This is a genomic window from Nitratireductor indicus C115 (genome assembly GCF_000300515.1).
Lineage (GTDB): Bacteria > Pseudomonadota > Alphaproteobacteria > Rhizobiales > Rhizobiaceae > Nitratireductor > Nitratireductor indicus.
On record NZ_AMSI01000001.1, the window covers coordinates 281,248 to 396,590 of the forward strand.

The following is a 115,343-nucleotide window of genomic DNA, read 5'->3' on the forward strand; positions in this document are numbered from 1 at the left end:
AAGGCTCAGCCTGAGCGATTTTCGCAACTATCGCGCCTTGTCGCTGGATTTGCAGCCGGGTGCGGTGGTGCTTACCGGCGAAAACGGTGCCGGCAAGACCAACCTTCTGGAGGCAGTGTCCTTCCTTTCACCGGGACGCGGCCTTCGCCGTGCCACGCTGGAGGATGTCGCCCGCCAGGGGGCTGACAATGGTTTTGCCGTTCATGCCCGGCTCGAAGGAGCGTTCGGCGATTGCGAGATCGGCACGGGCACGGCAGGCGCAACCGTCGCCGAAGGGGCGGGCAGGCGCGTGCGCATCAATGGTGAGACCGCGCGCTCCGCCGACGCTATGCTGGAATGGCTGCGCGTTCTCTGGGTTACCCCGTCCATGGATGCGCTCTTCACCGGGCCTGCCGGTGATCGACGCCGGTTCCTCGACCGGCTGGTGCTTGCCATCGACCCCGCCCATGGACGTCGTGCGCTCGATTATGAAAAAGCCATGCGGGCCCGCAACAGGCTTTTGTCGGAGGATTCCCGCGATGCTGCCTGGTTCGATGCCATCGAGACGCAGATGGCCGAAACCGGCGTGGCGATTGCCGCAGCCCGCGCAGAGATGGTGCGTCTGATTGCGGCGATGAACGAACGCCTGCCGGAAACAGGCCCGTTTCCCAAGGCTGAAATCGCCCTTGAAGGCACCATCGACGAGGCGGTCGGAAATGGGCCGGCAGTGGATGTGGAGGAGATGTTCCGCGCGCTCCTGCGCGATCTGCGTTATCGCGACCGGGCGGCCGGGCGCACTCTTGAAGGGCCGCATCGCAGCGATCTCCTGGTGCGCCATGCGCCGAAGGATATGCCGGCGGCACGATGCTCGACGGGTGAGCAGAAGGCGCTGCTCGTGGGACTGATCCTTGCCCATGCGCGTTTGACCGGTGAGCTGTCGGGATCGGCGCCGGTCCTCCTGCTCGATGAGATTTCCGCCCATTTCGACCCGGACCGCCGCGCTGCGCTCTTCTCCATCCTCGAGGAGCTGAACTGCCAGGCCTTCATGACCGGCACGGAGATATCGCTTTTCAGCGCGCTGGAAGGGCGGGCACAATTCCTCTCCGTATCGGCTGGAGCCATTCTGCCTCGCTGACACGGCATCCTGCGCGCGATAGGATGCCTCGAAGAGACTTTGCGGACATTGGAAGAATTCGTCAGGGGTTCGCACAACCGCACAAAAGCAAGACGATGGAGCGGGTTCGGCGTTTCCATGAAACGATGAACCGTTCCAGAAACCAGAGGACGGATTGCAGCCTTCCTGCAAAGGAAAACGATCCGGTATCGTTATGACACAGAACGAAACCGCCCTGAACGACCAGGAACTGGAGCGTTATGCACGCCACATCGTGCTGCCGGAAATTGGCGGCGCCGGCCAGCAGAAGCTCAAGCGTGCACGGGTGCTCGTAATCGGCGCCGGCGGGCTCGGTGCGCCAGTGCTTCATTATCTCGCCGCAGCCGGCATCGGCACGCTTGGCATCGTCGATGACGATACCGTCTCGCTCTCCAATCTTCAGCGCCAGGTCATTCACGATACCGAGAGTGTAGGCCTGCCGAAGGTCGAGAGCGCAGCTCACGCCATTGGGCGCATCAACCCGCATGTTCAGGTTGAGCAACACGTTATGCGCCTCGGCGAGGCCGAAGCCGCAAGCCTTATCGCCGGCTACGATATGGTGGTGGATGGGTCGGACAATTTTTCCACGCGCTACCTGCTTGCCGATACCTGCGCGGCAGTCGGCCGTCCTCTGGTGACGGCGGCCATCGGTCGTTTCGATGGATCGTTGACGGTCCTCAAGCCTTATGAGTGCGACGCGGAGGGAACGCCGTTTCCCGGCTATCGCGATCTTTTCCCTGAGCCGCCGCCACCGGGCCTCGTGCCAAGCTGTGCGGAAGCCGGCATCGTCGGCGCCCTTGCCGGCGTCATGGGCACGCTGCAGGCCATGGAAGTCATCAAGCTCGTGACCGGCACGGGCGAGCCGCTGATCGGTCGGCTGCTTCTCTACGATGGGCTGGCCGCCCGGTTCCAGACCATCAATTACCGGACGCGCCGGCAAGCGGGAGCGCTCGAAAAAACCGGCTAATTAACCTGCCGTCAAACCGTGCGGGGCAGCACGCGGTCCGGCGGCCGATGGCCGTCGAAGAAGGTGCGGATGTTGATGATCACCTTCTCGCCCATGTCGATGCGGCCTTCGATCGTCGCCGAGCCCATATGCGGCAGGATCACGATCTTGTTTGCCTTGGCGAGCTTTTGAAGCTTTGGGTTCATGGAAGGCTCGTGCTCGAACACGTCGAGCCCGGCGCCCGCGAGTTTTCCTTCATCGATGAGCCGGATAAGTGCTTCCTCGTCGACCACGTCCCCGCGCGCCGTGTTGACGAGGTAGGAGCGCGGCTGCATCAGCTCCAGACGACGGGCCGACAGAAGATGGAAAGTTGCCGGCGTCGAAGGGCAGTTGACGGAAATGATATCCATGCGCGCGAGCATCTGGTCGAGACTGTCCCAATAGGTGGCTTCCAACTCGTCCTCGATAGCCGGCGCAACGCGTTTTCGATTGTGATAGTGGATCGACAGCCCGAAAGCCTTGGCGCGCCGGGCAACAGCCGTGCCGATACGCCCCATGCCCACAATGCCAAGCCGTTTGCCCCAGATGCGGCGCCCGAGCATCCATGTGGGCGACCAGCCGGCCCATTTGCCGCCGCTTTTCAGAAGCTCCGCGCCCTCCGTCAGCCGGCGTGGCACGGCAAGGATGAGGGCCATGGTCATGTCAGCCGTGTCCTCGTTGAGCACATTCGGCGTATTTGTGACGGCGATGCCTTTCTTGGCGGCCGCTGCCACATCGATATTGTCGACGCCATTGCCGAAATTGGCGATCAGCTTCAGCTTTTCGCCGGCTTGTGCGATCAGCGCGGCATCGATGCGGTCGGTAATGGTGGGCACCAGAACGTCGGCTTCCTTCATCGCAGCCACGAGTTCAGGCTGCGTCATCGGCTTGTCGTCGACGTTCAGCTTTGCGTCGAACAATTCGCGCATGCGGGTTTCGACCTGGTCCGGCAGCTTGCGGGTTATGACGACGAGAGGTTTCTTCCTGACGGTCATGGGTTCTCCGAAATAACGCCCTGTTGATACCTCTTTAACCAAGACGCGCGACACTGCAATGCCGAGCCGGGCCGTCCTTTCTCTATCAAGTGGGACCGGCCAAGACAAAGAAAAAGGGCTGGGCAAAAGGATTGGGGACGAGGTCCCCACCACAGACACAGGGTTTCCGGGAGTTCGACGATGCCGGCCTTTGCGCCTATGCGTTCATTGTTAGCCGCTTTCGCCATTGCAGTAGCCGTTGCCGCACCCGCCGCCACGCACGCCGAGGCAAACACCGAACCGAGCGTGAAGACTGGCCCGAGCGGATTGCCGCTGCCGCGTTTCGTCAGTCTCAAGTCCAGCCGCGTCAATATGCGCATCGGCCCCGGACTGAGCTATGCCATCAACTGGCGCTACATGAAGTCCGGCCTGCCGATGGAAATCATCCAGGAATATGACAACTGGCGCCGCGTGCGGGATGCGGATGGTGCAGAAGGCTGGATCAATCAGGCACTGCTCTCAGGACGTCGCACGGGCATTGCCGCTCCCTGGTTCAAGGGCAAGCAGGCGGCCATCGATCTCTATGCCCGCCCCGACAAGGAAGCCCGCACGGTGGTTCAGGTCGAACCCGGCACAGTCGGCTCCATCAAGGCCTGCAACGGGTCGTGGTGCGAGATGGACTTCGCAGGCCACTCGGGCTGGATCGACCAGTCCCTGGTATGGGGCGCCTATCCGGGTGAGAACCTGAAGGACTGAAGCAGTCGGGTTGCGCAGCAACCCTGCGCGCAGCAGATCAGGCGACTTCGCCTGTCTGGGGCATTTTGCAGTCAGGTGGAATCACTTGACGTCTGCATAAATGCGGAAAAACAAAGAGATAGGAAACGGTGAACCGATCTAGCGTATCAATCTGAAAACGAATGGAGCTGCCTTATCGTGGCTGGCGATCAGCGCTTTTTACGCCGCAGCCGCACCACAATATCGACATTGACGATTTCCGTGCCTTCTGGCGGGGAGGGCAGGTTCTTCACCTCCACACGCCCGGACGGAATATCGAAGACGCGGTTTTCATCCTCGATGAAGAAATGATGGTGGTCGGACACATTGGTGTCGAAATAGGTGCGCGCGCCTTCCACCTGGACGATGCGCAGCATACCGGCTTCGGTGAACTGGTGCAGCGTGTTGTAGACGGTGGCAAGGGAGACGGAATATCCGGCTTCCTGCGCTTCTTCGTGGAGGGATTCCGCAGAGATATGACGGTCGCCGGAGGCAAAAAGAAGCTCGCCCAGCGCGATGCGCTGGCGTGTCGGGCGTAAGCCCGCGCCCCGCAGCCGCTCTTCCAGCGGCGTTTCCGTCTCGTCCTGTACAGTTCTCAAGGAAACCGTCCCGTCGTCCGATCCAAAGCCAAACCGCCATGCCGGCGGCCAAATTTTCCTGCTGCCATGACGCTGCCATAGCCTCCAGACATATATTCGGTCGTACGGAAGCGATCAATAGCAGCGGATTTCAGCAAGCCAAAAGTTCAAGACCGGCCAATTTCGCACAACTGCGGTTTCCAGCGGGAAAGAAGCTGTGATAGGGAGGTCCGACAATCAAAATCGGACCCGGATCGAACCGGGCCGTCGACGGGATGGCAATTGATGGCGCAAACGAAGAACAGCTACGACTACGAAGACCTTCTGGCCTGCGGCCGCGGCGAGCTTTTTGGCCCCGGCAATGCGCAGCTTCCGGCCCCGCCGATGCTGATGTTCGACCGCATCACCGATATTCAGGAAGAGGGCGGTGAGTTCGGCAAGGGCTATGTTCGTGCCGAGCTCGACATCAAGCCCGATCTCTGGTTCTTCCCCTGTCACTTCATCGGCAATCCGGTCATGCCGGGCTGTCTTGGCCTTGATGCCATGTGGCAGCTGACGGGCTTTTTCCTTGGCTGGCTTGGCCTGCCGGGCAAGGGCATGGCGCTGTCGACCGGCGAGGTGAAGTTCAAGGGCATGGTCACGCCGACGGTCAAGAAGGTCGAGTACGGCGTCGATTTCAAGCGCGTCATGAAAGGGCGTCTGGTGCTCGGCATCGCCGATGGCTGGCTCAAGGCCGATGGCGAACCCATCTACAAGGCGACGGACCTCCGGGTCGGTCTGGCTCAGCAGGAAGCCTAATTTCAATTCTTGACGGGCGGCCGGAGCCCCGGCCCAAGGAGAGCATATGAGACGCGTCGTCGTTACTGGCCTGGGGATCGTTTCCTCGATCGGCAACAATGCGGACGAGGTGACGGCCTCGCTACGTGAAGCCAAGTCTGGAATCTCCTTCTCGGACGATTTCGCCGAACACGGCTTCCGCTGCCAGGTGTGGGGTGCTCCGACGCTCGATCCGACGGAACTGGTGGATCGCCGCGCCATGCGCTTTCTCTCCAAGGGTGGAGCCTGGAACCACGTGGCGATGGAACAGGCAATTGCCGATTCCGGCCTCGAGGAAGGCGATATCACCAACGAGCGCACCGGTATCATCATGGGCTCTGGCGGCCCCTCCACCCGCACCATCGTGGAAGCCGCACAGACGACGCTTAAAAACAGCTCGCCCAAGCGCATCGGACCGTTCGCCGTGCCGAAGGCCATGTCCTCGACCGCTTCGGCGACGCTGGCCACCTGGTTCAAGATTCACGGTGTGAACTACTCGATCTCGTCGGCCTGCTCGACGTCGGCGCACTGCATCGGCAATGCCGCCGAGATGATCCAGTGGGGCAAGCAGGACGTCATGTTTGCCGGCGGTCACGAAGATCTCGACTGGACCATGTCGAACCTGTTCGACGCGATGGGCGCCATGTCTTCCAAGCACAACGACACTCCGGCCACCGCCTCGCGCGCCTATGACGTCACGCGCGACGGGTTCGTCATCGCCGGCGGCGCGGGCGTTCTGGTTCTGGAAGAGCTGGAGCACGCCAAGGCGCGCGGCGCGAAAATCTATGCCGAACTGACGGGCTATGGCGCGACCTCGGACGGTTACGACATGGTGGCCCCCTCGGGCGAAGGCGCCGTGCGCTGCATGCGCCAGGCCCTCTCCACCGTGAAGGGCGACGTTGATTACATCAACACGCATGGCACGGCGACACCGGTGGGCGATTCGCGCGAAATCGAGGCGATCCGCACCGTTTTCGGCGACAAGGCCCCGCACATCGCCTCCACCAAGTCGCTTACGGGCCATTCGCTTGGTGGCGCCGGCGCACAGGAATCGATCTATTCGATCCTGATGATGCAGGCGGGTTTCATTGGCGAAAGCGCTCATATCACCGAGCTCGATCCCGAATTCGACGGCGTGCCGATTGTGCGCAAACGGATAGACAACGCCAAGATCGATACGGTTCTTTCCAATTCCTTCGGTTTCGGCGGCACCAACGCCACGCTTGTGTTTCAGCGTTACGCAGGTTGAGTAAATGGACGCTTTGATGAAAGGGAAGCGCGGCCTCATCATGGGGGTCGCAAACGATCATTCGATCGCCTGGGGCATCGCCAGGAAGCTGGCCGATGCTGGTGCCGAGTTGGCCTTTACCTATCAGGGAGAGGCTTTCGGCCGCCGCGTCAAGCCACTCGCCGAAAGTGTCGGCTCCTCGCTTCTTTTGCCCTGCGATGTGGAAGATTCCGCATCCATCGACAGTGTCTTCGAGACACTGAAAAAGGAATGGGGATCGCTGGATTTCATCGTTCACGCGATTGGCTTCTCCGACCGCAACGAGCTCAAGGGGCTCTATGCGGACACATCGCGCGAAAACTTCATCCGCACCATGGTGATCTCCTGCTATTCCTTCACCGAGGTGGCCCGCAAGGCTGCCGAGCTGATGACGGATGGTGGTCAGATGCTGACGCTCACCTATGCGGGTTCCGTGCGGGTGATGCCGAATTACAATGTCATGGGTGTCGCCAAGGCGGCGCTTGAGGCCAGCGTTCGTTACCTGGCGAGTGACTATGGCCCGCGCAATATCCGCGTGAACGCCATTTCGGCCGGTCCGGTGCGCACGCTGGCGGGCGCTGGAATTTCCGATGCGCGCTACATGTTCTCCTACCAGCAGCGCAACGCGCCGCTGCGCCGCACGGTCAATATCGACGAGATCGGCGGATCGGCGCTTTATCTTCTGTCGGACCTGTCTTCCGGTGTCACTGGCGAGATCCATTATGTGGATTCGGGCTACAACACCGTTTCCATGCCTGTGATGGAAGAACTGAAGCGCATGAGCGAGGCGGCAGGGGACTAATACGCCTGTTGCCTGTGCGATAGGCTTGTCGAGACACGAGGGTGCCGGTCGCTATTTCCGCGCCCACAGCACTTTGAACGTGCCATCGCGCAGCAATTCGCCATGCGCGGAAAAGTGTTTGGAAAGCATCTCCTCATAGGGCAGCGGCCGATTAGCGACTAGAAAAAGCTTCCCGCGAGGCTTTAGCGCCCTGGCCGCCGACACGATCATCTGCTGTCCCATGTCAGGTTCCGCTGCACGGCTGCGGTGAAAGGGCGGGTTCATCAAAATGGCGTCATAGCGTTCGGATACCTCTTCTCCGAGCAGGTCGTGCCAGAAGAACCGAGCAGGCATCTGTGGCGCGTGCGCCGCCATGTTGCGCCGTGCTGCTTCCAGGGAGGCGTGGTGCGCCTCGTAGAGATCGACGGACTGGATTCCCGGGCAGCGCCCGGCAGATGCTACGGAGAGGAAACCCCAGCCGGCGGCGAAATCGGCGATTTTTCCAGAAAGGTCTTCGGGCAGGCAGGAGGCGAGAAGCGCCGACCCGGCGTCAATGCCGTCGTCCGAGAAACCTCCCGCAACGGTGGCGAAGCCATCCGCCTCGCCGTTGAAATCTCCAAGCGAAGCAAGAACCGCCGCATCGGGCGCGACCGGGCGGCGAAGCCAGAAAACCACGCCATGATGCTTGGAGGCGTGGTCCTCGATGCCGAGCAATTCCTCCACGCGTTTACGCAGGCTACCGCCGCCATCCTTCTTGGCCGTGGCGGCAACGATCAAACCACCGGCCTTCGTGCGCTTGAGCGCTTCGGCCAGCCGGGCTTCGTTCTCGCGCCGGTGTCGACCGCAAAGCACGAGCGTCATGTCGTAGTTCTCGCCCGTTGCTTCAGGCGTCACTGCGAACCCGGCGCGCTCAAGCGCCAGATAATCCGGGCGAAAACCCTGCACCATGGACAATCGGCCGGCAAAGTCTTCCGGCAGGCGCAGGCTTCCCGGCGCTCCGATGAACAGCACGCGGTCTTGTCCTGAAGGCGGTTCGACAAGGCCGCGCTCGAAGGGAAACAGCAAGGTGGGAAGTGGCGTATCGTTCATCGGAATATCTATGGAACTTTGCACATGGGATGCTCGGGGGCACGAAATGGCCCCGATACAAAAACGGGCAAATGGAGGAAGGGTCAGCCTTCGGCGTCCTCGTCAGCCTCTTCCTTCTTCTTCTTTTCCTGCACGATCTCCGTGCCGGTCTCCTGATCGACGACCTTCATGGAGAGGCGCACCTTGCCGCGCTCGTCGAAGCCCATGAGCTTCACGAACACCTTGTCGCCTTCCTTCACCACATCGGTGGTCTTGGCAACGCGCTCGGATGCGAGCTGGGAGATGTGGACCAGGCCGTCACGCGGGCCGAAGAAGTTCACGAAAGCGCCGAAATCGGCGGTCTTCACGACTGTGCCCTCGTAGATCTCGCCCACTTCCGGCTCTGCCGTAATGGAATGGATCCACTTGCGCGCAGCCTCGATCTCCTTGGCATTGGAAGAGGCGATCTTCACCGTGCCGTCGTCCTCGATATTGATCTTGGCGCCGGTCTTCTCGACGATCTCGCGGATGACCTTGCCGCCGGAGCCGATCACGTCGCGGATCTTGTCGGTCGGGATGTTCATGACCTCGATGCGCGGCGCGAATTCGCCGAGCTCGCCACGGCTTTCCGCAAGAGCCTTGCTCATCTCGCCGAGAATATGCAGACGACCGCCCTTGGCCTGTTCGAGAGCGATCTTCATGATCTCCTCGGTGATGCCGTCGATCTTGATGTCCATCTGCAACGAGGTGATGCCCTCGTCGGTGCCGGCCACCTTGAAGTCCATGTCGCCGAGGTGATCCTCATCGCCCAGAATGTCTGAGAGAACTGCGAAGCGCTCCTCTTCCTTGATCAGGCCCATGGCGATACCGGCAACCGGCTTGGCCAGCGGCACGCCCGCATCCATCAGCGCCAGCGAGGTGCCGCAGACGGTGGCCATCGAGGACGAGCCGTTGGACTCGGTGATCTCGGAGACGACGCGCAGCGTGTAGGGGAACTGATCGGAGGCCGGCAGCATCGGGTGGATGGCGCGCCAGGCAAGCTTGCCGTGGCCGATCTCGCGGCGACCGGGCGAGCCCATGCGGCCCGTCTCGCCGACGGAGTAGGGCGGGAAGTTGTAGTGAAGGAGGAAGGATTCCTTGTAGGTGCCGGTCAGCGAGTCGATGAACTGCTCATCCTCGCCAGTACCGAGCGTGGCAACCACCAGCGCCTGCGTTTCGCCACGCGTGAACAGCGCCGAACCGTGCGTGCGGGGCAGGACGCCCACTTCCGAAACGATGGGGCGGACGGTGGAAAGGTCGCGGCCATCGATGCGGTTACCGGTATCGAGGATGTTCCAGCGGACGATCTTCGCCTGCAGGCTCTTGAAGACCGTGTTGACCTGCTCGGTCGACCACTTGGTCTCTTCCTCGCCTTCCGGCAGGAAGGTTGCCTTCACCTTCGCCTTGGCGGCGTCAACGGCATCGTAACGCTGCTGCTTGTCGGTGATCTTGTAGGCATCGCGCAGGTCGTTCTCGACAACCTTCAGCATCTCGCCTTCGAGCTCGGAGAGGTCGGCGGCGGAGAAATCGCGCGGCTCCTTGGCCGCCACTTCGGCAAGCTTGATGATTGCGTCGATGACCGGCTGGAAGTTCTTGTGGCCGAACATGACGGCGCCGAGCATGACGTCCTCGGGCAGCTGCTGGGCTTCCGATTCCACCATGAGGACGGCTTCACCCGTACCGGCGACGACGAGGTCGAGCTTGGTCTCTTCCATCTCGTCGACATGCGGGTTGAGGATGTATTCGCCGCCGATATAGCCGACGCGGGCCGCGCCGATCGGGCCCATGAAGGGCACGCCCGAAAGCGTGAGCGCGGCGGAGGCGGCGACCATCGACACGATGTCCGGATCATTTTCCAGATCGTGCTGCAGAACGGTGATAATGACCTGGGTGTCGTTCTTGTAGCCGTCGACGAAGAGCGGGCGGATCGGGCGGTCGATCAGGCGGGAGACCAGTGTCTCCTTCTCGCTCGGGCGGCCTTCACGCTTGAAATAGCCGCCGGGAATCTTGCCGGCCGCGAAGGTCTTTTCCTGGTAGTTGACGGTCAGAGGGAAAAAATCGAAGCCGGGCTTGGGCTCCTTGGCGGAGACCACGGTGGCGAGAACGACCGTCTCACCATAGGTGGCGAGAACGGCGCCGTCGGCCTGACGGGCGATCTTGCCGGTTTCCAGAACGAGCGGACGACCGCCCCATTCGATTTCGACTTTATGGTGCTTGAACATATCTTGTCCTTTTACGCCGGAACCGCGCGCTGCGCTTGGCTGCACACGCTTCCGGACTTGGCTTCATTTTTCTGGACGAGCCACGGGCAAGACAACGGGAGGCTCGGGTTCCGGCCTTCGCCGGCCGCAAGCATCCTGCAATCCTGCCCCATGACCTGTCCGTCGGGGCCCCGGCTTTCCTGCCTTGTTTGCATGAGGTCGGCCCGACAGGGCACATCCGGGATCATGCTTCAGGCCGGAGCCGAAGGGCATGCGCTCAGCCGCCTGCCCAAATGCAACCGGCGGACACCGCAGGTGTCCGCCGGTCAAACGCTTAGCGCCGCAGACCGAGCTTCTCGATCAGCGTCTGATAGCGGCCTTCGTCTTTCTTCTTGAGATAGTCCAGAAGGCGGCGACGCTGCGACACGAGCTTCAGGAGACCACGACGGGAATGGTTATCCTTCTTGTGGTCCTTGAAATGCTCGGTGAGGTTCTTGATCCGCTCGCTCAGGATCGCGACCTGGACTTCCGGCGAACCGGTGTCACCCTGGGTCGTGGCGAATTCCTTGAGCAAATCCTGTTTGCGCTCTGCAGTAATCGACATCGTGTTTCCTTTCTTGGAATTGTGGGAAAAGGGGACGCCCTCAGCCGGGATGTCGTCCAGCCGGGGCCGCTTCACAATGCGGTCAAACCGCAATGTTGGCCGGCATATAAGCGAAAACGGACATAATTACCAGCCCAAACCGCGCCGCTCCCTTGCGTGGAGCCACGGCGACGGCGCCGACCATACGCCGTCAATCCGCATTGGCATCGTCGGGATGCTTCGGTTTGGCGCTTTCGGGAACCAGCCGTTCCACCGGAATCGCGAAGATACATTCCAGCCCGTCGCGATGGAACACGCGCGAGATGTCGGCATCCAGCGTTCCACCCACCATGCGCTCGATGATTTCTGTGCCGAAACCGCGTCGTCCGGTGCGCCTGCGAAGACGCGGCACCCGCTCGCGCCAGACCAGTTTCAGTGTGTCGTCCTCGACTTTCCAGGAAAGGTCGAGACTTCCGGTATCTGAAGCGAAGGCTCCGTATTTGGACGCGTTGGTCGCCAGCTCGTGGATCGCCAGACCGATGGTCTGCGCGGGCTGGTTCCCGAGCCTGAAGCGAGGTCCTTCCATCGTCATTCGTTCGGGATCCTCCGGCCGGAACGGATTGATCTGGGCGGAAAGCAATTCTCTCAGCTCGACGCCCGCCGCTCCGCCCGCGATGAGGAGATCCGTGGAGCGGGCCAACCCGTAGAGGCGCTTCTGGAAAGTATCGTGGAAGGCGGCAAAGCTGCGCGCATTGCGCGCGGTCTGCTTGGCCATGGAGGCGACGACAGTAAGCTGGTTCTTCGAGCGGTGAGCCACCTCCCGCATGAGAAGCCGGATTTCGTTTTCGGCCTGTTGCCGGTCGATAGCGGCTTCCGAGAGCGCGGTGGAGACGGTTGCCACCTCGGCGATGGGGTATTCGATGGCCTGCACCGTCTCGCCGGCGCCAAGACGCCTTGCATCCCGCGCAAGACGGCGGACAGGGCCGGCGATCTGCCGTCCGAGCAGCCATGCCGCGAGCGTGCCGATGGTGATGACGAGTATGCCACCGATGATCAGCATGCGCAGCGAGCGGCGCATCGGCTCCTCGACGGTGTCCGTCGATGCCCACACCACGGCCTTCCATCCGCTGTAGATGGATTCATCGACAATGGCGATATAGGTGTCGCCCTTTGCGTCCTCGGCAGGCCGTGCGCCGCGGTAGCGACCGGCGCCGCCGATATCGAGGAAGAACTTTTCGCCAATCTTCGAATCTTGGGAAGAAGAGGCGATCACCAGACCGTTCTGATCGACAAGGGAGGCATTCCAGCCACCGCGCAATATCTGCTGCGAAAGCGTGTCGGCCAGCGAGGAAGCGTTGCGCGTCATCACCATGAGGCGCGAAGGGCCACTGTCGGGCACATAGGGCAGCAGAACATTAAAGACCCAGTTCTGCGAGGTCTTGCCGAAGAACACGCCTGAAACCGTTTTGCCGGGGTTCTGCCGTGCGGCGCGTGCGGATTCGGGATCGGAGGTCGGCCCGAGCGGTGTACCGAAGGGCACACGCGTGTTGAGAAGCTGGTTCAGGTTTTCATCGAGAAGCAGGAAATAGGTCCCGGTGCCTGCAAGCGCGAGGCGGGAGCGCTCGTAGAAATCTTCCAGGTCGCTGTCGGAGAGCGATGGTGTGGTGGAAAGGACCCGCAGGGTGGTCGCCATGCCGCTCAATTCGCGGTCGATCGCTTCCACGATCGAGCCCGCCATGGCCTCGGCGAGTGTGGTCACCACCTCGTTCTGCGCTTCATTGTTGCGCTGGAGCAGAACGACCGATACGCCAATGGCGGGAATAACCGTGACGGCGATCAGAAGCAGAAGATAAAGGCTGATAGGCTTTGGCCCGGAGAGCGCGGATCGCAATCGTTCGGCAAAGCCGGGCTCGTTTTCGATCCTGTCCTTGTTCGTCACCCGGTTCCTTGAATGCATGCAGCCCCGTCCCTCGCTTCGCCGGGCAGAACCGAAGCCTGCATACCCTTCCGACGCCATGATCGCATGAGTCGTTGCGGTCGGAATTGCCGACCGTCGCGCATCATGCTCCAAGGCTCATAATGCACCAAACGTCAAAGGGTTGCGTGGTGCGGATAAAAAACCGCCCATGCCGCTGCCGGTCTGGCTTGCCGCGATCAGGCGCCGAAAACGCGTTTCGGCTTGAACATGCCTGCTTCCACCATGCCGAGCGCGACAAGGCGTCCGCGTGCGCTCGCCCATGCTTCCGGCGCTTCTGCCGGAGCATCGCGCCCGCGCACGATTACAGGGTTTCCAAGCCGGATGCGTGCTGCCGCATCGTCGTTCACCGCGATTTCGGGCAGCCCTTCGAGAGCGGTCGCGATATCGAGGAGAAAGGCATCGAGGCCGGAAAAGTCGGCGGCTTCCGAATGCGCGGTCTCTGCTGCTTTTTCGAGCGCTGGGAGTTCGACGAATTGTTGGGGCGTGAAGGGATAGACCTCGGTGCGGCGCAAGTCGGCGATATGGCCATAGCAGCCGAGATCGCGCCCCATGTCGCGCGCAAGGCTGCGCACATAGGTGCCCTTGCCGCATTCGATCTCGAAAACCGCTTTCTCGCCGTCGAAGGAGACCAGGTCGAGCCGTCCGACCTCGATCTCGCGCGCCGCGAGTTCCACCGTCTCCCCTTCTCGGGCAAGGTCGTATGCGCGCTCGCCGCCGATCTTGATGGCGGAAAACTGCGGCGGCGTCTGCATGATGATACCGGTATAGCGCGGCAGGAGCTGGCGGATGTCCTCCTCGCTCGGGCGCTTGTCTGAAGTCTTGGTCACGGGGCCTTCCAGATCGTCCGTGCTGCGCTCCTCACCCCAGGCCACGGTGAAGCGATAGACTTTCGCGCCTTCCATGACGAAGGGGACCGTCTTTGTGGCGTCTCCCAGCGCGATGGGCAGCATGCCGGAGGCGAGGGGATCGAGCGTGCCTGCATGGCCGGCCTTTTCGGCCTTGAACAGCCACTTGATCTTGGACACGGCTTCGGTCGAGCCCATGCCCGCCGGCTTGTCGAGGATCAGCCAGCCATTGACTGGACGGCCCTTTTTCTTTCCGCGTCGCGCCATTACTGGTCGTCCCCTTGCTCATCCTCGTGCTTCAGGTCGCGCGCCACTTCGGGCGACCTCAGAAGGCGGTCGATCTTGTTGAAGTTCTCGAAACTGTCGTCGAAGCGGAACCGCAGTTGCGGCATGTATTTCATCTGCCGCAGCGCGGGCGTGATGCGCCCGCGAATGAAACGGGCATGCTTGTTGAGCGCCGCGATAACGGCATCCTTGTCGCCTGAGCCGAGCGGCGACACGTAGGCTGTTGCGATCTTGAGGTCTGGCGACATGCGCACCTCCGATACGGAGATCACCGTGCTCTCGATGACATCGTCGGAAATCTCACCGCGTTGCAGCATCTGTGCGATTGCGTGACGCACCTGCTCGCCGACCCGGAGCTGGCGTTGGGATGGAGCTGAAGACGACATGGAAAAACCCCCTTGGCGGGCAAGCTCTGTTCGATCCGTTTGGATGATACCGGAAAATCATGGCGCCGGGCAGGCGCGGGTCCAGGCGAGGAAGGCAGGGCAGCTACGGCGTCCTGCGCCCATTCGGGCACAAGGGATGCTGCAGGTTCTTAAATCTGCACATCGGCCCGAAAACCGTTTCCGATTTTCGGGCCGATGCGTAAATGCCCTGCCCCTGAAACGCGTCTGGAACGAGGATCAGAGCGTGCGGGTGACGTGCTCGACGCGGAACGCCTCGATGACATCGCCGGCGCGGATATCCTCGTAATTCTCGAAGGCCATGCCGCATTCCTGACCGGCAGGCACTTCCGAGACTTCGTCCTTGAAGCGCTTCAGCGTCTTCAGCTTGCCTTCGTGGATCACGACGTTGTCGCGGATCAGGCGAACGCCCGCACCACGCTCCACCTTGCCCTCGGTGACCCGGCAGCCGGCAACCTTGCCGACCTTCGAGACGTTGAACACCTCGAGAATTTCGGCATTGCCGAGGAAGGTCTCGCGGCGCTCGGGCGACAGGAGGCCGGACATGGCGGCTTTGATGTCGTCTACGAGGTCATAGATGATGTTGTAGTAGCGGATCTCGATGCCGGCCGCTTCGGAGGCGTCGCGCGCCTGCTTGTTGGCACGGACGTTGAAGCCGATAATGGCCGCACCCGAGGTTTCCGCCAGCGACACGTCGCTCTCGGTGATGGCGCCGGCACCCGAATGGACGATGCGCGCCTGCACTTCGTCATTGCCAAGCTTCTCAAGCGCCCCTGCAATGGCTTCGATGGAACCCTGCACATCACCCTTGATGATGAGGGGGAATTCCTTGAGGCCGCTGCTCTGGAGCTGTGTCATCATCTGTTCGAGCGAACCGCGCTGGCCGGCCTGACGAGCCACGGACTTCTCACGTGCCAGCCGCTGACGGTATTCGGAGATTTCGCGGGCACGTGCTTCGTTCTCGACCACCGCAAAGCGATCGCCAGCCTGAGGCGGCCCCTGAAGGCCGAGAATTTCGACCGGCATGGAGGGCGGAGCCTCCTTCACCTGCTCGCCGCGGTCATTGACCAGGGCGCGCACGCGGCCCCACTCATTACCGGCGACGATGATGTCGCCCGTCTTGAGCGTACCGGTCTGCACGAGAACCGTCGCGACCGAACCGCGGCCACGGTCGAGCTTCGCCTCAATGACCACGCCTTCAGCGGTGCGGTCAGGATTGGCCTTGAGCTCAAGCACCTCGGACTGGAGCAGAATGGCTTCCAGCAATTTGTCGAGATTGAGCTTCTTGGTGGCGGACACCTCGACATCGAGCACGTCGCCGCCCATGGATTCCACGAACACCTCGTGCTGCAGCAGCTCGGTGCGCACCTTCTGGGCATTGGCTTCCGGCTTGTCGATCTTGTTGATCGCCACGATGATCGGAACACCCGCCGCCTTGGCGTGGTTGATGGATTCGATGGTCTGCGGCATCACGCTGTCGTCGGCCGCCACCACCAGAATGGCGATATCGGTCGCTTCGGCACCGCGTGCACGCATTGCCGTAAAGGCGGCGTGGCCGGGCGTATCGATGAAGGTGATGGTCTGGCCATCCTGCTCCACCTGATAGGCACCGATATGCTGTGTGATGCCACCGGCCTCGCCCGAAACAACGTTTGCCTGACGGATGGCGTCGAGCAGCGAGGTCTTGCCGTGGTCGACGTGGCCCATGATGGTGACCACCGGCGGACGCCCCTTCAGATCCTCGGCCTTGTCCTGAATATCGAACAGACCTTCCTCGACATCCGATTCAGCGACGCGCTTCACCGTATGGCCGAATTCGTTTGCCACCAGTTCGGCGGTGTCGGCGTCGATCACGTCGCCGGGCTTCAGCATCTGCCCCTGCTTCATGAAGAACTTGATGACGTCCACGGCCCGCTCGGTCATGCGCTGGGCGAGTTCCTGGATCGTGATCGTCTCCGGCAGGATGACTTCGCGTGCAATCTTCTCGCGCTGTTCCTGATGCTGCGCGCGGCGGAATTTCTCCTGCCGGCGGCGCATGGAGGAAAGCGAGCGACCGCGTGCTTCGCCATCGTCGGAAAGCGCGGTGTTGAGCGTCAGCTTGCCGCGGCGGCGCTGGTCGTCGCCGCGCGTCTTTGCTGGACGGGCAGGGTCGACCTTGGTGGGAGCCACGCGCTTGACCGGCAGGCCCTTGCTCTTCGGCTTGCCCTCGTCGTCATCGTCCTCGCCGGCCTGTGTTGCGGCCCGCTTCGGCGGCTGGGCCGTGGGTTCCTCGGCCTTCTCAGGCGCGGAAGGTGCACGGCGCTGCGCTTCTTCCTCGGCGCGGGCACGGGCTTCGGCTTCAGCCTTGAGGCGCTCTTCTTCCTCGGCCTGGCGGCGTGCGGATTCCTCGCGCTCGCGCTGGCGGCGCTCTTCTTCCTCGGCGCGGCGCTTGGCTTCCTCGACGGCGCGCTGGCGTTCTTCCGCTTCGCGAACCTTCGAGTCCTGAAGGGCGCGGCGGCGGGCCTCCATTTCACCCTTCGACAGATCGTTCAGAACGACGCCGGAACGGTCGGGTTGCGGCTGCCGCGGGCGCTCGCGCACATTCGACTGTGGCTGCGGCGTCACCTGCGGGCGCGGCTTGGGAGCCGGCGCAGGCGCCACCGGCGCTGCGGCCACCGGTTCGTCGGGGCGCGAGAATTTACGCTTCTTCGTTTCGACAACGACAGACTTCGAGCGTCCATGCGAGAAATTCTGGCGCACGGTGCCCTGTTCGACCGAGGGCCGCTTCAGCGTCAGCGTCTTCTTGGGGTTGACGCTCAGCGTCTTGTCGTCACCGCTTTTCGTATCCGTCATTCCACATCCTCTGCGGTGCCTGTCGCAACCGCTTCCGGGTTTTGAGCGAAATCGCCTCGAAAATATTCGAGCGCCATCACGCGTTTCAGCGCCGCCTTGCCCGCGTCCCGCCCGAACACGGCAGCATGTATCACATTTGTGGCCCCCAATGCCAAACTCAATTCCGGCTCGGAGAAGAGTTTGTATGCCGGCATATCGGGTCCGCCCATATGGACGACTGCGCGCCGGGCTGCAGTAATCTTGCGCACGCCATCTTCGGAGGCTTCACGGGCATGCAGAACGGCAAAAGCCTTGCCGCTGCGCACCGCCGCCTCGACCTTCGCCGCACCCAATGCCACGGCACCGGCCTTGCGCGCAAGCCCAAGCGCGCCAAGAGCCGCTTTTGAGAGCAGTTCATCGACCAGACCGCCGAGATTTTCCGGCGGCTTTGCCGGCGCCTTCAGGGCGCGGGCGAAAAGATTTTTGTCTGCCGCCTTGTCGACGAGAGCGCGGTCTGCCGTAACCCAGCAGCCTCTTCCGGGAAGATTACGCTTCAGATCCGGAACGACCATACCGTCCGGTCCGGCGACGAACCTGATGAGGTTCTCCGCCGGTTGCGCCTTGCGCGTGACGATGCATGTGCGGTCGTTCATGTCTTCCACGATGTCTCCCGGTGACGCCCATATCAGGCGTCCGCGCCTTCCGCAGCCTCGGTGCCGGCTTCTTCGCCCGCAGCGGCTTCAGCGTCGGCTTCCGCATCCTCATCGGAGGCCAGATCGGCTTCCGTAATCCAGCCCATCTTCAGGCGGGCGGCCACGACCATCTGCTCGGCTTCGGCGCGCGACACGTCGAAATTGGAGAAGACGCCCGGCATGAACTTGGTCTCGCCGTCCTTGCGTTCTTTCCAGCCGACGAGGTCGTCGACGGCATAGCCGGCGAAATCCTCGATCGTCTTCACGTCGTCTTCGCCGACCGCAACCATCATGGCGGTGGTGATGCCCGGCAGCTCGCGCAGTTCGTCGCTCACGCCCAGTTCGATGCGCTTGGCGTCGTGCTCTGCTTCGATACGCTCCAGATATTCGCGGGCGCGCATCTGGATTTCGCCGGCGGTCTCCTCGTCGAAGCCGTCGATGGAGGCGATTTCATCCGCATCCACATAGGCCACTTCCTCGACGCTGGTGAAGCCTTCCGAAGCGAGCACCTGGCCGACCATCTCGTCGACGTTCAGGGCTTCCATGAAGAGTCTGGAGCGCTCGGAGAACTCCTTCTGGCGGCGGCTCGACTCTTCTTCCTCGGTCAGGATGTCGATATCCCAGCCGGTGAGCTGCGAGGCGAGGCGCACGTTCTGGCCGCGGCGGCCGATGGCCAGCGAAAGCTGGTCGTCCGGCACCACCACCTCGATGCGCTCTGCATCTTCGTCAAGCACCACCTTGGCAACTTCGGCCGGCTGCAGCGCGTTGACGATGAAGGATGCCGCATTCTCGTTCCACGGAATGATGTCGATCTTCTCGCCCTGCAGTTCGCCGACCACCGCCTGGACGCGGCTGCCGCGCATGCCCACGCACGCGCCGACCGGATCGATCGATGAATCATGGCTGATCACGGCGATCTTGGCGCGCGAGCCCGGATCGCGGGCCACCGAGCGGATTTCGATGATGCCGTCGTAGATTTCCGGCACTTCCATCGCAAACAGCTTGGCCATGAACTGCGGATGCGTGCGCGACAGGAAAATCTGCGGGCCGCGCTGTTCGCGGCGCACGTCGTAGACGTAGGCGCGAACGCGGTCGCCATACTTGAAGATTTCGCGGGGGATCAGTTCGTCGCGGCGGATAATGGCTTCGCCGCGGCCCAGATCGACAATCACATTGCCATATTCCACGCGCTTGACGGTACCGTTGACGATCTCGCCGATGCGATCCTTGTATTCATCAAACTGACGGTCGCGCTCGGCTTCGCGCACCTTCTGCACGATCACCTGCTTGGCTGACTGGGCGGCGATGCGACCGAAATCCATCGGCGGAAGCTGCTCGGCGATGAAATCGCCGACCTGCGCGTCGGGGTTGCGCGTACGTGCGGCCCTAAGGTCGATCTCGCGGGCAGGCTCTTCGACCGTCTCGACGACTTCCATCAGGCGCTGCAGTTTCATCTCGCCGGTCTGCGGGTTGATGTCGGCGCGGATATTGGTCTCCTGGCCGTAGCGCGAGCGTGCCGCCTTCTGGATGGCGTCCGCCATGGCGGCCAGCACGATCTGCTTGTCGATCGACTTTTCGCGGGCAACCGCGTCGGCGATCTGCAGAAGCTCCAGCCTGTTTGCACTGACCGTCATGTCACTCTCCTTCGGCGTCGTTTCCGGGCTCATCGTCCCGGGCCGTTTCCAAATCAATGTTCTTGCCGGATCGTGCGGCAGCCCGCTCCGTGGCGGAAGGGCGGCGTTCGCGCTTGCGCTGCCGACGTTCTTCCTTGTCTTGCTTCAAGGCATCGCGAACCAGTTCGTCCGTCAGGATGAGCCGCGCCTCGGCAATCGCCTCGAAAGGAATCCCGTAAACCACATCCTCGTCGCCCTCAGCCTCGACCGTCTCCGGTTCAATGGTCACGGTCTCCTCGTCGCATTCCACGATATAGCCGCGAAACCGTTTGCGTCCCTCCAGGAGGACGGAGGTTTCGATCTTCACGATATGGCCCACTGCCGCGTTGAAATCCGAAGCGCGCACCAGCGGGCGGTCGATGCCCGGCGAGGAAATTTCGAGTTGGTAGGCCGAGGCAACCGGGTCTTCGACATCGAGCACCGGCGACAAGGCAAGGCTCACTGCCTCGCAATCTTCCACCGTCATTGTGCCGTCCGGCCGTTCCGCCATGATCTGCAGCGTCGCGCCATCCTGAGCGGTCATGCGCACGCGTACCAGCCGATAGCCGAGGGCGCCAAGAACAGGAGATACCACCGAAGCGACACGCGCTTCCAGTCCGCTTTCGCGGATGAGCCGGTCATCGCTGGCTGCAGCAGCTGCCGCGCCGCCCGGTTGTGCTGTTCCTGAAACTGTCGTCACTGAGCCTCCAAGGGCCTCTTTTAACAAAAAAGAGCGGGACCGGCTGGACCCACTCTCCGTCATATCGACCAAGAATTTGAACCCGATATAGCCGAACCTGCCTCATTTTACAAGATGCCAAGCGCCTTCTTGTCAGCCTCTTGCCCGGTCTCCCTGTCGGGAACCGTTGATGCTGCATTGCACAAATGCATGGCTGTCCTGCCAATTCGGCACTTCTTATCGGAGCGTTACAGGCTTATCTCATGTTGCAACGCACAATGAAAGGAACAAGGCAATGGCCGCACGCGCTCGCAGCTTCATGAGGGGCATCGGTGATTTCTTCGGTACGTTCGAAAGCGCCATGGCGGTTTCCGCTGCGGTTCGTGATCGTCGCCGCGTCAAGGAAACCGACCTGATGCGCCTTGGCATCGATCCTTCCCAGTTCTACCAGATTCGTAACTGATCCGGATCGAACTCGTTCCGCCTTTCCCGCTTGCGCCGGCCTCCCCGGCGCACGGGAAGGCCGAAGTCTCGCGGAAGGGCGATTGGCCCACAGACTTCAAAGCCCGATGGCTTTCCGCCGCCGTGTCCCTGCGGCCACCAATTCTCCCTTGCTTGCCAGTCTGATCGAACCATGCCGGGTCATATCCCGCGCGGTCTGCTATTATGTGTGATCGGGCGTTGGATTGAGCTTGCATATTGACATAAAGATATCTTTATGTGACCTACGGCTCTTTCAAGAGAGGCAGTACAAGTGTCGCAATCGTCCATTGATACCCTCTTCGGCCCGGTCGCGCCGAAGTCCGACGGCTCGGATGTGTTCGAGGCTCTGCGCATGGCTGCGCGCGAGCGTATCCTGATCCTCGATGGCGCGATGGGCACGCAGATCCAGAGCTTGAAGCTGGACGAGGACCATTTCCGTGGAGACCGCTTCATCGGTTGCGAGTGCCATCAGGCCGGCAACAACGATCTCCTGATCCTGACCCAGCCGAAGGAAATCGAGGAAATCCATTACCGCTACGCCAAGGCGGGCGCCGATATCCTCGAGACCAACACTTTCTCCTCCACCACCATCGCCCAGGCCGACTACGCGATGGAAGATGTGGTCTACGAGTTGAACCGGGACGGCGCGCGCCTTGCCAAGCGGGCGGCGATCCGCGCCGAACAGGAAGATGGCCGCCGCCGTTTCGTCGCCGGGGCGCTCGGCCCCACAAACCGGACGGCTTCCATCTCGCCCGACGTCAACAATCCGGGTTTCCGCGCCATCAGTTTCGATGAGTTGCGCATTGCCTATGGCGAGCAGCTTCGCGGCCTCGTCGACGGCGGATCCGACATCATCCTGATCGAAACCATCTTCGACACGCTGAACGCCAAGGCTGCGATCTTCGCCACCGAGGAAATCTTTATCGAGAAAGGCGTGCGCCTGCCGGTGATGATTTCCGGCACCATCACGGACCTGTCCGGCCGCACGCTTTCGGGCCAGACGCCCACCGCCTTCTGGTATTCGGTGCGGCACGCGCGGCCTTTCACGGTCGGCCTCAATTGCGCGCTGGGTGCTGCCGCTATGCGCCCGCATCTGGCGGAGCTTTCGGGCGTCGCCGAAACCCTGATCTGCGCCTATCCCAATGCCGGTCTGCCCAATGCTTTCGGCGAATATGACGAGAGCCCGGAGATCATGTCCGCGCAGGTCTCCGAATTTGCCCGTGAGGGGCTGGTGAATGTGGTGGGCGGCTGCTGCGGTTCCACGCCGGAGCATATCGCAGCCATCGCCGAGGCCGTTGCGAGCCACAAGCCGCGTTCGGTGCCGAACCGGCCAGTGCAGATGCGCCTGTCGGGACTGGAGCCCTTCACGCTCACCGACGATATTCCTTTCGTCAATGTGGGCGAGCGCACCAATGTCACGGGCTCGGCTCGCTTCCGCAAGCTGATCACCGCCGGCGACTACGCCACGGCGCTCGATGTCGCGCGCGACCAGGTGGATAACGGTGCCCAGATCATCGACATCAACATGGACGAGGGGCTGATCGACTCCCAGAAGGTGATGGTCGAGTATCTGAACCTTGTCGCAGCCGAGCCGGACATTGCCCGCGTGCCCGTCATGATCGATTCCTCCAAATGGGAGGTGATCGAGGCCGGCCTGAAATGCGTCCAGGGCAAGCCCGTGGTCAATTCAATCTCGCTCAAGGAAGGCGAGGACAACTTCCTGCATCAGGCGCGTTTATGCCGGGCCTACGGTGCGGCGGTCGTCGTCATGGCATTCGACGAGACGGGACAGGCCGACACCGAGGCGCGCAAAGTCGAAATCTGCACCCGCGCTTACAAGATTTTGACAGAGCAGGTGGGCTTCCCCCCGGAAGACATCATCTTCGACCCGAACATCTTCGCCGTCGCCACCGGCATCGAGGAGCATGACAATTACGGCGTCGACTACATCGAGGCGACCCGCAAGATCACGGCAACGCTGCCCCATGTGCATGTCTCGGGCGGCGTTTCCAACCTGTCCTTCTCCTTCCGTGGCAACGAACCCGTGCGCGAGGCGATGCACGCCGTGTTCCTCTACCACGCCATCCAGGTGGGCATGGACATGGGCATCGTCAATGCCGGCCAGCTCGCGGTTTACGAGACCATCGATGCGGAGCTGCGCGAGGCGTGCGAGGACGTCGTCCTGAACCGCCAGCCCAGGGCAGGCGGCACCGCCACCGAGCGCCTGCTGGAGATTGCCGAGCGCTTCAAGGGAACCGGCGGCAAGGAAGCCAAGGAAAAGGACCTGGCCTGGCGTGAATGGCCGGTCGAGAAGCGCCTTGAGCACGCGCTGGTGAATGGCATCACCGAGTTCATTGAGGCTGATACGGAAGAAGCCCGGCTGGCGGCCGAACGCCCGTTACACGTCATCGAAGGTCCTCTCATGGCCGGCATGAACGTGGTGGGCGATCTGTTCGGCGCCGGCAAGATGTTCCTGCCGCAGGTGGTGAAGTCGGCCCGTGTGATGAAGCAGGCCGTGGCCGTTCTTCTGCCCTACATGGAAGAGGAAAAGCTGGCCAGTGGTTCGGTGCGCGAGAGCGCCGGCAGGGTGCTGATGGCGACGGTGAAGGGCGATGTCCATGACATCGGCAAGAACATCGTGGGCGTCGTGCTTGCCTGCAACAATTACGAGATCATCGATTTGGGCGTGATGGTGCCCGCAGCGAAGATTCTCGAGACGGCGCGATCGGAGAATGTCGATATCATCGGCCTGTCTGGCCTCATCACGCCTTCGCTCGACGAGATGGCCCATGTGGCCGCAGAGATGGAGCGCGAGGGCTTCGACATACCGCTCCTGATCGGTGGCGCGACGACCAGCCGCGTCCATACTGCGGTGAAGATTCATCCGCGTTACGAGCGCGGTCAGGCGGTCTATGTCACCGATGCGAGCCGCGCGGTGGGCGTGGTCTCCAACCTTCTGTCCAACGAAGCCAAGCCCGGCTACATCGAAAGCCTGCGCGCCGAATACCGCAAGGTGGCCGACGCACATGCACGTTCGGAAGCCGAGAAGCAACGCCTGCCGTTGCCCGCCGCCCGCGCCAATCCGCATCGCACCGACTGGACGTCCTATACACCGCCCAGGCCTTCCTTCCTTGGCACCCGTGTGTTCGAGAGCTGGGACCTGGCGGAACTTGCGAACTATATCGACTGGACGCCCTTCTTCCAGACCTGGGAGATGAAGGGCCGGTTCCCGAAGATACTCGAAGACGAGAAGCAGGGTGCTGCCGCCCGCCAGCTTTACGATGATGCGCGGGCCATGCTCGCCAAGATCATTGAGGAAAAGTGGTTCACCCCGCGTGCCGTGGTCGGCTTCTGGCCGGCCAATGCGGTGGGCGACGATATCGATCTCTACACGGACGAAACCCGCAGCGAGCGGCTCGACACGTTCTTCACGCTGCGCCAGCAGCTGACCAAGCGGGACGGCAAGCCGAACCTTGCCCTGTCGGATTTCGTTGCCCCAAGGGAGAGCGGCAAGCCCGATTATCTTGGCGGGTTCGTTGTCACCGCGGGCATCGAGGAGGTAGCCATCGCCGAGCGTTTCGAGCGCGCTAATGACGATTATTCCTCGATCATGGTGAAGGCGCTGGCCGACCGTTTCGCGGAAGCCTTTGCAGAGCGCATGCATGAAAAGGTGCGCCGCGAATTCTGGGGCTATGCCTCCGATGAGACCTTCACTCCGGAAGAGCTGATTAGCGAACCCTACAAGGGCATTCGCCCGGCACCGGGCTATCCCGCGCAGCCCGACCATACGGAAAAGGTCACGCTTTTCCGTCTGCTGGACGCGGAGGCGAAGGCCGGCGTGAAGCTGACGGAAAGCTATGCCATGTGGCCGGGCTCCTCCGTTTCGGGTCTCTATTTCTCCAATCCGGAAGCCTATTATTTTGGCGTGGCGAAGGTGGAGCGCGATCAGGTCGAGGATTATGCGCGCCGCAAGGGCATGGATGTCGTCGAGGTCGAGCGCTGGCTGGGCCCGGTCCTGAACTATATTCCCGGACCGAGCGTGGCGGCGGCCGAATAAAACGGCGGCACTTCAGTCCGCCAGATAATCTGGATAGAGTGCAAGGGCCAGCGCGCGGATGGCATCTGCCGTGCGTGGCCCGAAGCCCAGCATGTAGGGGCCGTCGAGCACGATCAGAGCACGGTCGCGTGCCGCCGGTGACGTGCTGAGCGCGGCTACGGCGAACACATCTTCCGCTGCCGGGCCGCCGCGCCCGTCAGCCATCATCAGAATGGCTTGCGGCTCCATTGCAAGAAGCGCTTCCTCCGAGGCGGCCTTGTAGCCGTCGAAATGGCCGAAGGGGTTGATGCCGCCGGACTGGCGGATGATGGCATCCGCGGCCGTTCCTCCTCCTGCCGCCGTCAACCGTGCAATCCCGTGAAAGAAGATCACTTTCTTGCGGGCCGCCGCCGGCACGCGCTCGACGAGGGCGGAAACAGCTTCGAAATCCCTGGCGATTTCATCGGCAAGTTTCCGGCCTTCCTCCTCTCGGTTCAGCGTTTCAGCGATGAGCGCGATTTTGCGGGCGACGCCGTTCATGGAATTGTCTTCGGGAATGAAAACGACCGGCACCGAAAACGCCTTCAATACGTCCACGACCTCTGGCGGTCCGATATCCTCCGCCGCAAGGATGAGTTCCGGCTTCAACGAAAGCAGGCCTTCCGCCGAAAGCGCCCGCCGATAACCGACATTGGGCAGGCCGTTGGCTTCCTCGGGATAACGGCTGCTGCGGTCGACACCGACCAGCCGGCCTCCCGCGCCAAGCGCATAGACGATCTCCGTCACGTCCGGTCCGAGCGAAAGGACACGCATTGTCTCAGGCACTGCGACCTGACGGCCAAGGGCGTCGGTTACCGTGGTTTGCGCCATCGCCGGCATACGTGCCGTCATGGTCACGAACAGCGTTGCGGCAAGAACGAGGAAGCCGATGGAGCGAAGGCCTGAAAGCCGTGTGTTGGGAGGTTGGAGGCGGGTCATGATCGTGTCTCCGGGGTGTCATGGAGCGCCACGGATATCGTGCTCGAGGGCTCGTGTAAATTTATTATGACAATTATGGTCAGAATATATTGACCGCCATAACGCTCTGCCGTAATCAGCCTTTAGTTCAAGCTCGCCAAGTTGCAGGAAGCAGCCCCAGCCAGCCCCCGGTAGCCCGCCAGAGAAGCGGATCGCCGGTGTCTCAACCTGCGGGCTTGAAGATGGCCCGCCTCATTTAAAGGGGCTTCAGATGGGCGTGACTTCACGGACGATTAGCCGATTAATGACTGCCACGATACTGGCCGGGTTTACCGGGTTGGTCCTTGTGCCCGCACAGGCCTTCGGTCAGGAATCCGCAACCAACACGGCCGAAAAGACCGGCCGCGTGACGTTGCTTGACCGGCTGACAATTTCCGCCACCTGGGTGGATGAGGCGGCAATCGACGCTCTGGCTGCCGAATCCCATGTGGACCGCGAAGAACTCGAGCGTATCCAACCCAACACGGCAGCCGATGTGTTCCGCAGCGTGCCGGGTGTGGCCGCTTCGATGAATGGTGACGATCCGGCTACCGCCATCAATATTCGCGGCATGCAGCAATATGGTCGCGTCGTGGTGACGCTCGATGGCGCCAGGCAGGATTATTGGCGTGTCGGCCATGGCTCGGGATCGTTTTATGTGGAGCCGGAGCTTCTGAAGGAAGTCACGGTCATCCGCGGCCCTGTTTCCAACACGTTCGGCACGGGTGGCATCGGCGGTGTTGTCGCATTTGAGACCATGGATGCGCGCGACTTTCTGAAGTCGAACGAGCGCTGGGCACTGAGTGAAAAGCTTTCCTACGAAACCAATGGCAAGGGCTTTTTGACGAGCACCACCGGCGCCTATCGCTTTACCGACAATTTCGACGTGATCGGCAATCTGGTCTATCGCGACCTTGATGCCTACAAGGACGGAAACGGCGACACCGTGCCATGGACGGAAAACTCCGTTCTCAGCGGCTATCTGAAAGGCAGTTTCCGCTTTGCCGAGGATCAGGAGCTGAAGCTCGGCATGGTCCAGCAGAAATACAACGACTTCATTACGGGCTCCAGCGGATCGCCTTCGGCATCGCTCAGCCGGTATGACGCCGACACCGTAAATCGTACCTACACCGCCTCATACACCTACAACCCGGCAGGCAATGACCTGATCGATTTTGGCATAGACGTTTATCACAACGAGACCCGTGCCGATCAGTATCAGGTGTGGCCATCCTCGCGCATCGGCAACACGCGCTACTATGACGTCTCCACCACCGGCTTCAACGCGCGTAATTCCTCGCGCTTCGACGCCTATGGCCTGGCGCATACGCTGACCTATGGCGGCGATTTCCATCATCTGGAGGGCGATTCCGATGCCGATCATTTCGGCGCGGGATCGCAGGACTCCGGTGGGGCCTTCCTGCAATGGAAGGGCGAATATTCCGACTGGCTCGAGGTGATCGCCGCGCTGCGCTACGATGCCTATCAGCTCGATGGCCAGACCAAGACCCTCGAAGACGCTTCGCTCAGCGGCAATCGATGGTCGCCGCGCCTGAGCGTTGCGGTCACGCCCTTCGAAGGTTTCCAGGTCTACGGATCCTATTCCGAAGGTTATCGCGCTCCGACCCTTCAGGATGTGTTCCGCGGTGGCGGCGCTCATGGTTCCGGCAACAGCTATGTGCCCAACCTGCTTCTGCAGCCGGAAGTCGCCAAGAGCTGGGAAGCGGGTGTCAACATCAAGCTCGACGATGTGCTCGTCGCCAACGATTCGCTGCGCGGCAAGATCAACCTCTTCCACACCAAGGTGGAGGACTACATCGATGTTGATCTCACAAATCCCATTCGTTCGGCCCGTAATCTGGGCGATGCGCGCCTGCGCGGCATCGAAGTCGAAGGTCTCTACGATTTCAACTGGGGTTTCGTGAACCTCTCCGGAGCGTTGGTCGATGCCGAGTTCACGAGCGGCGTCTATGCCGGTCAGCCGCTTACCAACACACCGCTTGACCGCTTTTCGGCCACGCTCGGCTTCCGGGCCTTCGATGAGCGCCTGACCTATGGTGCCCAGTTCCTGAGCGTTGGGGAAATCACCCGCACGAGCCGCTCCGATCCCACCGCGGCGCTGGAAACAAGCGACGGCTTCCAGCTCGTCAATCTCTTTGCGGACTGGAAGGTCAACGAGCACACCCGGCTCGGCTTCGGTGTCGAGAATCTGTTCAACGAGAAATACACCGACCCGCAATCCTCCTGGTCGTCCAGCGCGGCGACCGAACAGGGTAAGGGCCGCACGTTCAAGGTCAGCCTCACGGGCCGCATCGGAGGCTGAAACGGCGATGAAAACTTCAGGAGAAATGGCATGAGTGCGTTGCAATGCCGGGCCGAAATCGGTCTGCGACAATTGCCGGATTATATGCCGGCGATCATCGATCGTCTTGCCAGCTTCGAGGGCGAGGTGGAGCAGGGCGGCAGTGGGGTCTCTCTCCGCTATGCCTTTGGCCGCGCACATCTGGGAACGGGAGAAAACCGCCTTTTGATGGCGTTGGAAGCCGGCGATGTGGACGGGCTGCAACGCCTGCGTGAGCTGGTGACGGTGGCCGTACAGATATACGCGAAGGCAGAGAGCCCTCAGATCGTCTGGCAAGGCGACCTTGCGGGCGACCGGGCGCTTGCCACATTTCGCAAGATTCGCGTGGAAGAGGTGTCGCAGCTCACTCCGCATATGATGCGCTTTCGCTTTTCGGGTGAGAATCTCGCCCGCTATAGTCAGTTCGGCGGCATGCATGTGCGGATGCTTTTCCCGACGCCCGAAAATCCGAATCCCGTCTGGCCGGTTTCGGGCGCGAATGGGCTGCCGGCCTGGCCATCGCAGGAGCGCCGGCCTGCAGCGCGCGTCTATACCATCCGGCATCTCGATAGCATTTCAGGAACCATGGACATCGACTTCGTGATCCATGGCGATGAGGGGGTGGGGTCGGCCTGGGCATTGCGGGCAAGACCGGGTGATGAAGTCGGCATCATCGGACCGCTTGGACGCCCCGTCCGGAACGCCGATTGGTATGTGATCGGTTGCGATGAAACAGGGCTTCCCGCAGCCGCCCGTCTGATCGAGAATCTCGGGCCGCAGGTTCGTGGCAAGGCCTTCATCGAGGTCTTGAGCGCGGGCGAGCGGCAGGAGATCGCCCATCCGGAAGGCTTCTCGATCAGCTGGATCTATCGTGAAGAAGAGGCAGCACCCGGCGAGCGGCTGGCCGATGCGGTTGCCGCCATTCGCTGGCCCGAGGGAGAAAATTGCTTTGGCTGGTTCGCAGCGGAAGCCGAACCCGCCCGGCGCCTGCGCGAATACTGGCGCGAAACTCTCTCCTACGGCCGCGATCGCACGCTCGTTGCCGGCTACTGGAAGCGCGGCGTCGCCGGCCTGATGGCCGGCTGAGGGCCCGGTAGGGCACAGTGTTGCGCCCCTGTGCCTTCACCCCCGTCCACGATAGGTCGCTACACCCTGGTCGGGCAGCCACACGTCGCGCGGCGGCTCTCCAGTCTGGTAGAACACATCGATGGGCATGCCGCCGCGCGGATACCAGTAGCCGCCGATGCGCAGCCATTCGGGCTCCAGCAGATCGGCAAGCCGCCGCCCGATGGACACGGTGCAGTCCTCATGGAAAGCGCCATGGTTGCGGAAGGAGCCGAGATAGAGCTTCAGCGATTTGCTCTCCACCAGCCAGCCCGCCGGCACATAGTCGATCACGAGGTGCGCGAAATCGGGTTGTCCGGTAAGTGGGCACAGCGAAGTGAACTCCGGCGCTGTGAAGCGCACGGCATAGCGCGCGTCCTTCTGCGGGTTCGGCACCCGCTCCAGAACGGCTTGCTCGGGAGAGGTCGGCAGTTCCGTTCGTCTGCCGAGCTGGGTGAGATTGGCATAGATGTTTTCATCGCTCATCGGTGAGTTCCTTATTCAGATCGGTTCACCGTTTCACGGAAACCCTGAACCGATCTATCTCTTTGTTTTTCCGCATTTATGCAGACGTCAGGTGATTCCACCTGACTGCAAAATGCTCTAGACGCCGCGCCGGTTGCCCCAAAGGAGCACATGCAGCTGCGGCAGGATATGCGGGGCGAACCAGCGGTCTTCAGCCGTCCTGTCGACGAGCCAGCGCATGCGCTGCAGGATGCCTTCCATGTCGATCGCGGCGTCCAGCGCCTCAGGGGGCGGCGGCGTGTGGTTTCCCGGCTGGAGATAGAGCGGCAGGGTGGGGAAACGCGCTGCGGCGGCCTTCGCCCAAAGATAATCCTCTTCGTCGAAGACGACGATCTTGAGAACGCACCGCGCCGGTCCTGCGGCTTCCAGGCATTCTTCGAAGCGTGCCCAGTCCACGGTCTCGCCAGAAGAGGGGGGCTTGGGGCTGAGAACCAGCATATCCAGAAGATCGAACCAGTCTCGCGCCACGGAGCCCTGGGTCTCCATGGCGAAGCGATACCCTTCCGGTTTGCCGGTCTCAATCAGTGCGCGGAAGGGCTGGATGGCTGGATTGCCGCCCGAGAGCGACACGGTTAGCGGAACCTCGCCGGAAAGCTCGCGCACTTTTGCCCAGACATGCCGGGTTTCCATGGGCGTCCAGCCGTGACGATGGGCATTGTCGACCGCATGCAGGCTGTCGCACCAGCGGCAGCGATAGTCGCAACCGCCTGCACGCACGAAGACGGTCGGCAGGCCGATCAGCGCGCCTTCGCCCTGGATCGTCGGGCCGAATATCTCGGCAATGCGCAGCGTGCTCACGGGCGGTACTCGGCCCAGGTCTTGGGCGTTTCGCTGACCCGCACCGCGCTCACCTCGCTCCATCGTGCCTTGCACCAATCATAGAGCGCCTTGGCGAGAAATTCCGCCGTCACGCCGTCATGGCCGAACACCTCGTTGAGATGGCGATGGTCGAGCGTGTTGTCGATATGGCGCTTCAGCGGGTCGAGCTCCCGGTAGTCGCGAACGAAGCCGTGATTGTCGAGCCGCTCGCCTGCCAGTTCGACCACGACGATGTAATTGTGTCCATGCAGCCGCGCGCAGGAGTGGTCGTCCGGCAGGTTGGCGAGCCGATGCGAGGCGGAGAAATGAAACTCCTTGCTGACCCTATACATGGCGCGCCTCCCGACCCGTGGCGCGGAGCCAGAAATCCGGATCATCATAGATCGTGGGGTCGTCGATGCCCGCTTCGAAAAAGGCCTCGCGGCGCTCCACGCAGGTGCCGCAACGCCCGCAATGGTGCTCTGCGCCCTTGTAGCAGGACCATGTTTCGGCGAAGGGCGTTTCGGCTCGCGCGCCTTCGCGCACGATGTCGCCCTTCGTCCCATTGAGGAACGGTGTATAGAGCCGTATCGCCCCCATGCCCTCGAGTGCGGCGTCCTGCATGGCCTGAAAGGCGTTGATGAAGGCTGGGCGGCAGTCGGGGTAGATGAAATGGTCGCCGCTGTGAACGGCTGCCGCAACCGCATCGTCGCGCCGGGCCGAAGCCATGCCGAAGGCAATGGCGAGCATGATGGCGTTGCGGTTAGGCACCACGGTGATGCGCATCGTCTCTTCCGCGTAGTGCCCGTCCGGCACTTCGATGGCGTCGGTCAGTGCCGATCCGCCGAGGTGGCTTCCGACGGCTGAAATATCGATGACATCGTGCAGGACACCGAGCCTCTCCGCCGCACGTGCGGCGAAATCCAGTTCCTTGCTGTGCCTTTGGCCGTAATCGAAGGAGACGAGGCCGGTGAGTGTGTGTTCCCGCGCCACCTTATGGGCAAGGGAAACGGAATCGAGTCCGCCGGAGCAGACGACGAGTGTCTTCATGCTTGGGTTCCTTGTTTTGATTGCCGGGTAGGCTGCGACCGGCGCCGGACTTCAAATCCGGCAGAACGCACCTAGCAGAGCCGGGAGGCAAAGAAAAGCGCGATGGCATTGTTCATGGACTGCCGTGCGATTCTGTCCCTTTGCCTCGGCGGAAAATGGGGTATAGGTGCCACGCGCGGGCAGGGGCCCGCCTGATCTGTTGCAAACCGGTGGGTGAACATGTCCAGAAGCGTCGCTTGGCACGAACTGTCCAGACTGAGCGCGGATGAGCGCAAGGAGCTGCTCACGCGCACGGAGGACGATCTCACCCATTTCCTCGAAAACGTTGCCCCGATCATCGAAGCGGTGCGCGTCGAGGGCGACGAGGCGCTGGCCCGCTTCGCCCGTCAGTTCGACAAGGCGCCGGTGGAAGCAGGAGAGATCGCCGCGACCGAAGCCGATTTCGACGCCGCCTTCAAGGCACTCGATCCCGAGATGGTCGAGACGCTGGAGTTCTGCGCCGACAATATCCGCCGTTTCCATGAGGCTCAGCGCCCGGAAGAAATGTGGATGAAGGAAATCCGCCCCGGCGTTCTGGTCGGCGAGCGTGCAACCCCCATCGACAGCGTTGCGCTTTATTCCCCTCGCGGCAAGGGAACCTTCCCGTCCATGACGTTGATGACGGCGATCCCCGCCGTGGTTGCAGGCGTGCCGATGCCCATTGTGCTGACCCCTCCGGGCCCCGATGGCAAGGTCGATGCGGCAACGCTGGTCGCCGCGCGCATCGCCGGCGTGAAACATGTCTTCAAGGCGGGCGGGGGACAGGCCGTCGCCGCTGCCGCCTTCGGCACCGCCACGGTGCCGCGCTGTGCCAAGTTCGAGGGACCGGGCAGCCCGTGGATTGCCGCCGCAAAGCGGCTCCTTCAGGGCCAGATCGCTTCGCGCCTGCCTGCCGGCCCGACCGAGAGCATCGTGCTTGCCGATGAGAGCGCGGATCCCGAGATTGCCGCGCTCGATCTTCTGGTGGAAGCCGAGCACGGCAGCGACAGTTCAAACTTCCTTGTCACCTGGTCGCGCGAGGTCGCCGAAAAGGTGCGCGATGCACTGCCGAAATTCTGGGCGCATATGGGCGAGGAGCGCGTACGCTATTCGTCCGACGTGCTCGGGGGAACGAGCGGCGGCATCGTTCTGGCGGATACGCCGGATCAGGCGTTCGAATTCATCAACGACTATGCACCCGAGCACCTGCAGATCCTGTCGAAGACGCCGTTCGAATATCTGTCGAAAGTGCGCAACGCCTCGGAAATCCTGTTGGGCGAACATGCGCCGGGCTCCATGGCCAATTATGCGCTCGGGCCCAATGCGGTGTTGCCCACCTCGGGCATGGCCCGCGCCCACTCGCCGCTTGGCGTCCATGATTTCATGAAGACATCCTCGGTCGCCCATGTAACGGCGCAGGGCTATGCCGAGTTTGCCCCTCATACCTTGCGCTTTGCCCGCTATGAGGGTTTCGACGCCCACGGAAATGCGGTGACGCCGCTCCGCAACAATCACGTGGAGAAGGCCAAGTAAGGCTGTTTTCACAGCGCCTTGGTCAGCAGAACCCAGTTTTCCGTTTCGGTATCCCAGTCTTCCCTGACACAGGGCAGGCTGGCGATTTCCCTATAGCCGGTCCGCTCGTAAAGGCGCCTGGCGCCCACATTGTCGTCTGCAACGATCACGCTCATGCCGGCAAGCGCCCCGTCCTGCGCGATGTCTTCGGCAAGCTGAAGAAGGCGGGAACCAAGTCCCCTGCCGCGATGCTCAGGATAGCAGGCAAGAACATTGACGTACCAGCTGTTGAGCGCGAGGTTCTCCAGCTCCTGCAAAGGTCTGAAAAGGGGCGGGAAATCGTCGCCTATGGGTTCTGCTTGTGCGCCGATTGGATAGCCGGTGAGCGCGGCGACGGCGCCGTCGCCAAAGTCGGCTACATATATCTGGCCGCCGCTCACTTTCTCTGCCTGGCGTGAGCGGCCGACTTCCCAGGGATCCTGATCTGGTTTCGCCATCCCGCGCCAGATGTGGAGCGGCAGGCCTTCGCCAGCGAAGTTCACGAGTTCGGCCAGTTGCCAGATGTCGGATTGGCGGGCCGGGCGAAACGGAGCTTGCAGTTCGATCACGATTCCCTCCCTGGCAATCGTCAACGACTTGGAACATGCACTGTCGCATGCACGTTCAGAATAATACGAACGCCGCGAAATAACAGTCTTATCTGCCTCTGCGGTCGACGCGAATCCGGGTGGTGTAAGCTGTGCGAAAAAACGCGCAGCTCCCTAGGCGAGCTGTCGCGAATGAAGAATGCTGACCGGCGGCCATTGCAGCGCATCGGCAATGTCGAATGTCATTGAGAAGTCGGCTATCGGCTTTTCAGCAAAGTCGAGGGCGTTCTGCCGGTTCCTTCCGGGAACGGAGCTTGCAAGGGTGGCATGCGGTTGCCATTGAAGCGGTCTGTAATGCGGGTCGCAGCCATCTTCCCCGATGGCGGTGTGCAGGTGCCGGTGCAGATCCCGCAACCCACGGTCCTCCCGGGGGCGCAGCCAAAGAACAAGGGGTGCGTTATCGAAGAAGCAAACCCGGTCGAAAGCGATGGTCAATGGCCCGGCCGCAGCGAGGATTTCCAGTCCCGCGGCCAGTCGCGCGGGTTCTATCGCGCCATAGCGTGCCAAGGTCAGGTGAGCTGGATAATTCAGCGCCCTGAATGAAGGAGCGTCCTCAAGCGCCGCCGCTTCGTCGACAAGGTTCCAGAAGGCGGCAGCCTCGTTGGAAACGCGAATTGTGATTCCAAACATCCCGAATGATCCAGATTCAGGCCTTGCCCGCACAATCTCCGCAATCGCCACGAATTTCGATGGTGGTCTTGGCTGCCCTGAAGCGATGGGACCTGGCCCAGCCATCGAGGCGTTCCTTCACCGTGTCGTCGGAAAACTCCTCGACCTTGCCGCAGGTCTCGCAGATGGCGAAGGCGATCAGATCGTGTTCGTGGCAATGCGGATGCGCGCAGGCCACGAAGGCATTGAGGCTTTCGAGCCGGTGTACGAGGCCCATGTCCAGAAGCTTGTCCAATGCACGGTAGACCTGCAGTGGTGCGCGAAGGCCGTCATCGCGCAGGCGGTCGAGGATCGTATAGGCGCTCAGCGGCGCTTCCGCCTTGGAAAGCGTCTTCATCACGAGCGACTGGTTGCGGGTCAGGTCTGCGGTCATGGCCGGTTCTCCGTCGCCCGGTCGGGCGTTTTGGCAAGCGGCGAGGGGATGAGGCTGAGAAGGAAAAGCACCAGTGCCGCCACCACGATGGACGGGCCGGAAGGCGTGTCGAATTCGAGTGAGCCGAACAGCCCGCCAAGAACGGCCAGAGCGCCAATGGCCGAGGCGAGAACGGCCATCATTTCCGGCCCCGAAGAGAAACGCCGTGCGGTCGCCGCCGGAATGATGAGCAGGGACGTGATGAGCAATATGCCCACGATCTTCATGGCGATGGCGATCACGGCTGCCATCAGAAGCATGAAGATGACGCGCGAACGTTCCGGGTTGAGCCCTTCCGCGCGGGCAATGTCGGTATTCACCGTTGCCGCGAGCAGAGGGCGCCACAGGAGCACGAGCAGCGCGAGAACGATTGCTCCACCGCCATAGATGAAGGCTATATCGAGCTTCGACACGGCAAGGATGTCGCCGAACAGAAAACCCATGAGATCCACGCGCACCCAGGTCATGAACGCCACCATGACGAGGCCGAGCGCCAATGTCGAGTGTGACAGGATGCCGAGCAGCGCGTCGGTGGAGAGCGAGCCGCGCCGCTCCAGGAAAAGCAGCGCCAGCGAGGCGAGCGTGGCCACCAGGAACACGCCGGCCATCAGGTTGATTTCCATCACCAGCGACAGCGCCACGCCAAGAAGCGCCGAATGGGCCATGGTGTCGCCGAAATAGGCCATGCGCCGCCATACGACGAAACAGCCGAGCGGCCCGGCCACCAGCGCCAGGCCAACGCCGGCGAGAAGCGCACGCGTGAAGAAATCATCGAGCATCGGGCTTCTCCTCGCCTCCGGTGTGATGATCATGATCGCCGTGATGATGGCCGTCCTCGGGGTGGCAATGTTCGGTGATCGTGCCGTCGGCATGGCGCACCCGCCCATCGGCCAGATGCGTGTGGTCATGGTGATGGCTATAGACTGCCAGGGACTGCGCTGCCCTTGCACCGAAAAGCCGGTTGTATTCCGGACTTTCCATCACGCTTTGCGGCGCGCCACGGCAGCAGACATGTCCGTTGAGGCAGATCACCGTGTCCGTATCGGCCATCACGATATGCAGGTCGTGTGAAATCATCAGGATGCCGCAACCCGTGCGGTCGCGGATGTCGCGGATGAGTTCGTAAAGGGCCACTTCGCCGGTGAAATCGACGCCTTGCACAGGCTCGTCCAGCACCAGAAGATCGGGCTTGCGCAAAAGCGCGCGTGCCAGCAGGCTGCGTTGGAATTCGCCGCCGGAAAGCGCCGCCACCTGCCTGCCCGCAAGATGGCCGACGCCGGCAGCCTCCAGAGCCGTGCGGATTTCCGCCTGCGAGGCGGGCGCCGTCAGCGTCATCAGGCGCTCGACGTTGAGCGGAAGCGTCCAGTCCAGCGAAACTTTTTGCGGAACATAGCCGATCCGTAGCTTCTTCAGCCGGTGCACATGCCCCTCGGTGGGCTGCATGACGCCGATGGCGGTCTTGGCGGTGGTGCTTTTGCCCGAGCCGTTGGGGCCGATCAACGTGACGATCTCGCCGCGTTTAACGGTGAGGTCGACCCCGCGCACCAGCCAGCGCCCGGCGCGGAAGACGCCGGCATTGTGCATCTCCACCAGCGTTTCGGACGAGCCATGTTCGGGCGGCGTGTGTTTCTTCAGCATGCGATTTTTCCGGCTTGTCAGCGCATATGGCACACGTTATAGCGTTACGCAACAGAATGTAATGTCATAACATTCCGCATCAAGCCCCGCTTTATGAAGCCGCTTTGCCGGCAGGCATAGTGTTTTGTCCGTAAGTCACAGGAGCCCCGCATGAAATCTCTGAGCAAAATATTGGTCGCTGCCTCCTTTCTTCTCTCCCCTGTTGGCGGGGCATGGGCAGCCGATATCGAGGTTGTGACGTCCATCAAGCCCGTTCATTCGCTGGTTGCCGCGGTCATGGACGGGGTCGGCGAGCCGGGGCTCATCCTGCAAGGTGCCGGCTCGCCCCACACCTATTCGCTCCGCCCCTCCCAGGCGCGCATGCTGGCCGGCGCGGACGTCATCTTCTGGGTTGGCCCCAATCTGGAGGCCTTTATGGCAAAGCCGCTGGAATCGCTGGCCGATGGCGCGGATCTGGTCACGCTGTCCAAGGCCGATGGCGTCACGCTGCTGGAACCCCGCGAAGGGGGAACCTTCGAGGCTCATTCCCATGGTGATGATGACGACGATCATGACCATGGTGCAGAAGGCCATGAAGAAGCCGGCCATGATCACGACAAGGAGACTCATTCCGAAGCCGCTCATGCCGAGCACGATCACGACCATGGACCCGACGCCCATCTGTGGCTCGATCCCGAAAATGCCAAGGCGATGGTCAGGACGATTGCGGCGGAGCTTTCCAGGGCAGACCCGGGCAACGCGCAAACCTATTCCGACAACGCGAAAACGGTTGAAGAAAAACTGACTGCACTCGAGAACGAGATTGCGGCTGAGCTCGCTCCGGTAAAGGACCGGCCTTTCATCGTCTTCCACGATGCCTATCAATATTTCGAAAAGCGCTTCGGCCTTGCCGCCGCAGGCTCCATCACCGTCAGCCCGGAGGTCATTCCAGGTGCACAACGGGTCGATGAAATCCATGCCAAGGTAAAATCGCTGAAGGCGGCTTGCGTCTTTTCCGAACCGCAATTCGAGCCGCGGCTGATCGAGGTGGTTACCGAAGGAACCGATGCAAAATCCGGTGTCCTCGATCCTCTGGGCGCAGAGCTCACCGATGGTCCCGACCTTTATTTCGAACTCATCCGCAACATGGGGACTTCGCTGAAGGAGTGCCTGACACCTCAGAGCTGAGAGCCGGCAGAATGTGAAAAGAAGCACCCGGGCATGGGCTCGGGTGCTTCTTCATGAGCTATTTCAAACCATCAGTGATGGGAAAGCCAGTCGTCGATTTCGCGCTCGGCTTCTTCCTGCGCCTTCCCGTAGCGCTCCTGAAGTTTGCCTGCGAGCTCGCGGCGGCTACCGCGCACAATGTCCATGTCGTCGTCAGTGAGTTTGCCCCACTGCTTCTGGACCTTGCCCTTGAACTGTTCCCAATTGCCTTCGATCTGATTCCAATTCATGACGGTTCCTTCCGCATCCTAATCTGGGCGGAGCGCTCAGCCTGTTTCGACTGTCCCTGGGTGCTGGATAAATGCTTCAACGATGAAAGAGTTCCCACCTTCATTGGCCGCTTCATCGGAAAGCCCGAATTGGGGCGTGAATTGAAGCTGCGTTCCAGGCGACCTAGATTGAGCGGGAAAGGACATGCCGATGGAAACCATGCCCGCGCCCTTTGTGCCGCCGGCGCCAAGCCCACGCACGAAACCGCCTTCCACGCTCGAGATGATGCGGATCGTCTATCGCAATCCACTCGAACTTTGGGGCGAGCCTTCCTATAACGAGCCTTGGATTTCCATCGAAGGTGGTATTGGCGGGCCCCTGGTCATCGCCAACGATCCGGGTCTGATCCGTCACGTGCTCGTCGACAACGCCCGGAACTACAAGATGGCGCGCGTGCGCCAGAAAATCCTGCGCCCCATCCTGCGGGACGGCTTGCTGACTGCGGAAGGAGCGGTGTGGCGCCGCTCCCGCAAGGCCATGGCGCCGGTCTTCACGCCGCGCCACATAGCCGGCTTCGCAGCGCCGATGCTTGCCAGCACCCAGGCTTTCGTCGGGCGCTATGAAGAGGCGGAGGGGCCTGTCGATGTCGCACGCGACATGACCATGCTGACCTTCGACATTTTGGCCGAGACGCTGTTTTCCGGCGAGATCGCTGGCGATCCAGATAATTTCGCCCATCAGGTCGACCGTCTGTTTGAGACGATGGGGCGTGTCGACCCGCTCGATCTTCTGGGCGCCCCCGACTGGCTTCCGCGCATCACCCGCATTCTCGGGCGCAATTCGCTCGCCTTTTTCCGCAATATCGTTGCCGAGACGATGGCCTTGCGGAAGGAGAAGATGGCGCGCGACGCCGATGTTCCTGAAGACTTCCTCACCCTGCTCCTGCGCGCCGAGGGGCCCGACGGCCTTACCAGGCAGGAGATCGAAGACAACATCATCACCTTCATCGGTGCGGGGCACGAGACCACCGCACGCGCGCTGGGCTGGACCATTTATTGCCTCGCCGAAGCGCCCTGGGAGCGCGAGCGCATCGAATCCGAGATCGACGAGGTGCTAGCCCGCGAGCCGGACCCGGTGAAATGGCTGGATGCCATGCCGTTCACCCGCGCGGCTTTCGAGGAGGCGATGCGGCTCTATCCGCCGGCTCCTTCCATCAACCGTGAGGCTTTGACGGAGGACCATTATCGGGATTTCACCATCATCAAGGGCGCTCAGGTGCTCGTCATGCCCTGGACGGTGCATCGTCACCGAAAGCTATGGGAAAATCCCGAAGCGTTCATGCCATCGCGGTTCCATCCCGGCAATCGCGAAGCGCTCGACCGTTATCAATATCTGCCGTTCGGGGCAGGACCGCGTGTCTGCATCGGCGCGAGCTTTGCCATGCAGGAAGCGGTGATCGCACTTGCGGTCATGCTGTCGCGGTTTCGTTTCGACACCATGCCGGGCACGCGTCCCTGGCCTGTTCAGAAACTGACCACACAGCCGCAGGGCGGCCTGCCGATGAAGGTGACGCGGCGGTCATAGAGCAAGAATATTCTGGGTGAGGGGCAGGTCAGCTCAAAAAGTGGGTTTAGCCGCGGCCGGAAAACACATTCTCCACATGCACCGGCCAGCGGCGCGGGAGAACGGCGACGAGATCGAAGCGCAGCGAGAGCCGGGCATAGTCCGGCTGGCGTGCGAGCCACAGGTCAGCGCAGCGCTCGATCCGACCCTGTGCGGTGTGCCCGACAGCATCCATGGCTTCAGCGAGCGTTGGGCGGGCCTTCACTTCCACGATGGCGATCACGCTGCCGCGTCTTGCGATCAGGTCGATTTCGCCGAGCTTCGTCCGGTATCGCCGCGCGACGATGCGGTAACCCTTGGCCATGAGGGCGATTGCGGCAAACCATTCGCCGCGATGGCCGCGCCGATAAGCTTTCCGCCGCGCCTCAGTCGCCATCGCCTTGCGCCTTGAGCGCCAAAAGGCGCTGGTAGAGTTCGGATTTGTGGCCGCCTGTCATGCGCGCTGCCTCACCGGCGGCTTTCGACGCGGGCATTTCGGACGCAAGCGAAAGAAGCAGCCGGTCGGTGTCGGCCCCGCTGGCGGTGATTTCCTCTTCCTGCGGGGGAGCGATGCACACCACGATCTCCCCCTTCGGTGCGCCGGCCTCGGCATAATGGGCGGCAAGTGTCGCGAGTGTGCCGCGGCGCATTTCCTCGAAGGTCTTCGTGATCTCACGGGCCACACAGGCTGGCCGGTTGTCGCCCAGCACCTCCGCCATGGCCGCAAGACTGTCGGCAAGCCGGCGAGGGGATTCGAAGAAGATCAGGCTGGCGGGGGTCTGGCGGAATGTGTCGAGCCGTTTGCGCCGCTGCCCGTCCTTCACCGGCAGGAAGCCCGCAAACAGAAAGGCATCGGTTGGCAGGCCCGAGGCCGAAAGAGCTGCGAGCACGGCAGAGGGGCCGGGGATGGGGACCACGCGGATGCCTTTTTCCACGGCTTGTTCCACCAGCCGGTAACCTGGGTCGGAAACGAGCGGCGTTCCCGCATCGGAAATCAGCGCAACGCTCTTGCCTTCCGCCAGCGCGGCCATCAGGCGCGGCCCGGCCTCACGCGCATTGTGTTCGTGATAGGCGGTAAGGCCCCGGTTGATGCCGTATCGGTTGAGAAGCACGCGCGAGACACGCGTATCCTCGCAGGCCAGGAGGTCAGCCGCCGCCAGCACCTCCAGCGCGCGCAGCGTGATATCGGCGAGGTTGCCGATGGGCGTCGCCACCAGATAGAGCGCCGTTTCCAGCGGTCCTGCACCGATGCGCGCGGCCCCCACTGTGAAACTTTTCTCCACGCGCTGGTTTTCCGCACGCCGGTTTTCCATGAGATTGCCTTTCTATTCGCACATCTCTTTGACATGCCGGCGTGCCGGTTGCAAAGTCGCCCGCGAAAACGGGGCGGTCGCGGCTCGAAGCCCGGCAAGAGAAAAATCGAGAAGGCGGATGCGCTGTTTTTCGGCGCCTGTGCCGCAGGGAAGACGCAGGAATGAAATTCTGGAATTCGGCCGAGTGCCGCAGGGGCGCGGCTTCGGCCATGCTGGCGGGGCTCGTCATGATCGGCGGATGCGTAGGCGCAGACGTGCCCTATGGCATGTCCAACATCGAAAATCGACCGGTCGCGACCGCGCCTGAGCCAACAGGCCCGCGCCTGCCGGCTTCTGGCGAGGTGATCGGCACGGGCGAGACGCGGGTTGCGCTGCTTCTGCCGCTGACGGGCGAAGGCAACGCCTCGCGCATTGCCGCCGAATTGAAGAATGCGGCGATACTGGCGATGGACGATGCGGGTCTTCAGTCGATGGAGCTCGTGGTCAAGGATACGGCAGGCACGGCCGAAGGCGCGTCGGCGGCCGCAAGCCAGGCGGTGGCGGAAGGGGCCGCAGCGGTGCTCGGTCCGTTGTTTTCGGCCAATGTTCGTGCTGCCGCGCCCGCGCTTGCGGTGAACGGCACCCCCATGATCGCCTTTTCATCGGACAGGGCCGTCGCCGGCCCGGGCATCTATCTCAATTCGTTCCTGCCGCAGGGCGTTGTGCGCCGGACATTGCTTTATGCCGCGGGGCAAGGCGCGCGTTCGGTCGTGGCGATCGTGCCGGAGGGGGCTGCGGGCGATATTGCCGAGGCAGAGGCGCGCCGCACGATGTTGGAAACAGGTGGGCAGGTCACGGCCGTCGCGCGCTATCGCTACGACAATGAATCCGTTTACGAGGCCGTGCGCGGCGTGACGGAGGATATCCGCACCGCCGATGCGGTTTTCATCCCCGATGGCGGCAACAGCCCTGCCACCATCGTTTCGAGCATCACCGAATCCGGTATCGAGATGAGCGGTAAGAAGGTGTTGGGCACAGGGCAGTGGACCAGCGCCAACCTTGCCGATCCGGTGCTCGCCGGCGCGGTCTTCGCCGACACGGATCACGGACGCGTCGCCAGCTACAAGCAGCGTTATCAATCGCGTTTCGGAGCCGAGCCCTCGCTGACCTCTGCGCTGGCCTACGACACGGTGATCCTCGCTGCCAACATCATCAAGGGCGTGAACGCCATTCCTCGTCATGCCATCGAAAGCCCGGTCGGCTTCTCGGGATATACGGGGCTCTTCCGTTTCAACGCCGACGGCACCACCGAGCGCGGCTATGCGATCTATGAAGTGCGCGACGGCCAGCCCCAGATCATAGACCCGGCGCCGTCCCGCTTTGATGGCGGCGCGAGTTAGAGCATTTTGCAGTCAGGTGGAATCGCCTGACGTCTGCATAAATGCGTAAAAACAAAGAGATAGATCGGTTTAGAGTTTCCATGAAACCGTAAACCGATCTAGGGCATCTTGCAGTCGGGTGGTTCCGGTTCAGCGCGTTGCGCCCATCCCTTCATCCCGCCCTCGTGGTTCGACAGGCTCACCATGAGGGCCGTGCCATGGCCTTCGTTGGATGGGATCACGCCGTTCCTATTCCCGTGCGAGATCGGCCACCACCGCGTCGAGCACGATCATGCCGCGCGGCGTCGCGCGCAGACGGGTGTTGCCGACAGGTTCCACCAACCCTTCATCCTGCAACTCCGTTATGCGGCGGAGGGGAAGCGGATGCCCGGCGAGCGCTTCGTAGCGTGTCAGGTCGATGCCCTCGGTAAGCCGCAGCCCCATGATGAGGAACTCGTCGGCTTCCTCCTCGCGGGTCAGCACTTCACCGCCGATAACGCCATGCCCATGCGTTTCGACCCGGTCGAGCCAGGTTTCCGGCATCTTCTCGGTGAAGGTCACATTGCGCCGGCCGTTCTCGATGAAGCGTCCATGCGCTCCCGGGCCAACGCCGACATACTCGCCATAGCGCCAGTAGACGAGGTTGTGCCGGCTTTCCGCGCCGGGCCGGGCGTGGTTGGATATTTCGTAGGCGGGCAGACCACGCGCCGCCGTCACGTCCTGCGTGATCTCGTAGAGGAGTGCCGCATGATCGCTATCGGGCATGGAAAGCTTGCCGGCGTCATAGAGAAGCTGGAAGCGGGTACCCTCTTCGATGGTGAGCTGGTAGAGCGAGAGATGATCCGCGGCAAGACCGATTGCCCGGTCGAGTTCCGCCGACCATGCATCCACGCTCTGCCCGGGGCGGGCATAGATCAGATCGAAGGAGAGGCGGGGAAAGGTTTCCCGCGCCAGTTCGATGGCCTTCAGGGCCTCGGCGACATTATGCAGCCGCCCCAGGAATCTGAGGTCCTGATCATTGAGAGCCTGCACGCCGAGCGATACGCGGTTGACCCCGGCAGCGCGGTAGCCGCGAAAACGGTCCGCCTCGACTGAGCTGGGATTGGCTTCCAGCGTCACCTCGATGCCGTTCGGCACGGTCCAGTGTTCGGCCACCGCGTCGAGCAACGCGCCGACGGTCGCCGGCTCCATCAGCGAAGGGGTTCCGCCGCCAAGGAAGATGCTGGTCACCTCGCGTGGACCGCTGCGCTCCCGCATCGTTGCAATTTCCCGGCGGAAGGCGGCGGCAAACCGGGTCTGGTCCACCGGTTGGTGGCGAACATGGCTGTTGAAGTCGCAATAGGGGCATTTGGCCGCGCAGAACGGCCAATGCAGATAGACGCCGAAGCCCGGCGTTTTATCGCGCAGCGTCGTCACGCAGATCCGAGCCGGGCTTGAGCGAATTTCTGGAAGGCGCGGGCGCGGTGGGAAAGCGCATCGGCATCGCCCGGCTTCCAGCCGTGTTTTTCTTCCGCCGTCATTTCGCCGAAAGTGATGTCGAAGCCTTCGGGCTGAAAAACGGGATCATAGCCGAAACCGTCGGTCCCACGCGGGGGCCACACCAGGTGACCCTCGGCCTCGCCGCGGTAATATTCGGCTTCACCGTCCGGAAAACACAGGCAAAGCGTGGCGACGAAGCGTCCAGTACGTTTTGCCGGCGTATCGGCACCCTTTTCGCGCAATTTGCCCTCGGTCTTCTCCATGGCCATCATGAAGTCGCGGCTCCCGTCCTCCCTGGTCGCCCAGTCGGCGGTATAGACGCCCGGCGCTCCGTCAAGCGCATCGACACACAGGCCGGAATCGTCGGACAGTGCGGGCAGGCCCGTCGCTTCGGCGGCGGCAAGCGCCTTGATATAGGCGTTTTCCTCGAAGGTTGTGCCGGTTTCTTCCGGCTCGGCGAGACCGAGTTCGGCGGCCGAGCGCACCGTGTAGCCGAAGGGCGCCAGAAGATCGGCAAACTCCTTGAGCTTGCCCTTGTTGTGGCTTGCCAGAACGAAGGTCTTGTTCTCTATCGGTCTCACGTCAGTCCCCATATACGCGGTTCGGCGAATTCGAGCGAATTGCCGAACGGGTCGCGAAAATAGATGGATCGGCCACCATTCGGCCATTCGAAATCCGCCTCGATCTCGATGCCGGCCGCAGCAAGATATGCCTTCCAGCGCCCGATCTCTTCAGCCGTTGCGGCAAAGCACAGATGACCCTCACCCCGCGTGCCATGCGGCGGCACGGGAAGGCGTGCATCGGGTGCAGGCGGTTTCCCGGTTGCTGCCGGATCGAACAGCAGGAGAACCGTCTGACCGCATTGGAAGAACACATGCCGCCCCTCGACCCTGGCAATCCGCTTCAGCCCGAGCGTTTCGCCGTAGAAGCGCTCGGCTTCGGCGAGATCGCTCACATAGAGCGCTGCTTCCAGTATGGCCGAGGGTTGCATGGTTTTCGGTGTCAGCTCAGGAGATCGCCAGTTTCTGCAGTTCGACGAGTCTTGAGATACCCTTGCGGGCGAGTCCCATCAAGGAGGCGAATTCACCCTCTGAGAAAGGTTCACCTTCTGCCGTGCCCTGGATTTCCACGATGCCGCCCTTGCCGGTCATCACGAAGTTCGCATCGGTCTGTGCCGTCGAATCTTCCGCATAATCGAGATCGAGCACGGGATTGCCGTTGTAGATTCCGCAGGAAATGGCCGCGACGTGATCCTTGAGAACCTTGTCGCGAACGATCATCTGGCGCGCTTCCATCCAGCTCAGGCAATCCGAAAGAGCGATGAAGCCACCGGTGATCGCTGCCGTGCGGGTTCCCCCGTCGGCCTGCAGCACGTCGCAATCCACCGTGACCTGCTTTTCGCCAAGCGCCTGCAGGTCTACGACCGAGCGGAGCGAACGGCCGATGAGCCGCTGGATTTCCAGTGTGCGCCCGCCCTGCTTGCCGGAGGAAGCCTCACGGCGCATCCGGTCGCCTGTGGAACGCGGCAGCATGCCGTATTCGGCGGTCACCCAGCCCTGGCCGGAATTGCGCAGCCAGCCAGGAACGCGCTCCTCAAGGCTTGCCGTGCAAAGCACATGGGTGTCGCCAAAGCGAACGAGGCAGGAGCCCTCCGCATGTTTGGAGACGCCGCGCTCGAAGCTGACGGCGCGCATTTCATCGGCTTCCCGTTTCGATGGTCGCATGGGCTGTTTCTCTCCGCTAGTGTTCTGCTTGTTGGCGGCTTGTAGCTTTCGCATCGTTTGAAGGCAAAGGAAAACGCTGTGTGCGCCGGCCCCTCAGACGGTTGTGTTCGCCCACGCGCCGCTTATATTCAAGACATCGAGGTCGAACATGACGAAACCGGTCTTGAATAGAGAGCTTCAGGAAAACACCCTGCAATCCTTGGATGCGCGTTCGCGCGAAATTTTTCGTTTCATCGTCGAGTCCTATCTGCGGGACGGCGAACCCTTGGGCTCGCGCAATCTTTCCCGTTTGCTTCCCACGCAGCTCTCGCCTGCCACCATCCGCAACGTGATGAGCGATCTGGAGCATCTGGGGCTTGTCTATGCGCCCCATGTTTCGGCGGGCCGGCTGCCGACCCAGCAGGGCCTGCGCTTCTTCGTGGATGCTTTCATGGAAATCGGCGATCTTTCCGACGATGAAAGGCGCATCATCGAGACGCAGGTGAAAGCTTCGCGCAGCGGCCATTCGCTCGACCACATGCTGACCGAGGCGAGCCAGCTCCTGTCCGGCCTGTCGCGCGGCGCAGGCGTGGTGCTGACGGCGAAGTCGGAAATGGCGCTGAAGCACATCGAATTCGTTCAGCTCGAACCGCGCAAGGGGCTTGCAATCCTGGTTTCGCAGGGCGGCGACGTGGAAAACCGCGTCGTGGATCTGCCGGCGGGCGTCACCGCTTCGCAATTGCACGAGGCGTCGAACTTCCTGAACGCTCATATCCGCGGCCGGACCCTTGCCGAAGCGCGTTCCGAAATCTCGCGGCTGCGCGAAGAGGTGCGCACCGCTCTCGACACCTTGTCTGAGGCGCTGGTCGAAAAAGGCCTTGCCATGTGGGCCGGCAGCGAAGCCGGCCAACCATCGCGTCTCATCGTGAGGGGGCGCGCCAACCTTCTGGAAAACCTCACGGCCGAGGCCGATCTGGAATTGCTGCGCCGCCTTTTCGAGGATCTGGAGACGAAGGAAGGCCTGATCCAGCTTCTCGACCTTGCTGAGGAAGGCGCCGGCGTGCGCATTTTCATCGGCTCGGAAAACAAGCTGTTCTCCCTTTCGGGTTCATCGCTCGTGGTCGCCCCCTACCGTGATCAGGAGTCGCGGGTGATCGGCGCCCTGGGCGTCATCGGTCCGACGAGGCTCAACTACGCACGCATCGTGCCCATGGTCGACTATACGGCGCAGATGGTGGGGAGCATGCTCCGCTGATCTGTCGGCGGATTGGTTCCTGAGAGGCCCGCCTCTTGATTTTGCCGTCGCGAACATCGATATCGGGCGCAATCACCGAACAATCATGAAGAAACAGACGGACTGCCATGACCAATGAGGCTAAGGACAACCACATGACCGGCTCCGCGAACCCGGAAGAGCAGGATGTGAACGCAACTCCCGGTGCCGAGGGCGTCACGGAAGAAGACGTTCTGGTGCGCCTTGCCAAGGAAAACGAAGAGCTGAAGGATCGTGCCCTGCGCGTCGCCGCGGAGATGGAAAATCTGCGCAAGCGCACCGCGCGCGACGTGACGGAGGCGCGGGCCTATTCCATCGCGGCCTTTGCCCGCGACATGCTTCAGGTTTCCGATAATCTCAATCGCGCGCTCGAGGCCGTTCCGGCTGAAGCCCTGGCTGCAGATGCTTCCGGCCTGAAGGCATTGATGGAAGGCGTCGAGATGACGGAGCGTTCCATGCTTTCGGCGCTGGAACGCCATGGCGTGAAGCCCATCGACCCGCAGGGTGAGCGTTTCGATCCGCATTTTCATCAGGCCATGTATGAAGTTCCGGACCCGACCAAGCCGGACGGAACCGTGGTTCAGGTCGCCCAGCGCGGCTATGTGATCGGCGAGCGCGTGCTGCGCCCGGCCATGGTCGGCATTGCCAAGGGTGGACCCAAAGTCGCTGCCGTCAAGAACGGCGAGAATGCCGCTGCCGAGCCGGGCCCGCCCAATCCGCAGGCTGAGCGGGACGCCTGATCCCCGTTCACGATTGAGCGAGGTTTAAAGCCGGAGAGCTTGCGGGATATTGAACATGCGGCGGTCAGGTGAATGCATCTGACGTCCGCCTGTAGCAAAAAACCCGCAGGCTCGAGTACGGCCTGCTTTTCCCTCGTCCCGCTTCCCAATGGGCGGCCCCTCGGCTATCCAGTTGAGACGCTGTGCATCCCGTGGTCGGGATGACGCTGTTTTTCCTTCCGGGAAATGGCGAGGCGTTCCGGCGGAGGAACCCGATGAATCCATTGCTGCTTCTCGATTATTCGGGCATCGCCGTCTTCGCTGCCACAGGGGCCTTGGCGGCCTCGCGCAAGGAACTGGACCTGATCGGGTTTATCTTCCTCGCCGGCATCACGGGCATGGGGGGAGGCACCCTGCGCGATCTGATCATCGATGCGCCCGTCTTCTGGATTCTCAATCCCACTTATATCGTGATCTGTGCGCTGGTGGCCGTGCTTGTGTTCTTCACCGCGCCCATGGTGGAATATCGCTACCGGCTGCTTCTGTGGTTCGATGCGGTGGGACTGGCCGCCTACTCCGTTCTCGGGGCAGCCAAGGGCCTTGTGGCTTCGGGGTCCGCCACGGTGGCGCTGGTGACCGGCATTCTGACGGCCACCTTTGGCGGTGTCCTGCGTGACGTGGTGGCGGGAGAGCCTTCCGTGCTCATGCGCCCCGAAGTCTATGTCAGCGCTGCTTTGGTGGGGGCGGCCGTGTTTACCGGAATGGATATTGCCGGCGTGGACGGAACGATAGCCGCCCTTGTGGCCTTTGCCGCCGCATTTCTGGTGCGCGGCGGTGCTATTCGCTACGGATGGACCATTCCACGCTACAGGCCCCGCCCGGGGCGCCCCCCGGAAGAGCTACAATAGGCCTGCCTGCTGGGCTTCGTAGCGCAAATCCTTGTTGGCGCGCGGGCCGATCTGCTGGATGATGAGGCCAGCCGCGAAGGAGCCCAGCTTGCCGCTGTCGAGCAGGCTTAGCCCGTTGGTGTAGCCATAAAGGAAGCCCGCTGCATAGAGGTCTCCCGCTCCGGTCGTATCCACCAAATCGTCGACCTTCACAGCATCCACCGGAACGGTTTCTTCCCCCTTGAGGATGATCGAGCCCTTTTCCGAACGGGTCACGGCAGCCAGCTTGCAATCCTTGCGGATGGCTTCGAGAGCGCTGTCGAAGGACGAGGTCTGGTAGAGCGAAAGCAATTCATGTTCGTTCGCGAACACGATGTCGACGCGGCCCGAGCGCATCAGCTCCAGAAACTCACCGCGGTAACGGTCGACGCAGAAGGGATCGGAAAGCGACATGGAGACTTCGCGGCCGGCCGCATGGGCAAAATCCGCGGTCTTGCGGATCGCCTCTTTCGCAAGCGGCGGATCCCACAGATAGCCTTCGAAATAGGTGACCTTGGCGCCACGGGCCTTGTTTTCTTCCACGTCGTCAGGCCCAAGTTCGACGCAGGCCCCGAGATAGGTGTTCATTGAGCGTTCGCCGTCCGGCGTCACGAAGATCATCGAACGCGCCGTGGGCGGATGTCCCTCGAGCGGCGTCGTGTCGAAGGCGACACCCTGCGCGCGGATATCGTGCGTGAAGATTTCTCCGAGCGTGTCGTTGGAGACCTTGCCGAAATAGGCCGCTGTCCCGCCAAGTCCCGCCACACCCGCGGCAGTGTTCCCGGCGCTGCCGCCGGACGTTTCCACCGCCTGTCCCATCCGGTCGTAGAGCAATGTCGCGCGATCCACATCGATCAGGTTCATGGCGCCACGGATGATCTTGTTGTCTTCAAGAAAGGCTTCGTCGCAGCGGGCAATGATATCGACGATGGCGTTGCCGATGCACAGCACGTCATATTCGCTCAAGATCGGTTCTCCAGATTGATTGGGAAGATGTATTGGCTTCTGGCGGGAGCGGTTTAGCGCCTTGACGGGGATTTGCAAGCCAAAGACAGGGGCCTTTCGGCTTGCGGGCAGCCCCAAGCCTTCCTATCTCGGATGCAGGAAAACAGCCAAGGGGCACCAGACCGAATGATCCTTGAAGCAGCCCGCGCCGCCATGAGCCGCCTGTTCTCGGCGGAATTCCGCAGCGTCTTCTTCAAGACGCTCGGTCTGACGCTACTGGTCCTTGCCGGTCTCTGGCTCGGTGCGAAGGAATTGTTCGAATATATGGCGCTGCCATGGTTCGATGCGCTGTTCCCTGATCTGCCTGTTTGGGTCGGATGGGTCGGCCTTGTGGCGGCAATTGCCGCCGGCCTTGGCCTCGCTCTGGGGCTGGCGCTTCTCATCTCTCCCGTTACGGCCATCATTGCCGGTCTCTTCCTCGATGATGTCGCCGCCGTGGTCGAGCGCGAGGACTACCCGCAGGATCCGCCCGGCAAGGCGCTGCCGATCGTTCCGGCAATTGTCATGTCGATCAAGTTCTTCGGCGTGGTCGTGCTCGGCAACATCGTCGCCCTGCTTCTGCTCCTTGTGCCGGGCGTCAACATGCTCGCCTTCTTTATGGTCAATGGCTATCTGCTGGGTCGTGAGTTCTTCGAGTTCGCGGCTATGCGCTTCCGCACCGAAGCGGAGGCGAAGGCACTGCGTCGGCGCAATGCCGGCACGATCTTCCTCGCGGGCCTGGTGATCGCGGCCTTTCTTGCCGTGCCCCTGCTTAATCTTCTGACGCCGCTTTTCGCAGCCGCGATGATGGTGCACCTCCACAAGATGATCTCGGCTACCGAAGGCGCGCGCGTCCGGGATGCTCTGGAAACCTCCTGACCTTTGACCGCTCCTCATACTTTGGAACGAAAAACAAACGCGCTCCGAGAGGCTAGAACATCTTGCCCGCGTTGAGGTGATTCTGCCCCGGCCCAACGGGTTCCGCCCTGTTCCGGCGGGCTCTTTGCCGCATCGCCGGATGGACATTTCTTTGTCAGAAAGCCGGCGGGTTTCTTTTCAGTCTGGTCGTCTGATCTCCCACGGGCGGCTGCGGAGGACACAGTGAAGACCATGAATCGTATCGCCAATGATCGCCTGCGCTCGAAAATCATGAGCCCCGAGGATGCCGCTTCCCTGATCGCCAATGGAACGACGGTCGGCATGAGCGGCTTTACCGGTTCCGGTTATCCGAAATCGGTACCTATGGCGCTGGCCGCCCGCATCGAGGCGGAACATGCCGCAGGCAATCCCTTCCGCGTCCGCGTCTGGACCGGGGCGTCCACGGGTCCGGAACTCGACGGTGCGCTCGCCAAGGCCGACGGTATCGAATTCCGCCTGCCCTATAATTCCGATCCCATTGCGCGCGAGAAGATCAATTCCGGCGAGATGAACTATTTCGACCTGCATCTGAGCCAGGTCGCACCGATGGCCTGGCAGGGCTTTCTTGGTCCTCTCGATACGGCGGTGGTCGAAATTTCAGGAATAACGGCCGATGGCACGCTGATCCCGTCCTCCTCCATCGGCAACAACAAGACCTGGCTCGATCAGGCCAAGCAGGTGATCCTTGAGGTCAACCGCTGGCAGAGCGAGGCATTGAACGGCATGCACGACATCTATTACGGCACGGCTTTGCCGCCGCATCGCAAGCCGATCCCGTTGGTCAATCCCGACGACCGCATCGGTGAGCCGCATTTTCGCTGCGATCCCGAAAAGATCGTCGCCATTGTCGAGACGGACACACCCGATCGCAATCTGCCCTTCGCCGAGCCGGATGCCGTGGCCGAGGCGATCGCCGGTCACCTTCTGGAGTTCTTCCGTCATGAGGTTGCGCGGGGCCGCTTGCCGAAGGAGCTGCTGCCGCTGCAATCGGGCGTCGGCAATGTCACCAATGCGGTTCTGACCGGCCTGATGGATGCTCCGTTCGAAAATCTCACCGCCTTCACGGAAGTGGTGCAGGACGGCATGCTCGACCTTTTGGAAGCCGGGAAATTGCGCATGGCTTCCGCCACCGCATTCTCGCTGAGCCCGGAGGCTGCCAAACGCTTCAACGACAATGCCGGCGCCTTCCGCGACAAGCTGATCCTGCGTCCGCAGGAAATCAGCAATCATCCCGAACTGGTGCGGCGTTTGGGGTGTCTTGCAATGAACGGTCTTATCGAGGCCGACATCTATGGCAATGTGAATTCCACCCACATCATGGGATCGCGCATCCAGAACGGCATTGGCGGATCGGGAGATTTCGCGCGCAACGCCTATGTGTCGATTTTCATGACGCCTTCCACCGCCAAGGGCGGAAAGATTTCCGCCATCGTCCCGCAGGCCAGCCATGTCGACCATATCTCGCAGGACGTTCAGGTGATCGTCACCGAGCAGGGGCTGGCGGATCTGCGCGGGCTCGCGCCCAGGCAGCGCGCGGAGCTGATCATCGCCAATTGCGCCCACCCCGACTATCGGCCTGCGCTTCAGGATTATTTCGCGCGAGCCAGGAAAGGGTCCTATGGCCAGCACGCTCCGACCCTGCCCGGCGAAGCGCTCTCCTGGCATCAAAGGTTCATGGATACCGGGTCGATGATGCCCTGACAGGTTTTTGGCGGTCAGCCGTTCCAGCGCATCTTCATGTAGACGCCACCGCTTGTGAGTTCGTCGAGCATCTGCCGGAGGCGCTTTGCCTGCGTCTCGGGCCGTTTGGCTCGGACGATCCAGCCCAGATAATCGTTCTTCTGATAATCGGGCCTGGCCTCATAGGCGCTGCGCAAGCCCTCATCATCGAGCGCCTTGCGCACGAAGTCGGGCATTGGGTTGAGAGTGCGTTGCAAAGCCATGCGTGAAACTATCACACCCTAAGTCCGCGGTGCCAGCGGAGAGCCGCTCGGCGAAGATGGCTTCACGCGGTGGCTTGAATCTCCACGAGAGGGGCGGGAATGGCGGTGGTCTTTTCTGCCGATTTGCAGATATCCGCGATAACGCAGGCCGGGCAGTCAGGCTTGCGTGCCTTGCAAACATAGCGCCCGTGCAGGATCAGCCAGTGATGAGCGTGGCGCATATACTCTGCCGGAATGATGCGCACCAATATGGCTTCCACCTGCTCCGGTGTCTTGCCGGGGGCAAGGCCGATGCGGTTGCCGATGCGCAGGATATGCGTATCCACCGCCATGGTGGGTTGGCCGAAGGCCATGTTGAGCACCACATTGGCCGTCTTGCGGCCAACGCCGGGCAGGGTGGTCAACGCATCGCGACTGTCGGGCACCTGCGAGCCGTGATCGCGGATGAGCGCTTCGCTCAGCGCGATGACGTTCTTGGCCTTGTTGCGCCATAGCCCGATGGTGCGGATATGGTCTCCGACCTTTGCCTCGCCGAGCGCCAGCATTTTCTCCGGCGTATCGGCCACCTTGAAGAGAGCACGTGTTGCCTTGTTCACGCCCGCATCGGTGGCTTGGGCCGAAAGCACCACAGCAACAAGCAGCGTGAAGGCGTTCACATGCTCCAGCTCGCCCTTGGGCTCGGGCCGTTGCACCGAGAAGCGGCGGAAGATCTCGTGAATCTCCTCGGGCGAATAGGCGGTTTTCGGCTTGCGGGGCCGGGGCCTCTTTTGCGGCGCGGCAATTTTCTTCTTGGGCTTTTCCATGCGCCTTCTATAATCGGGTTCATGTCCGAAACAAACACCGCAGACACGCCGGTCTTCCAGGCGCTGCTGACGCCGTATCGCTCCCTGAGCGGGCGCGGCTTTGCGATCCTGATGGGCACGCTGCTGCTCATATGGATCAGCGTAGGGGCGCTTTTCCTGAAAATCGGCGCCTGGCCGATTTTCGGCTTCTTCGGGCTCGATGTTCTGGCGATTTATGTCGCGTTTCGCCTGAATTATCGTGCTGCGCGCGTGCGGGAGGAAGTGCGTCTGTCGCGGACCAGCCTCGACATCCGCAAGGTGCCGCCTTCGGGCAGGGCGGTGGAGCATCATTTCAATCCGTTCTGGGCGCGCTTCCGCATCAACCGTCATGATGAGATCGGCATCACCGACATGGCGGTCGAAATGCGCGGCGAAAGCGTGTCGATTGGCAGCTTCCTCAATCCCGACGACAGGGAGAGCTTTGCCATGGCTTTCGGACAGGCCCTCGCCACGGCCAAGGGGCGCTGACAAGTCAAGAATCGGGTGGCGAAAGCACTGCCGGCGAAGGATATTGGCGTTCAACATCTCAATATGCGCATTGCCGTTTCGATCCTTGCGAAACGAAAGTGCGTGAAGTGGCCCCAGACGGCCGGGAGTAAACGCCATGAATATGCCGACAGCCCTGTTGCAGAAGGATGTGACGCCGGACGGTGGAGACTACGAGATCGTTCGCCGCGTGGTGGAAAAAATCAGCCTCGATTATCGCGATCAGCCCTCTCTGGAGGCGCTCGCAGCCGAGGTGGGCGACACGCCCACGGGCCTGCAGAAGCTTTTCACCCGCTGGGCGGGGCTTTCGCCGAAGGCCTTCTTACAGGCCGTGACACTCGATCATGCTCGCCGGCTTCTGGATTCGGGCTTGCCGTTGCTCGATACGGCTTTCGAATTGGGCATGTCGGGACCTGGTCGTCTGCACGATCTTTTTGTCACGCACGAGGCGATTTCCCCGGGCGAGTACAAGTCGCGCGGTGCAGGCCTGACGATGCGCTATGGTTTTCATGTCTCGCCTTTCGGCCTGGCGCTGGTCATGGTCACGGATCGCGGTCTTGCCGGCCTTGCCTTTTGCGATGTCGGTGGCGAGCGCGAGGCGCTGGAAGACATGACCTCGCGCTGGCCGAATGCCGGTTTCGTGGAAGATCTTTCCGCGACCGCGCCCTACGCCGCGCGCATTTTCGAACCCGCTCGCTGGCGGGCCGACCAACCGCTCAAGGTGGTTCTGATAGGCACCGATTTTCAGGTGCAGGTCTGGGACGCGTTGTTGAAGATACCCATGGGGCGTGCGCGGGCTTATTCCGACATCGCCACCGGCATAGGCAAGCCCTCGGCCGCGCGGGCCGTGGGTGCTGCGATCGGGGCCAATCCCATTTCCTTCGTCGTTCCCTGCCACCGCGCGGTCGGCAAGTCCGGCGCGCTGACAGGTTACCATTGGGGGCTGACGCGCAAGCGCGCCATGCTTGGCTGGGAAGCCGGCCAGCTCGTCAAGGCCGATTGAGATCGGTGCAAAGCCGGCGGACGGATTCCATCTGGCCTGAAAATGTTCTAGCGTCCTGCAAAACCGTGCGGGAGGCTTCAGTTGATCGTCGTCATTGGCTCCATAAATCTCGATCTGATCGTCGCGGTCGAGCGACTTCCCAAGCCGGGTGAAACGGTTCCGGGAAGAGATTTCGTGACAGCCCCAGGCGGAAAGGGTGCGAACCAGGCGCTGGCCGCCGCCCGGGCAGGCGCTGCCACGCGCATGGTGGGGGCGGTCGGAGACGATGCCTTCGCCGAAGAGGCCCTCGCCCTGCTCAAGGGCGCGGGAGTGGGGCTGTCTGGCCTGCACCGCGCGGAGACGGCGACAGGCACGGCGCATATTTTGGTGGAGCGCAGCGGTGAGAACACCATTGCCGTAGTTCCCGGCGCCAATGCCGAGGTTTCGCCGCTTCATGTCCGGCAGGCGGCGCTATCGCCAGGCAATCATGTTTTGCTGCAGCTTGAGGTTCCGATTGCCACCGTGGATGCTGCGCTGCGCGCCGTGCGGAGCGCGGGGGCGGTCTCGCTTCTCAACACAGCGCCCTATCGCGAGGAGGCCGCTTCGCTTCTTGGAGATGCCGACTATGTCATCGCCAATGAGACGGAGTTCGATCTCTATGCGGATGCCCTCGCATTGAAGGGAAACGACCGGCAGGCACGGATGTGCGATTTCAGCGTGAGAACAGGGCGAACCGTCATCGTGACGCTCGGAGCCGACGGCGTCTGGGCTGCTACGCCAGAAACCTTCCTGAGTGTGCCAACGATCCGGATAGATCCGGTCGATACGGTAGGGGCAGGAGATACCTTCTGCGGCTATCTGGCCACTCAACTCGCCAGCGGGCATGGGTTGGAGCAGTCTTTGCGCCAGGCAGCTGTTGCGGGTGCGCTTGCCTGCCTGAAGCCCGGTGCCCAGCCGGCCATCCCGCATCGGGCCGAGGTCGACGCCGCGCTCGCCTGAGCGGGCTGGACGCGGTTGTGCGCCGGTGTATCCTGCGCGTGGGAGGACAAAGCGGATGTCCCTGGAAACCTACACGGCCTATGTGATCGTTTGTTTCGTGGCGACCGTCATACCCGGTCCCACCAATATGCTGATTGTCGCAAACGGAATGCGCCACGGCGTTCGCGCGGGGGTGCTCAACGTCGCCGGGACACTGGTTTCCCTGTCGATCATGATCGCGATTGCCGGCATTGGCCTCACCTCCCTGATCGAGATGGCAGGCCACTGGTTCGAGTGGATCAAGCTTCTGGGTGCGGCCTATCTGTGCTGGCTTGGCTGGAAGATGATTCGGGCAGGCCGTGAGACGGAGGATGGAAGCCTGACGGTTCGCACACCGCGCCGCGGGTTTTTCCTTCAGGGGTTTTTCGTCTCGATGGGTAATCCCAAGCAATTGCTTTTCTTTGGGGCACTGCTGCCCCAATTCATCGATCCCACGGCCAATCACGCCCTGCAGATCGCCATAATGGGCGCCACGGCGCTTTCCTTTTCAGCACTTTCCGATGGCGGCTATGCTATCGCTTCCGGCCGGATCGGCCAGCGTCTCACGCCACGCCGGGTTCGCCAGTTTACCCGCCTTGGCGGAGGTTTCCTGATGGGCGGCGGTCTGTGGATCGCTCTTTCGCGCTCGCGCTGAGCGGTTTCACAAGCGGCTGAGCCGCTCGGTAAGAAGCGCGAAGAAACCATCCGCATCGATATCCCGCATCACCAGGGCGTTGTGCGGACGTTCGGTAACGCGCCACCAGTCGACCACCGTCATGCCCATGGTGAGTTCCGAGCCGGTCTCGACGCTCACATTGCAGCTCTTTCCACCGAAAAGCTCGGGCTTGATGAGATAGGCGATCACGCAAGGATCGTGCAGCGGCCCACCATCGGTGCCGTATTTTTCCTCGTCGAACCGTTCGAAGAAGTCGAGAAGCTGTGCGGCGGCCAGTGCCACAGGGGTGCCGAGCGCGCGGATGGCCGTCAGCCGTTTGCGCGTGGTCAGCGCCTTGTGCGTCACGTCGAGCGGCATCATGACCAGTGGTATGCCGGCCTGTAGCACGATATCCGCGGCATGCGGGTCCACATAGATGTTGAATTCCGCTGCCGGCGTCACATTGCCGCCTTCGAAGAAGCCGCCACCCATCAGCACGATCTCGCGGATGCGCGGTGCAATCTCCGGGGCACGCGACAGGGCGAGGGCGATATTGGTGAGAGGCCCGAGCGGGCACAGCGTGACGGATTTCTCCGCCTGGTTCAGCAGCGTTTCGATGATGAAATCGACGGCATGGGTGTCCTGCAGCGGCATCCGGGGTTCCGGGAGGTCCGGCCCGTCAAGGCCGGTTCGCCCATGCACTTCTTCCGCCGTCACGAGTTTTCGCAGGAGAGGGCGCGCAGCGCCTGCAAAAACGCGCGTTTCGGGTCGGCCAGCGAGTTCGCAGATCTTGCGCGCGTTCTTCTGGGTTAACGCGAGCGGCACGTTTCCTGCTACGGCCGTGATGCCGAGCACTTCGAGTTCGGGGCTGGCCAGGGCCAACAGGATCGCCAGGGCGTCGTCCTGACCCGGATCGGTGTCGATGATGATCTTGCGGGCTGCCGTCATGCGGTGGCTCCAAAGTGCTTGAAACGCGGATTTTCAAAGACCATATCAATGGTCAGGAAGGCGATGCCGAACGGGTCTCCTTCTAACCACGTCGCTCTTTGAGGACAAAGCAAAATGACGCGTATGACGCCTTTTTCGAATCCCCTGCTTCTCGGGTTCGATAGTATGGAAAAGACGCTCGAGCGGATCGCCAAGTCAGGCGATGGTTACCCGCCTTATAATATCGAGCGCATCCGTGCCGAGGACGGTCGAGGCGAGAAATTGCGCATAACGCTTGCCGTGGCAGGCTTTGGCGCTGAAGACCTCGACGTTACGACCGAGGAGAATCAGCTTATCATCCGTGGACGTCAGTCCGAGGAGGGCGAGCGGGAATTCCTGCATCGCGGCATCGCCGCGCGCCAGTTCCAGCGCATGTTCGTGCTGGCCGAAGGCATGCGGGTGCTCGGTGCGGATTTGAAGAACGGGCTTCTCTCCGTCGACCTTGACCGTCCGGAGCCGGAACGGATGGTACAAAAAATAAACATTTCGGTGAAAGACTGAGACACTGGTCTCGATGGGAGGAAACCGGACGGGCTGACCCGGCCGGAACCTTGGGCTCTTCAGCGGGTTGGTTTCCTGAGGAAACGCCTGCGTCAAGGAGGCTTACATGACCGAACTTGAACACAAGATCGAAATCTCCGAACAGCAGCTTGCCCATATGGGCGAGGGCGCTGTGGCCTATATGCGCGAAATGAGCGCCGAGGATTTGCAGGGCAAGTTCCCCGGCATGCCGAACCTGGTTCCAGGAACGCGCTTATGGGCGTTGTTTGCGGCCAATGGCCAGCCCATCCTTCTGGCCGACGCTCGCGACACGGCACTGGCAGGTGCCTTCCAGAACGACCTGGAAACGGTCAGCCTGCATTGACCGACCGGCGCCGCCGCAAGGCGGCGCGATGCCGGGCGGCGTGACCCGTCGCCGCCCCAGAGGGCCACAGCACGATATCGTGTGGGGCCGATCAAGCTTCTTTGCCAATTCCGGCAATCGCAGGGCATCGACGAGCAGGCGCAGTCCTCCGGCCCTGTACGGGCGCTCAGCACCGACTTCCAGGCACAGGGGGCGTAAGTTCAGGCTCGCGCCTGCAGGTATCAGGCGGCGTTGGACGCCGGCGTCTCCGCGAGGAAGCTGTGTATTGCTGCCGCGTCCTTGGTGCCGCGAATCTTGGCCACCGTGTCGGCGTCGCGCAGCACGCGGGCAATTCGCGACAAGGCCTTGAGATGGTCGGCACCGGCCCCCTCGGGGGCAAGCAGCAGGAACACGAGGTCAACCGGCTGATCGTCGATGGCCTCGAAGTCGACCGGTGTCTCCAAACGGGCGAACACGCCCGTAATGCGCTGAATTCCGGGAAGTTTGCCGTGAGGAATGGCAATGCCGTTGCCCACACCGGTAGAGCCGAGACGCTCACGCTGGAGAATCGTATCGAACACCTCCCGCTCGGGCAGGCCGGTCACGGCGGCGGCTTTTTCCGCGAGCAGCTGCAGCAGCTGCTTCTTGGAATTGGCCTTCAACGCCGGGACAACAGCCTTCGGCTCGATCAGATCGCTAAGATCCATGTCTATGCATCCTTTGCTTTTGTCTGCTCGCCGGCATCCAGGCCGGCGCTGACGCGGGCACGGAACTTATGCGTGCGCAACCGTCGACGGGTCGATCCAGCCAATATTGCCGTCGGCGCGCCGGTAGACGATGTTCACTTCATTGCTTGCAGCATTGCGGAACACGAAAACCGGATTGTCCTTGGTGTCGAGCTCGATCACGGCGGATGCCACCGACATGGTCTGCAGCGGCATCTTCGATTCGGCGACGACGGTCGGAGCATAATCCTCCGGAACCTCGTCTTCCTCGTCGGCAACCGGCGCCATGACACGGTAGGCGATATCCATCGGATCGATGGTCTGGCTGATGTTATGGGATTTCAGACGGCGTTTGTAGCGGCGCAGCCGCTTCTCGACCCGCTCTGCCGCGGCCTCGAAGGCCTGCTGCGGATCCTGTGCCTGTCCGGTGCCCTGGAGCACCATTCCCGTATCCAGATGGACCATACAATCGGCGGAGAAGCGCGAACCCGACTTCTCGACCGTAACGCGACCGCCAAAACCACCGTCGAAATATTTATCGACAGCTTCCCCGATCCGCTCTTCGATGCGGGAACGGAATGCGTCGCCGATGTCCATGTGCTTGCCAGAAATGCGTAAGCTCATCTGAAGACAGCCCTTTCCTGATCAGACATCGAACGATGAGAGTTTATACGTGTGCTCTGCATGTACAAGGTGCCGCGGCGGATTGTGAACTTCGTTTCGACCGCGATCTCCTTCTCAGATTGGCGCTTATCGCAGAAAAGTCAAAGCCGTTTCCGGCTCGAAGGCCTATGCGGGCGGGCTTCTAGTGGCTTCACGGGGGAATGTCAATCAAGGCTTGGGCGAAGCTCAGGCCGTGCGGGCCATTGCGGTGGAGCCTCCGGCGGCCGCGGCGAGCATTCTTTTTTCCCGTCTGCGCTGCACCGAGGAGGGAATATTGAGCGCTTCCCGATACTTGGCGACGGTGCGCCGGGCGATGTCGATGCCCTCCCGGTTGAGGATATCCACAAGCGCATCATCCGAAAGAACGGCGCCCGGTTCCTCATTGTCGATGAGGTGGCGAATGCGCTCGCGCACCGCTTCCGAAGAATGAGCATCGCCTCCATCCGCTGAAGCGAGCGCGGAGGAAAAGAAATAGCGGAGTTCGAACGTGCCGCGCGGGGTCATCATATATTTGTTGACGGTAACACGGCTCACGGTCGATTCGTGCATGCCGATGGCCTCCGCGACCGTCCGCAGGTTCAGCGGCCGAAGATGGCTGACCCCATGGATGAGAAAGGCGTCCTGCTGCCGAACGATCTCGGATGCGACCTTCAAGATGGTGCGGGCGCGCTGATCCAGGCTGCGGGTGAGCCAGTTGGCGCTTTGCAGGCACTCGGAGAGAAATTGCCGGTCGGTTTCGCGCGCATGCGCTGAAACCTCTGCGAAATAGGGCTCGTTGACGAGAACCCGCGGCAGGGTTTCAGGATTGAGTTCCACCGCCCAGCTGCCGTCATTGGCAGCTTTCACCACCACATCCGGAACGATGGGATCTGCCGTGCCGGAGGAAAATGCCATGCCGGGCTTGGGGTCGAGGGTGCGAATCTCGGCCAGCATGTCCGCGAGATCTTCCGAATCCACCCCGCAAAGCCTGCCAAGCGTCTGGAAATCGCGCTTGGCGAGCAGCTCCAGATTTTCCACCATGGCGCGCATCGCCGGGTCGTAGCGGTCCCGCGCGATCAATTGAAGGGCAAGGCATTCCGAAAGGCTGCGCGCAAACAGCCCCGGCGGATCGAAGGTCTGGCAAACGGTCAGAACCTCGTCGAGGGCCGCGCGGTGGGCGCCGATGCGTGCGGCCATCTCGTCCGGATCGGCAAGCATGTAGCCGGCTTCATCGAGGCCCTCCGCCAGCTCATGAGCCATGATCTGACGTGCGGGAGAAGAAAACGCGAGCGCGATCTGCTCGTTCACATGATCGCGCAGCGTGACGCTTGCCGCGGTCGTTGCCTCCAGATCGTAGGAGCCGCCGCTGCCTGCCGCTTGAAGACCATTGCCCCCAGCCGATTTCCATTGCGCGGAAAGGTCGGGCCCGATGCGGTCATGGGTACCGGGATCGTCGGGAAAGAGATTTTCCAGAGACGCGTCGAGGCGGTCAGAAATCCCCTCCGCGCTATTCGTGGAGGCGGTGTCGCTGTCCTTGCTCCACTCCGGACTTTCATCGCGCGCTTCCTGCGTCGCGCTATCGTCTCGCCATTCAAGCAGCGGATTGCGCTCGATCTCTGCGTCGAGAAAACGCTCCAGCTCCTGATGCGTCATCTGCAGGAGCTTGATCGACTGCAGGAGCTGTGGCGTCATCACGAGCGATTGCGTCTGACGCAGATGAAGTTTCGGTGCAAGCACCATGGAAAAGGCCCCTTTTGCCTCCGGCGACAGGCGCCGGACCGGGGGCAGATTCAATTGGCCCGAGATTTGCTTGTCAAGAGAAATGAGCCGGTCCGACCACCGAATGGGTCAAATCGCGGCGCAGAAACGGCGAAAAACAGTGTTATTCGCCGGTTCCGGCTGTGTCAGAGCGTGAAACCCTCACCCAGATAAAGGCGGCGGACATCCGCATTGCCGACGATATCGTTGGGACGGCCATGGGTGAGCACCTGGCCTGCATGGATGATATAGGCCCGGTCGATCAGGCCCAGCGTCTCCCGCACATTGTGGTCAGTGATGAGGACGCCGATGCCGCGCGCCGTCAGGTGGCGCACGAGCTGCTGGATATCGCTTACGGCGATGGGGTCGATGCCGGCAAAAGGCTCGTCGAGCAGCATGAAGTTCGGCTGGCTGGCCAGCGCGCGCGCGATTTCGAGCCGCCGCCGCTCGCCGCCCGACAGCGCCACCGAAGGTGACTTGCGCAGATGGCTGATGTGAAACTCTTCAAGCAGCGCATCGAGGCTCTTGTCGCGTTCCTTGCGGCTTGGCTCCACCACCTCGAGAATGGCGCGGATATTCTGCTCGACCGTCAACCCGCGAAAAATCGAGGCTTCCTGCGGCAGGTAGCCGATGCCAAGCCGGGCGCGCCGGTACATGGGCATGGAAGTGACGTCATGCCCATCGATGTGGATGGTTCCCTGATCGACCGGCACGAGGCCCGTCACCATGTAGAAACAGGTGGTCTTGCCAGCGCCATTCGGTCCGAGGAGGCCGACGGCTTCGCCCGCCCGCACGCCGATGGAGACGCCGCTGACGACCTGCCGCCCCTTGTAGGCCTTGGTCAGACCACGGGCGATCAGCGTGCCCTTGTAGTCCTTGAGCTTGCCGCTCGCAGGATTTTCGGGTGCGGCCTGCTTGCTGCCGCCCCTTATTTTACGCAACTTCGAAATCAACGGCGGAACTACCTGTTCTGGGATCCGGGCGTGAGGAGCATCTTGACGCGGCCGGCCGATTTGCTGCCCTTGCAGCTGTCGAGCTTGGCCTGACCGTTTTTCATCTGGACGGTGAGTTTGCAGCCGACAATCACATTGTCGCCTTCCGAAAGCACGACTTCCTTGCCTGAAAGGACCAGCACTTCCGACTTCATGTCGAAGGTCGCCTTGTCGCCGGTGGCAACCTGGGTATCCGACTTCACGTAGACGTTTCCGTCCACCTCCAGCCGGTCGATATTCGCGCTTCCGGTTGCGGCCGAACCGCCATCCTTCAGATAGTAGACCGTCATCTTGCTGGATTTCAGCACGGTCTTGTCCTGCGCAACGGAGACATTGCCGGAAAACACGGCGACGTTCTCGCCCTCGCGGACCTCCAGCCTGTCGCTTTCGATCTGGATGGGCTTGTCGCCTGAAAGCTGAAGGCCGGTAAGCCGGCTTTGTGCGTCCTGGGCCATGGCCGGTCCGGTAAGGCCGGCGAACGCCAGCAGTGCGGGAAGGGCAAACCTGTGGAGCCTCATCGCGTTTTTCTCACTGTTCTTGTCCCTTGGCGGCGTTTTTAAGCTGCGTGGGATCGATTGTAACGCGAACGCGCTTGTCGAACACGAAAACCTTGCCCCCGTCGCTTGCAGCGAATGAATCGGCTGCGATCTTCGTCCCGTCAAGTTCGATCTCGACGGCATGAGGGCTTTCGAGTGTGCTTTTCTCGATGTCGATCCTGGCCGATTCGAGCCTGGCCGTGATGCCCGAGGTGGTTTTCAGGAGAAGCGGGCTCTTGATGTCGAGCTTGTTGTCGCCGCGGCTGTAGACCCCGTCTTCGGCCTGGATGGTAGCGAAATTATCCTTGTCGACGGGCACATGGGCGCGGATGCCCTCGAGCTCGATCACATCCTGACTGCCGATCTTCTGGCGCGCGCGCTCGGCTGTCATCTTGTAGGGCAGGTTGTCGCTGGTGAAGCCGTTGAGCTCAGGGCTCGCCATCACCAGCGAGCCGCTCTCGATGGATGCCGAAGCAAGATCGACCGTACCGTTCATGGCTGATGAGAGGAAGGAATAGCCGGCAAAGGCAACGGAGACGAGGATAGCGGCAGCCGGCAGCATGATTTTCAATGCGCGCACGAGCCGTGAATGGCGCGTGGCGCGCGCAAAGGCTTCCTCGCCGCGCTCGCTGCTTTCCGGTAGACCTTGACGGCTGCCGCCGCCGGCCATCGCTGCTTTGTGTGCCTGGTTGCTCATACTCGTCCCGCATATCCGGGATTTCGGTCGCGCGCCCGGTTGAAAAAAAAGTGCTTTTTACCGGCAGCGCACCGGCTGATAATCGAACTTCTCCAGTGACGTTAAGGTGTCGCTGGAAGGGGTGAAATGCACGGTTTGCGGGACAATTATCGCAAGAAGAGGTCCCATCCGGCCAAGTCTCACTCCAATATGGCTATTTTTGGATTAACGACAACATCGTTGCGCCCGATAATTATCGTCGGAAGAAGCATTTTCTTGCTCATTTTTCGTTTCTCGAGCCTGCAAGGGGCGATTGATCATGCGCTTCACGCGGCAATTTTACCGTGTCGGCGTCCAGGATCTCGATACATCTGCCGAAGGCGCAATATTTCCAGCCGATTCTTGTGGCTGAACAGTAGCCCCGCGCCACCCTTTGGACTAAAAGCGCTGGTTCATGAAGCATCTCCAGCGTGAACGAGGCGAACATGTCCATTCGAGCTGACGACCTGATCGACCGCCGCCGCCTGCGCCGCAAGCTGACCTTCTGGCGCATCGTTGCGCTGGCGGTTGTGGTGCTCGCGGTGGCGATTGCCGCCCAGCGCTATTATGGCGCGGCTGCCGGCACTTCCGCCAATCATATCGCGCAGATCAAGATCACCGGCACGATCATGGAAGACGACGAGTTGCTCGAGCGTCTCGATCGCATTCGCAAGGCGCCGGGTGTGAAGGGTGTCATCGTGACGGTCGATTCTCCCGGCGGCACCACGGCCGGTGGCGAGGCGATCTACGAGGAAGTCCGGCGGCTCGCTGCCGAAAAACCGGTTGTTGCTCAGGTGGGCACGCTCGCCGCGTCGGCAGGATACATGATCGCCAGCGCCACGGATCACATCGTCGCGCGTCAGTCCTCCATCGTCGGCTCCATCGGCGTGCTGTTTCAATATCCCGACGTCAGCGGCCTGATGGAAAAGCTCGGCGTGAAGCTGGAAGAGATAAAATCGTCTCCGCTCAAGGCCGAGCCGTCTCCCTTCAAGCCGACCAGCGAAGAGGCGCGTGCGATGATCCGCAACATGATCCTCGACAGCTATGCCTGGTTCGTGGATCTGGTGACGGAACGCCGGCCACTTACCCGTGACGAGGTTTTGCGTCTGGCCGACGGGTCGGTTTTTACTGGCCGTCAGGCGGTTGAAAACAAGCTGGTTGACGAGCTGGGTGGCGAACGTGAAGCCAAGGCATGGCTCGTGAGCCAGGGTGTCAGCGACGATCTCGAAGTCGTCGAGTGGAAGAAGCGCGAACTTGCAAGCAGCTATTTCCTGCCCGAAATGATAACGCGCCTTCTCGGAACTCCCTCCGGCAGCGCAGAAATATTGCGCGAACTGGGTGCGGATCGCATCTTCCTTGACGGTATGCTGTCGGTCTGGCAACCTGAAAAGCGATAAATGCCTGACAAAAAAACAAGCAAAATCATCCGAATGCCGGGCATCCAGGGCGACGGGAACAGATCAACACAGCGGCGGAAAGAACCATGATCAAGTCAGAGCTCGTGCAAACGATCGCCAACCGCAATCCGCATCTTTATTTGCGCGACGTCGAAAACATCGTGAATGCCATCTTCGAGGAAATTTCCGATGCCTTAGCCGATGGGCACAGGGTGGAGTTGAGGGGCTTTGGCGCTTTCTCGGTGAAGAACCGTCCCGCACGTGTCGGGCGCAATCCGAGGACGGGCGAATCCGTTGAGGTCGAGGAGAAGTGGGTGCCCTTCTTCAAGACCGGCAAGGAGCTGCGCGAGCGGCTCAACATCGAAAAGTAAGCCCTCCCGAAACGATACGTTCCAAGCAGCAAGTTTCATGGCCAACCGCCTTCTTCTCGTTCTCGTCCTGGTGCCGTTGGCGGTCATCATCGTCGCCTTGGCTGTTGCCAATCGCGGCCTGGTGCCGTTCACGCTTGATCCTTTCAATCCGGGCAATCCGGTTCTGACGGTCAACTGGCCGCTCTTTGTCTATCTCTTTGCCGCGCTTGCGCTTGGTATGGTGATCGGCAGCCTTGCCACGTGGCTGCGGCAGGGGCGTTATCGCCGGGTTGCGCGCGACCGCAAGAAAGAGGTCGACCAGCTGCGTGAAACCGCAATGCGCGCAAGCGGCGCCCCACAGCTGCCACACTCTTCCTGACGCCTTTTCCTGAAACGGATATACCCTTGATGCTGAATATCTCCGCCGACGATGTCGATTCCTGTCTGGACCATGCCGGTCTGATTGAAACGCTGCGTCGGGCGTTCCGCCAGGGCGCGGTGCAGCCGGTTCGCCATCACCACACGGTGGAACGCCCCGGAGCCAGCGATGCGACCTTGCTTCTGATGCCGGCATGGAACGATTTTTCGAACGCGGAGGTCGGCAACGGTTATATCGGCGTTAAGATCGCCACCGTTTCACCGGACAACAATGCGATCGGAAAGCCGGCAGTGATGGCCGTTTATCTTCTGATGGATGGCCGCACGGGCGAACCGCTGGCGCTGATCGATGGCCAGCGTGTCACCGCCTGGCGTACGGCCTGCGCGTCCGGTCTGGCAACCTCCTACCTCGCGCGACAGGATGCTTCCCGGCTGCTGATCGTCGGGGCCGGTGCCCTTGCACCGCATCTGGCGCGTGCTCATTCGGCTGTGCGCCCGATCACCGAGATTCGCATCTGGAACCGATCCAGCGGCAATGCACAGAAGGTTGTCGACAGCCTCAATGCTGCGGGTATGAACGCGGCCGTGGCGGGCGATCTGGACGAGGCGGTGGCCGAGGCCGACATCGTGTCCTGCGCCACGCTTTCCAACGAGCCTCTGGTGCGCGGCGCGGTGCTCAAGCCTGGGACGCATGTCGATCTGATCGGCGCCTTCACCCCGACCATGCGCGAGAGCGATGATGAAGCGGTACGCCGCGCGTCGGTGTTCGTGGATACGAGAGCTGGCGCGGTGAAGGAGGCCGGCGATATCGTTCAGGCGCTCAAATCGGGCGCTCTGAAGGAAGAGGAAATCTGCGCCGACCTTTACGAGCTCACCCGCGGCGACAAGCCCGGGCGCCGCAGCGACGATGAAATCACGTTGTTCAAGTCTGTTGGGGCAGCCATCGAGGATCTGGCGGCGGGTATTGCCGTTTACGAGAAGCACCGGGCCTGAAGCGCGGCAACATTGCCTTGCCGCAAGCCCTGTGGCAGAAGCCCGGCACCATTTGCGGATTGGCGGACACGGAATTGAAGCCTCAGCGCCCAAAGCGCCGGAACGACCGGCGCCCCCAGCAGAAGCCCCAGCCCCCGCGTGACAACGAACCGCGGCAGGAGGAGCCTGCGCGCCGCGCGCCGCCACCGCGCCGTCAGGGACGGCTGCCCGACGAGCGCCTGCCCGTCATTCTGGAAGTGCGGCCCAACGAGGATTATGCGCTGCTCGATTCGGGCGATGGCCTCAAGCTGGAGCAATATGGCCCATACCGGATCGTGCGGCCCGAAGGGCAGGCGATCTGGCGCCCTGCGCTCGGTCCTGCCGAATGGAACCGTGCGGACGCGATCTTCACCGGAGACACCGATGAAGAGGGCATGGGCCGCTGGCGGTTCCCGCGAGAGCCTTTGGGCGAGACCTGGCCGATGCGCCATGACGGTATCGACTACCTTGGCCGCTTCACCTCGTTTCGCCATGTGGGCGTGTTTCCCGAACAGGCGACCCACTGGTCGCATATGGAAGAACTGGTGCTCGGCGCCGGTCGCCCGGTGAAGGTTCTGAACCTGTTCGGCTATACGGGGCTTGCCTCGCTGGTCGCTGCCCGTGCCGGCGCCGAGGTCACCCATGTGGACGCCTCCAAGAAGGCGATTGGCTGGGCCCGCGAGAATCAGGAAATTGCCGGACTTGCCGACAAGCCGATCCGCTGGATCTGCGAGGACGCGGTGAAGTTTGCCGAGCGCGAGGCAAGGCGCGGCAACAGCTACGACATCGTTCTGTTCGATCCACCGGCCTATGGGCGAGGTCCCAAGGGCGAAGTGTGGCAGTTGTTCGAGGACCTGCCCTATCTGGCCGAGCTGTGCCGTTCCATTCTGTCGCCGCAGCCATTGGCGGTCGTGCTCACGGCCTATTCCATTCGCGCCTCCTTCTTCGCCATTCATGCGTTGATGCGCGACATCTTCGCGGGCATGGGTGGGCGCATCGAATCCGGCGAATTGATCATCCGCGAGCAATCGGCGGGCCGGGCGCTTTCCACATCGCTCTTTTCTCGCTGGGTGGCCTCATGAGCACGCATGACCGGGACAGGAAACGCACGGGACAGGTGAAGGAAGTCACGAGCCTCACCAATCCGATCATCAAGGACATCCGAGCGCTGTCCATGAAGAAGTTCCGCGATCGCGAGCATGTCTTCATGGCCGAGGGGCTGAAGCTCGTCATCGATGCTTTCGAAGCTGGATGGACCGTCCGGACCCTGCTCTATGCGAAGGCCGGGCGGGGCAATGAAGCGGTCGAGAAACTCGCCGCGCGCACGGTCGCTTCCGGTGGGCTCGTGCTTGTCGTGAGCGAGAAGGTCCTCTCCGCCATCACCCGGCGCGACAATCCGCAGATGGTCGTCGGTGTTTTCGAGCAGAAAACGCTGCCGCTCGACGCGGTGGAGCCGGCCGCAGGCGACGTCTGGATCGCGCTCGACCGTGTGCGCGATCCCGGCAATCTGGGCACCATCCTGCGCACCGCCGATGCGGTGGGCGCGAAGGGCGTGATACTCATCGGCGATTGCACCGACCCTTTTTCCATCGAGACGGTGCGGGCCACCATGGGCTCGGTTTTTGCGGTCCCCATCGTGCGCGCCGGCGTGGAAGCCTTCCTTGCCTGGCGAAAGGGCTTTTCCGGCAGGGTGGTCGGTACCCATCTGGAAGGTTCTGTCGATTATCGCACAGTCGATTACTCGAGGGGAGCAACCCTGCTTGTGATGGGCAACGAGCAGCAGGGGCTCACCGCCGAACTCGCTGCCGCCTGCGATACGCTTGTGCGCATTCCGCAGGCTGGCCGGGCAGATTCCCTTAATCTCGCGGTCGCGACCGGCGTCATGCTCTATGAAATCCGGCGCGATGTTCTTCCCCTCGACGACAGGAGCAAGGCATGAGCATGCGCGCCATCGCCTTTTATGGCGTGCTGACACTCGTCTTCGCTCTTGCCGATCAGCTCGTGAAGGAGCTGGTGGAGACCGCGATGCCGCTCTATGAGCGTATCGATATCCTCCCCTTCTTCTCGCTCCTTCACTCGCGCAACACCGGCATCGCCTTTTCCATGTTCTCCGGCATGAGCGGCATCGGCCTTAGCATCGTTATGGCGCTGGTCATTCTGTTCATCGGCTTTCTCGCCATGCGAACGGGGGCCGCGCAGGTTTGGGCAAGGCTCGGCTTTGCACTCATCCTCGGCGGCGCCATTGGCAATCTCATCGACCGCCTGACGCTTGGATATGTGACCGATTACCTGTTTTTCCACACGCCGGTCTGGTCCTTCGCCATCTTCAATCTTGCCGATGTGTTCATCACGGTGGGCGCGGGCCTGGTCATACTCGAAGAGCTTCTCGACTGGCGGCGTGGCCGCCGGGGAAGAGGCAATCAGGCGGATTGACCGCGGCGGAGGCCTCGCCCGTTTTCCCCTTCTTCGGTCGATGGGCTGCATGAACCCTTACGGTCGGCGATGCTTGCCGATCGTTAAAATTGGAAACACCCGCCAAAAGCTTCTGTAATTCTTGCTCGTTACAGTGCGCCCCATGGAAACGGCGGGAAAAAAAGACTTGGCTGAGCGCATCGCGACACCGGTCGCATCTGAAAAGGTGCAGCCGCGGCGCATGCGTATCAAGTCGCCCGCCCTGGCTCCGGCCCTCGCTTCGGAGGGACTGGTGCCGCCACATCGTGGCGGAGAAATGATGTTGAGCCTTGCGATCCTGCTCATTGCAGGCATCGCGCATCTGACGGGCGCGTCTCCGCTGATCGGGCTCTTTCTGGCAATCCTGGGAGCATTCAGTCTTCTGGTCACGGTTCGCGCGGCCAATGCGGACAAACGTCTTCTCTCCGAAGTCGCCCGCAAGGAAGCCGTCAGCCGCGTCGAGATGGAAGACCTCGCCGACCGCATGTGGGAATTGCGTGAGAGCGAGGAACGGTTTCAGGGGCTTGTCGACGCGCTGGGCGATCTCATCGTTCACCGCGATCGCGGCGGACGGATCATCTATGTGAACCGGGTTTTCGCCGAATTGCTGGATCGCGAACCCGAGCAGCTTGTGGGCCGGACCCTCAGCCAACTGGGGATTGACATCGGCCTTGTGCCCGATGCGGCCTTCTCGGATGGAGAGTGCCTCAGCTCCACCGATGTGGCCATTCACACGCGCCACGGGGTGCGCTGGTATTCCTGGATAGAACATTCCGTCCGCGACGAGAAGGCGGGATCGGTTTCGCATCGCGCCATCGCGCGGGACATCACGGCCCGCAAGCGGGCGGAGCGGGCGTTGATCAATGCGCGCGAGCGCGCTGAACAGGCAAGCCATGCCAAGTCGCGTTTTCTCGCCACTGTCAGTCACGAGATCCGCACGCCCATGAACGGCATCATGGGCATGGCGACGCTTCTGGCGGATACGCGGCTGACGCCCGAGCAGCGCACCTATGTGGGTGCGGTTTCCACCTCTGCCAGCGCGCTTCTCGCCCTGATCGAGGACTTGCTCGACTACTCGAAGATCGAGGCCGGGCGGCTGGAGCTGGAACCGCAAAGCATTCTCGTGCACGAGATGGTGGAGAATGTGGTTGAGCTGCTGGCAGCCCGGGCCTTTGCCAAGAAGATCGGGCTCGGTTGCTACATCGCTCCCAATGTTCCAAGCCGCATCACGGCCGATCCCGGTCGGGTGCGCCAGGTGCTTCTCAACCTGCTCGGCAATGCGGTCAAGTTTACCGACGAAGGTGGCGTTACGGTGTGCGTGACCCGGGAAGAAAAGAATGGCGCTCCCGCGATCCGCTTTGCCGTCACGGATTCCGGGCCGGGAATGGAGAAGGCCGACATAACGCGCATCTTCAAGGATTTCGAGCAGGTGGACGGCAGTTCCACGCGGCGGCATGGCGGGGCAGGGCTGGGGTTGGCCATCACAAAACGCATTGTCGATGCCATGAACGGCTCTATTGCCGTGGCGAGCACACCGGGCGAAGGCTCGGAATTTGCCGTCGTGCTCCCCTTGGGGACGGGCGCGCACGAAGAGGCGGATGCCGACCCCGTCCTTTACGAGGTGAACGCGGTCATCCTCTCCCCATATCTCGAGGAAGCCGAAACCATTGCAATGACGATCCGCGCATATGGCGGTTCCGCTGTCATTGCGACCGGGCCGGAGGATGCGGCGCGCCTGGCGAAGGAAGCCGGCAAACCTTTCGATACGGTGCTGGTGGATGCGACCCTGGAAGCTGACGACGGCAACCTCATCACGCGGCTGCATCAGCTGGGCGTCGGGGCGGGCAGGGCTCTGACCCTGATCACACCGTCCGAGCGAGGCCGTCTGGCGGCGTTCCGCGCCTCGGGATATGGCGCATTTCTCGCGCGCCCCGTTCGCGGAAAGACGCTGCTGCATCAGCTCTTGAGCGAGCACGGCGAAATCGCATGGCCGGTGAGTGAGGCGCGGGATGCCAAGGGTCGCAAGCAGCTTGCCGAAGCGAAGAGGGGGCTCCGGATTCTTGTAGCGGAAGACAATGAAATCAATGCCATGCTGGCGCGTGCGGCCCTGAAGAAGGCCGGTCACGAGGTCGATCTCGTATCCAATGGCCGTTCTGCGCTGGAAGCGGTGAGCAATTCCGTGAAACGGTATGACGTGGTGCTTATGGACCTTCACATGCCGGTTATGGACGGGTTGGACGCGATCAACGCCATCCGTCGTCACGAAGAGGAAACGGGCATTGCCCCTGTGCCGATTCTGGTCTTGTCCGCCGATGGGCAGGAAAAGACACGTCACGGTGTTCTTGCCCACGGCGCGAATGGGTTCGTGACCAAACCGCTCGATCCGGATAAGCTGCTTGCTGCGCTGGAGATGCACGCGGCAGCCTGACCTTGGGTGAGCCGGCGGTTGCCGCTCACGCTTTGTGACGCTATCGTCATAGTTCTGTCGCAACAGGCGACTATTCCGGCGTCGATCCAACGCGGAGGAGAATCAGCAATGCAAGTCATGACGCTGAACACCGCTTTCAACGAGCCTGCCGGTCAGCCGCCCCTGGCGGGGGATGCCGGTGTGTTGAGTGAGCTTTCCGAAGATGGCCTGCTGGGCCGTATCGGCCCATTGGAAGTGCGGCTGGCGCGCGATCCCGCTGAAATTGCGGCTGCACAGACAATCCGCTTCCGCGTGTTTTTCGACGAGATGGGTGCCCGGCCTTCCGCCGCGGTTGCCTCGCAAAACCGGGATACGGACGGTTTCGATGCCGTTTGCGATCATCTGTTGGTGGTCGACACCTCGCTTGAGGGGGATGATGTCGATCGTATCGTCGGTACCTATCGCCTGCTCCCGCCGGAAGGCGCGCGCAAGGCCGGTCGCTTTTATTCGCAGGACGAGTTCGCAATAGAAACCCTCATGGCCCGCCATACGGGCCGGCGGTTTCTGGAACTGGGCCGCTCATGTGTTTTGCCGGCTTACCGTACCAAGCGCACCATTGAGCTCCTGTGGCAGGGCATCTGGGCTTATTGCCGTCGCCTTCGCATCGATGTGATGATGGGGTGTGCGTCTTTCCCGGGCGTCGTGCCGGCTGCCCATGCGGAAGCGTTGTCCTTCCTCGGCCATTTCTGCCAGGCGGAAGCCGATTGGCATGTCCGTGCGCTGGATGCACGCTTCGCGCCGATGGACCTGATGCCGAAGGAAGCCATCCAGGCGCGCTCTGCGCTGGCTGCCATGCCTCCCTTGGTTAAGGGCTATCTGCGGCTTGGCGCCCGGTTTGGCGAGGGATGCGTTGTCGACCACGATTTCGCTACGACCGATGTTTTCGTCGTGTTGCCTGTCGAAGCGATTTCCGACCGCTACATCAACTATTACGGCGCCGACGCCCAGCGTTTCGCAGCTTAGAGCATTTTGCAGTCAGGTGGAATCTCCTGACGTCTGCATAAATGCGGAAAAACAAGGAGATAGATCGGTTCAGGGTTTCCGTGAACCGATCTAGTCGCCCTCAGGCCCCCGCATTGTAGGCGGCGATCGCTGCCATGTTGACGATGTCGGAATCCTTCGCGTTCAACGAAACGATCTGAACCGGCTTGTTGAGGCCCACGAGCAGCGGGCCGATCACAGTCGAGCCACCCAGTTCCTGCAACATCTTTGTGGAGATGGATGCGGAGTGGAAGGCCGGCATGACAAGCACGTTGGCCGGTCCCGACAGGCGGCAGAACGGATATTGCTGCATGAGGTCGGGATTGAGGGCCACATCGGCGGCCATTTCGCCGTCATACTCGAAATCGACCCGGCGCTTGTCGAGGATTTTCACCGCCTCCTGAACGCGCTCGGCACGCTCGCCGGGCGGATGGCCGAATGTCGAATAGGCGAGCATCGCCACGCGTGGCTCGTAGCCCATGCGCCGCGCCTGCCCGGCAGCCTCCTCCGCAATATCGGCAAGCTCCTCCGAATTTGGCATGTCATGCACCGCCGTATCGGCCACGAGCACGGTGCGCCCCCTGCACAGGGCGATGGAGCAGCCAATCACCCGGTGGCCTGGGCGTGCGTCGATTACCCGGCTGACATCGGCAAGCACGGTGGAGTAGTTCCGCGTCACGCCGCTCACCATCGCGTCCGCGTCGCCTAAAGCGACCATCGTCGCAGCGAAGTGATTGCGGTCGTTGTTGATCAGGCGCTGGCAGTCGCGGAAGAGGTAGCCTTTTCGTTGCAGCCGTTCATAGAGAAAGTCCGCGTAAATCCCGTTGCGTCTCGAAAGCCGCGCATTGATGATCTCGATACCCGGTTTGGAAAGATCGACGCCCGCGTTGCGCGCGGTTTCCTTGATCCGTTCTTCGCGGCCCAGAAGAATGGCGGTGCCGAGCTTCTGGTTCACATAGGAAGCGGCTGCGCGCATGACCTGCTCTTCCTCGCCTTCGGCAAACACCATGCGCTTGGGCTGGCGGCGCACGCGGTCATAGATGCGCTGCAATGTGGAGGCGATGGGATCGCGCCGGGCGGAGAGTTCGTTGGCGTATTTCTCCATGTCGAGGATCGGCCGGCGGGCAACACCGCTATCCATCGCCGCTTTGGCAACCGCCACAGGAATGGCTGAAATCAGGCGCGGATCGAAGGGCACGGGGATAATGTAGTTCGGCCCGTATTTCGGACGATTGCCCTGATAGGCCGCCGCCACGTCGTCGGGCACGTCCTGCCGGGCAAGTTCGGCAAGCGCCTCCGCGGCGGCCACCTTCATGGTATCGTTGATCGTGGTTGCTCGCACATCCAGTGCGCCACGGAAGATATAGGGAAAACCGAGCACATTGTTGACCTGGTTCGGATAGTCCGAACGGCCTGTGGCCATGATGGCGTCGGTGCGGATTTCGGCCACTTCCTCGGGCGTGATCTCCGGGTCGGGGTTGGCCATGGCAAAGATGATCGGGTTCTTTGCCATGGATTGCACCATGGCCGGGGTCAGTGCGCCTTTGGCCGAGAGGCCGAAGAACACGTCGGCGCCTTCCAGCGCTTCGGCAAGCGTTCGCTTCTTGGTCTCCACCGCATGGGCGGATTTCCACTGGTTCATGCCCTCGGTGCGGCCTTTATAGACCACGCCCTTGGTATCGCAGAGAAGAATGTTCTCGGGCGAGAAGCCGAGCGACTTCGCAAGCTCGATACAGGCAATGCCCGCCGCACCGGCGCCATTGCACACGAGCCGTGTGGATTTCATGTCGCGTCCCGTCAGGTCGAGCGCGTTGATGAGGCCCGCGACGGCGATGATGGCCGTGCCGTGCTGGTCGTCATGAAAGACGGGAATGTCCATCAATTCGCGCAGCCGGCTCTCGATGATGAAGCATTCCGGCGCCTTGATGTCTTCCAGGTTGATGCCGCCGAAGGACGGGCCGAGCAGCTTCACGCAATCGACAAAGGCGTCGGCGTCTTCCGTATCCACTTCAAGGTCGATGGAATCGACATCCGCAAAGCGCTTGAAAAGGACGGACTTGCCCTCCATCACGGGCTTGGAGGCGAGCGCGCCGAGATTGCCGAGGCCGAGGATCGCCGTGCCGTTGGTGATGACAGCCACCATGTTGCCGCGCGTCGTGTAATCAAAGGCGCGGCTGGGGTCTTCCGCAATGGCTTTCACGGGGACGGCAACGCCGGGCGAATAGGCAAGCGAGAGGTCGCGCTGCGTGGCCATCGGCTTGGTCGGTGTGATTTCCAGCTTGCCGGGCCGGCCCATGGAGTGAAAGTCCAGAGCCTCCTGCGGGCTCACCGATGGTCCCTGGCGTTCATTCTTGTCGTTGGCAGGCATGATTTGGTTCGTTCCTCCCGGGGATCGGCCTTTGGCTCGTGCTTTCTGTGGAGTTTTGCGAGTGACAGGTGCATAAGGCTACACTTTCGCCCAGTAAATGGCCAAGCAAATAGAAGCTGTTCATTCAACGCCACACCAAGGCAGGGGTGATCTCCTTGAACGACGAAACGCCGATGCGCCAACCCGTGCACCAAAGGGCATTGCAGGCCGCCGCCGAAGGGGCGACGCCTATGATGGCGCAGTTTATCGAGATCAAGATGGCGAATCCCGATTCGCTGCTGTTCTATCGGATGGGCGATTTCTACGAGCTGTTTTTTGAAGACGCCGAAGTGGCCAGCCGCGCCCTTGGCATCACGCTGACCAAGCGTGGCAAGCATCAGGGCGACGACATTCCCATGTGCGGCGTCCCGGTACACGCCGCCGACGATTATCTGCAGAAGCTCATCGCGCTCGGCCATCGTGTCGCCGTGTGCGAACAGATGGAAGATCCCGCCGAAGCCAAGAAGCGCGGCGCCAAATCCGTCGTGAAGCGCGATGTGATCCGCCTGGTGACACCCGGCACCATCACCGAGGAAAAGCTGCTCGATCCCTCCGAGGCCAATTATCTGATGGCACTCGGCCGGGTGAAAGGCGGCGATGCCGACAGCATGGCGCTTGCCTGGATCGACATTTCCACCGGCGCCTTCCGCGTTGCCGCGACGCGGCCCGACCGGCTCCTGGCCGACATATTGCGCATCGATCCGCGCGAGCTGATCGTGCCCGACCCGGCCTATTACGATCCGGAGCTGAAGCCGGTCTTCGATGTCGTTGGTCGCACCGCCAGCCCGCAGCCGGGGAACCTGTTCGATTCCGCCTCCGCCGAAATGCGCCTGACGCGTTTTTATGGCGTGGCGACGCTGGAGGGATTTGGGCGCTTCTCGCGCGCCGAGCTCTCGGCGATCTCCGGTGCCGTCGCCTATGTGGAAAAGACGCAGAAGGCCGAACGCCCTCCGCTCGGTCGGCCGGAGCGCGACGAGGAGGAGGCGGCACTTTTCATCGATCCCGCCACCCGCGCCAATCTGGAACTGGCGAGGACGCTTTCGGGCAATCGCGACGGCAGTCTCCTGAAGGCGATAGATCGCACCGTCACGGGAGCTGGAAGCAGGCTTCTGGCCGAGCGTCTGATGTCACCACTTACCGATCCCGAGGCAATCGGCGCGCGGCTCGATGCGGTTTCGTTTTTCCTCGGGGAGCCGTCGCTGCGCGACATGGCGCGCGGTCTTCTCAAGGGCGTGCCGGACATTGCCCGTGCGCTATCGCGCCTGGCACTCAATCGAGGCGGCCCGCGCGATCTGGGTGCGCTGGCGGCGGGTTTCGAGGCTGCGCACGGCGTTGCCGAAATCCTGCACGGCAAGCCGGTTCCGGCTGAGATCGCTGCAGCGCTTTCCGGCATTGCCGCGCTTCCCATGGAGTTTGCCGCCCATCTCGACCGGGCGCTTGCCGAGGAATTGCCGCTTCTGAAGCGTGACGGCGGTTTCATCCGCGCCGGCTACAATGAAGAGCTGGACGAGATGCGCGCCCTGCGCGACCAGTCGCGCCGGGTGATTGCCGAGATGGAGCGGGCGCTTGCCGAGGAGACCGGCATCCGTTCTTTGAAAATCCGGCACAACAACGTGCTTGGCTACTATATCGAGGTTACGGCCAACAATGCCGAGGTGATGACCGGTTCGGACGAAGCCAAGGCGCGCTTTATTCACCGTCAGACCATGGCAAACGCCATGCGCTTCACCACGACGGAGCTGGCGGGGCTTGAGACGAAGATCGCCAATGCCGCCGACCGCGCGTTGCAGATCGAGCTCGGCGTCTTCGACGTGCTCCTGGACGAGGCGGTCAGGGCGGCGAACGCCATCCGCGCCGCATCCGACGCATTGGCCGTGCTCGACGTTTCGGCTGCTCTTGCCCAGATTGCCGAGGCCGAAAACTATTGCCGCCCGCATGTGGATGGCAGCCTCGATTTTCACATCGAAGGCGGGCGCCATCCGGTTGTCGAACAGGCGCTGCGCCGGCAGGTCGCGGAGCCCTTCGTCGCCAATGATTGCGACCTTTCGCCGGTGGAGGGCGAGAAGCACGGCGCGATCTGGTTGCTGACGGGCCCCAATATGGGCGGTAAGTCGACCTTCCTGCGCCAGAACGCGTTGATAGCGGTCATGGCGCAGATGGGATCCTTTGTGCCGGCGGCGCTGGCCCGCATCGGCGTGGTGGACCGTCTCTTCTCGCGCGTCGGCGCTTCGGATGATCTGGCGCGTGGGCGTTCGACCTTCATGGTCGAGATGGTGGAGACGGCGGCGATCCTGAACCAGGCGGGCGAACGCGCGCTGGTGATTCTCGATGAGATCGGTCGCGGCACCGCCACTTTCGATGGCCTATCCATCGCCTGGGCGGCGGTCGAATATCTGCACGAGCAGAACCGTTGCCGGGCGCTTTTCGCTACGCATTTCCATGAGATGACGGCACTTTCGGAAAAGCTGCCACGTCTGTCCAACGTGACCATGCGGGTGAAGGAGTTCGAGGGTGACGTGGTGTTCCTGCACGAGGTCGGTCGAGGCGCGGCCGATCGCTCCTATGGCGTGCAGGTCGCGCGGCTCGCAGGGCTTCCGCATGCCGTTGTCGAGCGCGCCCGCGAGGTTCTGCATCAGCTTGAGGAAGGCGAGACCTCCGGCAAGGCATCGAAGCTCATCGACGATCTGCCGCTGTTTTCCGTTGCCATGAAGAAGGAAGCGGAAGCGCCGAAGACGCCGGACCGGCTGGGAGCCGAGCTGAGCGCGATCAATCCCGACGATCTGACCCCGCGCGAGGCTCTGGAAGCGCTCTACCGGCTGAAGCAGCTCGCTGCCGGGAAATAGAGAATTTTGCAGTCAGATGGAAACATCTGACGTCCGCATAAATGCGCAAAAACAAGGAGATGGAGCGGAGAAGCGTTTACATGAAACGGTGAACCGCTCCAGGCCGGAATGGCAAAGACAGCCTCCAGCCCGCCTGACTGCGAAATGCTCTAAATCGCGTCGCCCCAGCCGGCCTTGCGCGCTGTCTTGAACGCCGGGCCTTCGCGCCGGGTCACCAGCCTTTCCTCCACGGTTCCCTGTGCGAGACAGAGCTTCAGCCGAACCATGCCGCTTGCGGTGCGGGGTGGCGCGAGCACACGGGCCGGGCGCTCATCGACGGGATGGCGCGAAACGGCGACGTAGCTGAATTTCTCGTCCTCCCATGGCACCTCGCCGCCCTTGGCCGTGCGATGCAGGCGCGAGCGGGCGACACGCCGCGAAAAATGGCACCAGTCCGGCGCAGCAATCGGGCAGGGGGCTTCATGCGGGCACGGGGCGATGACATGCGCCCCTGCCGCGATCAGGCGTTTCCGCACCGCAACGATGCGTTGCCAGCCGGCCGGTGTGCCCGGTTCCACGATCACCAGCGTGTCGCTGGCAAGCGTCCACAACCTGTCGACAAGCATATCGCGCGCTGCGGGGGCGAGTTCGTCCAGCACATAGCACAGTGTCACGAGGTCTGCTTTTTCAAGGTCGGAAAGTCCGTCCTCAACCTTTGCCGCTTTCCAGGAGACAGCAATTCCGGTCGCCGCTTGCGCAAGCCGTATGCCGGCCTCTCGCATGGCAGGACTTGCCTCGACCATGGTCGCGCTTGCGATGCCTTGCCATTTGTCGCGGGTAGCCCAAAGCGCCGTTCCCGGCCCCGCGCCCACATCGAGCAGGGTCGCCGGCGAAAAGCCCTCCCTCCGCATCGCCACTTCACCGAGTGCCTGTCTCACGGCAGCGAAGGTGGCCGGCAACCGTGTGGCAAGATAGGCTTTTGCAGCCAGATCGTCGGCCACATGCAATCTGCCGTCGCGTGTCTCGGCCCGGTAGCGGCGTGAAAGCAGCTCCGCGGCACGCTGAATTTCGGCAAGCGGCGTTCCTTCGAGCGTGGCATCCACTGCCTGGCGAAGTGCGGCGGGAAGCTCCATGTCCGAGGCGCCCTTTGTGTTGAAAACCTGAACCGGGATAGCGGCCAGGAGTTGCCGCTGCAACTACCCAGGGAGCCGAAAACGCGCTATACAGCGCCGCCGACGCCGGGCGAACACCGCTTCGCTGCGGCCAACACGGGAAGTCCATGGCCAAGGTACCTCTCAAGCTCGATCAGATCATCGATGGCTCTGCTCTGCGTGCGGAGCTGACCGCTCTCGCCAAAGACAGGAGCGAACCCGAACTGCGCAAGGCGGTTCTGGCGACGCTGAAGGAGCATGTCGCGGAAGGCCGCAAGGTTGCCGAAACCATGCTGATGGCCGATGGCGGCGGCACCGCCTGTGCTGCGCGTCTTTCTCATCTGATGGACGAGATCATCGCCTCGCTGCATCATTTCGCGGCGACCCACGTCTATCCGACGCAAAACCCCTCGGCTGCCGAACGCATGGCAATCGTTGCGGTCGGCGGTTATGGCCGCGGCACGCTGGCGCCCGGTTCCGATATCGATCTTCTGTTTCTCCTGCCTTACAAGCAGACCCCCTGGGGCGAACAGATTGTCGAATATGTGCTCTACATGCTCTGGGATATGGGCCTGAAGGTGGGTCACGCCACCCGCAACATCGATGAATGCATGCGCCAGGCGCTGACGGACATGACGATCCGCACTGCCGTTCTCGAGGCGCGTTTCATTTGCGGGGAAGAGCCCCTCTACGACGAGATGGTCAAGCGTTTCGATGAGGAAGTCGTCAAGGACACCGGCGCCGAATACAGCCAGGCCAAGCTCGCCGAGCGCGATCTGCGCCACGCCAAGGCCGGCGAGAGCCGCTATCTGGTGGAACCTAATGTGAAGGACGGCAAAGGCGGCCTGCGCGATCTGCACACGCTGTTCTGGATCGGCAAATATTTCTACCGTGTGCGCGAGGCCGAGGAACTGGTTGGCAAGGGGGTATTCACCCGACAGGAATACCTGCAGTTCCGCAAGGCCGAGGATTTTCTCTGGGCCGTGCGCTGCCACATGCACTTTCTCACCGGCAAGGCCGAGGAGCGGCTGCACTTCGATATTCAGCGCGATATCGCCGAGCGCCTTGGATACACCAGCCATCCGGGCCTTTCGGCTGTCGAGCGCTTCATGAAGCACTACTTCCTGACGGCCAAGGGCGTCGGCGACCTGACGCGCATTTTCTGCGCCGCGCTTGAGGAAGAACAGGGCAAGCATGCTCCGGGCTTCAATCGCCTGTTCATGAGCTTCTCGCGCCGCCGCCGGAAGCTTGCCGGAACGAGCGATTTCATCGTCGACAATCATCGCATCAACGTGGCCGACGAGGGGGTTTTCGAGCGCGATCCGGTCAATTTGCTGAGGCTTTTCTGGTTCGCAGACAAGCATGGGCTGGAATATCACCCCGAAGCGCTGAAGCTGCTCACCCGCTCGCTGAAGCTGATCGACCGCAACCTGCGCCGCGACAAGGAGGCGAACCGCCTCTTCATGGATATCCTGACCTCGGACCGCGATCCCGCGCTGAACATGCGCCGCATGAACGAGGCCGGGGTTCTCGGCAAGCTCATCCCCGACTTCAACAAGATCGTGGCGATGATGCAGTTCAACATGTACCACCACTACACGGTGGATGAGCATCTCATCCGCTGCATCGGCGTCCTGTCCGAGATCGAGCATGGCGATGGCGAGAAGCTGCATCCGCTTTCCCATTCGCTGATGCCCTCGCTGAAGGCGTGGCGGCCCGTGCTCTATACGGCTGTCCTGCTGCACGACATTGCCAAGGGCAGGCCCGAGGATCATTCCACGGCAGGCGCACGCATCGCCCGCAGGCTCTGCCCGCATATGGGCTTCGATGCCAAGGAAACCGAGATGATTGCCTGGCTGGTCGAGCATCATCTCGACATGTCCATGGTGGCCCAGACCCGCGATCTCAACGACCGCAAGACGATCCAGGATTTCGCCGATCTGGTGCAATCCGTGGAACGGCTGAAATTGCTTCTTGTGCTCACGGTTTGCGATATACGCGGTGTCGGCCCCGGTGTTTGGAACGGCTGGAAAGGCCAGTTGCTGCGCACGCTCTACTACGAGACGGAGCTGCTTTTGACCGGCGGCTTCTCGGAAGCCTCGCGTTCCACCCGTGCGGATGAGGCGCGCCAGCGTCTGGCGGCGGCTCTTGCCGATCGTGATTGGGCGGAAGCCGAAACGGAGCGCTATCTCGGCCTTCACTACTCGGCCTATCTGCTTGCCGTCGATCTGGACGACCAGGTTCGCCACGCTGAATTCATCCGCGAGGCCGAGGCCCAGAAGAAGCCGCTTGCCACCATGGTCAAGCCGCACACATTCGAGGCCGTGACGGAGGTCACCGTCTTTGCGCCGGATCACCCGCGTCTGCTCTCCGTCATCGCCGGTGCGTGCTCAGCGGCCGGGGCGAACATCGTCGATGCGCAAATCTTCACCACCACCCATGGGCGGGCGCTCGATACGATCCTGATCGGCCGCGAATTCGACTTCGACGAGGACGAGCGCCGCCGCGCCGAGCGCATTGGCCGGCTGATTGAGGATGTGCTGTCAGGCAAGACCTATCTGCCGGAGATAATCGAGAAACGCGCCAGGCCGCGCCGTTCGACACGGGCATTCCGGGTGGAGCCCCGCGTGGAAATCGGCAATGCCCTGTCGAACCGTTTCTCGGTTGTCGAGATCAAGGGCCTCGACAGGCCAGGGCTTCTTTCCGAGTTGACGGAGACACTATCCGACCTGTCGCTCGACATCGCCTCCGCGCACATCACCACATTCGGCGAGAAAGTCATCGATACGTTCTACGTGACGGACCTGACGGGTCAGAAGATCGTCAGTCCCGATCGTCTCGACGCCATCTGCCGTGCTCTTCTTGAAACGCTGGAACATGGCGTCCAGCGTCCCGCCAAGGGTAAGTCCAGGACGGCCGCCGAATGAGTGCGGGAACAAAGGGCGCAATTGCGTCGTGCGTCGCGCGCTGCAACGTTTCGGCATGGGGCCTCAAATGAGCATATATTTCAATCGTATACGGTTTCACGCCTTCACCCTCAGGTCGCATCTTCCATGAGCCTCATCGGTAAATTTGCAAGCGTCGGCAGCGCCACCATGGCAAGCCGCATTCTCGGTTTCGCGCGTGAGGCGCTGATTGCGGCTGCCATCGGCGTTGGGCCGGTGACAGACGCTTTCTATGCCGCTTTCCGCTTTCCCAATCTGTTCCGCCGGCTGTTTGCCGAAGGTGCGTTCAACACGGCCTTCATCCCATTGTTCGCCAAGGAAATAGAGGGCGGTGGCCTGGAAGCCGCGCGCCGTTTCGGCGAAGATGTCCTGGCGGTCCTGATCACCGTTCTGCTTGGCCTTTCGGCCTTGGCGATGATCGCCATGCCCGTTCTCGTCGCAACCATCATCGCGCCGGGGTTCACCACCTCGCCGGAAAAATTCGACCTGACCGTGCTGATGACGCGGATCATGTTTCCCTACCTGTTCTGCATGTCGCTGGTGGCGATGTTCTCGGGCATTCTCAACGCCATGCGCCGCTATTTTCTGGCCGCGCTGGTGCCCACGCTGCTGAACGTCATCCTCATCGGCGTTCTGCTCGCCGCCCTTTACTGGGGGCTTGATCCGCGGCGCACCGGCGTCTGGCTTGCCTGGGGTGTGTTCGCCTCCGGTCTGGCACAGCTCGCTTTCCTCATCCAGGGCGCCCGCCGCGAAGGCTTTTCCATGCGCGTGCGCCGTCCCCGGCTGACACCCGGCGTCAAGCGGCTCCTCGTCCTGATGGCGCCGGCGCTGGTCACCGGCGGCATCATGCAAATCAATCTTCTGGTGGGGCAGATCATCGCCTCCACGCAGGAAAATGCCATCGGCCTTCTGAATTTCGCGGACCGCATCAACCAGCTTCCGCTTGGCGTGATAGGCATCGCGGTCGGTGTCGTGCTTCTGCCGGAGCTGGCGCGTGCCCTGAAGGCAGGTGATTTCGACGACGCCCAGCACTTGCAGAACCGCTCGCTGGAATTCGCGCTCGGGCTCACTCTGCCGGCGGCCATCGGCCTGATGGTGATGCCCGGCCCCATCGTCTCGCTGCTTTATGAGCGCGGTCAGTTCACCGCCAACGACACGGCTCTCACGGCTGCCGCACTGGCGGCCTTTGCAAGCGGCCTGCCGGCCTATGTGTTGACCAAGGTGTTCCAGCCCGGCTTCTTCGCCCGCGAGGATATGAAGACGCCGATGTGGTTTTCGCTGGTCACCGTGGTCGTTAACATCGTGCTCAGCCTCATCTTCTTTCCGCTCTACGGCCATGTGGCCATCGCCGCAGCAACGTCTGTTTCAGCATGGGTGAATGTTCTGCTTCTGGCAGTCACGCTCTGGCGGCGGGGTGATTTTCGGCCCTCCGCGATCACGCTGCGCCGCATCTTCTTCATGCTCGTCGCGTCATTGGCGATGGGGGTGGCCGTGTGGGCGCTGCTGACAGGGCTCGCAGACTTTGTGCAGCACGGTCATCTGCTGATACGCCTCCTGACGGCAATTGGCATCATTCTTGTGGCCGCGATTGTCTATTTCGGCGTTGCATTGGCCAGCGGGGGAATAGACCGCAGCGAGCTCAGCCGCTCTGTTCGACGCGGCAGGAAGCCGAAGCAGGTCGATGCTTCCGGCCAGTGACGGCTGGCATTGACGGCCTGCCATTAACGGAAATCGAAACCCTTTTTGCTAGCATGCCGTCTCCCGCGTCCAATGCGGGCGCAGCGGGAGACGGCGACGTGCAGCAGCAACGGCTTTATTATATCGACTTCCTGAGGGTCTCGGCATTCCTGCTGCTGATTGCCTATCACGCTTCGGTGGCCTTCTTTCCGGATATGAAATGGCTGATCGAGGCGCCGGACGGCAGCCCTGCCCTTTCGTTGATCATGAAATTTCCGCGGGCCTGGCGGCTGGCGTTGCTGTTTTTCGTTTCCGGCATGGGCACATGGTTCGTGTTCCGCCGCGTGAGCAGCTTTGCCTTTCTGAAGGGCCGTTTCCTGCGCCTCTTCCCGCCGCTTATTTTCGCTATGTGCGTCATCGTCGTGCCGCAGGTCTGGTACGAGCGGATGTATGAGGAAGGGTATCAGGGGTCCTTCCTCACCTTCTGGCTGACGCGCTATTTCACCGAGGGCAAATATCCCGATGGCAATTTCACCTGGGCGCATATGTGGTTCGTCGCCTATCTCCTGTCGATGACCTTCGTCTGCTATCCGGTCTTCCGCCTGCTGGATCATCCCCGGGCAAAACCCGTGACGGACTGGTTCGAGAGAACGGCGGCCTCTCCCTTCGTCTACCTGTTCTTCCTGCTGCCGCTGGTTCTCAATCTGGCCCTGTCGCCCATTTTTCCGCGCCAGACCAACTCGCTCTACAATGACGGTGCGTGGTTTGCCGTATGGGCAAGCTGGTTCGGTCTCGGCTTCCTCTTTGCGCGCCATCACCGTTCTCTGATCGACGGGCTCGTTGCCCGCCGCTGGGCAAGCGCGGCCATGGCGATGGGCCTGACCCTGGTGCTTTACGCCTTCTCATGGACCGATCTCGGCGGATTATCCATCGGCGATTACGATCGCATGACCCCGCTCTACAAGGCTCTTCTACTGGCGCTTGCCTGGGTCATGATCTTGATGCTGTGCGGTTTTGCCGCCCTCCACATCAATGGCCCCAGCAAGACGGTGGCCTGGCTGAACCGCAAGGTTTTCCCGCTTTATATCGTCCACCAGACCATTGTCGTTGCCGCGCTTTATTACGTGTTGCCGCTGGGACTCGGTGTTTGGGAGGAATACGGGCTTGTCCTGTTCGCCACCTTTGCCGGTTCCTTGTTGTTTGCCATGGCGGCAGAGCTTTTGCCGGGGCGCCTTGGCCTGCTCGTGGGGCTTGCCCCGCGCACGACGCGCCGCTCCAGTGCAGAGGAAGCACAGGTCCAATCGGCCCGTGGGGCTTGATTGCGGGTTTGCGCTCGTTCATAAGCTCGTCTCGCGCGCGGCTTTGGCGCGGACCGGCATTCAGGAACGATCATGAGCGAATTCAAGGAGCTCGTCTTCTCCGGCGTTCAGCCGACGGGCAATCTTCATCTCGGCAATTATCTCGGCGCGCTGCAAAAGTTCGTCGCTCTGCAGGACAGCCACGAATGCATCTATTGCGTGGTCGATCTGCATTCGCTGACGGCCACTTTGGTGCATGAGGATCTCGCCGAACAGACGCGGTCCATCACTGCGGCTTTCCTGGCCGCCGGCATCGATCCGAAGAAGCATATCGTCTTCAACCAGAGCCAGGTGATGCAGCATGCGGAACTGGCGTGGATTTTCAACTGCGTCGCGCGCATCGGCTGGATGAACCGCATGACCCAGTTCAAGGACAAGGCTGGAAAGGACCGTGAAAACGCTTCTCTCGGCCTGCTTGCCTATCCGAGCCTGATGGCTGCCGACATTCTCGTCTACCGCGCCACCCATGTTCCAGTCGGTGACGATCAGAAACAGCATCTGGAGCTGACGCGCGATATCGCGCAGAAATTCAACAATGATTTCTCCAGCCGCATTGCCGATCTCTGCTATGGCGTGGAGATGGACGTGGGTGAGGAAAAGGTCAACGGCTTCTTCCCGCTGACCGAGCCGCTGATCGACGGTCCGGTGACGCGCGTCATGAGCTTGCGCGATGGCTCGAAGAAGATGTCCAAGTCGGATCCGTCCGATCTGTCGCGCATCAACCTGACCGACGATGCAGACGCCATCTCCAAAAAGATCAAGAAGGCGAAGACCGACCCGGAGGCACTGCCTTCAGAGGAGGCAGGCCTTGAAGGACGCCCCGAGGCGCTCAACCTCGTGGGCATTTACGCGGCATTGTCGGGCAAGACGCGCGCCGATGTGTTGGCCGATTTCGGTGGCCGTCAATTCTCCGAGTTCAAGCCGGCGCTGGCTGATCTTGCTGTCGACAAGCTCTCGCCGATTGCAACCGAGATGCGCCGTATCTCGGCAGACCCCGGATATATCGACAGCGTTCTCAGGGAAGGTTCCGGCCGGGCCCGCGAGAAGGCTGAAGCTACCATGAAGATGGTGCGCGAAATCATCGGGCTGATCGGCGATTGACCGACGCGTGATCGAGCAAATACGCATCGTCTTGCCGAATTTCAGCGGCAATGGCAGATTGCGACCGTGTGGGGCGGGGTGCCCGCCCACGAAACAGGACGGGTGAATGGTCTCAAAACGACTGATCCGCGAGGCGGGGCACCGCCGTAAATTCCTCGTCATTATCGACGACACGCCTGAATGCGAAAGGGCTGCCGCCTATGCGGCCCGTCGCGTGCAGGCCACCAGCGGTGGTCTGGTGCTGCTTTTCGTGATCGAGCCGGGTGATTTCCAGCATTGGCTCGGCGTCGAACAGATCATGCGCGAGGAGGCGATGACAACCGCCAAGGCCGCGCTCGATACCCATGCGGTGAAGATTCGCGAAAATCTCGGCCTCGAACCGGAACTGGTCGTGCGCGAGGGCAAACCCGCCGATGAAATTCACAAGCTGATCGAGGAAGACCAGGATATCGCGATTCTGGTTCTTGCTGCCGGCAATGCCAAGGAAGGGCCGGGGCCGCTCGTCTCCTCCATCGCCGGCAAGAGCGCTGCATTTCCAATCCCGGTCACCGTCGTGCCGCACAATCTCAGCGACGAAGAGATCGAAAGCCTGGCATAGAGGGTCCGCAAACCCCATATGCCGGCTTGAATGGTGGACACTTTCCGCCTATTTTAGAATTATTCCAAAACGCGGACTTAAGATCGATGTTCATCCAGACTGAAGCGACCCCCAACCCTGCGACGCTGAAGTTCCTGCCTGGCCGTGTTGTGCTGGAAGAGGGAACTGCGGATTTCCGCGATGCGTCGACGGCTGCCGATGCCTCGCCGCTTGCAAGCCGCCTCTTCGAGGTTCCCGGCGTTACGGGCGTGTTCTTCGGTTATGATTTCATCACCGTCACCAAGGATGGCGGTCCGGATTGGCAACACCTCAAGCCTGCCATTCTGGGAAACATCATGGAGCATTTCATGTCCGGCCAGCCGGTCATGGCTCCGGCGGCTTCCGGTCTGCCGACCTCCGATGACGGCGAGTTTTACGATGCGGCGGACGAGGAGATCGTCTCCACGATCAAGGAGCTTCTGGAAACTCGGGTTCGCCCGGCCGTTGCTCAGGATGGTGGCGACATCACCTTCCGCGGCTATGAGAAAGGCACTGTCTTCCTGCATATGAAGGGCGCCTGCGCTGGCTGCCCGTCGTCGACCGCGACCCTCAAGCACGGCATCCAGAACCTGCTGCATCACTTCGTCCCCGAAGTGCGCCAGGTCGAGCAGGTCGTCTGACGGCCCGACTCATTCTTCAGGGCAATAAAAAACCGGGCTCCAAGGCCCGGTTTTTTTGTGGAACGCGATGAGCGTTCCGTGTTGCTGAAACGGTTCTACCGCTTGACGATCACTTTAGCACCAACTTCGGCGCGGCTGTAAAGGTCTATGATATCCTGGTTCATCAAGCGGATGCAGCCAGAGGACATCGCCTTGCCGATAGAGTTCCACTCGGGCGTGCCATGCAGGCGATAGCCCGTGTCACCGCTGCCGTTGAAGAGATAGAGGGCGCGCGCGCCGAGCGGGTTGCTGAGGCCGCCGGGCATGCCGGTACGCCACTTGGCCAATTCCGGCTGCCGGCCGATCATCGCGGAAGGCGGTGTCCAGGTCGGCCATTCACGCTTCATGGCGACGCGCGCCGTGCCTGACCATTCGAACCCTTCGCGTCCCACGCCGATGCCGTAGCGCATGGCCTTGCCGCCTTCGAGCACAAGGTAGAGGAACTTGGCATTGGTATCGACGATGATCGTGCCCGGCTTCTCCTTGGTGTCGTAGGAGACGATCTGCCGGTGATACTGGCGCGGCACCTTGCTGATGGGAATGCTGGGCAGCCTGTAGCCAGCATCCTTAACCGACCCATAGTCAGCGCTAAAGATCTTGAATGTCCCGTCGGACGTACAGCCTGCCAGAGCCGTCGCCAGCCCCAGGGTGGCGGCGATAACGAGTGATCTGATTTTCATACGGTCTCCATTCCCCCGATTGGCGGGCGCCTGCCTGAATCGCGCCACACTCTGGTCACCTTTCTTAAATTCTTGGTTAACAAATTGCCAAGACTTCGAACTTGTTGCGGTACGCGGAAGTTGCCTTATTCGTGCCAGACATTGCAAAACGGCAACAGAAAACGCAATTAAACAGCAACTGAAACGCTGTTTTGGAGAGTCTCATGAATGTTGGAGACGCAGCACGACGCTCCGGCCTGCCTGCCAAAACGATTCGATACTATGAAGAAATCGGCCTGATTGCACCAGACCGATTAACCAATGGCTATCGCGACTATAGCGCGGAGGATCTGCATTTCCTGATCTTCCTGCGCCGTGCCCGGGGGCTTGGTTTCGGCATCGAGGAATGCCGGACCCTCATGGCGCTCTATCGCGACAGAAAGCGCGCCAGCCACGATGTGCGCGCGGTCGCGGTGGCGCATGTGGCCGCCATCGACGAGAAGATTTCAGAGCTTCAGGCAATGCGGGCCACGCTGGGGCAGTTGATCGAGGCCTGTCATGGTGATGCGCGTCCCGATTGCCCCATCCTTGATGACATAGCGGGAGCCCGGTAATGGCGTTCTGCGTCTTTTCCTGTCGGGGAGTGGCAGCAGGTTCTGACCGCACGTCTTCAGGTCGTCGTGCAGCGGTGGCATAATCCGCCCATGCCGATCATCTCACCGATTCCCCTCAATCCGCTGGCCGATGGGCGCCAGTCGGAACGCGCCATGGTTATTCGGCGCGGCGTGCAGCGGCTTCTCCTGCAAATGGGGGCCGTGGTGATCCCTGAGCTGACGCTCGCCACTGGCCGCCGCGCCGATCTGGTGGCGCTGACCCGAAAGGGCGACATCTGGATCATCGAAATCAAATCTTCGGTCGAGGATTTTCGCGTCGATCGAAAATGGCCGGAATACCGTCTTCATTCCGACCGGTTTTTCTTTGCGACCCATCCCGATGTGCCCGCGGAAATTTTCCCGCAGGAATGCGGTTTCATCCTCTCCGATGGCTACGGTGCGGAAATCCTGCGTGATGCGGATGAGCATCGGCTCGCCGCAGCGACCCGCAAGGCCATGATGCTGCGTTTTGCACGGGCGGGCGCTGCCCGCATCACCGCAGCCGAACTGGCGGGCATCGCCGTGCCGCTTGCCGAAAATGAACAGGATTGAGAAGGTTCAGGCGATGAACGGCTTGCGACCGGTCGCAAGCGCATGGTCGAGATACTCCACCCGGTCCTGACCGAAGAAGGCCTCGCCGTTCAACACGTAGCAGGGAACGCCGACCGCATCGGCTGCAACCGCATCGGCGGTGTTCTTTTCCCGGATCGCGCCGGTCGCTTCGCTTTCCGCAGCCTTCAGGATTGTTGGCGCATCGTGGCCTGCTTCTTTCAGAAGGCGTGCCAGTGTGTCGGGTTCGGCAATGTTCTCGCCCTGCGCCCAAAGCGCTGCGAAGACGGCTTGCATGTAATCGAGCGGATCGGCGCCCGCCGCCACCAGCGCCGCCACGCTGCGATCAGCAAGGGTCGGATCCACTGGCCAGTGTTGCGGCTTCGGATTGAGTGGCAGGCCTCGGAAGTCGGCGATGCGCTGTAGTTCGACCATCCGCAGGCGCTGGCGCACCGGCGGGCGTCTGAGCGGGGGAACGGCCCCGGAAATGTCCCATATGCCGAAAAGGTTGACGGGCTTCACCGCCAGCGTTGCCCCATGCTTGCGCGCCACGGCCCGCACAGCCTCGTGGCCGAGATAGGTGAAGGGCGACATGGAGGTGAAATAATAGTCGATGACGGTGGACATGCTGGGAACTCCCGGGTTTCGGCTCCGGGGCAGACTACCGCGCCGGGTTGAAACCACAACCGGCTATGGCATTTTGTGGTCGGATAGGGTGGGCCGGCTTTTCCATCGGTGGAGCACGACGCCGTTGCAATGCGATGCCATGCACCCGAAATCATCTAGGACAACATCTTTGCGCGAGCGCGCATTCCCTGATGTGAGGCCATGAATGCCCGTTCCTCCGCATCCGGTGGCCGAGGCACGGCGTCCTGACCGAGAATGGACATCACCTCGTCAATGGGGACGAAACGCTTGCCGCCATAGTCATAGACGCCGCCCGTCGTCAGGATGATCGCTGCGATGCGCCCATCCTCCAGAATGAAATGATGACGCCCCAGCATCTGGCTCCCCTCCCAGGTCTCGATGGTCGAGGTCACTTCGAAGCGTTGCCAGAGCTTGATTTCGCGCACATAGGCCGTTTGCAACCCACCGAGCAGCGTCGTCCAGCCCCGCTTGCGCGCCTCGCCGAAAAGGCCGCTGCGCAGAAAGATGTCGATGCGGCCGAGATCGGCCAGCATCATGTAGCGGGCATTGTTCAGATGGATGTTGGTGTCGACATCGGATGGCAGGCAGCGAAAGGCTAGGCGGCCCTCGTCGCCAAGCTTGTAGGGTCCACGGCTTTTGCGCGTCGCAGCGAGCCGGAGAAGACGCATCCAGACATACATGGCTTGTGGCTACCTCGATGAAGCATGGCCCGTCTGAAGGGCCGAGCCTTCCGTAAAGCCTGCATGCGGCCTCTGCAATACAAGGATCACCTCTCTCCCACGAGGAAGAGAGGTGAGGTTGTCGGCGGGCGGATCAGGCCGCCTTGCGTTCCTTCGCGCCGGTTTCGGGCGCGAAACGCTGGTAGAAGGTCTCGCCCTTCTCCGCCATGTCGTGAAGAAGCGCCGGCGCCTTGAACTGCTTGCCGTATTTCTTCTGCAACTGCTTCGTCATGGCGAGGAACTCCTTCACGCCCATCCCGTCGATATAGGACAAGGCGCCGCCCGTATAAGGGGCGAACCCGAAGGCAAGGATGGAACCCACATCCGCTTCGCGCGGGTCCGTCACGATGCCTTCCTCCATCACGCGGGCAGCCTCGAGTGCGATGGTGGCGAGCAGGCGCTGCTTGAGCTCCTCCACATCCACCTTCTCGGGCTTCTTCTGAGGATAGAGATCCTTCAGCCCGGCCCAGAGATGCTTCTTGGCGGGTCTTTCCGGATAGTCGTAAAACCCCTTGCCGTTCTTGCGGCCGAGCCGTCCGTATTTGTCGACCAGCGTGTCGATCAGCTCCATGTGGCGTGGATCGACGGCCTTCGGGCCGAGATCTCGGATCGTCTGCTTCATGATCTTCTGGGCAAGGTCCACCGCCGTCTCGTCGGTCAGGGCGAGGGGCCCGACCGGCATGCCGGCCATCTTGGCAGCGTTCTCGATCATTGGAGCGGGCACGCCCTCGATCACCATGGAGAAGGCTTCCTGCATGTAGCGAAGCACGCAGCGATTGACGTAGAAACCGCGCGTGTCGTTGACCACGATGGGGGTCTTCTTGATGGCGCGGACATAGTCCATCGCCGTCGCGAGCGCCTTGTCCTCGGTTTTCTTGCCGAGAATGATCTCCACCAGCATCATCTTGTCGACCGGCGAGAAGAAGTGAATGCCGATGAAATTCTTCGGTCGCTTCGAATTACGGGCAAGGCTCGTGATCGGAATGGTCGAGGTGTTGGAGGCGAAAGTGGCGGAAGGTTTCAGAACGGCTTCGGCCTTCTCCGTCACGCCTTTCTTGACTTCCGAATCCTCGAACACCGCCTCGATCACCAGTTCGCAACCATCGAGCGCGGCATAGTCGTCAGAAGGCGTGATGAGCGAAAGGAGCTTTTCCTTGTCCTCGGGCGTCGCACGGCCTTTCTTGATCAGCCCATCCATCAGCGAGGCGGAATGGGCCTTGCCCTTCTCGGCGGCGGGAACATCGCGGTCGACCAGCACCACGGGGATGCCGGCTTTCGCCGTCACAAAGGCAATGCCCGCGCCCATGAAGCCGGCACCGAGAACGCCGATCTTCTTGAACTTCCGCATGGGCACGTCCTGCGGTCGCCGGGCACCCTTGTTGAGCTCCTGAAGCGAGATGAACAGCGACCGGATCATCATCTTGGCTTCGGTCGTCTGCATGATCTCGGTGAAATAGCGCTGTTCGATGGTCAGCGCCGTCTCGAAGGGCACCAGCAGCCCTTCATAGACGCATTTCAGGATCGCGGTCGCAGCCGGATAGTTGCCATAGGTCTCGCGACGCAGAATGGCGATGGCCGGCGGCCAGAGGTTTGCACCAGCAGCCGAATAGACAGGCCCGCCCGGCAGCTTGAAACCCTTCTCGTCCCAAGGCTGAACGGGCTTCAGCCCGTCGAGGATCATCTTCTTCGCCGCCTCCACCAGCTTTTTGGGCGGAACGACCTGATGCACGAGGCCCATGGCCTTCGCCTTCTGCGGCGAAAGGGTCTGGCCCGTGGTCAGCATCTGCAGGGCTTCCTGCGTGTTGGCCAGGCGCGGAACGCGCTGGGTCCCGCCCGCGCCGGGGAAAATGCCCACCTTCACTTCCGGCAAGGCCATCTTCACTGCCGGGCTGTCGGCCACTACGCGGCCGTGGCAGGCGAGCGAAAGCTCGAAGGCGCCGCCCATGCAGGTGCCGTTGATTGCCGAAACCCAGGGCTTGCCGCAGGTCTCCAGCTTGCGCCACAGCCAGCCCATGCGACCGGCATTGTCGAACAGCAGCTTGATGGCCTTCTTGCGGTCCTTGTTCTTCTCCTTCTCGAAAAGGCCGAGCATCTTCTGCAGCATGCCGAGATCGGCGCCGCCGGAGAAGGTTTCCTTGCCGGAGGTGAAGACTGCGCCCTTGATGGCTTCGGTTGTTGCCACATGGTCAATAATGGCTTCCAGCTCGTTCATCACCTCTTCGGTGAAGACGTTCATGGAGCGGTCGGGCATGTCCCATGTCACGAGCGCGATGCCATCCTTGTCCGCATCGACAGTGAAGTTCTTGTAGTCGGTCATTGGAGGGTATCTCCCTGAAAAAATCCGTTCGCGCGGTTCTGGCCGTTTCCATCGTCTCCCCGCTGCCGGGGAGGCGGAAAGGCGCTAAACCCGTTCGATGATCGTTGCCGTGCCCATGCCTGCGCCGATGCACAGCGTCACGAGCGCGGTGTTGAGATCACGTCGCTCCAACTCATCGAGCACTGTACCGAAGATCATGGCGCCGGTGGCGCCAAGCGGATGACCCATGGCAATGGCGCCGCCATTCACGTTGATCTTGTTCGGGTCGATTTCGAAGGCCTGCATGTAGCGCAGCACGACGGAGGCAAAGGCTTCATTCAACTCGAACAGATCGATGTCCGAAAGCTTCATCTTGGCCTTCTTCAGAAGCTTTTCCGTCACGTCCACCGGGCCGGTCAGCATGATGGCCGGCTCCGAACCGATATTGGTGAAGGAATGGATGCGCGCACGCGGCTTCAGGTCCATCGCCTTGCCGGCCTTGCGCGATCCCAGGAGGACGGCGGCCGCGCCATCGACGATACCGGATGAATTGCCGGCATGATGCACGTGGTTGATGCCCTCGATCTCGGGATAGCGCTGCACCGCGACCGCATCGAAACCGCCCATCTCGCCCGGCATCACGAATGAAGGGTTGAGGGCGGCCAGCGACTGCATGTCGGTGCCGGGACGCATATGCTCGTCATGGTCGAGGATGGTCAGGCCGTTCTGATCCTCGACGGGGATGACGGAGTTCTTGAAATAGCCTTTGTCCCAGGCGTGTTTGGCGCGCTTCTGGCTCTCCACCGCATAGGCGTCCACATCGTCGCGCGAAAAGCCGTATTTCGTCGCGATCAGGTCGGCGGACACACCTTGCGGCATGAAATAGCCGGGCAGGCCCACGGATGGGTCCATGAACCAGGCACCGCCCGACATACCCATGCCAACGCGGGACATGGATTCCACCCCGCCCGCGATCACGATCTCGTCCGAGCCGCCGGCGATCTTGGCCGCGCCAAGATTGATGGCGTCGAGGCCCGACGCGCAGAAGCGCGAAATCTGTATGCCGGGGGCCTGATCCTCGTAGCGTGCTTCGAAGGCAGCGGACCGGGGGATCACCGAACCAGCCTCGCCGACCGGGTCCACACAGCCGAAGATGATGTCATCGACCTTTGCGGTGTCGAGCCCGTTGCGGTCGCGAACCGCCTCGAGCACCTTGGCACCGAGGCGCACGGCCGGTACCTCGTGCAGCGCGCCGTCCTTCTTGCCGCGTCCGCGCGGTGTGCGAACAGCGTCATAAACATAAGCGTCAGCCATTTCGATCTCCTTGCCTTGCGGGCTTTTGGCCCGGCCTTGTCGCAATTTCGGTTGCCGTTGCGTCCTCCTGATTGCCGGGGCAGGGGAGGTGCGCGGACGGTCTGTCTCCGTTCTCAAAGTCCTCTGGCGATCACCAATTTCATGATCTCGTTGGTGCCGCCGTAAATGCGCTGCACGCGCGCGTCGCGATACATGCGCGCGATGGGATACTCGTTCATGTAGCCATAGCCGCCATGAAGCTGGAGGCATTCGTCGACGACCTTGCATTGCAGGTCGGTCATCCAGTACTTGGCCATCGAGGCCGTGGCCGTATCGAGCCCGCCCGTGATGTGGCGCGAGACGCAATCATTATAGAAGACGCGGCCGATAGTGGCTTCGGTCTTAAGCTCCGCGAGCTTGAACTGCGTGTTCTGGAAGTCGATCACCTTCGCGCCGAAAGCCTTGCGCTCCTTCACGTAGTCGATGGTGACGGCAAGCGCGCGCTCGATCATTGCGATGGCCTGGCCGGCAATCAGCAGTCGTTCCTGCGGAAGCTGTTGCATGAGCTGGGCGAAGCCCTGGCCCTCATCCTCGCCGAGAAGGTTCGCCGTCGGCACCATCAGGTCGTTGAAGAAGAGTTCGGACGTGTCGTTCGACTTGAGGCCGATCTTGTCGAGATTGCGTCCGCGTTCGAAGCCGTCCGCCCCATCGGTTTCGACGACGAGCAGCGAGGTGCCCTTGGCGCCTTTTTCCGGGTCGGTCTTCGCCACCACGATGATGAGATTGGCGAGTTGGCCATTGGTGATGAAGGTTTTCGAGCCGTTCAGCCGATACTGGTTGCCGGCCTTTTCCGCGCGGGTCTTCACCCCTTGCAGGTCAGAGCCGGCGCCAGGCTCCGTCATGGCAATGGCGCCGATCAGCTCGCCGCTGGCGAGTTTCGGCAACCAGCGCTTCTTCTGCTCGTCGGTCCCGTAATGAAGGATGTAGGGCGCGACGATGGCGTTGTGAAGCGCGATGCCGAAACCGTCCACCCCCACATGGCTGACCGCTTCCAGAATGGCGCTTTCATGGGCGAACGTGCCCCCTGCGCCGCCATACTCTTCCGGCATGGATGCGCATAGAAGGCCGGCTGCCCCGGCCTTCTCCCAGCTTTCCCGGTCGAACATCTCCGCTTTCTCGAAGCGCTCGTAATGCGGAACGATCTCCTCGCTCAGAAAGCGGTTTGCCATGTCATAGAGCATGGCGACATCGTCCGCCGCCCAGGCGGGTTGCGGAAGGCCGAGTATGGATTGCGGGTCTGCCACCTTACGTCTCCTCGCCGGCAGTCGGGATCAGATTTGTTCAAGCTAGAACAAGCCTGTTCCCATGCCAATCAAAACGCGTCCTCGGGCATGGCCATCATGGTGTCGGAGCCGGAGGAAATGCGCGCGAGATGCGCCGCGGTTTCCGGCATGACCCGTTCCATGAAATAGCGCCCGGTCATGATCTTCGCCTCCAGGAAGGCCTTGTCGGCATCGCCGCCTTCAGCCAGCCTGTCCTGGGCGGTCTTGACCATGCGGCCCCACATCAGGCCGAGCGCCACGAGGCCCATGAGATGCATATAGTCATAGGAGGCCGCGCCTGCATTGTCCGGCTTCTGCAAGGCGTTCTGCATGAGCCAAAGCGAAGCGGCCTGCAGGTCGTTCAGCCCCTTCTTCAAAGCCTTGGTCAAGGGCGCCATGGCCTCGTCCGAGCGATGCGCCTCGCAGAACTCGCCCACTTCCTTGAAGAAGGCCTGCACCGCGCGGCCACCGTTCTGCGGCAGCTTGCGGCCCACCAGATCGAGCGCCTGAATGCCGTTCGCACCTTCATAGATCATGGCGATGCGTGCATCGCGCACGAACTGGCTCATGCCGTGCTCCTCGACATAACCGTGCCCGCCGAAGACCTGCTGCGCCATGACGGCGTGGTCGAAGCCCTTATCGGTCAGGACACCCTTGATGACCGGCGTCATGAGGGCGAGATGGTCGGACGCTGCTTCCTTTTCCTTGGCGTCATCGGAAAGATGCGCGATATCCGACTTGAGCGCGGTCCACAGGATCAAGGCCCGACCGCCCTCGTTGAAAGCCCGGATCGTCATGAGATTGCGGCGGATGTCGGGGTGAACGATAATCGGATCGGCTTTCTTGTCGGGCGCTTTGGGACCGCTCAGCGCGCGCCCCTGCAGGCGTTCGCGCGCATAGTCGACCGCCGCCTGATAGGCGGCCTCGCCCATGGCGTGGCCCTGCAGCCCGACGCCGAGCCGCGCCTCGTTCATCATCGTGAACATGGCTTTCAGGCCGCCATTCTCCTCGCCGAGCAGATACCCGGTCGCCTCGTCGTAATTCATGACGCAGGTGGCGTTGCCGTGAATGCCCATCTTTTCCTCGATGGCGCCGCAGGAAACAGCATTGCGCTCGCCGAGTTCGCCTTCATCATCCACCATCACCTTGGGCACGACGAAAAGCGAAATGCCCTTCACACCGGCCGGCGCACCCTCGATGCGGGCCAGAACGAGATGGATGATGTTTTCGGAAAGATCGTGTTCGCCGGCGGAAATGAAGATCTTCTGCCCGGAAATGCGGTAGCCGCCTTTGCCATCGGGTGCGGCCTTTGTCGTCAGCAGGCCGAGGTCCGTGCCGCAATGCGGCTCGGTCAGGTTCATCGTGCCGGTCCAGGTGCCTTCCACCATTTTCGGCAGCCACTTCTTTTTCTGTTCGTCGCTGCCATGGGCGAGGATCGCCGCAACCGCGCCTTGCGTGAGGCCGGGATACATCATCAGCGCCATATTGGCCGAAACCAGATATTCGCTGACGGCCGAATGCACCGTATAGGGAAGGCCCTGACCACCGAACTCGGCCGGTGTGGCAAGGCCGAGCCAGCCGCCTTCGCAATATTGGCGATAAGCGTCGTCGAACCCTTTGGGTGTGGTCACGCTACCGTCGTCATTGCGCACGCACCCTTCCATGTCGCCGACGCGGTTGAGCGGCTGCATGATGTTTTCGGCAAGCTTCGCACCCTCTGCGAGAATGGCTTCCACCACGTCGGGCGAGGCGTCGGCAAAACCCGGCAGATTGTCGTGGTTGCCATAGCCAAGCACGTCGTTGAGCACGAAAAGCGTGTCGCGCACCGGTGCACGGTAGGTCGGCATGAGGGTCCTCCAGCTCTCAACCGCGGAACACGTCGAATTCAGTCCGCGCGTCCGCATCATTCATGACTTCTGCCACATTCATGCAACGTAGGATGAATTCATCCGACGGCAAAAGGCTCCATTAGGGGAATGCGATCCGGGCAGACCGCACGGCAGCGTCAAATAGCGCTATCAAATTTTGACGTGCGCGTAAACGTCAAAATTTTCGCAGGCACGACAAAACCCGGACCGTTAAGACGGTCCGGGGGAAGGCCGTGAGGCAAAACCGTTCTGGAAGCCTACCGCGGAAGGTTTCCGCGCCGGCTCAGCCGCGTGCCGGTGAGGAATTCAGCTGCGAGAGCCGGTCCGTCACGTCTGCGACGAGCTGTTTCAGGTCTGCGATGGCGTCTTCGATAGAATTCCGCTGGCGCTCCAGCCGGGCCATCTGGCGTTCCGACTTCTTCAGCACCAGGCGAAACTGCTTTTCGTTGGCTCCACGCGGGTCATGCAGATCGAGGACTTCCTTGATGTCCCTGAGCGAGAAGCCGATCCTGCGCCCAAGCAAAATCTGCTTGAGCCGCCTCTTGTCCTCGTCGGAATAGAGACGGGTGGTTCCCATGCGCTCGGGGCTGAGCAGCCCTTTGTCTTCATAGAAGCGAAGGGCACGCAGCGTAACTCCAAACTCGCGCGCCATGTCGCCGATGCGCGTGTAGTCGGAGACGACATCAGGAAAATCATTTTCCTCGGCTGCCTTTTGGGCAGCCATTGCAATGGTCATCATGATCAGTTGTTCCGTATCGAATGGCTCACTCCGGTATTGGCCGGAGCTGGCACCCGGTCGACCGCCGCCGGGCGCGGCAGGCCATAAGGTCGGGCTTATTCTCAAGGGCGCGCTTATGCTCTCCACAATGCGGCATTACAAGGGCAAAATCGGTGAAAAATGCCGCTTGCGCCACTTCGACCCGCCGGTTTGGCCACCTTACGTAGCGTCCCGCACGGTATTAATCGTTAACCGCCTGTTTACCATGATCGGTGAATTGTGATGCGGACAGCCCACCCTGTTCGTTTCGGCTTATTCGGATGGTGGCGGGGTGGCTCGTAGGTTCCACGGTTTTGATGTGCCGCCAAGAAGCGTCCCGATCCGCATGTGCCTGCGAGGTATAGTTTAAAGGCCAACCGGAAGCGGTGAAAAGGCGGGCGTTCCGATGAACAACAAGCGTTCCTATCTGGATAACATCAATGCAGGCCGCCGCCGCCGTCCCAGCCCGGACGAATCACTGGATCACATCAGCAGAACGCTCGATCAGCTCGAGAACAGGCTCGACCGTGCCCGCAGCCCACGCGATCCCTGGGAAGAGGAAAACGAGGTTGCCCGGCGCTTCCAGCGCCTTTCCGACAACATTGCCGAGCCTTATACTCGTCCGGTTGCCCGCCCCGCTCCATCCTCGCGCGCTTCGCTCGAACGTGCCGCTCGTGAACTGGAACGCAGTCGGCAGCAGGAATTCGAAGTCACATCTATCGGCAACATCGCCAGCGAGCTCAAGACACTTCGCCATGATCTGCGTGAGGTTATGCGGTCAGGCCTGTCAGGCGAGTTCGAAACCCTCCGCCGTGAGCTCGCCGGCATCATGGCAGCGGTACCCAACACGGCGCTCAGCAGCGAACTGGTGGTTGAATTCGAGCGCCTTTCCCAGGCAATCGCCCAGCTCTCCGAACGTGGTGACGACCGCAACGTCAAGATGCTGCGCCTCGAAATGGAGGAGCTCAAGTCTTCCATCGGAGCGCTGGCACGCGAGGAGACCTTGCAGGCTGTTGATCGCCGCTGGGACATGCTGGACGACCGCTGGAACGCGTTCGAAGGCCGTATTTCAGAGAGCCTGCGCAGCCCTGACGCAGCTTTCGACATGCTGCACCAGCGCCTGGAGGATATCGGCAACGCCATCAACAGCCTGCCGGATTCGCTTTCGCTTCACTCGCTTGAGGAGCGCGTCCGCACTCTTGCCGGCGCGCTTGACCAGCTCGTCAGCCGCAAGTCCGCCGGCAATGCCGAACTGTACGCGTCGCTGGACGAGCGCCTCGACGAGATCTCCCGGGCGATTGCCGCATCGGCGCGTCGCCCCGAGGTCGCCTCCATCGACCCGCAGCCCTTCGAGCGCATCGAGGCTCGCATTTCAACGTTGGCCAATCAGGTCGCAGAGGTTCTGGAAGACCGTGCGGGCGGGCAGGCGGTTGATCGTCTGGGCAATCAGATGGCGGAGCTGTCGCGCCGGGTCGACGATATCGCTCAGCGCATAGATCTGCCTGAACAGATGGTTGAGCGGCTTGCGGGCAAGATTGCTGAACTGGCGGAGCGCCTGGACACGACCCCCCAGTCACAGGCAGCCGAAATGATGCTGCACGGCCTTGAAGGCCGGCTTGCGCATCTCTCGCAGCTGATCGAGCAGCGTCAGGACGACGCGAGCGAGTTGGGACGCAATCTGGCCCACGATCTGGAGCAGCGTCTGCAGGAAATCACTGCTCGTTTGGATGAGCGCGCCAGTTTTGTGCCCGACCAGTCCGGCATCATGGCGAGCATCGATGCCCGGTTCAACGAGCTAGCGGCCCATCTGGCTCATAGCATCAACGAGCCTCAGAGCTCGACTGCGCTGCGCAGCCTCGAAATGCGCCTGGAAGACATCTCGTCGCGTCTGCATGAATCCTCCGCATCGGCTTCCACCGTTGCGCCGGAGATGATCCAGAATCTGGAAGCTCAGGTGAAGAGCCTCTCTGAGCACCTTTCGCGCCCGAGTGCTGAAATGCCCGAGTTCGAGGATATCGGCCCGCGGCTGCAGAACATCGAGCGCTCGATCCATGAAAATCGCACGGCTGTGCTTGAGGCCGCACGCCAGGCTGCTGCGCAGGCTGTGAACGCGCTCGGAAATTCGGCTTCCACAGGTGAAGTCGATGAGCGTCTGCGCGACGAATTGAAGGCGCTGGAAACGCTTACCCGTAAATCCGACGAGCGCAATACAAAGACGTTTGAAGCCATTCACGACACGCTTCTCAAGATCGTCGACCGCTTGGGGGCCGTCGAAGGCACTGCGCGTGCCGGTGCAGTCGCTACCTCCGCAGCCAAGATCGCCGTTCAAGAGGTGCCGTCCATAGAGCCTTCGGAAGAAGCCGCGGTGATGCTGCCCGTCGACAAGGGACCTGCTCCCATGCCGCGTTCACCGGCAGAAGCCGCAGCTGCTGCCGCGCGTGCTGCGATGGACGAGGATGGGGAAATCGATGAGGTCGAGGTCGAAAAGCCCTCACTTCTGGGTGGCTTGTCGCGCAAGCTTGCCAGCCGTCGCGCTAAACCCGTTTCTGATGCCGTCGTTGTGGAGGAACGCGCCGAGCCAGAAGTTTCCGCGGCTACGGAAACTGTCGAGATCGATATGGACCGGATCAATGAGCCGCTTGAGCCGGGCACCGGAGCACCGGATCTCAATGCAATTATGCGCCGCGTTCGTGACGAGAAGAAGAGCCCCGCGCGCGAAGGCAACGACGCAGCAAAGTCGGATTTCATTGCCGCTGCGCGCCGTGCCGCGCAAGCTGCTGCTGCAGAGGCTGAAATTCTCAAGAAGCGCCAGGAAGAAAAGGCCGACACGTCTGGGCGTTTCGGTCTTGGCAAGTTGCTCAAGCGTTCGCGCAAGCCGCTGGTTGTGGCGTTGGGGGCGGGCATTGCCGTTACCGGCGGGTACGAGCTCAGCAAGGCATACCTGTCCGAGAGCACGGCGATTTCATCGCTCGCCTCTATCGAGAAGCCCGCAGCTCTTGAGCCTGCAGAACTGGATCAGGTTGCTACTGGCAGCATTGCTAAACTCGCGCCAGAGCGCCAGGTGCGCGTTGTTGATGACGAGCCGGCTGAAGAGGCGGTGGTCGACACGTTGGCAACGATGCATGCGCAGGATGCAGAAGCGATCCTTGAGGCATCTACAGGTAAATTCGAAGAGCGCTTCGGTGAGCAGAATGGCGTGCAAAAGCCTCTTGCTTTCACGCCTGCTCAGGAGATGGCTGCAGAAAAGGTTGCAATCGAAACGATTGCACCGGATGCCGGCCCGGTTGCTTTGCGGGAGGCTGCTGCCGGTGGTGATCCCAAGGCATTCTTCGAGATCGCAAACCGATATATGGATGGCCAGGGCGGTGCCGTCGATCCGGCCAAGGCCATCGAATGGTACACCAAGGCCGCCGATGCCGGTTTCGCGCCTGCCCAATCTCGCCTCGGCGATATCTATCAGAAGGGAATCGGCATAGACCGCGATCCCGCCAAGGCAAAGATGTGGTTCCAGCTTGCGGCCGAACAGGGCAACGCCAGCGCCATGCACAATCTGGGCGTCCTGTTTGCCATGGGCGCCACCGGTGAAACGGATAACCAGTCAGCCGCCCGCTGGTTCCTGGAAGCTGCCGAGCACGGCGTCACGGACAGTCAGTTCAATCTGGGCATTCTTGCCGCCAAGGGTATGGGCACCAAGCAGGACCTGACGGAAGCCTATAAATGGTTCGATCTCGTGGCGCGCAGCGGTGACAAGGATGCTGCGGCAAAGCGTGACGAGGTGGCCGCGAACATGTCGCCGGAGCTTCTCAAGCAGGGCAAGGACAAGGCGCTTCTGTGGAAGCCTAAGCCGGTTGATCCGGCGGTCAACCTTGTCGACATCCCAGATGCCTGGCGCACTGCGCCCGAGGCGACGGCCAGCGTCGACATGAGGAAGGCGATCACCAACATCCAGCTTATCCTCAACAAGGAAGGCTTTGATGCCGGAACGCCGGACGGGCTGATGGGCGCCAAGACGAAGGCTGCTATCTCCGCATTTCAGAAAGCCAGTGGCATGAAGCCGACCGGCGAAGTGGATGAGGCTCTGGTGCGCGCGCTTCTGGAGCGCAACAAAGCGGCGACCGGAACGTAATTCTACCCGTTTTGCGAGCATTGCGGTGCAAATCCTGCCCGGTGGGAGCTTCGTCGGGCAAGTGCTTCAAACTTTTCCGCATTTTGTGGCCTGATGGTTTGACTTCGCCATGATCAGGGCGCAGAAGGGGAGGCAGTCTTAAGTCTTCCACAAGACCTGGCGCGCAAGGCGTCGGTCTCGCAATCATTCGGGTGCCGCGGGTGGGTATCTATCTTCCCATCGCTGAAATGTCCGTCAATGTCTTCGTGCTGCTTGCCATGGGCGGCGCGGTGGGCTTTCTCTCCGGTATGTTCGGGGTCGGAGGCGGATTCCTGATCACACCCTTGCTGATTTTCTACAACATTCCACCCAGCATTGCGGTTGCCACCGGCGCCAATCAGGTGATCGCCTCGTCCTTCTCGGGCGCGCTTGCGCATTTCAAGCGCAAGTCGCTCGACGTGAAGCTTGGAACGGTGCTTCTCGCCGGTGGCATCGTGGGGGCCTCTCTGGGTGCCGTCGTCTTTGCTTATCTGCGCCGGCTGGGCCAGCTCGACCTGATCGTCTCGCTGCTTTATGTCGCGTTTCTGGGCGTGGTCGGCGGGCTGATGCTGCTTGAGAGCGTGAATGCCATGCGCCGTTCGCGTAGCGGCGAGAGCATATCGCTGCGCAAGCCCGGCCAGCACAACTGGATTCACCGCCTTCCCCTGAAGATGCGCTTTCGCGCGTCGAAGCTCTTTGTCAGCGTCATACCCGTCCTGGCGCTCGGCGCCTTCATCGGCTTTCTGGCATCGATCATGGGTGTGGGCGGCGGTTTCATCATGGTCCCGGCGCTGATTTATCTGCTCAAGGTGCCCACCAACGTCGTTATCGGCACTTCGCTGTTCCAGATCATTTTTGTCGCCGCTTTCACCACGATCATCCATTCGACGGCCAACCAGACGGTGGATGTGGTCCTGGCGTTTTTGTTGATGGTCGGCGGCGTTGCCGGCGCCCAGTATGGTGCGCGGGTCGGCCAGCGGCTGCGCGGCGAGCAGTTGCGTGCATTGCTTGCAATGCTTGTGCTTGCCGTTGCGATCCGGCTCGCATTCGATCTCTTCGTGCGCCCCGAAAGCGTGTATTCCCTGTCGATGGGAGGGGCTTGAGCATGCGGGTGATGGCTCTTCTTCACGCAAGCGCGCTGCTCGCTCTGCTGCCTGTCGCTTTCGCCCGTGCGCAGGAGGGCAGCCCGGAGAATATCCAGATCGGTCTGTCGACCGACCGCGTTTCGATCACTTCGGATTTCTCAGGTGCCGAACTCACAATTTTCGGCGCGCTCGACAATGCCGATCCGTTGATCGCCCGGCAGGGGCGCTATGATGTGGTGGTGGTTCTGGAAGGCCCTTCGCGGCCGGTGATGGTGCGCAAGAAGACGCGCGTCCTGGGCGTCTGGGTCAACACCCAGTCGGAAATCTTCCGCGATGTCCCCGAATCCTATTCGATGGCCCTGACACGCGCGCCGCAGGACATCACGGATCCCGGCGGTTATCGTCAGCTTGCGCTCGGCCCCGCAAACATTCACCTGCAGCCGCTCGACCCTGAAGGCGACCCCAAGACGATTGAGGAGTTTTCGGCAGCTCTACGGGATCGCAAGGAGGCAACGGGCCTTTATTCGGTGCGGGTGGGGGGCGTTCAGTTCCTGTCGCAAAGCCTGTTTCGCGCCAAGCTCACGCTTGCGCCCAATGTCGCGGTTGGCACGCATCGCGCGCGCGCCTTTCTGTTTCGCAACGGCATGTTCCTGCGCGAAACTTCCGCGCAGCTGACCATCCGCAAGGCCGGCCTCGAACAGCGGCTTTACGAGTTCGCCCAGGACCATGGAACGATCTACGGCATTATCGCCGTGCTGATTGCCATCGTCACCGGCTGGCTTGGCCGGATGATTTTCCGCAAGGACTGATCGCAGAGCCCGTTAACGAAGCACGCTGCCGGCAATGGCATAGATGCCCTGGCGTCCGAGCATATAGGCCGTCATCGTCTCGCGGCTGAAGAGGCCGGCAAAGGCCTTGTCGAGCACATTCAGTGTTCCGGTCAGGCTGCCGAAGGCGGGCATGATAAGCCTGTTGCCATCGCACACGAAACAGGCGCTGCGCACTGCGCGCCCACGCCGCACGATGCGCGCGCCCGGGTGCAGATGGCCGGCGATCTCGCCGGGGGCTTTCCCGGGTGTCGGCTCATGACGAAAGACCAGCCCATCGAGCCCGATCTCCTGAGCCGTGCGGCCGGGCAGGCCGGCTGGCGGTGCAGGATCGTGGTTGCCGGCGATCCAGTACCATTCGCGTCCCGTCATCATGGCGCCAAGGCGCTCGCGAAAGGGTTCCGGCATTTCCGCTGCCCCGTCGCCGTCATGGAAACTGTCGCCGAGGCTAATCACCATTCGCGGGTCGTACTCGGCGATCACGCCCCACAAGCGGTCGAGCGTCGCCGCGGTGTCGTAAGGGGGGATGAGACGGCCGCGCCGCGCGAAGGCTGCCCCTTTCTCAAGGTGCAGATCTGAGACCACAAGCAGGTCCATCGTCGGGAAAAACAACACGCCGCGCCGATCACAGACGGCTTGAGACCCGGCGAGCCGGATCGTCAGGGCGCTGCTCACATCGCTTACGGGCGCAAGGCTGTTCATGCGTTACTGCTTTCCCGTATCAAGGGCTTCCTGCATCAGTTCTTCGCCGGAAAGCTTCGACATCTCGCCCAGAAGGGCTTCGTTGGCATCGCCGGCAACGGCTTCCCGTCCGATTTCCAGCATGATGGGCACGGCGAGCGGCGAGATGCGCGTCAGTGCTTTATGCACGATTCGTCCGCGTATGCGCGACAGCATCTCGCCCAGTCTCCTGACATCGAGCAGGCCCTGTGCGGCATCGGACCAGGTTGCTTGCATCAGAATATGATCCGGTTCGTGGGCGCGCAGCACGTCATAGATGAGATCGGCAGACACCGTCACCTGCCGGCCTGTCTTCTCCTGTCCGGGATGCCGTTTCTCGACCAGGCCCGAAATCAGGGCGCAATTGCGGAAAGTACGCTTGAGAAGCCAGCTGTCGGCGATCCAGGCTTCCAGATCGTCGCCAAGCATGTCCTCGTCCATCAGTGCGGCAAGGCTCAGCGATCCGTCGCGCAGCATCGCGCCCATGTCGTTCAGGCCCCAGACGGCGATGGCGTAGTCATTGGCAACGAAGCCGAGCGGGTGGGCGCCGGCCCGCTCCAGGCGGCGCGTCAGAAGCATGCCGAGTGTCTGGTGGGCGAGCCTGCCTTCAAAGGGATAGAGCACCATGTAATGGCGGTCGCCACGCGGAAAGGTCTCCACGAGCAGGTCTTCCCGGCGCGGCAGGATCGATTTGTCCCGCTGGATTTCAAGCCAGTCGGCCACCTGTTCTGGCAGCGCCTTCCAGCGCTTCGGGTCAGCGAGTATCGCCCGCACCTCCGCAGCCAGATAGGTTGAGAGCGGAAACTTGCCTCCCGCATAATAGGGCACTTTGGCATCGTCTCCGCCGCCGTTCGAGACATAGCATTCGTTTTCGCGAATACCCTCGAAACGCAGCACCCGCCCTGAAAATAGAAAGGTGTCGCCGGGCACCAGTGTTTCGAGGAAATATTCCTCCACCTTGCCCAGAACCTGGCCGCCGCGGGCTGCCCCGCCGCGTCCGCGCCGCACCATGCGGATGTTCAGCATGGGGGATTCCACGATTGTGCCGACGTTGAGCCGGTACTGCTGGGCGAAGCGCGGGTGGGAAATTCGCCACAAGCCGTCCTTCGTCTGGCGGATGCGGGCATAGCGTTCATAGCTCTTCAGTGCATAGCCGCCCGTTGCCACGAAATCCACGATGCGGTCGAAAGTCGTCTGTTTAAGCCCGACATAAGGCGCCGCGCTGGTGACTTCGCCATAAAGCATGTCGGCGTTGAAGGGAGCGGCACATGCCGTGCCCAGAACATGCTGCGCAAGCACGTCGAGCGCGCCTTCCACCAATGGTGGCGTGTCCTGCGCGCCCAGATAATTCGCCTCCAGCGCGGCGCGGCACTCCATCACCTCGAAGCGGTTCGCGGGAACCAGGATCGCCCGGCTTGGCTCGTCCATGCGGTGGTTGGAGCGGCCGATGCGTTGGGCGAGGCGGCTTGCTCCCTTCGGTGCGCCCACATGCACAACCAGATCGACATCGCCCCAGTCGATGCCGAGATCGAGCGTCGAAGTGGCGACGATCGCGCGCAGGCTGTTCGTCTCCATCGCTTTTTCCACCTTGCGGCGCTGCCCGACATCGAGCGAGCCATGATGAAGAGCGATTGGCAGATTGTCTTCATTGGTGCGCCATAACTCGCGAAACAGCAATTCGGCCTGGCTGCGCGTGTTGACGAAGAGCAGGGTGGTGCGATGCGCCCTGATGGCTTCGTAGATCTTGGGGATCGCGTAGAGTGCGGAATGCCCGGCCCAGGGCACCCGATCCTCCGTTTCCAGAATGGTGATGTCGGGTTTTGCCCCCCCTGCCACAGTGACGATGTCGGCCATCGCGCCGGCTGACGTCTGGGGCACCAGCCAGCGGCGCAACTCATCCGGTTCCGCCACGGTTGCCGAAAGGCCTATCGTCTGTAGCTCGGGGCGCATGCGTCTCAGTCGGGCGAGCCCAAGCGAAAGAAGATGCCCGCGCTTGGAGATCACCAGCGAATGCAATTCATCGAGCACGACATAGCGCAGATGCGAAAAGAACCGCTCTGCGTCCGGCGAGGCAATCAACAGGGCGAGTTGCTCCGGCGTGGTCAGCAGGATGTCGGGTGGTGCGTATTTCTGGCGCTGGCGTTTGTGCGTCGGCGTGTCGCCTGTGCGTGTCTCGATGCTGAGAGAAAGCCCCATCTCCGTAACGGGGATGTTGAGATTGCGCTCAATGTCGACGGCAAGAGCCTTGAGTGGTGAGATGTAAAGCGTGTGCACTCCGCGCCGCGCCTCACCGGGTTTTGCTTTTGGCCGCTCTGCGATATCCGTCAGTGAAGGCAGAAAACCGGCGAGTGTCTTGCCCGCGCCCGTCGGTGCAATCAGAAGCGCGGAGCGCCCTGCCTGCGTTCTGGCCAGAAGCTCGAGTTGGTGTGCGCGCGGTTGCCAGCCGCGCGCGGCAAACCATTCGCTGAAGGGCGCTGGTAGGTATGGGGCGGCAATGCCGCCGGGAGCGTGTATCCGGTGTTCCAAGATGGGTTAGAACTAAACCAGAACACAGCGCCCGCCAAGAGCCGTTTGCGATGGCGGGCGTAAGGAGATACGGCGTGAAAAAGCGATTGTTCAGCGGCTCACGGCGCGAGTGAAATCAGTTTTTCTTGCACCTCTTGTAGGAAAACGTATGCACTCCGCGAAGTGTCCCTCGGAGTTTTACTCCAAACATGTTTTCGATGGCAGGTTTCTTTTGTTGGCCAAATCTGATCGCTTTGGTAACGCTCGGTTTTTGGCCAACGCAAAACTCACTTTTAGGTTTCGCATATGATGATTGAATGTTGATGATGCTGACAAAAAAGATGGAAATAAATATGATATATCTCATAATATCCTCCTAAATCTGCAGGAGTTAAATCTCATAAATTTAATATAATGTCAAATATTCTTAAAATCGCCGGTATTATTATTTAAAATAAATAACGTATAAAATAACACTTATTATAAATTACATAAATTAGTGAAATGGCGAACGGATATTGTGACATTCATTAAAAGTAGATTCGTCGATTTTGGCCTCCTCGCCTTTGCGCAAGGCCACGACGATAAGGCCTTCGATCGCTTCCCCCCGATCCATGCGGATGGCGGCTTTTTCCATGCTGACGAGCTCAAACCCTTTTGCAATGAGCATTTCGCGCAGATGCGCCTCCGAATGGGCATAGCGTCGCGAGGGTCTGAGGATCATGGTTTCGGGCCCGTCATGAAGCTCCACGGAAAAGGCAAACAGGGTGCCTGGGGCAAGCGTGGCCGCAACGAGGGCGAACAACCGCTCAAGCGACCCGATATACATGAAGACATCGGCGGCGGTGATGAGGTCGGCTTCCCTTGGCAATTCCGCCAGGGTGGCAAGATCTGCGCGGGCGAGGCGGTCATAGATGCGCTTTGCTTCCGCGCGTTTGAGCATTTCCGAGGAAATGTCCATTCCCTCGAGAAAACTTACATCGCCGCGCAACCGCTCTCCCATCAGGCCCGTGCCGCAGCCAAGATCGATGGCGTGGGCGAAGCCGGATTTGCCAAGTGAGGCGATGGCGCGCTGGAGCAAGGTGGGAACCTGATAGACGAGTTTGTCCACCAGGGCCTCATCGAATGTGTCGGCATACTGGTCGAACAGGGTTTCTACAAAGGCGGAAGGCATGGCGCGCATTCCGTCCATCGCACCGTGCAGTTCCAGTTTCAGGCTCGCGCCGAGTTGGTCCACAGGGTCGAGGCGCAGCACGTTACGCCAGGCATCCAGGGCTGCGGCGATCTCACCTGCTTCCGCAAGCATCTCTCCATGACGAAAGTGTCCGGCTATCCATTCGGGTGCAAGTTCCAGCGCATCGCCCATAAGGGCTGCGGCAGCTGAATGATCGCCCGAGGAGAAGAGCATTTCGGCATAGTCCGCCCGGCGATCGGCCAGCAGGTTGCCCGAAGAAAAGGAAAGCGGGGTCATCGAGGATCGGTTTTCCGGAAAAGCCCAACTTGGGGCAGCGAGGGCTTATGCGCGAGAAAAAGACTCCTGACAAGCACGCCTTTCGCCGCGGAAAAAAAAAGCCTATCTTCAAATGGAATGAAGCCCGAAGCCCTGCTCCACTCCCGTCCTGAGGGACTTTACTGTCCGCCAGGCAATTTCTTCATCGATCCCGTGCGTCCGGTCGAAAGGGCGTTGATTACGCACGCTCATGCAGATCATGCCCGTGCGGGCCACGCCGCGGTTTTGGCCACGCGAGAAACGCTCGACATCATGCGCCTGCGCTATGGTGGTGATTTCACGAAGAGCAAGCAGGTTGCCGAACTCGGTGAACGGATCGATCTGGGCGGAGTTGCCGTTTCCTTCCATCCGGCGGGGCATGTGCTTGGTTCCGCGCAGATAGCGGTGGAGGCGAAGGGTCTGCGGATCGTGGCCTCCGGTGACTACAAGCGACATCCCGATGCCACATGCACACCTTTCGAACCGGTGACCTGCGATGTTTTCATCACCGAGGCCACCTTCGGCCTGCCGGTCTTTGTTCACCCCGATCCTGAAAGCGAAGCGAGGCGGCTTGCCGAATCCCTGCGCCAGTTTCCCGAAAGGGCCCATATCGTCGGAGCCTATTCGCTCGGCAAGGCGCAGCGCTTGATCAGCCTCATGCGATCGGTCGGCCACGATGCGCCGATCCTCATTCACGGGGCACTGGCCAAAATCAGCCGCTATTATCAGGGGCGCGGCATCAAGCTCGGCAAGCTGGAGCCGGCAACGGTGGAGGGCATCGCCGGCACGCGCGGTGCCGGCCAGATTATTGTGGCCCCACCTTCCGTTCTGGGGGACCGCTGGACGCGCCGTTTCGCCGATCCGTTGAGCGTATTTGCCTCCGGCTGGATGCGCATTCGCCAGCGTGCCCGGCAGCGCGGTGTGGAACTGCCGCTCATCCTGTCTGATCACGGCGACTGGAACGAACTCACCAGGACAATCCGGGAGACGGGCGCCAGCGAGGTGTGGGTGACCCATGGGCGCGAAGAGGCGATCGTGCGCTGGTGTGCCATCAACGGCATTGCCGCGCGCCCGCTCCACCTGGTCGGATATGAAGACGAGGCGGAGTGATGCGGCGCTTTTCCGAGTTGCTCGACCGTCTGGTGCTCACTCCCTCGCGCAACGCGAAGCTCACGCTTCTGGTCGATTACTTCGCCTCCGTGCCGGATCCCGACCGGGGCTATGCACTGGCCGCGTTGACGGGCGGCCTCGATTTCCCCTCGGTCAAACCCGCCATGCTGCGGGCTCTGGTGACGGAGCGTATGGACGAGGTACTGTTTGCCTATTCCTATGATTACGTGGGCGATCTTGCCGAGACCATTTCCCTGGTCTGGCCGGTTGCCGATACCGGTTCCCAACCGGCTCCGGCACTGGGCGAGGTGGTGGAAACACTGTCGTCCTTGAGCCGGTCCGACGCGCCGGCCGTTATGGCTTCTCTCCTTGATCGCCTTGATCCCTCGGCACGCTTCGCGCTCATCAAGCTTGCCACCGGAGGCATGCGCATCGGGGTCTCGGCCCGCCTCGCCAAACAGGCGCTTGCCCAACTGGGAAGCCACGACGTGGCAGAGATCGAGGAATTGTGGCACGGGCTCGAAGCCCCCTATGAAAACCTGTTTGCGTGGTTGTTGGGCCAGGCGGAGAAGCCTGAAAGCGTTGCAAAAGCGCTCTTCCGGCCAGTCATGCTTGCCAATCCGCTGGGCGAGGGCGATTTCGAAAAGCTCGATCCGGCCGACTTCGCGGCTGAATGGAAATGGGACGGCATTCGGGTACAGGCCGTATCCGAAAGCGGCGTGAAGCGGCTTTACTCGCGCACGGGCGATGATGTTTCCCCGGCCTTTCCCGATCTCGTCGCAGCGTTGGGCGAGGACGTGTCGCTCGATGGCGAGTTGCTGGTGGGAGACCCGAGCACGCGCACGGGCAGCTTTTCCGATCTCCAGCAGAGGCTGAACCGCAAGACGGTTTCAAGGAAGATGCTTGCCGATTACCCGGCGTTCCTGCGTTGCTACGATCTGCTTCAGACAGGGGGCGAGGACCTGCGCGCGCGCCCTTTCACGGAACGCCGTGCAAGGCTTGAGAGCCTTATGCCGTCGCTGGATCCGCATCGCTTCGACCTGTCGCCATTGGTGGCCTTTGCGGGCTGGTCCGAGCTTGAGCGCCTGCGTTCCGACCCGCCGCACCCGGTGATCGAGGGCGTGATGCTGAAACGGCTGGATGCGCCCTATCTCGCAGGGCGGCCGAAGGGACCCTGGTTCAAGTGGAAGCGCGACCCCTTCACGGTCGATGCTGTGCTGATGTATGCGCAGCGCGGTCACGGCAAGCGGTCGAGCTATTATTCTGATTATACGTTCGGTGTTTGGAGCGGAGCGGAGGGCGATCTGCAGCTTGTCCCCGTTGGCAAGGCCTATTTCGGTTTCACCGACGAGGAGCTGAAGCAGATTGACAAATATGTGCGCGACAACACGATCGAGCGTTTCGGGCCCGTCCGTTCGGTGCGCGCCGAGCCGGATCATGGCCTTGTGATGGAAGTGGCTTTCGAGGGTTTGAACCGTTCGACGCGTCACAAATCGGGTGTTGCGATGCGGTTTCCCCGCATCGCGCGCCTGCGGTGGGACAAGCCCGCCGCCGAAGCCGACAGGATCGAGGCTTTGACGGCGCTGCTTGATGACTGAGGTCTACTCGGCAGTCGCTGTGCGAATTCCGTAGACATCGAGTGCGCGGCGCTTGCCCTCGACATCCGGAACGATGGCGATGGTGCCGCCGCTGCCGGGGTTGCCGCTGGGCATTTCCACCTCGAACAGGAACTCCGTGCGCGATGGGCCGACCACATAGCGCTTGCGTCCGCAGCTTCCCAGCGAACCGAAATGGCACGATATGGAAATCTGCGTTTCCTGCCCATCCTGCGAAGCGACATCCAGGCTGAAGATGGCGTTTTTTCCCGCAAGCGCTTCAAGCACGCCCTGACCCACGTCGAACACGATTCCTGAATCGCGGTCGCTGGCAATCCGCAGTGCGGGACGACCATCGTCCTGAACCACCTCGGCGCTGGCATTGCCGGGCGCAGCGACGGTGGTCGGATCGGTGGGCGTGAAGATCGCCAGCCATTGTCCTGTCGCTCTGCTGCCGCTACCAGTCTGTCCATCGGTCTCGCCGGTCGAGTAATCCTCTTCCTGGAGCTGCATGGGTGGGTTACGCACACTGGTGTCGCGCTCAGCGTCCGAGAGGAATATGCCGCTCGAAAGGCTCCACCAGATGCCGACACCGATAAAAGCCGCCAGCGTTGCAATCAGATAGAGCATTGCGAAGGGGTGCCGACGCCGCTGGCGTGGGGCCTTCTCGCGGCGCCTTTTGCTCGTCTTTTGCTCCGGCGTCCGCGCCGCCGCCCGGCGCTCGTCGCGTTCCACGCTGGGGGTGAAATCGCTGGAAGGGGACGCCTGCCTTGCGGCAGCCTGTGGCGTTGCCCGTCCTGCCTGTTCGGGTGCTTGCCGTGTGGGTGTTGCGGCGCGCTGTGGCGCTTGCGCGGCCGGAGCCCGGGCCGGCATGAATTCCGTTTCGATCTCGGTGATCTTGGCCTTCAGGGCGATGCGGCGCGTACGCTTTGCATCTTCCGGTATTTCCGCATTGCTTTCGAGCGAACGCTCAAGCGCGGTGAATGCCGAACGATAGACCTTCTCCCGAAAGGTCCGATCTCGGGCATCACCCTTCTCGAACGCTTTTCTTATTGCATTTTCTATGGCGTCCAAGGCTCGTTGCTCTCTGTGCGCATTGCTTCCCCCATGGTTAACCGCAGGTGAGCATGCAATCAACGGTCATAACAAGCTGTGAACAGCGCGAGGCTGAAAGTCCAAAACCCGGATCAAGCGGCCCGGCACAGCGCCACAAAGGACGCGCCGATGCCCAGAGCGGCCTTGAAGGCGCAGTTTTCCGGCGTAAAAATCGCCAGAATGCGCCGTGTTCCGGCGATTATTGCTCTTGAGAGCCTGTGATTTGAGTCTGGCTATTGATGCTGACCTCAGCTTCGATAAGCTGCAACTCCAAACGGAATGCGGTCATCTCCCGATAAGCGCTGTTGCCTGCAGCATGCCCTTTTATTTCCCTCGGCTTTGCCTTAGAAGCTTCTTACGCTTACGCGCACGTCAATAAAAGAAAGGGCCTTCATGGCGCTTCCAGCCGTTTTTACCAAGCTGCGCCTGCCCGTGGTGGCGGCTCCTCTCTTTATCATCTCCAACCCGCTTCTGGCGCTGGCTCAATGCAAGGCGGGCATTGTCGGCTCCTTCCCCGCGCTCAACGCGCGGCCGAAGGAGCAGCTCGATGAATGGCTGGCCCAGATGAATGAGGGGATCGCGGCGCACGATGCGGCGAACCCGGATCGGTCGGCAGCCCCCTTCGCTGTGAATCAGATCGTGCACCGCTCCAACGATCGGCTGGAGCACGACCTGGCGGCATGCGTGAAATACAAGGTGCCTATCGTCATCACTTCGCTGGGAGCCGTGGAGGAGGTGAACCAGGCAGTTCATTCCTATGGCGGCATCGTTCTGCACGATGTGATTCATGACCGCCATGCCCGAAAGGCGATTGAAAAGGGGGCCGATGGCCTGATCGCTGTCGCCGCCGGTGCGGGCGGCCATGCCGGCACGTTGTCGCCCTTTGCCCTTGTTCAGGAAATCCGCCAGTGGTTCGACGGGCCGCTTCTTCTGTCCGGCGCAATCGCCAATGGTGGTGCAATTCTCGCCGCCCGCGCCATGGGAGCGGACCTTGCCTATATCGGCTCTCCCTTCATCGCCACGCATGAGGCGCGTGCGAGCGATGACTACAAACAGATGATCGTGGAATCGCGCGCTGCCGATATCGTCTATTCGAACCTCTTCACCGGCGTTCACGGCAATTACCTGAAAGGCTCTATCGTGCGGGCCGGAATGGATCCCGATCATCTGCCGGAAGCAGACCCCTCGAAGATGAACTTCGCAAGCGCCGACGCCAAGGCGTGGCGCGATATCTGGGGCAGCGGGCAGGGCATCGGTGCGGTAAGGGAGATCATGGGCGCTGCCGCTCTGGTCGACCGCCTTGCTGATGAATATGAAGCCGCCGGAAAACGGATCTGCGGAAGCTGAAGCCCGCGTTTTCCTGTTCCACGCGGCAAAACGGCGTTGCCGGCTGTTTCCACCTTTCCGTTGAAGGACGAAACGATCTAGTTTCGGGCGATGATGGATTCTGCTGCACGATCTGCGGTTAGCCGGGCCCGGCCATTCCTGCTCTGGCTTCTGGCTGTGGCGCTGGCCTTGGGTGGGCTGGCGCTCTATCAGCGCATGGTTCTCGATGCCGAGTTGCAGCGCCAGAGCGCCACGCTTCATCGCCTCGCTTCGCAGCAGGCCGACCAGCACGATGCGCATATGACTGCGCTTTCAGCAATTGCGGTGGCGGGGGAGGGGCAGCGTTTCGATCTCTTTCTGGAAGTCGCGGCCACCATCATGCGCTTTTATCAGCGCATCGATGCAATCCAGCTTGTGCCTCTCGCACAAACCCGCGAGATCATCGGCACGGAACCGCTCGATCCGCAACTGGCGGAGGCGATACGCGCTGCGGCCCGCGCAAGCGATGGCCATATCGCGCTGTTGCCCGATCCCGCGCTTGCTGACCATTACCGCATGGTCAAGCGCAGCCCCAACACCGATGCGGCGCTTTATGCGCTCACTCTTCGGGTCAATGCTGAAAAGCTGTTGTCGGATGCCGGGCCTTTCTGGTCGCGGCCGGGCGTGACGATGCGGCTTTCGCTGCCGGATGGCGAAATCCTGAGCGGACCGGAAGCGCTGCCCGCTTCGGCCCGCTATTCCAAGGCGTTGGGCAGCGCTTCGCAACCGCTTCTTCTGGAAACGGGAATGCGCATCGGCCTTCCCGACCTTTTCCCACCCATGCGGGTCCTGGCGCTTCTGGTGGCGGTCACCCTGCTTTTCATTGCGGGCCTTGCCATTATGCGCCAGCGGGCGCGCACGCGCGATGCCCTGCAGCAGGTGCGGCTGAGCGCGATTGAAGCGCGGCTCACCCACGCTTCGCGCATCAATGCGCTGGGCGAGATGGCAAGCGGCATGGCGCATGAGCTCACCCAGCCTCTGACCGCTATCCTCGCACAGGCGCAAGCTGGACGCCGGCTTCTGGAACAAAAGGACACGGACGCCGTCGCATCGGTGCTTGATGACACAGTCAAGCAGGCGCGCCGCGCCTCCGATATTTTGGAGCGGTTTCGCAACTGGTCGCGCCCCCAGCAGGCGCTCGTTGCCGGTTTCGACCTGCGTAATGCGGTCGCCAATGTGCGTGCCTTGCTGGCGCAGGCAAGTGCGGCCGAAGGGATCGAACTGGATATTCGGCTTCCTGCGGACCCCGTGCGTGTGGCGGCCG

General features: G+C 61.7%; 105 protein-coding genes (2 of these 105 only partly in view). 51 read left to right on the top strand and 54 right to left on the bottom strand.

Translation table 11 applies throughout. The annotated features are described in order from the left end of the window. Together recF and NA8A_RS01390 are read left to right on the top strand one after the other, a co-directional pair. On the top strand, positions 1–1,114 hold the 3' portion of the coding sequence (gene recF / locus NA8A_RS01385; protein WP_009449427.1) for a DNA replication/repair protein RecF. It extends 50 nt beyond the left edge of the window; only the last 1,114 of its 1,164 coding nucleotides appear in the window; its start codon lies beyond the left edge, outside the window; it ends in the stop codon at positions 1,112–1,114. Between the two features lie 193 nt (positions 1,115–1,307). Next, the gene (locus tag NA8A_RS01390) at positions 1,308–2,099 is read left to right on the top strand and encodes a molybdopterin-synthase adenylyltransferase MoeB (RefSeq protein WP_009449428.1); all 792 of its coding nucleotides are present in this window, start codon (positions 1,308–1,310) and stop codon (positions 2,097–2,099) included. Positions 2,100–2,110: 11 nt separating this feature from the next. Here the strand turns inward: NA8A_RS01390 and NA8A_RS01395 are convergent, their stop codons facing one another. After that, positions 2,111–3,112, bottom strand: coding sequence for a 2-hydroxyacid dehydrogenase (locus tag NA8A_RS01395; RefSeq protein WP_009449429.1), 1,002 nt, complete (start codon positions 3,110–3,112; stop codon positions 2,111–2,113). A gap of 180 nt (positions 3,113–3,292) precedes the next feature. Between NA8A_RS01395 and NA8A_RS01400 the strand changes: the two genes are divergently transcribed. After that, positions 3,293–3,847: an SH3 domain-containing protein gene (locus NA8A_RS01400; protein ID WP_009449430.1), complete on the top strand. Its 555-nt coding sequence runs from the start codon at positions 3,293–3,295 to the stop codon at positions 3,845–3,847. A gap of 188 nt (positions 3,848–4,035) precedes the next feature. On the opposite strand, the gene irrA is transcribed toward NA8A_RS01400, so the two are convergent. Then, positions 4,036–4,464 (bottom strand): iron response transcriptional regulator IrrA, encoded by a 429-nt coding sequence (gene irrA, locus NA8A_RS01405; RefSeq protein ID WP_009449431.1) that lies wholly within the window; start codon positions 4,462–4,464, stop codon positions 4,036–4,038. A 264-nt stretch (positions 4,465–4,728) separates the two neighbouring features. Between irrA and fabA the strand changes: the two genes are divergently transcribed. From fabA to fabI, 3 genes are read left to right on the top strand one after another with little or no spacing between them, the layout of a single operon-like run. Beyond that, positions 4,729–5,241, top strand: coding sequence for a 3-hydroxyacyl-[acyl-carrier-protein] dehydratase FabA (gene fabA / locus NA8A_RS01410; protein WP_009449432.1), 513 nt, complete (start codon positions 4,729–4,731; stop codon positions 5,239–5,241). Between the two features lie 46 nt (positions 5,242–5,287). Continuing rightward, complete coding sequence (gene fabB, locus NA8A_RS01415; RefSeq protein ID WP_009449433.1) at positions 5,288–6,508, top strand: beta-ketoacyl-ACP synthase I; 1,221 nt, start codon at positions 5,288–5,290, stop codon at positions 6,506–6,508. A gap of 4 nt (positions 6,509–6,512) precedes the next feature. Continuing rightward, on the top strand, positions 6,513–7,328 hold the full coding sequence (fabI, locus tag NA8A_RS01420) for an enoyl-ACP reductase FabI (protein WP_009449434.1): 816 nt from the start codon (positions 6,513–6,515) through the stop codon (positions 7,326–7,328). A 51-nt stretch (positions 7,329–7,379) separates the two neighbouring features. Here the strand turns inward: fabI and NA8A_RS01425 are convergent, their stop codons facing one another. From NA8A_RS01425 to rimP, 10 genes are all read right to left on the bottom strand, one after another. Further along, positions 7,380–8,396: a class I SAM-dependent methyltransferase gene (locus NA8A_RS01425; RefSeq protein ID WP_009449435.1), complete on the bottom strand. Its 1,017-nt coding sequence runs from the start codon at positions 8,394–8,396 to the stop codon at positions 7,380–7,382. 83 nt (positions 8,397–8,479) lie between these two features. After that, the gene (gene pnp, locus NA8A_RS01430) at positions 8,480–10,636 is read right to left on the bottom strand and encodes a polyribonucleotide nucleotidyltransferase (RefSeq protein ID WP_009449436.1); all 2,157 of its coding nucleotides are present in this window, start codon (positions 10,634–10,636) and stop codon (positions 8,480–8,482) included. 313 nt (positions 10,637–10,949) lie between these two features. Next, a complete protein-coding gene (rpsO, locus tag NA8A_RS01440) occupies positions 10,950–11,219 on the bottom strand; it encodes a 30S ribosomal protein S15 (protein WP_009449438.1) in 270 nt (89 codons plus the stop codon). Positions 11,220–11,409: 190 nt separating this feature from the next. Next, entirely contained in the window at positions 11,410–13,155 is a 1,746-nt protein-coding gene (locus NA8A_RS01445; RefSeq protein ID WP_009449439.1) for a sensor histidine kinase, read from the bottom strand. 197 nt (positions 13,156–13,352) lie between these two features. Then, positions 13,353–14,288, bottom strand: coding sequence for a tRNA pseudouridine(55) synthase TruB (gene truB, locus NA8A_RS01450; RefSeq protein ID WP_009449440.1), 936 nt, complete (start codon positions 14,286–14,288; stop codon positions 13,353–13,355). Then, a complete protein-coding gene (gene rbfA, locus NA8A_RS01455) occupies positions 14,288–14,692 on the bottom strand; it encodes a 30S ribosome-binding factor RbfA (RefSeq protein ID WP_040671499.1) in 405 nt (134 codons plus the stop codon). The genes truB and rbfA overlap by 1 nt, the downstream gene beginning before the upstream one ends. A gap of 237 nt (positions 14,693–14,929) precedes the next feature. Continuing rightward, entirely contained in the window at positions 14,930–17,542 is a 2,613-nt protein-coding gene (infB, locus tag NA8A_RS01460) for a translation initiation factor IF-2 (RefSeq protein WP_009755607.1), read from the bottom strand. Next, positions 17,539–18,174: an RNA-binding protein gene (locus NA8A_RS01465; protein WP_009755608.1), complete on the bottom strand. Its 636-nt coding sequence runs from the start codon at positions 18,172–18,174 to the stop codon at positions 17,539–17,541. The genes infB and NA8A_RS01465 overlap by 4 nt, the downstream gene beginning before the upstream one ends. A 32-nt stretch (positions 18,175–18,206) precedes the next feature. Then, the gene (gene nusA / locus NA8A_RS01470; protein WP_009755609.1) at positions 18,207–19,847 is read right to left on the bottom strand and encodes a transcription termination factor NusA; all 1,641 of its coding nucleotides are present in this window, start codon (positions 19,845–19,847) and stop codon (positions 18,207–18,209) included. Position 19,848: 1 nt separating this feature from the next. Next, positions 19,849–20,565 (bottom strand): ribosome maturation factor RimP, encoded by a 717-nt coding sequence (gene rimP, locus NA8A_RS01475; protein WP_009755610.1) that lies wholly within the window; start codon positions 20,563–20,565, stop codon positions 19,849–19,851. A gap of 274 nt (positions 20,566–20,839) precedes the next feature. Here rimP and NA8A_RS25245 point away from each other — a divergent pair, with 274 nt between their 5' ends. Both NA8A_RS25245 and metH read left to right on the top strand, forming a co-directional pair. Then, positions 20,840–21,007 (top strand): hypothetical protein, encoded by a 168-nt coding sequence (locus tag NA8A_RS25245; RefSeq protein ID WP_009755611.1) that lies wholly within the window; start codon positions 20,840–20,842, stop codon positions 21,005–21,007. 291 nt (positions 21,008–21,298) lie between these two features. After that, positions 21,299–25,084, top strand: coding sequence for a methionine synthase (gene metH / locus NA8A_RS01480; protein ID WP_009755612.1), 3,786 nt, complete (start codon positions 21,299–21,301; stop codon positions 25,082–25,084). Between the two features lie 12 nt (positions 25,085–25,096). Here the strand turns inward: metH and NA8A_RS01485 are convergent, their stop codons facing one another. Next, positions 25,097–26,041 (bottom strand): heme/hemin ABC transporter substrate-binding protein, encoded by a 945-nt coding sequence (locus NA8A_RS01485; protein WP_009755613.1) that lies wholly within the window; start codon positions 26,039–26,041, stop codon positions 25,097–25,099. Positions 26,042–26,324: 283 nt separating this feature from the next. Between NA8A_RS01485 and NA8A_RS01490 the strand changes: the two genes are divergently transcribed. Beyond that, entirely contained in the window at positions 26,325–28,382 is a 2,058-nt protein-coding gene (locus NA8A_RS01490) for a TonB-dependent hemoglobin/transferrin/lactoferrin family receptor (protein ID WP_009755614.1), read from the top strand. A 30-nt stretch (positions 28,383–28,412) separates the two neighbouring features. Next, positions 28,413–29,486: a siderophore-interacting protein gene (locus tag NA8A_RS01495; RefSeq protein WP_009755615.1), complete on the top strand. Its 1,074-nt coding sequence runs from the start codon at positions 28,413–28,415 to the stop codon at positions 29,484–29,486. A gap of 36 nt (positions 29,487–29,522) precedes the next feature. Here NA8A_RS01495 and queF read toward each other — a convergent pair whose 3' ends face one another. The 4 genes from queF to queC all read right to left on the bottom strand — a co-directional run bounded on the left by queF (position 29,523) and on the right by queC (position 31,877). Next, the gene (gene queF / locus NA8A_RS01500; protein ID WP_009755616.1) at positions 29,523–29,990 is read right to left on the bottom strand and encodes a preQ(1) synthase; all 468 of its coding nucleotides are present in this window, start codon (positions 29,988–29,990) and stop codon (positions 29,523–29,525) included. A gap of 117 nt (positions 29,991–30,107) precedes the next feature. Next, a complete protein-coding gene (gene queE / locus NA8A_RS01505; RefSeq protein WP_009755617.1) occupies positions 30,108–30,827 on the bottom strand; it encodes a 7-carboxy-7-deazaguanine synthase QueE in 720 nt (239 codons plus the stop codon). Beyond that, positions 30,824–31,180 carry a 6-carboxytetrahydropterin synthase QueD gene (queD, locus tag NA8A_RS01510; RefSeq protein WP_009755618.1) on the bottom strand — a complete coding sequence of 119 codons (357 nt, stop codon included), beginning with the start codon at positions 31,178–31,180 and terminating at the stop codon, positions 30,824–30,826. The genes queE and queD overlap by 4 nt, the downstream gene beginning before the upstream one ends. Then, complete coding sequence (gene queC, locus NA8A_RS01515) at positions 31,173–31,877, bottom strand: 7-cyano-7-deazaguanine synthase QueC (RefSeq protein ID WP_009755619.1); 705 nt, start codon at positions 31,875–31,877, stop codon at positions 31,173–31,175. The genes queD and queC overlap by 8 nt, the downstream gene beginning before the upstream one ends. A 219-nt stretch (positions 31,878–32,096) precedes the next feature. Here queC and hisD point away from each other — a divergent pair, with 219 nt between their 5' ends. Then, on the top strand, positions 32,097–33,428 hold the full coding sequence (gene hisD, locus NA8A_RS01520) for a histidinol dehydrogenase (RefSeq protein ID WP_009755620.1): 1,332 nt from the start codon (positions 32,097–32,099) through the stop codon (positions 33,426–33,428). A gap of 8 nt (positions 33,429–33,436) precedes the next feature. Here the strand turns inward: hisD and NA8A_RS01525 are convergent, their stop codons facing one another. The 5 genes from NA8A_RS01525 to NA8A_RS01545 form a co-directional block, all read right to left on the bottom strand. After that, positions 33,437–34,015, bottom strand: coding sequence for a GNAT family N-acetyltransferase (locus NA8A_RS01525; RefSeq protein ID WP_009755621.1), 579 nt, complete (start codon positions 34,013–34,015; stop codon positions 33,437–33,439). 153 nt (positions 34,016–34,168) lie between these two features. After that, positions 34,169–34,684: a 2'-5' RNA ligase family protein gene (locus NA8A_RS01530; RefSeq protein WP_009755622.1), complete on the bottom strand. Its 516-nt coding sequence runs from the start codon at positions 34,682–34,684 to the stop codon at positions 34,169–34,171. Positions 34,685–34,700: 16 nt separating this feature from the next. Continuing rightward, positions 34,701–35,096, bottom strand: a complete 396-nt coding sequence (locus tag NA8A_RS01535; protein WP_009755623.1) for a Fur family transcriptional regulator — start codon at positions 35,094–35,096, stop codon at positions 34,701–34,703. Then, positions 35,093–35,914 (bottom strand): zinc ABC transporter permease subunit ZnuB, encoded by an 822-nt coding sequence (gene znuB, locus NA8A_RS01540; protein ID WP_009755624.1) that lies wholly within the window; start codon positions 35,912–35,914, stop codon positions 35,093–35,095. The genes NA8A_RS01535 and znuB overlap by 4 nt, the downstream gene beginning before the upstream one ends. Continuing rightward, a complete protein-coding gene (locus NA8A_RS01545; protein WP_009755625.1) occupies positions 35,904–36,773 on the bottom strand; it encodes an ATP-binding cassette domain-containing protein in 870 nt (289 codons plus the stop codon). The genes znuB and NA8A_RS01545 overlap by 11 nt, the downstream gene beginning before the upstream one ends. Positions 36,774–36,923: 150 nt before the next feature. Between NA8A_RS01545 and znuA the strand changes: the two genes are divergently transcribed. After that, positions 36,924–37,940, top strand: a complete 1,017-nt coding sequence (znuA, locus tag NA8A_RS01550; protein ID WP_009755626.1) for a zinc ABC transporter substrate-binding protein ZnuA — start codon at positions 36,924–36,926, stop codon at positions 37,938–37,940. Between the two features lie 71 nt (positions 37,941–38,011). Here the strand turns inward: znuA and NA8A_RS01555 are convergent, their stop codons facing one another. Continuing rightward, on the bottom strand, positions 38,012–38,209 hold the full coding sequence (locus NA8A_RS01555) for a CsbD family protein (RefSeq protein ID WP_009755627.1): 198 nt from the start codon (positions 38,207–38,209) through the stop codon (positions 38,012–38,014). A 190-nt stretch (positions 38,210–38,399) separates the two neighbouring features. Between NA8A_RS01555 and NA8A_RS01560 the strand changes: the two genes are divergently transcribed. Further along, positions 38,400–39,773: a cytochrome P450 gene (locus NA8A_RS01560; protein WP_009755628.1), complete on the top strand. Its 1,374-nt coding sequence runs from the start codon at positions 38,400–38,402 to the stop codon at positions 39,771–39,773. Between the two features lie 46 nt (positions 39,774–39,819). On the opposite strand, the gene NA8A_RS01565 is transcribed toward NA8A_RS01560, so the two are convergent. Both NA8A_RS01565 and rsmI read right to left on the bottom strand, forming a co-directional pair. Continuing rightward, positions 39,820–40,188 (bottom strand): YraN family protein, encoded by a 369-nt coding sequence (locus tag NA8A_RS01565; protein WP_009755629.1) that lies wholly within the window; start codon positions 40,186–40,188, stop codon positions 39,820–39,822. Then, positions 40,178–41,104 carry a 16S rRNA (cytidine(1402)-2'-O)-methyltransferase gene (gene rsmI, locus NA8A_RS01570; RefSeq protein ID WP_009755630.1) on the bottom strand — a complete coding sequence of 309 codons (927 nt, stop codon included), beginning with the start codon at positions 41,102–41,104 and terminating at the stop codon, positions 40,178–40,180. The genes NA8A_RS01565 and rsmI overlap by 11 nt, the downstream gene beginning before the upstream one ends. Positions 41,105–41,265: 161 nt before the next feature. On the opposite strand from rsmI, the gene NA8A_RS01575 reads away from it, so the two are divergent. Beyond that, complete coding sequence (locus tag NA8A_RS01575) at positions 41,266–42,483, top strand: penicillin-binding protein activator (protein WP_009755631.1); 1,218 nt, start codon at positions 41,266–41,268, stop codon at positions 42,481–42,483. 98 nt (positions 42,484–42,581) lie between these two features. Here the strand turns inward: NA8A_RS01575 and NA8A_RS25625 are convergent, their stop codons facing one another. From NA8A_RS25625 to rph, 5 genes are read right to left on the bottom strand one after another with little or no spacing between them, the layout of a single operon-like run. After that, the gene (locus NA8A_RS25625) at positions 42,582–42,704 is read right to left on the bottom strand and encodes a hypothetical protein (RefSeq protein ID WP_276274127.1); all 123 of its coding nucleotides are present in this window, start codon (positions 42,702–42,704) and stop codon (positions 42,582–42,584) included. Between the two features lie 7 nt (positions 42,705–42,711). Beyond that, the gene (gene hemW, locus NA8A_RS01580; protein WP_009755632.1) at positions 42,712–43,878 is read right to left on the bottom strand and encodes a radical SAM family heme chaperone HemW; all 1,167 of its coding nucleotides are present in this window, start codon (positions 43,876–43,878) and stop codon (positions 42,712–42,714) included. After that, positions 43,875–44,522 carry an RdgB/HAM1 family non-canonical purine NTP pyrophosphatase gene (rdgB, locus tag NA8A_RS01585; RefSeq protein WP_009755633.1) on the bottom strand — a complete coding sequence of 216 codons (648 nt, stop codon included), beginning with the start codon at positions 44,520–44,522 and terminating at the stop codon, positions 43,875–43,877. Before rdgB ends, hemW begins: the two co-directional genes overlap by 4 nt. Continuing rightward, entirely contained in the window at positions 44,519–44,932 is a 414-nt protein-coding gene (locus NA8A_RS01590; protein WP_009755634.1) for a VOC family protein, read from the bottom strand. Before NA8A_RS01590 ends, rdgB begins: the two co-directional genes overlap by 4 nt. Positions 44,933–44,948: 16 nt before the next feature. Then, a complete protein-coding gene (gene rph, locus NA8A_RS01595) occupies positions 44,949–45,665 on the bottom strand; it encodes a ribonuclease PH (RefSeq protein WP_009755635.1) in 717 nt (238 codons plus the stop codon). A 148-nt stretch (positions 45,666–45,813) separates the two neighbouring features. Between rph and hrcA the strand changes: the two genes are divergently transcribed. The 3 genes from hrcA to NA8A_RS01610 all read left to right on the top strand — a co-directional run bounded on the left by hrcA (position 45,814) and on the right by NA8A_RS01610 (position 48,544). Next, a complete protein-coding gene (gene hrcA / locus NA8A_RS01600; RefSeq protein ID WP_009755636.1) occupies positions 45,814–46,899 on the top strand; it encodes a heat-inducible transcriptional repressor HrcA in 1,086 nt (361 codons plus the stop codon). Positions 46,900–47,006: 107 nt separating this feature from the next. Next, complete coding sequence (gene grpE, locus NA8A_RS01605) at positions 47,007–47,657, top strand: nucleotide exchange factor GrpE (protein WP_009755637.1); 651 nt, start codon at positions 47,007–47,009, stop codon at positions 47,655–47,657. A gap of 254 nt (positions 47,658–47,911) precedes the next feature. After that, a complete protein-coding gene (locus NA8A_RS01610; protein ID WP_009755638.1) occupies positions 47,912–48,544 on the top strand; it encodes a trimeric intracellular cation channel family protein in 633 nt (210 codons plus the stop codon). Here NA8A_RS01610 and NA8A_RS01615 read toward each other — a convergent pair. Then, on the bottom strand, positions 48,536–49,528 hold the full coding sequence (locus tag NA8A_RS01615) for an adenosine kinase (protein ID WP_009755639.1): 993 nt from the start codon (positions 49,526–49,528) through the stop codon (positions 48,536–48,538). The two genes, NA8A_RS01610 and NA8A_RS01615, sit on opposite strands and share 9 nt — an antisense overlap. A 165-nt stretch (positions 49,529–49,693) precedes the next feature. Between NA8A_RS01615 and NA8A_RS01620 the strand changes: the two genes are divergently transcribed. Both NA8A_RS01620 and NA8A_RS01625 read left to right on the top strand, forming a co-directional pair. Continuing rightward, positions 49,694–50,425: a sulfate transporter family protein gene (locus NA8A_RS01620; protein ID WP_009755640.1), complete on the top strand. Its 732-nt coding sequence runs from the start codon at positions 49,694–49,696 to the stop codon at positions 50,423–50,425. Between the two features lie 231 nt (positions 50,426–50,656). After that, the gene (locus NA8A_RS01625; protein ID WP_009755641.1) at positions 50,657–52,165 is read left to right on the top strand and encodes an acetyl-CoA hydrolase/transferase family protein; all 1,509 of its coding nucleotides are present in this window, start codon (positions 50,657–50,659) and stop codon (positions 52,163–52,165) included. A gap of 14 nt (positions 52,166–52,179) precedes the next feature. On the opposite strand, the gene NA8A_RS01630 is transcribed toward NA8A_RS01625, so the two are convergent. Both NA8A_RS01630 and nth read right to left on the bottom strand, forming a co-directional pair. Further along, complete coding sequence (locus NA8A_RS01630) at positions 52,180–52,407, bottom strand: YdeI/OmpD-associated family protein (RefSeq protein ID WP_040671502.1); 228 nt, start codon at positions 52,405–52,407, stop codon at positions 52,180–52,182. Between the two features lie 62 nt (positions 52,408–52,469). After that, positions 52,470–53,210, bottom strand: coding sequence for an endonuclease III (gene nth, locus NA8A_RS01635; RefSeq protein ID WP_009755643.1), 741 nt, complete (start codon positions 53,208–53,210; stop codon positions 52,470–52,472). Between the two features lie 21 nt (positions 53,211–53,231). On the opposite strand from nth, the gene NA8A_RS01640 reads away from it, so the two are divergent. The 4 genes from NA8A_RS01640 to NA8A_RS01655 all read left to right on the top strand — a co-directional run bounded on the left by NA8A_RS01640 (position 53,232) and on the right by NA8A_RS01655 (position 56,389). Further along, positions 53,232–53,717, top strand: coding sequence for a DUF2244 domain-containing protein (locus NA8A_RS01640; protein WP_009755644.1), 486 nt, complete (start codon positions 53,232–53,234; stop codon positions 53,715–53,717). A gap of 136 nt (positions 53,718–53,853) precedes the next feature. After that, positions 53,854–54,738: a methylated-DNA--[protein]-cysteine S-methyltransferase gene (locus NA8A_RS01645; protein WP_009755645.1), complete on the top strand. Its 885-nt coding sequence runs from the start codon at positions 53,854–53,856 to the stop codon at positions 54,736–54,738. Positions 54,739–54,819: 81 nt separating this feature from the next. Beyond that, entirely contained in the window at positions 54,820–55,716 is an 897-nt protein-coding gene (locus tag NA8A_RS01650; RefSeq protein WP_009755646.1) for a ribokinase, read from the top strand. A 55-nt stretch (positions 55,717–55,771) separates the two neighbouring features. Then, entirely contained in the window at positions 55,772–56,389 is a 618-nt protein-coding gene (locus NA8A_RS01655) for a LysE family translocator (RefSeq protein ID WP_009755647.1), read from the top strand. Between the two features lie 6 nt (positions 56,390–56,395). Here NA8A_RS01655 and NA8A_RS01660 read toward each other — a convergent pair whose 3' ends face one another. Continuing rightward, on the bottom strand, positions 56,396–57,337 hold the full coding sequence (locus NA8A_RS01660; RefSeq protein WP_009755648.1) for a nucleoside hydrolase: 942 nt from the start codon (positions 57,335–57,337) through the stop codon (positions 56,396–56,398). A 114-nt stretch (positions 57,338–57,451) separates the two neighbouring features. Between NA8A_RS01660 and NA8A_RS01665 the strand changes: the two genes are divergently transcribed. Both NA8A_RS01665 and NA8A_RS01670 read left to right on the top strand, forming a co-directional pair. After that, positions 57,452–57,877, top strand: a complete 426-nt coding sequence (locus tag NA8A_RS01665; protein ID WP_009755649.1) for an Hsp20 family protein — start codon at positions 57,452–57,454, stop codon at positions 57,875–57,877. 106 nt (positions 57,878–57,983) lie between these two features. Continuing rightward, entirely contained in the window at positions 57,984–58,241 is a 258-nt protein-coding gene (locus NA8A_RS01670; protein ID WP_009755650.1) for a BQ00720 family protein, read from the top strand. Positions 58,242–58,462: 221 nt separating this feature from the next. Here NA8A_RS01670 and ptsN read toward each other — a convergent pair whose 3' ends face one another. The 6 genes from ptsN to lptC form a co-directional block, all read right to left on the bottom strand. Then, the gene (gene ptsN, locus NA8A_RS01675) at positions 58,463–58,927 is read right to left on the bottom strand and encodes a PTS IIA-like nitrogen regulatory protein PtsN (protein ID WP_009755651.1); all 465 of its coding nucleotides are present in this window, start codon (positions 58,925–58,927) and stop codon (positions 58,463–58,465) included. Between the two features lie 66 nt (positions 58,928–58,993). Continuing rightward, entirely contained in the window at positions 58,994–59,569 is a 576-nt protein-coding gene (hpf, locus tag NA8A_RS01680) for a ribosome hibernation-promoting factor, HPF/YfiA family (protein WP_009755652.1), read from the bottom strand. A gap of 225 nt (positions 59,570–59,794) precedes the next feature. Further along, on the bottom strand, positions 59,795–61,327 hold the full coding sequence (rpoN, locus tag NA8A_RS01685; protein WP_009755653.1) for an RNA polymerase factor sigma-54: 1,533 nt from the start codon (positions 61,325–61,327) through the stop codon (positions 59,795–59,797). Between the two features lie 164 nt (positions 61,328–61,491). Beyond that, the gene (lptB, locus tag NA8A_RS01690; RefSeq protein ID WP_051017940.1) at positions 61,492–62,277 is read right to left on the bottom strand and encodes an LPS export ABC transporter ATP-binding protein; all 786 of its coding nucleotides are present in this window, start codon (positions 62,275–62,277) and stop codon (positions 61,492–61,494) included. 29 nt (positions 62,278–62,306) lie between these two features. Beyond that, a complete protein-coding gene (locus NA8A_RS01695; protein ID WP_009755655.1) occupies positions 62,307–62,855 on the bottom strand; it encodes an LptA/OstA family protein in 549 nt (182 codons plus the stop codon). A gap of 10 nt (positions 62,856–62,865) precedes the next feature. Continuing rightward, complete coding sequence (gene lptC / locus NA8A_RS01700; protein WP_009755656.1) at positions 62,866–63,570, bottom strand: LPS export ABC transporter periplasmic protein LptC; 705 nt, start codon at positions 63,568–63,570, stop codon at positions 62,866–62,868. A gap of 464 nt (positions 63,571–64,034) precedes the next feature. On the opposite strand from lptC, the gene sppA reads away from it, so the two are divergent. The 9 genes from sppA to olsB all read left to right on the top strand — a co-directional run bounded on the left by sppA (position 64,035) and on the right by olsB (position 72,605). Then, entirely contained in the window at positions 64,035–64,985 is a 951-nt protein-coding gene (gene sppA / locus NA8A_RS01705; RefSeq protein ID WP_040671600.1) for a signal peptide peptidase SppA, read from the top strand. Between the two features lie 62 nt (positions 64,986–65,047). Continuing rightward, complete coding sequence (locus tag NA8A_RS01710) at positions 65,048–65,356, top strand: integration host factor subunit beta (protein ID WP_276274239.1); 309 nt, start codon at positions 65,048–65,050, stop codon at positions 65,354–65,356. Between the two features lie 37 nt (positions 65,357–65,393). After that, positions 65,394–65,714 (top strand): lipopolysaccharide assembly protein LapA domain-containing protein, encoded by a 321-nt coding sequence (locus NA8A_RS01715; protein WP_009755659.1) that lies wholly within the window; start codon positions 65,394–65,396, stop codon positions 65,712–65,714. A 29-nt stretch (positions 65,715–65,743) separates the two neighbouring features. Further along, a complete protein-coding gene (lhpI, locus tag NA8A_RS01720) occupies positions 65,744–66,706 on the top strand; it encodes a bifunctional Delta(1)-pyrroline-2-carboxylate/Delta(1)-piperideine-2-carboxylate reductase (RefSeq protein WP_009755660.1) in 963 nt (320 codons plus the stop codon). A gap of 74 nt (positions 66,707–66,780) precedes the next feature. Continuing rightward, on the top strand, positions 66,781–67,806 hold the full coding sequence (locus tag NA8A_RS01725) for an RsmD family RNA methyltransferase (protein ID WP_040671601.1): 1,026 nt from the start codon (positions 66,781–66,783) through the stop codon (positions 67,804–67,806). After that, positions 67,803–68,663, top strand: coding sequence for a TrmH family RNA methyltransferase (locus NA8A_RS01730; RefSeq protein WP_009755662.1), 861 nt, complete (start codon positions 67,803–67,805; stop codon positions 68,661–68,663). Before NA8A_RS01725 ends, NA8A_RS01730 begins: the two co-directional genes overlap by 4 nt. Then, positions 68,660–69,157: a signal peptidase II gene (gene lspA, locus NA8A_RS01735; RefSeq protein WP_009755663.1), complete on the top strand. Its 498-nt coding sequence runs from the start codon at positions 68,660–68,662 to the stop codon at positions 69,155–69,157. The genes NA8A_RS01730 and lspA overlap by 4 nt, the downstream gene beginning before the upstream one ends. Positions 69,158–69,377: 220 nt before the next feature. Further along, positions 69,378–71,603 (top strand): PAS domain-containing hybrid sensor histidine kinase/response regulator, encoded by a 2,226-nt coding sequence (locus tag NA8A_RS01740; protein ID WP_143087944.1) that lies wholly within the window; start codon positions 69,378–69,380, stop codon positions 71,601–71,603. A gap of 108 nt (positions 71,604–71,711) precedes the next feature. Beyond that, positions 71,712–72,605 carry a l-ornithine N(alpha)-acyltransferase gene (gene olsB / locus NA8A_RS01745; RefSeq protein ID WP_009755665.1) on the top strand — a complete coding sequence of 298 codons (894 nt, stop codon included), beginning with the start codon at positions 71,712–71,714 and terminating at the stop codon, positions 72,603–72,605. 100 nt (positions 72,606–72,705) lie between these two features. On the opposite strand, the gene NA8A_RS01750 is transcribed toward olsB, so the two are convergent. After that, positions 72,706–74,991, bottom strand: a complete 2,286-nt coding sequence (locus tag NA8A_RS01750) for an NADP-dependent malic enzyme (RefSeq protein WP_009755666.1) — start codon at positions 74,989–74,991, stop codon at positions 72,706–72,708. Between the two features lie 173 nt (positions 74,992–75,164). On the opposite strand from NA8A_RS01750, the gene mutS reads away from it, so the two are divergent. Next, complete coding sequence (mutS, locus tag NA8A_RS01755; protein WP_051017934.1) at positions 75,165–77,873, top strand: DNA mismatch repair protein MutS; 2,709 nt, start codon at positions 75,165–75,167, stop codon at positions 77,871–77,873. A gap of 149 nt (positions 77,874–78,022) precedes the next feature. On the opposite strand, the gene NA8A_RS01760 is transcribed toward mutS, so the two are convergent. Beyond that, positions 78,023–78,985: a small ribosomal subunit Rsm22 family protein gene (locus NA8A_RS01760; protein WP_009755668.1), complete on the bottom strand. Its 963-nt coding sequence runs from the start codon at positions 78,983–78,985 to the stop codon at positions 78,023–78,025. Between the two features lie 146 nt (positions 78,986–79,131). Between NA8A_RS01760 and NA8A_RS01765 the strand changes: the two genes are divergently transcribed. The 6 genes from NA8A_RS01765 (at position 79,132) to NA8A_RS01790 (ending at position 87,341) form a co-directional block, all read left to right on the top strand. Further along, entirely contained in the window at positions 79,132–81,930 is a 2,799-nt protein-coding gene (locus NA8A_RS01765; protein WP_009755669.1) for a [protein-PII] uridylyltransferase, read from the top strand. Between the two features lie 126 nt (positions 81,931–82,056). Beyond that, entirely contained in the window at positions 82,057–83,646 is a 1,590-nt protein-coding gene (gene murJ / locus NA8A_RS01770; protein WP_009755670.1) for a murein biosynthesis integral membrane protein MurJ, read from the top strand. Positions 83,647–83,744: 98 nt separating this feature from the next. After that, on the top strand, positions 83,745–84,944 hold the full coding sequence (locus NA8A_RS01775; RefSeq protein ID WP_143087927.1) for an acyltransferase family protein: 1,200 nt from the start codon (positions 83,745–83,747) through the stop codon (positions 84,942–84,944). Between the two features lie 72 nt (positions 84,945–85,016). Beyond that, entirely contained in the window at positions 85,017–86,084 is a 1,068-nt protein-coding gene (gene trpS / locus NA8A_RS01780) for a tryptophan--tRNA ligase (RefSeq protein WP_009755672.1), read from the top strand. A gap of 106 nt (positions 86,085–86,190) precedes the next feature. Further along, positions 86,191–86,682, top strand: coding sequence for a universal stress protein (locus NA8A_RS01785; protein WP_009755673.1), 492 nt, complete (start codon positions 86,191–86,193; stop codon positions 86,680–86,682). 86 nt (positions 86,683–86,768) lie between these two features. Then, the gene (locus tag NA8A_RS01790; protein ID WP_009755674.1) at positions 86,769–87,341 is read left to right on the top strand and encodes a NifU family protein; all 573 of its coding nucleotides are present in this window, start codon (positions 86,769–86,771) and stop codon (positions 87,339–87,341) included. Between the two features lie 95 nt (positions 87,342–87,436). On the opposite strand, the gene NA8A_RS01795 is transcribed toward NA8A_RS01790, so the two are convergent. Further along, positions 87,437–88,060 (bottom strand): L,D-transpeptidase, encoded by a 624-nt coding sequence (locus NA8A_RS01795; protein WP_009755675.1) that lies wholly within the window; start codon positions 88,058–88,060, stop codon positions 87,437–87,439. 203 nt (positions 88,061–88,263) lie between these two features. On the opposite strand from NA8A_RS01795, the gene cueR reads away from it, so the two are divergent. Together cueR and NA8A_RS01805 are read left to right on the top strand one after the other, a co-directional pair. Further along, positions 88,264–88,653 (top strand): Cu(I)-responsive transcriptional regulator, encoded by a 390-nt coding sequence (gene cueR, locus NA8A_RS01800; protein WP_009755676.1) that lies wholly within the window; start codon positions 88,264–88,266, stop codon positions 88,651–88,653. 90 nt (positions 88,654–88,743) lie between these two features. Next, on the top strand, positions 88,744–89,244 hold the full coding sequence (locus NA8A_RS01805; RefSeq protein ID WP_009755677.1) for an MmcB family DNA repair protein: 501 nt from the start codon (positions 88,744–88,746) through the stop codon (positions 89,242–89,244). 6 nt (positions 89,245–89,250) lie between these two features. On the opposite strand, the gene NA8A_RS01810 is transcribed toward NA8A_RS01805, so the two are convergent. The 7 genes from NA8A_RS01810 to NA8A_RS01840 form a co-directional block, all read right to left on the bottom strand. Next, positions 89,251–89,868: a 2-hydroxychromene-2-carboxylate isomerase gene (locus tag NA8A_RS01810; RefSeq protein WP_009755678.1), complete on the bottom strand. Its 618-nt coding sequence runs from the start codon at positions 89,866–89,868 to the stop codon at positions 89,251–89,253. Between the two features lie 155 nt (positions 89,869–90,023). Continuing rightward, entirely contained in the window at positions 90,024–90,569 is a 546-nt protein-coding gene (locus NA8A_RS01815; protein WP_009755679.1) for a thioesterase family protein, read from the bottom strand. 133 nt (positions 90,570–90,702) lie between these two features. Next, positions 90,703–92,925 (bottom strand): 3-hydroxyacyl-CoA dehydrogenase NAD-binding domain-containing protein, encoded by a 2,223-nt coding sequence (locus NA8A_RS01820; protein ID WP_009755680.1) that lies wholly within the window; start codon positions 92,923–92,925, stop codon positions 90,703–90,705. Between the two features lie 84 nt (positions 92,926–93,009). Then, entirely contained in the window at positions 93,010–94,218 is a 1,209-nt protein-coding gene (locus tag NA8A_RS01825; RefSeq protein WP_009755681.1) for an acetyl-CoA C-acetyltransferase, read from the bottom strand. Positions 94,219–94,331: 113 nt separating this feature from the next. Then, on the bottom strand, positions 94,332–95,501 hold the full coding sequence (locus NA8A_RS01830) for an acyl-CoA dehydrogenase family protein (protein ID WP_009755682.1): 1,170 nt from the start codon (positions 95,499–95,501) through the stop codon (positions 94,332–94,334). Positions 95,502–95,569: 68 nt separating this feature from the next. After that, a complete protein-coding gene (locus tag NA8A_RS01835; protein ID WP_009755683.1) occupies positions 95,570–97,366 on the bottom strand; it encodes an acyl-CoA dehydrogenase C-terminal domain-containing protein in 1,797 nt (598 codons plus the stop codon). A gap of 304 nt (positions 97,367–97,670) precedes the next feature. Then, positions 97,671–98,126: a MerR family transcriptional regulator gene (locus NA8A_RS01840; protein ID WP_009755684.1), complete on the bottom strand. Its 456-nt coding sequence runs from the start codon at positions 98,124–98,126 to the stop codon at positions 97,671–97,673. Here NA8A_RS01840 and NA8A_RS24985 point away from each other — a divergent pair. The 4 genes from NA8A_RS24985 to NA8A_RS01855 all read left to right on the top strand — a co-directional run bounded on the left by NA8A_RS24985 (position 98,116) and on the right by NA8A_RS01855 (position 104,182). Continuing rightward, the gene (locus NA8A_RS24985; protein ID WP_143087928.1) at positions 98,116–98,388 is read left to right on the top strand and encodes a hypothetical protein; all 273 of its coding nucleotides are present in this window, start codon (positions 98,116–98,118) and stop codon (positions 98,386–98,388) included. The two genes, NA8A_RS01840 and NA8A_RS24985, sit on opposite strands and share 11 nt — an antisense overlap. 162 nt (positions 98,389–98,550) lie before the next feature. After that, positions 98,551–102,270 carry a peptidoglycan-binding protein gene (locus NA8A_RS01845; protein ID WP_009755685.1) on the top strand — a complete coding sequence of 1,240 codons (3,720 nt, stop codon included), beginning with the start codon at positions 98,551–98,553 and terminating at the stop codon, positions 102,268–102,270. A 200-nt stretch (positions 102,271–102,470) separates the two neighbouring features. Continuing rightward, positions 102,471–103,391: a sulfite exporter TauE/SafE family protein gene (locus tag NA8A_RS01850; protein ID WP_009755686.1), complete on the top strand. Its 921-nt coding sequence runs from the start codon at positions 102,471–102,473 to the stop codon at positions 103,389–103,391. A gap of 2 nt (positions 103,392–103,393) precedes the next feature. Next, entirely contained in the window at positions 103,394–104,182 is a 789-nt protein-coding gene (locus tag NA8A_RS01855; RefSeq protein ID WP_009755687.1) for a TIGR02186 family protein, read from the top strand. A 12-nt stretch (positions 104,183–104,194) separates the two neighbouring features. On the opposite strand, the gene pdeM is transcribed toward NA8A_RS01855, so the two are convergent. The 3 genes from pdeM to NA8A_RS01875 all read right to left on the bottom strand — a co-directional run bounded on the left by pdeM (position 104,195) and on the right by NA8A_RS01875 (position 108,896). After that, on the bottom strand, positions 104,195–104,902 hold the full coding sequence (gene pdeM / locus NA8A_RS01860; protein ID WP_009755688.1) for a ligase-associated DNA damage response endonuclease PdeM: 708 nt from the start codon (positions 104,900–104,902) through the stop codon (positions 104,195–104,197). Between the two features lie 3 nt (positions 104,903–104,905). Continuing rightward, entirely contained in the window at positions 104,906–107,446 is a 2,541-nt protein-coding gene (locus NA8A_RS01865; RefSeq protein WP_009755689.1) for a ligase-associated DNA damage response DEXH box helicase, read from the bottom strand. Positions 107,447–107,921: 475 nt separating this feature from the next. After that, positions 107,922–108,896, bottom strand: a complete 975-nt coding sequence (locus tag NA8A_RS01875) for a class I SAM-dependent methyltransferase (RefSeq protein WP_009755691.1) — start codon at positions 108,894–108,896, stop codon at positions 107,922–107,924. Positions 108,897–109,013: 117 nt separating this feature from the next. Here NA8A_RS01875 and NA8A_RS01880 point away from each other — a divergent pair, with 117 nt between their 5' ends. After that, positions 109,014–110,024, top strand: coding sequence for a ligase-associated DNA damage response exonuclease (locus NA8A_RS01880; protein ID WP_009755692.1), 1,011 nt, complete (start codon positions 109,014–109,016; stop codon positions 110,022–110,024). Then, on the top strand, positions 110,024–111,622 hold the full coding sequence (locus NA8A_RS01885) for a cisplatin damage response ATP-dependent DNA ligase (RefSeq protein WP_009755693.1): 1,599 nt from the start codon (positions 110,024–110,026) through the stop codon (positions 111,620–111,622). The genes NA8A_RS01880 and NA8A_RS01885 overlap by 1 nt, the downstream gene beginning before the upstream one ends. A gap of 3 nt (positions 111,623–111,625) precedes the next feature. Here NA8A_RS01885 and NA8A_RS01890 read toward each other — a convergent pair whose 3' ends face one another. Further along, complete coding sequence (locus NA8A_RS01890) at positions 111,626–112,693, bottom strand: hypothetical protein (RefSeq protein WP_009755694.1); 1,068 nt, start codon at positions 112,691–112,693, stop codon at positions 111,626–111,628. A gap of 414 nt (positions 112,694–113,107) precedes the next feature. On the opposite strand from NA8A_RS01890, the gene NA8A_RS01895 reads away from it, so the two are divergent. Together NA8A_RS01895 and NA8A_RS01900 are read left to right on the top strand one after the other, a co-directional pair. Then, entirely contained in the window at positions 113,108–114,061 is a 954-nt protein-coding gene (locus NA8A_RS01895) for an NAD(P)H-dependent flavin oxidoreductase (protein WP_009755695.1), read from the top strand. 90 nt (positions 114,062–114,151) lie between these two features. Beyond that, positions 114,152–115,343, top strand: the 5' portion of a protein-coding gene (locus tag NA8A_RS01900; protein ID WP_009755696.1) for a sensor histidine kinase. Its footprint extends 347 nt past the window's final position; 1,192 of the gene's 1,539 nt are visible here — the first part of the coding sequence; its start codon is at positions 114,152–114,154; its stop codon lies beyond the right edge, outside the window.

Coding starts and splice junctions, on each gene's coding strand:
- rbfA (WP_040671499.1), bottom strand. CDS start 14,692: ATGTCGTCTTCAGCTCCATCCCAACGCCAGCTCCGGGTCGGCGAGCAG.
- cueR (WP_009755676.1), top strand. CDS start 88,264: ATGAATGTTGGAGACGCAGCACGACGCTCCGGCCTGCCTGCCAAAACG.
- NA8A_RS01565 (WP_009755629.1), bottom strand. CDS start 40,188: ATGGCGACTGAGGCGCGGCGGAAAGCTTATCGGCGCGGCCATCGCGGC.
- NA8A_RS01400 (WP_009449430.1), top strand. CDS start 3,293: ATGCCGGCCTTTGCGCCTATGCGTTCATTGTTAGCCGCTTTCGCCATT.
- mutS (WP_051017934.1), top strand. CDS start 75,165: ATGCGCCAACCCGTGCACCAAAGGGCATTGCAGGCCGCCGCCGAAGGG.
- NA8A_RS01885 (WP_009755693.1), top strand. CDS start 110,024: ATGCGGCGCTTTTCCGAGTTGCTCGACCGTCTGGTGCTCACTCCCTCG.
- NA8A_RS01825 (WP_009755681.1), bottom strand. CDS start 94,218: ATGGCTGACGCTTATGTTTATGACGCTGTTCGCACACCGCGCGGACGC.
- NA8A_RS01620 (WP_009755640.1), top strand. CDS start 49,694: ATGATCCTTGAAGCAGCCCGCGCCGCCATGAGCCGCCTGTTCTCGGCG.
- NA8A_RS01790 (WP_009755674.1), top strand. CDS start 86,769: ATGTTCATCCAGACTGAAGCGACCCCCAACCCTGCGACGCTGAAGTTC.
- fabB (WP_009449433.1), top strand. CDS start 5,288: ATGAGACGCGTCGTCGTTACTGGCCTGGGGATCGTTTCCTCGATCGGC.
- znuA (WP_009755626.1), top strand. CDS start 36,924: ATGAAATCTCTGAGCAAAATATTGGTCGCTGCCTCCTTTCTTCTCTCC.
- NA8A_RS01560 (WP_009755628.1), top strand. CDS start 38,400: ATGGAAACCATGCCCGCGCCCTTTGTGCCGCCGGCGCCAAGCCCACGC.
- NA8A_RS01590 (WP_009755634.1), bottom strand. CDS start 44,932: ATGCAACCCTCGGCCATACTGGAAGCAGCGCTCTATGTGAGCGATCTC.
- NA8A_RS01840 (WP_009755684.1), bottom strand. CDS start 98,126: ATGATGACCATTGCAATGGCTGCCCAAAAGGCAGCCGAGGAAAATGAT.
- NA8A_RS01835 (WP_009755683.1), bottom strand. CDS start 97,366: ATGCCGACCTACCGTGCACCGGTGCGCGACACGCTTTTCGTGCTCAAC.
- NA8A_RS01820 (WP_009755680.1), bottom strand. CDS start 92,925: ATGACCGACTACAAGAACTTCACTGTCGATGCGGACAAGGATGGCATC.
- NA8A_RS01425 (WP_009449435.1), bottom strand. CDS start 8,396: ATGAACGATACGCCACTTCCCACCTTGCTGTTTCCCTTCGAGCGCGGC.
- NA8A_RS01390 (WP_009449428.1), top strand. CDS start 1,308: ATGACACAGAACGAAACCGCCCTGAACGACCAGGAACTGGAGCGTTAT.
- fabA (WP_009449432.1), top strand. CDS start 4,729: ATGGCGCAAACGAAGAACAGCTACGACTACGAAGACCTTCTGGCCTGC.
- NA8A_RS01545 (WP_009755625.1), bottom strand. CDS start 36,773: ATGCTGAAGAAACACACGCCGCCCGAACATGGCTCGTCCGAAACGCTG.
- olsB (WP_009755665.1), top strand. CDS start 71,712: ATGCAAGTCATGACGCTGAACACCGCTTTCAACGAGCCTGCCGGTCAG.
- rpsO (WP_009449438.1), bottom strand. CDS start 11,219: ATGTCGATTACTGCAGAGCGCAAACAGGATTTGCTCAAGGAATTCGCC.
- NA8A_RS01760 (WP_009755668.1), bottom strand. CDS start 78,985: ATGGAGCTTCCCGCCGCACTTCGCCAGGCAGTGGATGCCACGCTCGAA.
- NA8A_RS01855 (WP_009755687.1), top strand. CDS start 103,394: ATGCGGGTGATGGCTCTTCTTCACGCAAGCGCGCTGCTCGCTCTGCTG.
- queD (WP_009755618.1), bottom strand. CDS start 31,180: ATGTATAGGGTCAGCAAGGAGTTTCATTTCTCCGCCTCGCATCGGCTC.
- hisD (WP_009755620.1), top strand. CDS start 32,097: ATGTCCAGAAGCGTCGCTTGGCACGAACTGTCCAGACTGAGCGCGGAT.
- NA8A_RS01895 (WP_009755695.1), top strand. CDS start 113,108: ATGGCGCTTCCAGCCGTTTTTACCAAGCTGCGCCTGCCCGTGGTGGCG.
- NA8A_RS01655 (WP_009755647.1), top strand. CDS start 55,772: ATGTCCCTGGAAACCTACACGGCCTATGTGATCGTTTGTTTCGTGGCG.
- NA8A_RS01660 (WP_009755648.1), bottom strand. CDS start 57,337: ATGACGGCAGCCCGCAAGATCATCATCGACACCGATCCGGGTCAGGAC.
- nusA (WP_009755609.1), bottom strand. CDS start 19,847: ATGACGGTCAGTGCAAACAGGCTGGAGCTTCTGCAGATCGCCGACGCG.
- NA8A_RS01625 (WP_009755641.1), top strand. CDS start 50,657: ATGAATCGTATCGCCAATGATCGCCTGCGCTCGAAAATCATGAGCCCC.
- NA8A_RS01750 (WP_009755666.1), bottom strand. CDS start 74,991: ATGCCTGCCAACGACAAGAATGAACGCCAGGGACCATCGGTGAGCCCG.
- NA8A_RS01670 (WP_009755650.1), top strand. CDS start 57,984: ATGACCGAACTTGAACACAAGATCGAAATCTCCGAACAGCAGCTTGCC.
- lptC (WP_009755656.1), bottom strand. CDS start 63,570: ATGAGCAACCAGGCACACAAAGCAGCGATGGCCGGCGGCGGCAGCCGT.
- lhpI (WP_009755660.1), top strand. CDS start 65,744: ATGCTGAATATCTCCGCCGACGATGTCGATTCCTGTCTGGACCATGCC.
- NA8A_RS01815 (WP_009755679.1), bottom strand. CDS start 90,569: ATGTATGTCTGGATGCGTCTTCTCCGGCTCGCTGCGACGCGCAAAAGC.
- NA8A_RS01765 (WP_009755669.1), top strand. CDS start 79,132: ATGGCCAAGGTACCTCTCAAGCTCGATCAGATCATCGATGGCTCTGCT.
- NA8A_RS01730 (WP_009755662.1), top strand. CDS start 67,803: ATGAGCACGCATGACCGGGACAGGAAACGCACGGGACAGGTGAAGGAA.
- NA8A_RS01630 (WP_040671502.1), bottom strand. CDS start 52,407: ATGGCTTTGCAACGCACTCTCAACCCAATGCCCGACTTCGTGCGCAAG.
- NA8A_RS01740 (WP_143087944.1), top strand. CDS start 69,378: ATGCGTATCAAGTCGCCCGCCCTGGCTCCGGCCCTCGCTTCGGAGGGA.
- NA8A_RS01610 (WP_009755638.1), top strand. CDS start 47,912: ATGAATCCATTGCTGCTTCTCGATTATTCGGGCATCGCCGTCTTCGCT.
- NA8A_RS01445 (WP_009449439.1), bottom strand. CDS start 13,155: ATGCATTCAAGGAACCGGGTGACGAACAAGGACAGGATCGAAAACGAG.
- NA8A_RS01810 (WP_009755678.1), bottom strand. CDS start 89,868: ATGTCCACCGTCATCGACTATTATTTCACCTCCATGTCGCCCTTCACC.
- NA8A_RS01695 (WP_009755655.1), bottom strand. CDS start 62,855: ATGAGGCTCCACAGGTTTGCCCTTCCCGCACTGCTGGCGTTCGCCGGC.
- NA8A_RS01535 (WP_009755623.1), bottom strand. CDS start 35,096: ATGACCGCAGACCTGACCCGCAACCAGTCGCTCGTGATGAAGACGCTT.
- znuB (WP_009755624.1), bottom strand. CDS start 35,914: ATGCTCGATGATTTCTTCACGCGTGCGCTTCTCGCCGGCGTTGGCCTG.
- NA8A_RS01805 (WP_009755677.1), top strand. CDS start 88,744: ATGCCGATCATCTCACCGATTCCCCTCAATCCGCTGGCCGATGGGCGC.
- sppA (WP_040671600.1), top strand. CDS start 64,035: ATGTCCATTCGAGCTGACGACCTGATCGACCGCCGCCGCCTGCGCCGC.
- NA8A_RS01495 (WP_009755615.1), top strand. CDS start 28,413: ATGAGTGCGTTGCAATGCCGGGCCGAAATCGGTCTGCGACAATTGCCG.
- NA8A_RS24985 (WP_143087928.1), top strand. CDS start 98,116: ATGGTCATCATGATCAGTTGTTCCGTATCGAATGGCTCACTCCGGTAT.
- NA8A_RS01795 (WP_009755675.1), bottom strand. CDS start 88,060: ATGAAAATCAGATCACTCGTTATCGCCGCCACCCTGGGGCTGGCGACG.
- truB (WP_009449440.1), bottom strand. CDS start 14,288: ATGGCGCGACGCGGAAAGAAAAAGGGCCGTCCAGTCAATGGCTGGCTG.
- infB (WP_009755607.1), bottom strand. CDS start 17,542: ATGACGGATACGAAAAGCGGTGACGACAAGACGCTGAGCGTCAACCCC.
- NA8A_RS01530 (WP_009755622.1), bottom strand. CDS start 34,684: ATGTTTGGAATCACAATTCGCGTTTCCAACGAGGCTGCCGCCTTCTGG.
- NA8A_RS01845 (WP_009755685.1), top strand. CDS start 98,551: ATGAACAACAAGCGTTCCTATCTGGATAACATCAATGCAGGCCGCCGC.
- queF (WP_009755616.1), bottom strand. CDS start 29,990: ATGAGCGATGAAAACATCTATGCCAATCTCACCCAGCTCGGCAGACGA.
- hrcA (WP_009755636.1), top strand. CDS start 45,814: ATGACGAAACCGGTCTTGAATAGAGAGCTTCAGGAAAACACCCTGCAA.
- NA8A_RS01640 (WP_009755644.1), top strand. CDS start 53,232: ATGTCCGAAACAAACACCGCAGACACGCCGGTCTTCCAGGCGCTGCTG.
- NA8A_RS01880 (WP_009755692.1), top strand. CDS start 109,014: ATGAAGCCCGAAGCCCTGCTCCACTCCCGTCCTGAGGGACTTTACTGT.
- NA8A_RS01485 (WP_009755613.1), bottom strand. CDS start 26,041: ATGACCCGCCTCCAACCTCCCAACACACGGCTTTCAGGCCTTCGCTCC.
- lspA (WP_009755663.1), top strand. CDS start 68,660: ATGAGCATGCGCGCCATCGCCTTTTATGGCGTGCTGACACTCGTCTTC.
- NA8A_RS01665 (WP_009755649.1), top strand. CDS start 57,452: ATGACGCGTATGACGCCTTTTTCGAATCCCCTGCTTCTCGGGTTCGAT.
- NA8A_RS01875 (WP_009755691.1), bottom strand. CDS start 108,896: ATGACCCCGCTTTCCTTTTCTTCGGGCAACCTGCTGGCCGATCGCCGG.
- pdeM (WP_009755688.1), bottom strand. CDS start 104,902: ATGAACAGCCTTGCGCCCGTAAGCGATGTGAGCAGCGCCCTGACGATC.
- NA8A_RS01490 (WP_009755614.1), top strand. CDS start 26,325: ATGACTGCCACGATACTGGCCGGGTTTACCGGGTTGGTCCTTGTGCCC.
- rpoN (WP_009755653.1), bottom strand. CDS start 61,327: ATGGTGCTTGCACCGAAACTTCATCTGCGTCAGACGCAATCGCTCGTG.
- rsmI (WP_009755630.1), bottom strand. CDS start 41,104: ATGGAAAACCGGCGTGCGGAAAACCAGCGCGTGGAGAAAAGTTTCACA.
- NA8A_RS25245 (WP_009755611.1), top strand. CDS start 20,840: ATGGCCGCACGCGCTCGCAGCTTCATGAGGGGCATCGGTGATTTCTTC.
- NA8A_RS01555 (WP_009755627.1), bottom strand. CDS start 38,209: ATGAATTGGAATCAGATCGAAGGCAATTGGGAACAGTTCAAGGGCAAG.
- trpS (WP_009755672.1), top strand. CDS start 85,017: ATGAGCGAATTCAAGGAGCTCGTCTTCTCCGGCGTTCAGCCGACGGGC.
- grpE (WP_009755637.1), top strand. CDS start 47,007: ATGACCAATGAGGCTAAGGACAACCACATGACCGGCTCCGCGAACCCG.
- fabI (WP_009449434.1), top strand. CDS start 6,513: ATGGACGCTTTGATGAAAGGGAAGCGCGGCCTCATCATGGGGGTCGCA.
- NA8A_RS01785 (WP_009755673.1), top strand. CDS start 86,191: ATGGTCTCAAAACGACTGATCCGCGAGGCGGGGCACCGCCGTAAATTC.
- NA8A_RS01395 (WP_009449429.1), bottom strand. CDS start 3,112: ATGACCGTCAGGAAGAAACCTCTCGTCGTCATAACCCGCAAGCTGCCG.
- rph (WP_009755635.1), bottom strand. CDS start 45,665: ATGCGACCATCGAAACGGGAAGCCGATGAAATGCGCGCCGTCAGCTTC.
- ptsN (WP_009755651.1), bottom strand. CDS start 58,927: ATGGATCTTAGCGATCTGATCGAGCCGAAGGCTGTTGTCCCGGCGTTG.
- NA8A_RS01715 (WP_009755659.1), top strand. CDS start 65,394: ATGGCCAACCGCCTTCTTCTCGTTCTCGTCCTGGTGCCGTTGGCGGTC.
- NA8A_RS01575 (WP_009755631.1), top strand. CDS start 41,266: ATGAAATTCTGGAATTCGGCCGAGTGCCGCAGGGGCGCGGCTTCGGCC.
- NA8A_RS01465 (WP_009755608.1), bottom strand. CDS start 18,174: ATGAACGACCGCACATGCATCGTCACGCGCAAGGCGCAACCGGCGGAG.
- queC (WP_009755619.1), bottom strand. CDS start 31,877: ATGAAGACACTCGTCGTCTGCTCCGGCGGACTCGATTCCGTTTCCCTT.
- hpf (WP_009755652.1), bottom strand. CDS start 59,569: ATGAGCTTACGCATTTCTGGCAAGCACATGGACATCGGCGACGCATTC.
- pnp (WP_009449436.1), bottom strand. CDS start 10,636: ATGTTCAAGCACCATAAAGTCGAAATCGAATGGGGCGGTCGTCCGCTC.
- NA8A_RS01645 (WP_009755645.1), top strand. CDS start 53,854: ATGAATATGCCGACAGCCCTGTTGCAGAAGGATGTGACGCCGGACGGT.
- murJ (WP_009755670.1), top strand. CDS start 82,057: ATGAGCCTCATCGGTAAATTTGCAAGCGTCGGCAGCGCCACCATGGCA.
- nth (WP_009755643.1), bottom strand. CDS start 53,210: ATGGAAAAGCCCAAGAAGAAAATTGCCGCGCCGCAAAAGAGGCCCCGG.